Source organism: Pseudarthrobacter sp. ATCC 49987, from assembly GCF_009928425.1.
Lineage (GTDB): Bacteria > Actinomycetota > Actinomycetes > Actinomycetales > Micrococcaceae > Arthrobacter.
Window position 1 is genome coordinate 3,810,367 of sequence record NZ_JAABNS010000001.1, and the last position, 110,754, is coordinate 3,921,120.

At 67.4% G+C, this 110,754-nt stretch carries 114 protein-coding genes and 2 pseudogenes (1 of these 116 only partly in view); 78 read left to right on the top strand and 38 right to left on the bottom strand.

The genetic code is table 11. From position 1 onward, the window contains the following. The 6 genes from GXK59_RS17620 to GXK59_RS17645 form a co-directional block, all read left to right on the top strand. A protein-coding gene (locus GXK59_RS17620; RefSeq protein WP_160668666.1) for an ABC transporter permease crosses the window boundary here: on the top strand, positions 1 to 318 show its final stretch. Its footprint begins 573 nt before the window's first position; the window shows 318 of its 891 coding nt (coding positions 574-891); its start codon lies beyond the left edge, outside the window; its stop codon occupies positions 316 to 318. A 22-nt stretch (positions 319 to 340) separates the two neighbouring features. Continuing rightward, positions 341 to 1,657 (top strand): sensor histidine kinase, encoded by a 1,317-nt coding sequence (locus GXK59_RS17625; RefSeq protein WP_160668667.1) that lies wholly within the window; start codon positions 341 to 343, stop codon positions 1,655 to 1,657. Between the two features lie 24 nt (positions 1,658 to 1,681). Then, the gene (locus tag GXK59_RS17630; protein ID WP_160668668.1) at positions 1,682 to 2,428 is read left to right on the top strand and encodes a response regulator; all 747 of its coding nucleotides are present in this window, start codon (positions 1,682 to 1,684) and stop codon (positions 2,426 to 2,428) included. 147 nt (positions 2,429 to 2,575) lie between these two features. After that, positions 2,576 to 2,770 carry a hypothetical protein gene (locus tag GXK59_RS17635; protein ID WP_443094298.1) on the top strand — a complete coding sequence of 65 codons (195 nt, stop codon included), beginning with the start codon at positions 2,576 to 2,578 and terminating at the stop codon, positions 2,768 to 2,770. Positions 2,771 to 3,122: 352 nt separating this feature from the next. Continuing rightward, the gene (locus GXK59_RS17640; protein ID WP_160668669.1) at positions 3,123 to 3,947 is read left to right on the top strand and encodes an intradiol ring-cleavage dioxygenase; all 825 of its coding nucleotides are present in this window, start codon (positions 3,123 to 3,125) and stop codon (positions 3,945 to 3,947) included. A gap of 39 nt (positions 3,948 to 3,986) precedes the next feature. Continuing rightward, complete coding sequence (locus GXK59_RS17645; RefSeq protein ID WP_160668670.1) at positions 3,987 to 5,297, top strand: M18 family aminopeptidase; 1,311 nt, start codon at positions 3,987 to 3,989, stop codon at positions 5,295 to 5,297. Between the two features lie 28 nt (positions 5,298 to 5,325). On the opposite strand, the gene GXK59_RS17650 is transcribed toward GXK59_RS17645, so the two are convergent. The 5 genes from GXK59_RS17650 to GXK59_RS17670 all read right to left on the bottom strand — a co-directional run bounded on the left by GXK59_RS17650 (position 5,326) and on the right by GXK59_RS17670 (position 11,186). Then, complete coding sequence (locus GXK59_RS17650; protein WP_160668671.1) at positions 5,326 to 6,246, bottom strand: glycosyltransferase; 921 nt, start codon at positions 6,244 to 6,246, stop codon at positions 5,326 to 5,328. After that, positions 6,243 to 6,722, bottom strand: coding sequence for a glycosyltransferase (locus tag GXK59_RS17655; RefSeq protein ID WP_160668672.1), 480 nt, complete (start codon positions 6,720 to 6,722; stop codon positions 6,243 to 6,245). Before GXK59_RS17655 ends, GXK59_RS17650 begins: the two co-directional genes overlap by 4 nt. Positions 6,723 to 7,387: 665 nt before the next feature. Beyond that, entirely contained in the window at positions 7,388 to 8,668 is a 1,281-nt protein-coding gene (locus GXK59_RS17660; protein ID WP_160668673.1) for a glycosyltransferase, read from the bottom strand. Beyond that, the gene (locus tag GXK59_RS17665; RefSeq protein ID WP_237393943.1) at positions 8,665 to 10,125 is read right to left on the bottom strand and encodes an oligosaccharide flippase family protein; all 1,461 of its coding nucleotides are present in this window, start codon (positions 10,123 to 10,125) and stop codon (positions 8,665 to 8,667) included. The genes GXK59_RS17660 and GXK59_RS17665 overlap by 4 nt, the downstream gene beginning before the upstream one ends. Before the next feature lie 377 nt (positions 10,126 to 10,502). Then, positions 10,503 to 11,186 (bottom strand): DUF1345 domain-containing protein, encoded by a 684-nt coding sequence (locus tag GXK59_RS17670; RefSeq protein WP_160668674.1) that lies wholly within the window; start codon positions 11,184 to 11,186, stop codon positions 10,503 to 10,505. Between the two features lie 240 nt (positions 11,187 to 11,426). Here GXK59_RS17670 and rpsF point away from each other — a divergent pair, with 240 nt between their 5' ends. The 4 genes from rpsF (at position 11,427) to rplI (ending at position 13,216) form a co-directional block, all read left to right on the top strand. Then, complete coding sequence (gene rpsF / locus GXK59_RS17675; protein WP_024366241.1) at positions 11,427 to 11,732, top strand: 30S ribosomal protein S6; 306 nt, start codon at positions 11,427 to 11,429, stop codon at positions 11,730 to 11,732. 55 nt (positions 11,733 to 11,787) lie between these two features. Further along, positions 11,788 to 12,381: a single-stranded DNA-binding protein gene (locus tag GXK59_RS17680; RefSeq protein ID WP_024366240.1), complete on the top strand. Its 594-nt coding sequence runs from the start codon at positions 11,788 to 11,790 to the stop codon at positions 12,379 to 12,381. Positions 12,382 to 12,506: 125 nt separating this feature from the next. Continuing rightward, complete coding sequence (rpsR, locus tag GXK59_RS17685) at positions 12,507 to 12,746, top strand: 30S ribosomal protein S18 (RefSeq protein WP_003800144.1); 240 nt, start codon at positions 12,507 to 12,509, stop codon at positions 12,744 to 12,746. Positions 12,747 to 12,763: 17 nt separating this feature from the next. After that, positions 12,764 to 13,216: a 50S ribosomal protein L9 gene (gene rplI / locus GXK59_RS17690; RefSeq protein ID WP_160668675.1), complete on the top strand. Its 453-nt coding sequence runs from the start codon at positions 12,764 to 12,766 to the stop codon at positions 13,214 to 13,216. Positions 13,217 to 13,308: 92 nt separating this feature from the next. Here the strand turns inward: rplI and GXK59_RS17695 are convergent, their stop codons facing one another. Continuing rightward, positions 13,309 to 13,743 carry a DUF1801 domain-containing protein gene (locus GXK59_RS17695; RefSeq protein WP_160668676.1) on the bottom strand — a complete coding sequence of 145 codons (435 nt, stop codon included), beginning with the start codon at positions 13,741 to 13,743 and terminating at the stop codon, positions 13,309 to 13,311. A gap of 74 nt (positions 13,744 to 13,817) precedes the next feature. Between GXK59_RS17695 and GXK59_RS17700 the strand changes: the two are divergent. Beyond that, positions 13,818 to 14,120, top strand: a pseudogene (locus GXK59_RS17700) (PhzF family phenazine biosynthesis protein); the annotation flags it as partial. A 4-nt stretch (positions 14,121 to 14,124) separates the two neighbouring features. On the opposite strand, the gene GXK59_RS17705 reads toward GXK59_RS17700, so the two are convergent. Further along, complete coding sequence (locus GXK59_RS17705) at positions 14,125 to 14,964, bottom strand: hypothetical protein (RefSeq protein WP_237393944.1); 840 nt, start codon at positions 14,962 to 14,964, stop codon at positions 14,125 to 14,127. A gap of 306 nt (positions 14,965 to 15,270) precedes the next feature. Here GXK59_RS17705 and GXK59_RS17710 point away from each other — a divergent pair, with 306 nt between their 5' ends. The 6 genes from GXK59_RS17710 (at position 15,271) to GXK59_RS17735 (ending at position 21,880) form a co-directional block, all read left to right on the top strand. After that, positions 15,271 to 16,602, top strand: coding sequence for an ATP-binding protein (locus tag GXK59_RS17710; RefSeq protein WP_160668677.1), 1,332 nt, complete (start codon positions 15,271 to 15,273; stop codon positions 16,600 to 16,602). Further along, positions 16,599 to 17,951, top strand: a complete 1,353-nt coding sequence (locus tag GXK59_RS17715) for a bifunctional glycosyltransferase family 2/GtrA family protein (protein WP_160668678.1) — start codon at positions 16,599 to 16,601, stop codon at positions 17,949 to 17,951. The genes GXK59_RS17710 and GXK59_RS17715 overlap by 4 nt, the downstream gene beginning before the upstream one ends. Then, on the top strand, positions 17,948 to 20,011 hold the full coding sequence (locus tag GXK59_RS17720) for a glycosyltransferase family 39 protein (protein ID WP_160668679.1): 2,064 nt from the start codon (positions 17,948 to 17,950) through the stop codon (positions 20,009 to 20,011). The genes GXK59_RS17715 and GXK59_RS17720 overlap by 4 nt, the downstream gene beginning before the upstream one ends. 133 nt (positions 20,012 to 20,144) lie before the next feature. Then, entirely contained in the window at positions 20,145 to 20,780 is a 636-nt protein-coding gene (locus GXK59_RS17725) for a PhzF family phenazine biosynthesis protein (RefSeq protein ID WP_443094299.1), read from the top strand. A 55-nt stretch (positions 20,781 to 20,835) separates the two neighbouring features. After that, on the top strand, positions 20,836 to 21,462 hold the full coding sequence (locus GXK59_RS17730; protein WP_160668680.1) for an FMN reductase: 627 nt from the start codon (positions 20,836 to 20,838) through the stop codon (positions 21,460 to 21,462). Between the two features lie 52 nt (positions 21,463 to 21,514). Beyond that, the gene (locus GXK59_RS17735) at positions 21,515 to 21,880 is read left to right on the top strand and encodes a TFIIB-type zinc ribbon-containing protein (protein ID WP_160669249.1); all 366 of its coding nucleotides are present in this window, start codon (positions 21,515 to 21,517) and stop codon (positions 21,878 to 21,880) included. Between the two features lie 25 nt (positions 21,881 to 21,905). Here GXK59_RS17735 and GXK59_RS17740 read toward each other — a convergent pair whose 3' ends face one another. Then, on the bottom strand, positions 21,906 to 22,478 hold the full coding sequence (locus GXK59_RS17740) for a hypothetical protein (protein WP_160668681.1): 573 nt from the start codon (positions 22,476 to 22,478) through the stop codon (positions 21,906 to 21,908). Positions 22,479 to 22,482: 4 nt separating this feature from the next. Further along, positions 22,483 to 22,950: a hypothetical protein gene (locus GXK59_RS17745; protein ID WP_160668682.1), complete on the bottom strand. Its 468-nt coding sequence runs from the start codon at positions 22,948 to 22,950 to the stop codon at positions 22,483 to 22,485. 629 nt (positions 22,951 to 23,579) lie between these two features. On the opposite strand from GXK59_RS17745, the gene dnaB reads away from it, so the two are divergent. Then, a complete protein-coding gene (gene dnaB, locus GXK59_RS17750) occupies positions 23,580 to 24,962 on the top strand; it encodes a replicative DNA helicase (RefSeq protein WP_024367946.1) in 1,383 nt (460 codons plus the stop codon). 3 nt (positions 24,963 to 24,965) lie between these two features. Here dnaB and GXK59_RS17755 read toward each other — a convergent pair whose 3' ends face one another. Both GXK59_RS17755 and GXK59_RS17760 read right to left on the bottom strand, forming a co-directional pair. Continuing rightward, a complete protein-coding gene (locus GXK59_RS17755; protein WP_160668683.1) occupies positions 24,966 to 25,940 on the bottom strand; it encodes an acyl-CoA thioesterase in 975 nt (324 codons plus the stop codon). 78 nt (positions 25,941 to 26,018) lie between these two features. After that, a complete protein-coding gene (locus GXK59_RS17760; protein WP_160668684.1) occupies positions 26,019 to 26,936 on the bottom strand; it encodes a LysR family transcriptional regulator in 918 nt (305 codons plus the stop codon). Positions 26,937 to 27,162: 226 nt separating this feature from the next. Between GXK59_RS17760 and GXK59_RS17765 the strand changes: the two genes are divergently transcribed. Further along, complete coding sequence (locus GXK59_RS17765) at positions 27,163 to 28,551, top strand: short-chain fatty acid transporter (RefSeq protein ID WP_202129157.1); 1,389 nt, start codon at positions 27,163 to 27,165, stop codon at positions 28,549 to 28,551. A gap of 46 nt (positions 28,552 to 28,597) precedes the next feature. Continuing rightward, the gene (catC, locus tag GXK59_RS17770; RefSeq protein ID WP_160668685.1) at positions 28,598 to 28,876 is read left to right on the top strand and encodes a muconolactone Delta-isomerase; all 279 of its coding nucleotides are present in this window, start codon (positions 28,598 to 28,600) and stop codon (positions 28,874 to 28,876) included. Positions 28,877 to 28,958: 82 nt separating this feature from the next. On the opposite strand, the gene GXK59_RS17775 is transcribed toward catC (GXK59_RS17770), so the two are convergent. Further along, the gene (locus tag GXK59_RS17775; RefSeq protein ID WP_160668686.1) at positions 28,959 to 29,393 is read right to left on the bottom strand and encodes a DoxX family protein; all 435 of its coding nucleotides are present in this window, start codon (positions 29,391 to 29,393) and stop codon (positions 28,959 to 28,961) included. A 145-nt stretch (positions 29,394 to 29,538) separates the two neighbouring features. Between GXK59_RS17775 and GXK59_RS17780 the strand changes: the two genes are divergently transcribed. The 3 genes from GXK59_RS17780 to GXK59_RS17790 all read left to right on the top strand — a co-directional run bounded on the left by GXK59_RS17780 (position 29,539) and on the right by GXK59_RS17790 (position 32,008). Beyond that, positions 29,539 to 30,894 (top strand): MATE family efflux transporter, encoded by a 1,356-nt coding sequence (locus GXK59_RS17780; protein ID WP_160668687.1) that lies wholly within the window; start codon positions 29,539 to 29,541, stop codon positions 30,892 to 30,894. Between the two features lie 92 nt (positions 30,895 to 30,986). After that, a complete protein-coding gene (locus GXK59_RS17785) occupies positions 30,987 to 31,580 on the top strand; it encodes a hypothetical protein (protein ID WP_160668688.1) in 594 nt (197 codons plus the stop codon). Between the two features lie 83 nt (positions 31,581 to 31,663). Further along, positions 31,664 to 32,008 carry a hypothetical protein gene (locus tag GXK59_RS17790; RefSeq protein WP_160668689.1) on the top strand — a complete coding sequence of 115 codons (345 nt, stop codon included), beginning with the start codon at positions 31,664 to 31,666 and terminating at the stop codon, positions 32,006 to 32,008. Positions 32,009 to 32,066: 58 nt separating this feature from the next. Here GXK59_RS17790 and GXK59_RS17795 read toward each other — a convergent pair whose 3' ends face one another. Together GXK59_RS17795 and GXK59_RS17800 are read right to left on the bottom strand one after the other, a co-directional pair. Then, a complete protein-coding gene (locus tag GXK59_RS17795; RefSeq protein ID WP_160668690.1) occupies positions 32,067 to 32,378 on the bottom strand; it encodes a hypothetical protein in 312 nt (103 codons plus the stop codon). A gap of 303 nt (positions 32,379 to 32,681) precedes the next feature. Then, entirely contained in the window at positions 32,682 to 33,224 is a 543-nt protein-coding gene (locus GXK59_RS17800) for a CGNR zinc finger domain-containing protein (protein WP_160668691.1), read from the bottom strand. 123 nt (positions 33,225 to 33,347) lie between these two features. Here GXK59_RS17800 and GXK59_RS17805 point away from each other — a divergent pair, with 123 nt between their 5' ends. Further along, on the top strand, positions 33,348 to 34,367 hold the full coding sequence (locus tag GXK59_RS17805; RefSeq protein WP_160668692.1) for an EamA family transporter: 1,020 nt from the start codon (positions 33,348 to 33,350) through the stop codon (positions 34,365 to 34,367). 63 nt (positions 34,368 to 34,430) lie between these two features. Here GXK59_RS17805 and GXK59_RS17810 read toward each other — a convergent pair whose 3' ends face one another. After that, positions 34,431 to 34,694: a hypothetical protein gene (locus GXK59_RS17810; RefSeq protein ID WP_024367935.1), complete on the bottom strand. Its 264-nt coding sequence runs from the start codon at positions 34,692 to 34,694 to the stop codon at positions 34,431 to 34,433. 174 nt (positions 34,695 to 34,868) lie between these two features. On the opposite strand from GXK59_RS17810, the gene GXK59_RS17815 reads away from it, so the two are divergent. Next, positions 34,869 to 35,141: a DUF2277 domain-containing protein gene (locus GXK59_RS17815; protein WP_160668693.1), complete on the top strand. Its 273-nt coding sequence runs from the start codon at positions 34,869 to 34,871 to the stop codon at positions 35,139 to 35,141. Between the two features lie 34 nt (positions 35,142 to 35,175). Here GXK59_RS17815 and GXK59_RS17820 read toward each other — a convergent pair whose 3' ends face one another. The 4 genes from GXK59_RS17820 to GXK59_RS17835 form a co-directional block, all read right to left on the bottom strand. After that, positions 35,176 to 37,596 (bottom strand): heavy metal translocating P-type ATPase, encoded by a 2,421-nt coding sequence (locus tag GXK59_RS17820; protein WP_160668694.1) that lies wholly within the window; start codon positions 37,594 to 37,596, stop codon positions 35,176 to 35,178. 55 nt (positions 37,597 to 37,651) lie between these two features. Next, complete coding sequence (locus tag GXK59_RS17825) at positions 37,652 to 37,882, bottom strand: heavy-metal-associated domain-containing protein (protein WP_160668695.1); 231 nt, start codon at positions 37,880 to 37,882, stop codon at positions 37,652 to 37,654. A 67-nt stretch (positions 37,883 to 37,949) separates the two neighbouring features. Next, positions 37,950 to 38,297, bottom strand: a complete 348-nt coding sequence (locus tag GXK59_RS17830; protein WP_160668696.1) for a metal-sensitive transcriptional regulator — start codon at positions 38,295 to 38,297, stop codon at positions 37,950 to 37,952. A 295-nt stretch (positions 38,298 to 38,592) separates the two neighbouring features. Beyond that, complete coding sequence (locus tag GXK59_RS17835) at positions 38,593 to 39,105, bottom strand: universal stress protein (RefSeq protein WP_160668697.1); 513 nt, start codon at positions 39,103 to 39,105, stop codon at positions 38,593 to 38,595. Positions 39,106 to 39,272: 167 nt separating this feature from the next. Here GXK59_RS17835 and GXK59_RS17840 point away from each other — a divergent pair, with 167 nt between their 5' ends. The 8 genes from GXK59_RS17840 (at position 39,273) to GXK59_RS17875 (ending at position 45,792) form a co-directional block, all read left to right on the top strand. Continuing rightward, positions 39,273 to 39,473 carry a hypothetical protein gene (locus GXK59_RS17840; RefSeq protein ID WP_160669251.1) on the top strand — a complete coding sequence of 67 codons (201 nt, stop codon included), beginning with the start codon at positions 39,273 to 39,275 and terminating at the stop codon, positions 39,471 to 39,473. A gap of 68 nt (positions 39,474 to 39,541) precedes the next feature. Further along, positions 39,542 to 40,660 (top strand): WD40/YVTN/BNR-like repeat-containing protein, encoded by a 1,119-nt coding sequence (locus tag GXK59_RS17845; protein ID WP_160668698.1) that lies wholly within the window; start codon positions 39,542 to 39,544, stop codon positions 40,658 to 40,660. Positions 40,661 to 40,666: 6 nt separating this feature from the next. After that, positions 40,667 to 40,954, top strand: coding sequence for a MoaD/ThiS family protein (locus GXK59_RS17850; RefSeq protein ID WP_160668699.1), 288 nt, complete (start codon positions 40,667 to 40,669; stop codon positions 40,952 to 40,954). 144 nt (positions 40,955 to 41,098) lie between these two features. Next, entirely contained in the window at positions 41,099 to 41,881 is a 783-nt protein-coding gene (locus GXK59_RS17855) for an ABC transporter ATP-binding protein (protein ID WP_202129158.1), read from the top strand. After that, entirely contained in the window at positions 41,868 to 42,578 is a 711-nt protein-coding gene (locus GXK59_RS17860) for an ABC transporter ATP-binding protein (protein WP_160668700.1), read from the top strand. Before GXK59_RS17855 ends, GXK59_RS17860 begins: the two co-directional genes overlap by 14 nt. Positions 42,579 to 42,584: 6 nt before the next feature. Continuing rightward, a complete protein-coding gene (locus GXK59_RS17865; RefSeq protein WP_160668701.1) occupies positions 42,585 to 43,466 on the top strand; it encodes a branched-chain amino acid ABC transporter permease in 882 nt (293 codons plus the stop codon). Beyond that, a complete protein-coding gene (locus tag GXK59_RS17870) occupies positions 43,466 to 44,539 on the top strand; it encodes a branched-chain amino acid ABC transporter permease (protein WP_160668702.1) in 1,074 nt (357 codons plus the stop codon). Before GXK59_RS17865 ends, GXK59_RS17870 begins: the two co-directional genes overlap by 1 nt. Next, positions 44,536 to 45,792 (top strand): ABC transporter substrate-binding protein, encoded by a 1,257-nt coding sequence (locus GXK59_RS17875; RefSeq protein WP_160668703.1) that lies wholly within the window; start codon positions 44,536 to 44,538, stop codon positions 45,790 to 45,792. The genes GXK59_RS17870 and GXK59_RS17875 overlap by 4 nt, the downstream gene beginning before the upstream one ends. Before the next feature lie 101 nt (positions 45,793 to 45,893). Here the strand turns inward: GXK59_RS17875 and GXK59_RS17880 are convergent, their stop codons facing one another. The 8 genes from GXK59_RS17880 to GXK59_RS17915 form a co-directional block, all read right to left on the bottom strand. After that, positions 45,894 to 46,514, bottom strand: a complete 621-nt coding sequence (locus GXK59_RS17880; RefSeq protein WP_160668704.1) for a PadR family transcriptional regulator — start codon at positions 46,512 to 46,514, stop codon at positions 45,894 to 45,896. 71 nt (positions 46,515 to 46,585) lie between these two features. Then, positions 46,586 to 47,998, bottom strand: a complete 1,413-nt coding sequence (gene ligM, locus GXK59_RS17885) for a vanillate/3-O-methylgallate O-demethylase (protein WP_160668705.1) — start codon at positions 47,996 to 47,998, stop codon at positions 46,586 to 46,588. 113 nt (positions 47,999 to 48,111) lie between these two features. Next, positions 48,112 to 49,008 (bottom strand): methylenetetrahydrofolate reductase, encoded by an 897-nt coding sequence (locus GXK59_RS17890; RefSeq protein ID WP_160668706.1) that lies wholly within the window; start codon positions 49,006 to 49,008, stop codon positions 48,112 to 48,114. 98 nt (positions 49,009 to 49,106) lie between these two features. Continuing rightward, positions 49,107 to 50,600 carry an aldehyde dehydrogenase family protein gene (locus tag GXK59_RS17895; protein ID WP_160668707.1) on the bottom strand — a complete coding sequence of 498 codons (1,494 nt, stop codon included), beginning with the start codon at positions 50,598 to 50,600 and terminating at the stop codon, positions 49,107 to 49,109. Beyond that, on the bottom strand, positions 50,600 to 51,637 hold the full coding sequence (locus tag GXK59_RS17900) for a VOC family protein (protein WP_160668708.1): 1,038 nt from the start codon (positions 51,635 to 51,637) through the stop codon (positions 50,600 to 50,602). The genes GXK59_RS17895 and GXK59_RS17900 overlap by 1 nt, the downstream gene beginning before the upstream one ends. A gap of 28 nt (positions 51,638 to 51,665) precedes the next feature. Beyond that, the gene (locus tag GXK59_RS17905; protein ID WP_160668709.1) at positions 51,666 to 52,745 is read right to left on the bottom strand and encodes a 4-oxalomesaconate tautomerase; all 1,080 of its coding nucleotides are present in this window, start codon (positions 52,743 to 52,745) and stop codon (positions 51,666 to 51,668) included. After that, a complete protein-coding gene (locus GXK59_RS17910; RefSeq protein ID WP_160668710.1) occupies positions 52,732 to 53,442 on the bottom strand; it encodes a 4-carboxy-4-hydroxy-2-oxoadipate aldolase/oxaloacetate decarboxylase in 711 nt (236 codons plus the stop codon). The genes GXK59_RS17905 and GXK59_RS17910 overlap by 14 nt, the downstream gene beginning before the upstream one ends. After that, positions 53,439 to 54,170, bottom strand: coding sequence for a PIG-L deacetylase family protein (locus GXK59_RS17915; RefSeq protein ID WP_160668711.1), 732 nt, complete (start codon positions 54,168 to 54,170; stop codon positions 53,439 to 53,441). Before GXK59_RS17915 ends, GXK59_RS17910 begins: the two co-directional genes overlap by 4 nt. A 229-nt stretch (positions 54,171 to 54,399) precedes the next feature. Between GXK59_RS17915 and ligM (GXK59_RS17920) the strand changes: the two genes are divergently transcribed. Beyond that, a complete protein-coding gene (gene ligM, locus GXK59_RS17920) occupies positions 54,400 to 55,812 on the top strand; it encodes a vanillate/3-O-methylgallate O-demethylase (protein WP_160668712.1) in 1,413 nt (470 codons plus the stop codon). A gap of 40 nt (positions 55,813 to 55,852) precedes the next feature. On the opposite strand, the gene GXK59_RS17925 is transcribed toward ligM (GXK59_RS17920), so the two are convergent. Further along, a complete protein-coding gene (locus GXK59_RS17925; RefSeq protein WP_160668713.1) occupies positions 55,853 to 56,551 on the bottom strand; it encodes a GntR family transcriptional regulator in 699 nt (232 codons plus the stop codon). Between the two features lie 97 nt (positions 56,552 to 56,648). On the opposite strand from GXK59_RS17925, the gene GXK59_RS17930 reads away from it, so the two are divergent. Continuing rightward, complete coding sequence (locus GXK59_RS17930) at positions 56,649 to 57,422, top strand: NAD(P)-dependent oxidoreductase (RefSeq protein WP_160668714.1); 774 nt, start codon at positions 56,649 to 56,651, stop codon at positions 57,420 to 57,422. 103 nt (positions 57,423 to 57,525) lie between these two features. Here the strand turns inward: GXK59_RS17930 and GXK59_RS17935 are convergent, their stop codons facing one another. Then, on the bottom strand, positions 57,526 to 57,762 hold the full coding sequence (locus GXK59_RS17935) for a hypothetical protein (RefSeq protein ID WP_160668715.1): 237 nt from the start codon (positions 57,760 to 57,762) through the stop codon (positions 57,526 to 57,528). A 238-nt stretch (positions 57,763 to 58,000) separates the two neighbouring features. Here GXK59_RS17935 and GXK59_RS17940 point away from each other — a divergent pair, with 238 nt between their 5' ends. Further along, positions 58,001 to 59,077 (top strand): ATP-dependent DNA ligase, encoded by a 1,077-nt coding sequence (locus GXK59_RS17940; protein WP_160668716.1) that lies wholly within the window; start codon positions 58,001 to 58,003, stop codon positions 59,075 to 59,077. Positions 59,078 to 59,165: 88 nt separating this feature from the next. On the opposite strand, the gene GXK59_RS17945 is transcribed toward GXK59_RS17940, so the two are convergent. Next, complete coding sequence (locus tag GXK59_RS17945) at positions 59,166 to 60,485, bottom strand: MFS transporter (protein ID WP_160668717.1); 1,320 nt, start codon at positions 60,483 to 60,485, stop codon at positions 59,166 to 59,168. A 226-nt stretch (positions 60,486 to 60,711) separates the two neighbouring features. On the opposite strand from GXK59_RS17945, the gene GXK59_RS17950 reads away from it, so the two are divergent. The 12 genes from GXK59_RS17950 (at position 60,712) to GXK59_RS18005 (ending at position 72,422) form a co-directional block, all read left to right on the top strand. Then, entirely contained in the window at positions 60,712 to 61,563 is an 852-nt protein-coding gene (locus GXK59_RS17950; protein ID WP_160668718.1) for an IclR family transcriptional regulator, read from the top strand. Between the two features lie 157 nt (positions 61,564 to 61,720). Next, positions 61,721 to 62,602, top strand: coding sequence for a shikimate dehydrogenase (locus GXK59_RS17955; RefSeq protein ID WP_160668719.1), 882 nt, complete (start codon positions 61,721 to 61,723; stop codon positions 62,600 to 62,602). Next, positions 62,602 to 64,578 (top strand): bifunctional sugar phosphate isomerase/epimerase/4-hydroxyphenylpyruvate dioxygenase family protein, encoded by a 1,977-nt coding sequence (locus GXK59_RS17960; RefSeq protein ID WP_160668720.1) that lies wholly within the window; start codon positions 62,602 to 62,604, stop codon positions 64,576 to 64,578. The genes GXK59_RS17955 and GXK59_RS17960 overlap by 1 nt, the downstream gene beginning before the upstream one ends. A 54-nt stretch (positions 64,579 to 64,632) precedes the next feature. Continuing rightward, positions 64,633 to 65,529 (top strand): protocatechuate 3,4-dioxygenase subunit beta, encoded by an 897-nt coding sequence (gene pcaH / locus GXK59_RS17965; protein WP_160668721.1) that lies wholly within the window; start codon positions 64,633 to 64,635, stop codon positions 65,527 to 65,529. Next, entirely contained in the window at positions 65,522 to 66,088 is a 567-nt protein-coding gene (pcaG, locus tag GXK59_RS17970) for a protocatechuate 3,4-dioxygenase subunit alpha (protein ID WP_160668722.1), read from the top strand. The genes pcaH and pcaG overlap by 8 nt, the downstream gene beginning before the upstream one ends. Continuing rightward, entirely contained in the window at positions 66,085 to 67,635 is a 1,551-nt protein-coding gene (locus GXK59_RS17975; protein WP_237393946.1) for a lyase family protein, read from the top strand. Before pcaG ends, GXK59_RS17975 begins: the two co-directional genes overlap by 4 nt. Then, complete coding sequence (locus GXK59_RS17980; RefSeq protein ID WP_160668723.1) at positions 67,628 to 68,446, top strand: alpha/beta fold hydrolase; 819 nt, start codon at positions 67,628 to 67,630, stop codon at positions 68,444 to 68,446. The genes GXK59_RS17975 and GXK59_RS17980 overlap by 8 nt, the downstream gene beginning before the upstream one ends. Continuing rightward, positions 68,443 to 68,907, top strand: a complete 465-nt coding sequence (gene pcaC / locus GXK59_RS17985) for a 4-carboxymuconolactone decarboxylase (protein ID WP_160668724.1) — start codon at positions 68,443 to 68,445, stop codon at positions 68,905 to 68,907. The genes GXK59_RS17980 and pcaC overlap by 4 nt, the downstream gene beginning before the upstream one ends. Positions 68,908 to 68,992: 85 nt before the next feature. Continuing rightward, positions 68,993 to 70,201 carry a thiolase family protein gene (locus tag GXK59_RS17990; protein ID WP_160668725.1) on the top strand — a complete coding sequence of 403 codons (1,209 nt, stop codon included), beginning with the start codon at positions 68,993 to 68,995 and terminating at the stop codon, positions 70,199 to 70,201. A 3-nt stretch (positions 70,202 to 70,204) separates the two neighbouring features. Beyond that, positions 70,205 to 70,864: a 3-oxoacid CoA-transferase subunit A gene (locus GXK59_RS17995; protein ID WP_160668726.1), complete on the top strand. Its 660-nt coding sequence runs from the start codon at positions 70,205 to 70,207 to the stop codon at positions 70,862 to 70,864. A gap of 1 nt (position 70,865) precedes the next feature. After that, positions 70,866 to 71,558, top strand: coding sequence for a 3-oxoacid CoA-transferase subunit B (locus GXK59_RS18000; RefSeq protein WP_160668727.1), 693 nt, complete (start codon positions 70,866 to 70,868; stop codon positions 71,556 to 71,558). Between the two features lie 48 nt (positions 71,559 to 71,606). Continuing rightward, positions 71,607 to 72,422, top strand: coding sequence for an IclR family transcriptional regulator domain-containing protein (locus tag GXK59_RS18005; protein ID WP_160668728.1), 816 nt, complete (start codon positions 71,607 to 71,609; stop codon positions 72,420 to 72,422). A 6-nt stretch (positions 72,423 to 72,428) separates the two neighbouring features. On the opposite strand, the gene GXK59_RS18010 is transcribed toward GXK59_RS18005, so the two are convergent. Continuing rightward, positions 72,429 to 72,668 (bottom strand): hypothetical protein, encoded by a 240-nt coding sequence (locus GXK59_RS18010; protein WP_160668729.1) that lies wholly within the window; start codon positions 72,666 to 72,668, stop codon positions 72,429 to 72,431. Positions 72,669 to 72,897: 229 nt separating this feature from the next. Between GXK59_RS18010 and GXK59_RS18015 the strand changes: the two genes are divergently transcribed. The 10 genes and pseudogenes from GXK59_RS18015 (at position 72,898) to GXK59_RS18055 (ending at position 84,674) form a co-directional block, all read left to right on the top strand. Beyond that, positions 72,898 to 73,854: a diacylglycerol/lipid kinase family protein gene (locus tag GXK59_RS18015; RefSeq protein WP_160668730.1), complete on the top strand. Its 957-nt coding sequence runs from the start codon at positions 72,898 to 72,900 to the stop codon at positions 73,852 to 73,854. A gap of 439 nt (positions 73,855 to 74,293) precedes the next feature. Further along, positions 74,294 to 75,856, top strand: a complete 1,563-nt coding sequence (locus GXK59_RS18020) for a sugar transferase (RefSeq protein ID WP_202129235.1) — start codon at positions 74,294 to 74,296, stop codon at positions 75,854 to 75,856. 17 nt (positions 75,857 to 75,873) lie between these two features. After that, the gene (locus GXK59_RS18025; protein WP_160668732.1) at positions 75,874 to 76,986 is read left to right on the top strand and encodes a Gfo/Idh/MocA family protein; all 1,113 of its coding nucleotides are present in this window, start codon (positions 75,874 to 75,876) and stop codon (positions 76,984 to 76,986) included. Further along, a complete protein-coding gene (locus GXK59_RS18030) occupies positions 76,983 to 77,978 on the top strand; it encodes an NAD-dependent epimerase/dehydratase family protein (protein ID WP_160668733.1) in 996 nt (331 codons plus the stop codon). Before GXK59_RS18025 ends, GXK59_RS18030 begins: the two co-directional genes overlap by 4 nt. Continuing rightward, a complete protein-coding gene (locus GXK59_RS18035) occupies positions 77,975 to 79,147 on the top strand; it encodes a DegT/DnrJ/EryC1/StrS family aminotransferase (RefSeq protein WP_160668734.1) in 1,173 nt (390 codons plus the stop codon). Before GXK59_RS18030 ends, GXK59_RS18035 begins: the two co-directional genes overlap by 4 nt. Then, a complete protein-coding gene (locus tag GXK59_RS18040; RefSeq protein ID WP_160668735.1) occupies positions 79,140 to 79,799 on the top strand; it encodes an acetyltransferase in 660 nt (219 codons plus the stop codon). Before GXK59_RS18035 ends, GXK59_RS18040 begins: the two co-directional genes overlap by 8 nt. Then, entirely contained in the window at positions 79,796 to 80,929 is a 1,134-nt protein-coding gene (locus GXK59_RS18045) for a DegT/DnrJ/EryC1/StrS family aminotransferase (protein WP_160668736.1), read from the top strand. Before GXK59_RS18040 ends, GXK59_RS18045 begins: the two co-directional genes overlap by 4 nt. Positions 80,930 to 80,969: 40 nt before the next feature. Then, positions 80,970 to 81,359, top strand: a pseudogene (locus tag GXK59_RS20790) (VanZ family protein); the annotation flags it as partial. A gap of 78 nt (positions 81,360 to 81,437) precedes the next feature. After that, positions 81,438 to 82,034, top strand: a complete 597-nt coding sequence (locus GXK59_RS20795) for an acyltransferase (protein WP_237394026.1) — start codon at positions 81,438 to 81,440, stop codon at positions 82,032 to 82,034. A gap of 9 nt (positions 82,035 to 82,043) precedes the next feature. Next, complete coding sequence (locus GXK59_RS18055) at positions 82,044 to 84,674, top strand: WecB/TagA/CpsF family glycosyltransferase (protein WP_160668738.1); 2,631 nt, start codon at positions 82,044 to 82,046, stop codon at positions 84,672 to 84,674. Here the strand turns inward: GXK59_RS18055 and GXK59_RS18060 are convergent. Together GXK59_RS18060 and mscL are read right to left on the bottom strand one after the other, a co-directional pair. Beyond that, on the bottom strand, positions 84,661 to 85,524 hold the full coding sequence (locus tag GXK59_RS18060) for an amino acid-binding protein (protein ID WP_160668739.1): 864 nt from the start codon (positions 85,522 to 85,524) through the stop codon (positions 84,661 to 84,663). The genes GXK59_RS18055 and GXK59_RS18060 overlap by 14 nt on opposite strands. A gap of 63 nt (positions 85,525 to 85,587) precedes the next feature. Continuing rightward, a complete protein-coding gene (mscL, locus tag GXK59_RS18065; RefSeq protein WP_160668740.1) occupies positions 85,588 to 86,073 on the bottom strand; it encodes a large conductance mechanosensitive channel protein MscL in 486 nt (161 codons plus the stop codon). A gap of 219 nt (positions 86,074 to 86,292) precedes the next feature. Here mscL and GXK59_RS18070 point away from each other — a divergent pair, with 219 nt between their 5' ends. The 7 genes from GXK59_RS18070 to GXK59_RS18100 all read left to right on the top strand — a co-directional run bounded on the left by GXK59_RS18070 (position 86,293) and on the right by GXK59_RS18100 (position 93,382). Beyond that, complete coding sequence (locus GXK59_RS18070; protein ID WP_160668741.1) at positions 86,293 to 87,342, top strand: FUSC family protein; 1,050 nt, start codon at positions 86,293 to 86,295, stop codon at positions 87,340 to 87,342. 124 nt (positions 87,343 to 87,466) lie between these two features. Continuing rightward, positions 87,467 to 88,426, top strand: a complete 960-nt coding sequence (locus GXK59_RS18075) for an ABC transporter ATP-binding protein (RefSeq protein WP_237393947.1) — start codon at positions 87,467 to 87,469, stop codon at positions 88,424 to 88,426. Positions 88,427 to 88,445: 19 nt separating this feature from the next. Beyond that, positions 88,446 to 89,600, top strand: coding sequence for an ABC transporter permease (locus tag GXK59_RS18080; RefSeq protein ID WP_160668742.1), 1,155 nt, complete (start codon positions 88,446 to 88,448; stop codon positions 89,598 to 89,600). After that, the gene (locus tag GXK59_RS18085) at positions 89,597 to 90,760 is read left to right on the top strand and encodes an ABC transporter permease (RefSeq protein WP_160668743.1); all 1,164 of its coding nucleotides are present in this window, start codon (positions 89,597 to 89,599) and stop codon (positions 90,758 to 90,760) included. Before GXK59_RS18080 ends, GXK59_RS18085 begins: the two co-directional genes overlap by 4 nt. A 78-nt stretch (positions 90,761 to 90,838) precedes the next feature. Continuing rightward, a complete protein-coding gene (locus tag GXK59_RS18090; protein WP_160668744.1) occupies positions 90,839 to 91,618 on the top strand; it encodes an IclR family transcriptional regulator in 780 nt (259 codons plus the stop codon). A 94-nt stretch (positions 91,619 to 91,712) separates the two neighbouring features. Next, complete coding sequence (locus tag GXK59_RS18095; protein ID WP_160668745.1) at positions 91,713 to 92,903, top strand: 4-hydroxybenzoate 3-monooxygenase; 1,191 nt, start codon at positions 91,713 to 91,715, stop codon at positions 92,901 to 92,903. An 86-nt stretch (positions 92,904 to 92,989) separates the two neighbouring features. After that, positions 92,990 to 93,382, top strand: coding sequence for a nuclear transport factor 2 family protein (locus GXK59_RS18100; protein WP_160668746.1), 393 nt, complete (start codon positions 92,990 to 92,992; stop codon positions 93,380 to 93,382). A 47-nt stretch (positions 93,383 to 93,429) separates the two neighbouring features. Here the strand turns inward: GXK59_RS18100 and GXK59_RS18105 are convergent, their stop codons facing one another. The 4 genes from GXK59_RS18105 to purB form a co-directional block, all read right to left on the bottom strand. Then, the gene (locus GXK59_RS18105) at positions 93,430 to 93,864 is read right to left on the bottom strand and encodes an acyl-CoA thioesterase (RefSeq protein ID WP_160668747.1); all 435 of its coding nucleotides are present in this window, start codon (positions 93,862 to 93,864) and stop codon (positions 93,430 to 93,432) included. Between the two features lie 59 nt (positions 93,865 to 93,923). Continuing rightward, positions 93,924 to 94,427, bottom strand: a complete 504-nt coding sequence (locus GXK59_RS18110) for a GNAT family N-acetyltransferase (RefSeq protein ID WP_160668748.1) — start codon at positions 94,425 to 94,427, stop codon at positions 93,924 to 93,926. Between the two features lie 94 nt (positions 94,428 to 94,521). Then, entirely contained in the window at positions 94,522 to 95,199 is a 678-nt protein-coding gene (locus GXK59_RS18115; protein WP_160668749.1) for a histidine phosphatase family protein, read from the bottom strand. Beyond that, positions 95,196 to 96,638 carry an adenylosuccinate lyase gene (gene purB, locus GXK59_RS18120; RefSeq protein WP_160668750.1) on the bottom strand — a complete coding sequence of 481 codons (1,443 nt, stop codon included), beginning with the start codon at positions 96,636 to 96,638 and terminating at the stop codon, positions 95,196 to 95,198. Before purB ends, GXK59_RS18115 begins: the two co-directional genes overlap by 4 nt. Positions 96,639 to 96,800: 162 nt before the next feature. On the opposite strand from purB, the gene GXK59_RS18125 reads away from it, so the two are divergent. Continuing rightward, entirely contained in the window at positions 96,801 to 97,127 is a 327-nt protein-coding gene (locus GXK59_RS18125; protein ID WP_160668751.1) for a hypothetical protein, read from the top strand. After that, positions 97,127 to 98,551: a hypothetical protein gene (locus GXK59_RS18130; protein WP_160668752.1), complete on the top strand. Its 1,425-nt coding sequence runs from the start codon at positions 97,127 to 97,129 to the stop codon at positions 98,549 to 98,551. Before GXK59_RS18125 ends, GXK59_RS18130 begins: the two co-directional genes overlap by 1 nt. Before the next feature lie 12 nt (positions 98,552 to 98,563). Here GXK59_RS18130 and GXK59_RS18135 read toward each other — a convergent pair whose 3' ends face one another. After that, a complete protein-coding gene (locus tag GXK59_RS18135; RefSeq protein WP_160668753.1) occupies positions 98,564 to 98,950 on the bottom strand; it encodes a phage holin family protein in 387 nt (128 codons plus the stop codon). A gap of 97 nt (positions 98,951 to 99,047) precedes the next feature. On the opposite strand from GXK59_RS18135, the gene GXK59_RS18140 reads away from it, so the two are divergent. The 11 genes from GXK59_RS18140 to GXK59_RS18190 all read left to right on the top strand — a co-directional run bounded on the left by GXK59_RS18140 (position 99,048) and on the right by GXK59_RS18190 (position 110,745). After that, the gene (locus GXK59_RS18140; RefSeq protein WP_202129159.1) at positions 99,048 to 100,166 is read left to right on the top strand and encodes a histidinol-phosphate transaminase; all 1,119 of its coding nucleotides are present in this window, start codon (positions 99,048 to 99,050) and stop codon (positions 100,164 to 100,166) included. A 147-nt stretch (positions 100,167 to 100,313) separates the two neighbouring features. Continuing rightward, positions 100,314 to 101,561 (top strand): pyruvate dehydrogenase (acetyl-transferring) E1 component subunit alpha, encoded by a 1,248-nt coding sequence (pdhA, locus tag GXK59_RS18145; RefSeq protein WP_160668755.1) that lies wholly within the window; start codon positions 100,314 to 100,316, stop codon positions 101,559 to 101,561. Beyond that, positions 101,561 to 102,541, top strand: a complete 981-nt coding sequence (locus tag GXK59_RS18150; protein WP_024365954.1) for an alpha-ketoacid dehydrogenase subunit beta — start codon at positions 101,561 to 101,563, stop codon at positions 102,539 to 102,541. The genes pdhA and GXK59_RS18150 overlap by 1 nt, the downstream gene beginning before the upstream one ends. A gap of 53 nt (positions 102,542 to 102,594) precedes the next feature. After that, positions 102,595 to 104,097 carry a dihydrolipoamide acetyltransferase family protein gene (locus GXK59_RS18155; RefSeq protein WP_160668756.1) on the top strand — a complete coding sequence of 501 codons (1,503 nt, stop codon included), beginning with the start codon at positions 102,595 to 102,597 and terminating at the stop codon, positions 104,095 to 104,097. A gap of 156 nt (positions 104,098 to 104,253) precedes the next feature. After that, the gene (locus GXK59_RS18160) at positions 104,254 to 105,237 is read left to right on the top strand and encodes a LysR substrate-binding domain-containing protein (protein WP_160668757.1); all 984 of its coding nucleotides are present in this window, start codon (positions 104,254 to 104,256) and stop codon (positions 105,235 to 105,237) included. Next, complete coding sequence (locus GXK59_RS18165) at positions 105,227 to 106,327, top strand: mandelate racemase/muconate lactonizing enzyme family protein (protein ID WP_160668758.1); 1,101 nt, start codon at positions 105,227 to 105,229, stop codon at positions 106,325 to 106,327. Before GXK59_RS18160 ends, GXK59_RS18165 begins: the two co-directional genes overlap by 11 nt. Positions 106,328 to 106,366: 39 nt before the next feature. Then, on the top strand, positions 106,367 to 106,645 hold the full coding sequence (gene catC / locus GXK59_RS18170; protein WP_160668759.1) for a muconolactone Delta-isomerase: 279 nt from the start codon (positions 106,367 to 106,369) through the stop codon (positions 106,643 to 106,645). A gap of 172 nt (positions 106,646 to 106,817) precedes the next feature. Next, positions 106,818 to 107,666 carry a catechol 1,2-dioxygenase gene (gene catA / locus GXK59_RS18175; RefSeq protein WP_160668760.1) on the top strand — a complete coding sequence of 283 codons (849 nt, stop codon included), beginning with the start codon at positions 106,818 to 106,820 and terminating at the stop codon, positions 107,664 to 107,666. 163 nt (positions 107,667 to 107,829) lie between these two features. Next, positions 107,830 to 109,197 carry an MFS transporter gene (locus tag GXK59_RS18180; RefSeq protein ID WP_202129160.1) on the top strand — a complete coding sequence of 456 codons (1,368 nt, stop codon included), beginning with the start codon at positions 107,830 to 107,832 and terminating at the stop codon, positions 109,195 to 109,197. Between the two features lie 152 nt (positions 109,198 to 109,349). Then, positions 109,350 to 110,123 (top strand): 1,6-dihydroxycyclohexa-2,4-diene-1-carboxylate dehydrogenase, encoded by a 774-nt coding sequence (locus GXK59_RS18185; protein WP_202129161.1) that lies wholly within the window; start codon positions 109,350 to 109,352, stop codon positions 110,121 to 110,123. Positions 110,124 to 110,160: 37 nt separating this feature from the next. Continuing rightward, positions 110,161 to 110,745 (top strand): flavin reductase family protein, encoded by a 585-nt coding sequence (locus GXK59_RS18190; RefSeq protein ID WP_237393948.1) that lies wholly within the window; start codon positions 110,161 to 110,163, stop codon positions 110,743 to 110,745. Positions 110,746 to 110,754 lie beyond the last annotated feature (9 nt).

The window sequence follows — 110,754 nt, forward strand, 5'->3', positions numbered from 1 at the left end:
CTGCTCGTCAACAGCCTCTACGTCGCCGCCGTCGCCGCCATCGGCATGGCCCTGGGCTCGCTGATCCGCAACTCCGCAGGCGGCATCATGAGCCTGGTCGGGCTGTTCTTCGTGGCACCGATCGCCTTCCAGCTGATCCCGGGCGACTTCTTTGTCGAGGCCCGCAAGTACCTGCCCGGCAACACGGTCGAACCAATGACCGCCGTGCAGCATGTCCCGGACACCCTGGAAGCCTGGCAGGCCGCCCTGGTGCTGGGCGCCTGGGTCGTCGTCCCGGTGGTCCTGGCCGCCGTGCTGCTGAAGCGGCGGGACGTCTAGGCCCCTCGTCTAGGCTCAGAGCATGATCGATGCAGGTTCAGTGAAGGACGCGCCCGCCGGCCAGGCTGACGCGTCCTTCGCTGAAATCACCGCCCGGCGCCGGGGCCGGATCCGCCGCTACCTGTTCCAGCATCCGCGGGCCATGGATGCCGTTGTTGTGGCCTGCTACCTGCTGCTGGTGGTCCTGACAGCCGTGGAATCGGTGCGCGACGGCGTCTGGCCGGTCGCCGCGCTCCTCGCGGCCGCCGCGGCGGCGCTGTTGTTCCGGCGGAGCCATCCGGTACCGGTGGTGGCCGTGGTGGCGGTGCTCGAAGTGGGGGTGACCCTGCTGCATCCGTGGGGTTCCAACGTCTCCGTCGGGCTGTGGTTTGCGCTCTACTCCGTGGCAGTGGCGCGCAGCCGCCGGTTCGCGCTGGTATGCCTGACGGCGGCCACCGCGCCGCTGGTCTTCCTGTACCTCCTGCTGGCCGTTGGTCCGCTGGATGGCAGGCTTCCGGACATGGGGGTGAACACTCCGGAGAACTTCCAGCTGATCAGCAGCATCGCCGCCGGCATCAGCATCGCCCTCTCCAACGTCATTGCCACCGGGCTCGGCGTCTCGATCCGGCAGCGGCGCGAGCACGAGAACGAGATTGCCGCCTGGGCCGCGAGGGCCACGCGGCTCGGGTCGGTCACCGAACGCAACCGCATCGCCCGCGAAATGCACGACGTCGTGGCGCATTCCCTCACGGTGATGATCAGCCTTTCGGACGGCGCCGCCGTCGTGGTCAAGAAGGACCCGGCGCGGGCGGCCGAGGTACTCGGGGAACTCTCCCGCACTGGCCGCACCGCCCTGGCGGACATGCGGCGCGTCCTCGGCGTGCTGCGCGACGACTCGGCCGACGGGCACGCTCCGCGCGAACCGCTCGTGGCGGGGGACAATCTGGGCAAACTGCTGGAGGGCTTCCGCACCGCAGGGCTGCCGCTGCACTACACGCACACCGGCCCCTCGCTGCCGGACGACGCCGCGTTCCAGCTGACGGTCTACCGGATCGTGCAGGAGTCGCTGACGAACGTGCTGCGCTACGGCCGTTCGCTGGGCCGGGTGGATGTGGCGATTGTCCGGGACGGCTCCACGGTCACCATCGACGTCGTCGATGACGGCAAGGGCACCGTCGACGCCGGCGGCACGGCGTCGGGATCCCGGGGACCCCTCGGGTCCGTGGGTACGGGCCAGGGCCTCGCTGGAATGCTGGAGCGGGCCTGGATCTACGCGGGCACCATAGAGGCCGGACGGAGCGGCGATCACGGCTGGCGCGTGCACGCCGTCCTGTACTGGAACGGCGAGAACGGAAAGTAACGTCACATGAGTCAAGGGGAACCGATGAGCGAGACCGGACCGATCCGTATCCTGCTGGTGGATGACCAGCCGCTCCTGAGGATGGGCTTCCGCCTGATCCTGGAGGGCGAGGACGATCTGAGGATTGTGGGTGAGGCGTCCGACGGCGCCGAAGCCATCCGTCAGGTCCGCGACCTCGGGCCCGACGTCGTCCTGATGGACGTGCGGATGCCGGTGCTGGACGGGATCGAGGCCACGCGGGCCATCACGGCGTCCGGGGCCCACACCAGGATCATCATCCTCACCACTTTCGACCTTGACGAATACGCGTTCGCCGGGCTCCAGGCCGGCGCCTCGGCCTTCCTCCTCAAAGACGTGGCGCCCGCCGAACTGATTAGTGCCGTCCGGGTCGTGGCGAGCGGTGACGCGGTGGTGGCACCACGCATCACCCGGCGGCTGCTGGAAACGTATGTCCGGGGCAGCGGTGCCGGCGGCATGGCGGGCGGGCAGTCTGACCCCGGCGGCGCCCCTGGCCCGGGATCCGCCACCACGGCCCGGCCCGTCAAGGATCCGCTGCTGGAGGACCTCACCCCGCGCGAAAGCGAGATGCTCGGGGCGATGGCCGAGGGGCTCTCCAACGCCGAGATTGCGCACCGGTACTTCCTTTCCGAAGCCACCGTCAAGACACATGTGCGCCGGATCCTCACCAAGCTGCACCTGCGCGACCGGGTCCAGGCCGTGGTGTATGCCTACGAGACCGGTCTGGTGGTGCCCAGCAACCCGGACTACTGAGGCATCGGTCCGCGGATTGCCTGCAGCAGTGGTTTCTGGCACATTGCCGAATTGTCCTATAGGCAACTTTCCTTGCTTAACGGGCCGTGTTGTTGGAAGGGTGCCCCGACTTCACGGCCGTCATTTGTGGGATTGCACAGAACAGGCATGGTGGTCCTGGATTCCACCCGCGAATCGCTGCTGCTCCCGCTGGCCCTTGCCGCCGTCGTGGTGGGTATCGAACTGTGGCGCTACCGCAAGAACGGCGGGAAGTCCCCGGCTGCCGGTGACGCCGGGGCTGGCGTGCCCGCGGCAGAGGCACCAGCCGAAGCCGTCACCGTGGGCGCCAGCCCGGCGTCGTAGCGCACAAGGGCCTCCAGACGGCGTGGCCCTTGGGGTCCCCCGCACCACGGGACATGCCCAGTCCTGGCGCGCAGCGATGGACATGTTGCCACTATGTCCATTCGCCGCCACCAGGGGAGCGCATGTCCAGTGGCCGGGCGGGACATGCCCAGTCCCGGGGGCCCGCGGGGGCATGTCCCGCGCCCAGCCAGCGTCCGGCCCGCACCGGTCCAGGCGACAGCTCCTTCACAGGAGGGGCCTAGTCGGGGCATAGTGCCCCGGGGTTCCATGGACGCATGACTTCTTCCCGCAGCCACCGCACGAGCCGCACCCCAACCACGACCGCGGCCTGGAATTCGACCTCTCCACCCTTATGAGCCGCCGCTCGCTGGGCATGTTCCTCGGTGCCGGCACGGCCGCCGCCCTGGCAGCCTGCACCCCGGGCGGCTCCACGGCTGCGTCCTCCACGGCGGCAACGGCGGCAGGTTCGGCACCGGCATCCGGAACCGCCGCCACCGGCACGCCGTCAGCGTCCGCCTCGCCCACGCTGACCCGTGCGATCGCCGAGTGCGGCGTCGAAATCCCGGCGGAAACGGCCGGACCGTATCCCGGCAATGGCTCCAACGGCCCGAATGTACTGGCGGTTTCGGGTGTGGTCCGGCAGGACATCACGTCGAGCTTCGGCACCTCCAGTACCAAGGTCGACGGCGTACCGCTCACCGTCACGCTGACCCTGCTCGACAACGCCAACGGGTGCGTTCCCCTGGCCGGGGCCGCGGTCTATGCCTGGCACTGTGACCAGGACGGCAAGTACTCGATGTACGACGCCGGACTCAAGAACGAGAACTACCTCCGCGGCGTCCAGGAGGCGGACGCCAACGGCCAGATGACCTTCCAGACCATCTTCCCCGGCGCGTACAGCGGCCGGTGGCCGCACATCCACTTCGAAGTCTTCGAGTCCATGGACAACGCGACGGCCGCCGGGCAGGTCCTCGCCGTGTCGCAGATCGCCCTGACAGACGCCGCGTGCAAGGAGGTCTACGCCTCCGCCGGCTACGAATCCAGCGCCCGGAACTTCCCCCGGACCACGCTGAAATCGGACAATGTCTTCGGCGACGACGGCGGCATCTACCAGCTGGCCACCATGGCCGGGTCAGTGTCCGGCGGCTACTCGGCCGGCCTCAACGTGACCGTGTAGAGCCGTCCGGCCAGGGGCCACGGCGCTAGACTCGGAGCCATGCCTTCACAGCCCAACGCCGCAGCCCATATCCAGGATCTCGGCGCGTACGTCACCGCGTCGCCGTCGAGCTTCCACGCCGTCCACGAAGCAGCCCGCCGGCTGAACGGGGCGGGGTTCGCGGCCCTCGACGAGCTGCAGCCCTGGGACGAAGCCGCCGGGGCCGGGAAGTGCTACGTGATCCGCGACGGCGCGATCATCGCCTGGGTGACCCCGGAGACAGCCGGCCCCACCACCGGGTTCAACATCCTGGGCGCCCACACCGATTCGCCGTCGTTCAAGCTCAAGCCCAAACCCACCACGGGCAGGTTCGGCTGGCTGCAGGCCGGCGTCGAGGTCTATGGCGGACCGTTGCTCAACTCCTGGCTGGACCGCGAACTGCAGCTCGCCGGGCGCCTGGTGCTGCGGGACGGCACCCAGCACCTCACCGCCACCGGGCCGCTGCTGCGCTTCCCCCAGCTGGCCATCCACCTGGACCGGGCCGTGAACGAGGGGCTGGCCTTGGACAAGCAGCAGCACATGAACCCGGTCTACGGCCTGGGGGATCCGGCGGGCGAGGACCTCCTGGGCCTGCTGGCGGACCGGGTTGCCGGGGCGGACGTGGACGCTGCGCAGATCGGCGGCTACGACGTCGTCATCGCGGACACCCAGGCACCGGCCGTCTTCGGTGCGAAGGGCGAGTTCTTCGCCTCCGGGCGGCTGGACAACCTGTCGGCAACCCATGCCGGGCTCACCGCGCTGATCGCCCACGCGGCCGGGCCGCTGCCGGCCGGTTCACCGATTGCCGTGCTGGCCGCGTTCGATCATGAGGAAATCGGATCCGCCTCCAGATCCGGCGCGAGCGGGCCCATCCTCGAGGACGTGCTGGTGCGCATTTCCGACGGTCTGGGCGCCTCGGCGAGCCAGCGGCGGCAGGCCTTCGCGGCGTCGTTCTGTGTGTCCGCCGACGCCGGGCACGCCGTCCACCCGAACTACGCCGAACGGCACGATCCGGCCAACCGCCCGGCCCTAAATGGCGGCCCGCTGCTGAAGATCAACGCCAACCAGCGCTACGCCACGGATGCCACAGGCGCGGCCATGTGGGCGCGGCTGTGCGCGGACGCCGGCATCCCGTACCAGGAGTTCGTCTCCAACAACGTAATGCCCTGCGGCTCCACCATCGGTCCGCTGACCGCCACCCGGCTCGGCATCCGGACGGTCGACGTCGGCGTGCCCCTGCTTTCGATGCACTCGGCCCGTGAACTCTGCGGCGTCGAGGATCCTTACCGGCTCGCGAGGGTGACCGAACGGTTCTTCCGGACTGCGGCGTAGGCAGATGCGCAGGTGGCAGCGCGCACGGCTAAGCGTCCCGTTGCGGCGCCGTGCGGAGTGCCCACTGCGCCTTGAGCCGGTCGAGACCCTCCTTGCCGACCACAGTCATGGCAGCGTGCTTCAGCAGGGAGCGTCCGGAATCCAGCGCGATTCGGCGTGGCCGCCCCAGCGCCGCGTCCCTCATGAGGTCAAGGCGGCCGACGTCATCGACGCCGTCCAGCAGGCGTCCGAACGTGCCGAGATAAGGCGCGGCAGAAACACGTTTCCCGCGGGTCCGGTTGCTGACATTTGAACCGTGAATGACCTGAAGCCAGGCCGGGGCGCCGGCGAGCTCCCTGACGTTCATCGACTGTCCAAGCAAATTGTGCCAATCGGACCAGCAGGTCCGGGCGGCGTCCCAGTCTTCCCGGACGGAGCAGAAAGCATTTGACCGATCCCGGCGGAGGTAAAGGGCGCTGCCATTGCGGATAAGACCGTGGGCCAGGTAAATCGCCGTGCGGGTTCCGTCGCTTCCGGCGGCCTGAAGGCGCTCAACGAAGTCCGAAGCGAGGCCGTCGTCGTTGTCCAGATTGGTGGTCATGAGCTCCCGGCGTCGGGCTCCTGACACTGCCCGCAAATCCTCGAGAAGTTCGCCGCGGCCGACTTCGGCCCTGTAGATGGGCGTGAATGTGCCGTGGATATTGAGGTCGTCCAGCGACCTGACAAGCCATTCGGGGCTTTGGGGATCGAGGTAGATGATCCAGTTGAAGTTCTGGTCTGACTGCTGCAGCACTGATGGAAAGCAATACCGGCGGAACAGCTCCAGCCGCGTACGCAGCCAGCCATCCTTCGCCCGCACAACGCTCTCCGCCCCAACCGATGGGAGGTTGAATCTGGTCAGCAGCACGTGATCTACATCGGCGCTGCTCTTAATTCCTTCCGGCGGCCGGAAGGGCCGGGCTGGGCTCATGGCGTGACTCCTTGAATTATCCCGAGAAACTGGGCCGCCCTGACGTGCCAGGTATGCAGGGAGGCGACGTCGCGTCGCAGATGTCCCAGGCCGGCCTCCTCGGGGCTGTCCAGGATCCTCCGGACCTGGTTGGCGAATTCAACAGGACCGGATCCGATGACGACAAGTTCGGTGTTGAGCCAGCGGACTGCCGGCAGGTCGCTCGCCACGACGGGCATTCCGGAGGCGAGATATTCCAAGGTCTTGAGCGGAAAGCTGGAGCGGTTGAAGGCCGTGTCCGCATAGGGGGTCAACCCCACACCGATCTCAGCCAGGTGCGGCGCCAGTTCCTGCGCGGGGAGTTCGCCGAGCCACGTAACGTTGGGCGCGGCAAGGAAGGCATCGAGCCGTCGTCCCGTTTCCGCGTCGCGCTCGGTGCGGGGGCCGATCACGAGCATTGGGATTCCAGCGTCCTGAACGGCTTCGAGCAGCTGCATGTCCAATCGCTCATTCAGCTGTCCGATGAGACCGGCATTCCGGCGGCGCGGCGTGCCATGGTCCTGCCGATCCGGAAGATCGCATCCATTCGGGATCACCACGACCGGAGCCGCCGCGCCGGGTGTCCCCTCCAAGACCGAAGCAAGGTGCGGAGAGACCGTCGCGCACACGTCGGCTGTTCGCAGGTTGTCCCGCAGCTTGTCTTGCACAAAACGACGGGACAAGTTCATGAGTCCGGCTCCCGCCACCCAATCGTCGGTGACATACAGGACCTTCGGTCCCTCGACCCCCGCGGGAAAACTGCTGATCGGCGAGGAAAGAATAGTCGCGAAGGGGCGCAACTGACACCGCCGGAGTGCTGTCCTGATGGCGCGACCGAGAAGTACCCTTGCAACGGAGGATGACCCCCAACGGGCAAATCCGGGGACCGACAGGGAACGCACCCGAGTGACACCCGGTGCGACGTCCGTGATTTCGACAGTCCGTCGCCCCAGACCCGCCCCCCGCCGATTGGCCAGATGAATGGGAAGTGGCGGATCGATCCACAGGACCGGGACGTGGACTGCCAACGCCATGGCGAGCCGGTAGTCGGTTCCGCGCACGTCATCCCAGCGGCTCCCCGGGACGTAGAGGAGCGTTTCCTGCGCCGCTGTCCGCCGCTGCTTCATGGTGTTGCCCGCCCTGCAGTGCGGGCCTCAACTGCAGGACCCGCCTGTCTGCGCCCCGCCACCGGGCGGGAATTGAAATCGTCAGCTGGAGGTGACCCCAGGACCCCGCGCAGCCTTCTGGCCAGTTCGTATTCGACAAACCTGGCGAGAGCTCCCACCTCCTGCACGATGCTGACTTCCCCGGCTGCTTCGATGGCCTGCTCGTAGAAGTTTTCCAGTACGAGGGCGCCGCGCGTCAACGAGAACCGTTCCTGAACCGTTGATAGACCGAAGCCGCCCAGCGTCCTGCGGCAGGACTCGTCCGGAAGCAGGCCGCGCAGCAGGTGTGCCAGCCGCTCGGCCCCGTCCTCCGTGCCGGGGCCGACTCCGTACCAGCCCTGCTCAAGGAAGAGCGGAAGGCTGTCCGGAGTCAGGAGTTCCCAGAAGCCTTTCTCGCCCTGAACGATCAGTGGTTTTGCAAAGGCCATTGCCCGCAGCGCCGACCCTCCCATCCCGAGGGCTACATCAGCCACGGCATAGGCCGCCCGGGGATCCCCGAGCTCTCCGGTGAGCACGATGACCGGCCGACCCCTTGCGGCGTTGACCGCCTGGGCGTGGTTTTCGACGAGCCGCCGTGCCGGACCATCGCCGGCGATGACAAGTTGAATGGGGAGTTCTTGTGAGAGCATTCCCACGCAGTCGATCGCAGCCAGGATGCCCTCGAGTTTGAGCTCTTTTGCCAGACGCGTCACGAGAACCACCGTGTAGGCGGCCGGATCCAGGTCCCACTTACCGCGGAACTCCTGTTCGGCGACGTCCAGCGACGGATTGTTGGCATCAAGGTCCACCGGCGGTTCCAGAAGCGCGGCAAAGGTCCGACCGAACTCCTGCTCCGCCGTCACGATCTCCTGGGTGCCCACCAGAATCGGCATCGACTTGGGAATGAACGGTGCCACGGCCATTGACATCACCGTTGCCACGGCCGCAGTGCCTGGCGACCGCCGGGAGGCAATGAGGCCTTCCAGCGCAGGCGGCCATTCGTAGCCGTGGATGACGTCGATCTTTCGTTCCCGGGCAAGGCGAACCAGTGCCTTCACCACCGAGGGGGTCGGCCTGTGATGGGGTTCCGGAGATGGAACAAACTCCAGCCCCGACTCCTCGATGCGCCGGTTCAGCGGCCCCGGACGTCCGAAGACGATGACCTCGTGACCCAGCCGCTGCACCGCAGCCGCGAGTTCGATGGCGTTCAATTGGCTGCCGCCGATCCCCAGATCGTGCGGGTATACGAGAATTTTCATACTGTCGCCTCCACTGTGGCGGCCTTTCCGATGGATCGGAGCTCTTTAATGCGGTCCCGTTGCAGGTACAACAACCCGGCTGTCACCAGTGCCGCGATTGTCCCGGCGGTGACAAGCGCTGCGAGGTGATCGGTGACCGTCATCGCCAGGATGCGCGCTGCTGCGCCCGTAACCAGACCTGCTGCGAAGGGTAAACGGATCTTCGCCAAAATTCCCCTGAGGGCCAGCCCGTTCACCCGTAACTTCCACAGGTACAGGGGTAGAACCACGCATCCTGTCACGGCCGCCTGTGCAGCAGCGAGTCCACCCAGCCCTCCCCAGGAGGCCCCGGCCACGAGGGCGGGAACCAACACCAGCAGGCTTCCGGCCTGCACGGTGAAGACCGTCCCGGACTTGCCCAGGACCACGAGGTAGTCGTAGACGAGATCGCAGAATACTTTGCAGGACGCGGCGACGACGAGCCAGGAAATTGCGGTCGCTGCCGCCACCCACGCCGCGCCGTAGACGAATTCCACTAATGGCACCGCGATTCCGGCCACGAAGAGAATCACCGGGAGCGTGGCGGCTGCCAACACCACCACAATGGCCTCCAAGGCTGAATCCATGCGTGGCCGGTTGTGCTGCAATGCGGAGAAGGCCGAGGGCGCCACTCTGCGGAGCGGTTGCGCGAAGATACTCACCGGCCAGTTGGAGAGGTTGAAAGCCAACACGTAGAACGCCAGGACCGTCGACCCCAGAACTGCCCCGGCCGTGAGTTGGTCCGCATAGCCGATAGCGAAGAAGATGACGCTTGTCCCGGCCAGCGGCAGCCCGAAGCGCAAGAGGGGCCCAAGCAGCGAGCGGTCCAGTCCGAACCGGTAGGGCAATGGTGAAGCCGCCAGAAACATCACCCCGGAGACCAGACTGCCCGCGAGCCTGCCTGCCGCCAGCGCCATGGCTCCCATCCCCGTGAGGGCAAGCACCACGGAGAGGACAGCGCCGATCCAGACATTGGCTTGGTCGATCCACAGCCGTTCCTTCTCCCTGAAGTCGCGCTGCAGCAGGGCCGACGGCGAGGCAACAATCCCGTTGACGAAGACACTCAGAATCAGGATCCGCACGACATCGGTGGCGCCTGGATCTCCCATTGCCGTGGTGAAGACCGGAGCGGCGGCCATCGCGGCAGTGCAGAACAAAGTGCTGCCGGCGACGGAAATTGTGTTGACCGTGGGCACGATCCTGGCTGGATCCTCGGGCCAACGAACAATTGCGAGGGAGACACCAAGTTCGTTGAAACTCAGTACGGCCATGAGGGCGACCATGGCGACGGCAAAAGTGCCAAAGGATTCGGGGCCCAGCACGCGAGCCAGGACTATTCCTATGCCGAGCGTGCCGAGCCGTGAGACAACAGTATTGAGCAGACCCCAGCCAAAAGCATTCGAGGCGCCGGTCATCCGGGTACCGATGGCCGCCTTCATGACCGTCCCAGTGCAGCCGCTAAACGTCGATCGAACCAAACCACGGGCGCCCCTATTCATCCCCAAGAGACCATTCAGCCGGGATTCCTGCTGCTTCGTGATGAGAGAACCGGATCCCGAACTGACGTATTCACCTCCGCACGCCAACGCCAACTGCAAAACGAAGGCCCGGGTCACGCTCGGGGTTGGAGCGAAAGCCCTGACCAAATGGCTGTGCTTTTGCAAATATAGGCCGGGCGTCCGTCGGGGGACTAGGCCGCACGGATAGTCGAGTAGGGCATCGACTGAAGTCGAGTAGTTTTCGTGTTCACTACTCGTATTCGTTCCGGAAAGCCTCCAGCAGCGGTGGCCGGGGAGCGCTGTCGGCCGTCGTCCCCTTAGAAGGCCAGGCCGATCACAAGGCTGATGGTCGTGGCCAGGATGACGGTGCCAAACAGGTAGGACAGCAGGCTGTGTTTGAGCGCTTCGGCCCGGATGCCATGGTTCTGCAGGGCAGTGTCCGAAACCTGGTAGGTCATGCCGAGGCTCGTGGCGAGGTAGGCGAAGTCGGTGTACTGCGGGCGGCGTTCCTGGTTGAAGTCGATGCCACCCACTCCCGCCCCGGCCTTCCCGCCCGTGCTGTAGTAGAGCTCGGCGTAGCGCAGCGTGAAGAGCGTCTGCACCAGCAGCCAGGACAGGGCCACCGACGCCAGGGCCAGCAGCCCGCCGCCGAAACGGGACCCGCCGTCGCTGGCATGGGAATCGACGACGACGGCGGCCACCGCGCCGAGGCTGGCGACGTTGGCCGCCAGAATCAGCAGGTCGGTGATACTCCGGGACGGGTCCTCCGCGGTGGCATGCGCCCGGGTTTCGGCGGGGTCGAAACGACCGATCGCCGTCCAGACCCACACAACATAGGTCAACGAGGCCGTGCCCCAGCCGACAGCCGGAGCCTCCACCCAGTGCCCGGCCAGGCCGGACGCCGTGGCCGCGAGCAGCCCGGCGAGGAGCATTGCCGCCAGGCGCAGCCGGCTGCGCCGGATCGGCCGGGCGTTGCGGCGGAAAGAGGAACCCGTGTTCATTCCCCGATCATGGCACAGGGTTTTCCACATGGAGGCCAGCGTGGCTTCCGGCACCAGCCGGCCGCGCCTACGCTGGGCAGGCATGGAATCGCCGGATCCGGTCCCGATGCACTAAGCTATTGAAGTCTGTGCTGCGCCCTGCCCCCGTTCCTGGGGGTGCTGCGGGCACATGGCACCGCAAATGAACCTCCTGTTACGGAAATGCCGTAACCGCTTAGCCCAAAGGAGGTGGGTTCACATATGCGTCCTTACGAATTGATGGTAATCATCGACCCCGAGGTCGAAGAGCGTACCGTTGAGCCAACGCTTCAGAAGTTCCTGAACGTCATCACGACCGATGGTGGAACCATCGAAAAGGTTGACATCTGGGGCCGCCGTCGCCTGGCCTACGAAATCCAGAAGAAGTCTGAAGGTATCTACGCCGTGGTGAATTTCACCGCTGAGCCGGCTACCGCCAAGGAACTTGATCGCCAGTTGAGCCTCAATGAGACCATCATGCGCACCAAGATCACCCGCCCCGAAGTACAGAAGGTTGTTGCTGAGTAATTTCAGCTCCCGATTTTCACTCTTCACCCCGCAGGAACGAACAAGGAGGCAGTAGATGGCAGGCGAAACCACTATTACGGTCATCGGTAATCTCACCAATGACCCCGAACTGAGGTTCACACCGTCAGGTTCGGCAGTAGCGAATTTCACCATCGCGTCTACTCCCCGCACCTTCGACCGCCAGTCCAATGAGTGGAAGGACGGGGAAACCCTGTTCCTCCGCGCGTCGGTATGGCGTGAAGCAGCCGAGAACGTCGCCGAATCCCTGACCAAGGGCATGCGCGTGATCGTTTCCGGCCGGCTGAAGAGCCGTTCCTACGAAACGAAGGAAGGCGAGAAGCGCACCGTTATCGAGCTTGAGGTCGATGAAATCGGCCCCAGCCTGCGCTACGCCAACGCCAAGGTCAACCGCACCCAGCGCTCCGGCGGTGGGGGTGCCGGCAACGGTGCCCAGGGTGGCTTCGGCGGCGGCAACAGTGGTGGCGGCTTCGGTGGCGGCTCTGGTGGAAACCAGGGCGGCGGCAACTCGGGTGGAACCTGGGGCGGCAACCAGCCCGCACAGCAGCAGGATGACCCCTGGGCCACGCCCGGTGTCAGCAATGCAGGCGGCGGCTGGGGCAACGGCCCGGATTCCGAACCTCCCTTCTAAACAACATCTAAGGTTCGACGACGGAACCCGCCGGACGCCGCAAGGCGGACGTGCGCTGACCGGCGTCGGATCACCACCATCCCGTGGATCAATATCCACGGGCTCCATCGAATAGGAGCTCCACGATGGCTAAGGCTGAACTCCGTAAGCCCAAACCAAAGTCCAACCCCTTGAAGGCCGCTGACATCACTGTCATCGACTACAAGGACGTAGCATTGCTGCGCAAGTTCATCTCCGACCGCGGAAAGATCCGCGCCCGTCGCGTCACCGGCGTCACGGTGCAGGAACAGCGCAAGATCGCACAGGCAATCAAGAACGCCCGCGAAGTTGCTCTGCTGCCTTACTCCGGCGCTGGCCGCGGCTAAGGAAGGGATTAACTAACATGGCAAAGCTCATTCTGACCCACGAAGTAACCGGTCTCGGTGCTGCAGGCGATGTTGTCGAGGTCAAGGACGGTTACGCACGTAACTACCTGCTGCCCCGCAACTTCGCCCTGACTTGGTCCAAGGGTGGCGAGAAGCAGGTTGAGTCCATCAAGACTGCCCGCGCCGCCCGCGAGCACGCTTCCCTGGAAGATGCTCAGAAGCAGGCCGCTGCACTCTCCGCCAAGCCGGTCAAGCTCGTTGTCAAGGCTGGCGAGACCGGACGCCTGTTCGGCACCGTCAAGCAGGGCGACGTGGCCGACGCTGTTGAGGCCGCAGGCCTTGGCCGCATCGACAAGCGCAAGGTTGAACTGCCGACGCACATCAAGTCGGTTGGTTCCTACCAGGCACACGTCCGCCTCCACGCCGACGTTGCCGCTGTGATCGAACTCGACGTAGTCGCAGGCAAGTAGCCCTCACCGGCTCCGCAGTCCTGAACTGCTGGAAGGCCCCCGCCTTTGGATTCCTCTTGGGAACCGGATGCGGGGGCCTTCTGCGTTAACTCTCATTCGTGGTGCAATTCCGTCGTCACGTACCGGTAGCCGTTCCGGATCAGTTCGGTGAGCACTGCCTCGTCAACGTCGTCGAGCTTGTTGATGTAGAGACACCCGGCGCCGGTCTTGTGTTTTCCCAGCCGTGCCAGCAGCCCGGCGGACTCCGGCCCATAGCTCAGCCCGTAGAGCGACAGGCTGGCTTTCCGCGGTGAGAAGCCGACGGCGGGCGCGTCGCCTTCGCGCCCGGTTGCGTATTTGTAGTGGTACCGGCCGTAGCCCACAATCGTGGGGCCCCACATCTCGGCAGGCTGCCCCGTGATCCCGGACATCAGTTCGAGCAGCCGGTACCCGTCCCGGCGTCGGACGGGATGCTCGACGGCGGACAGCAACTCCTCAACGGACGCGCCCGTTGCTCTGGTCTTGTTGTGGGTCTTGTTCACGGCCATGCGGGCAGTCTTGCAGACGGCGGCAGCCTTGTCAGCCGGAACGGTGCCGGTGATAGCCTGCGGCAGTGACTTCGATTACGGCACCGGTGCCCCGCCTTCGCCCTTTCGCCCAGGTGGACGTCTTTACTGACGTGCCCTACCGGGGCAACCCGCTGGCCGTCGTCGTCGACGCAGCGGGCCTCTCCACCGGTGTGATGCAACAGTTCGCCAACTGGACGAACCTCTCCGAGACCACGTTCCTGCTGCCGCCCACCGACCCCGGCGCCGACTACCGGGTCAGGATCTTCACGGGCAGCGAGGAGTTCCCTTTTGCAGGCCACCCGAAGCTCGGCTCGGCGCATGCCTGGCTTGAAGCCGGCGGCATCCCCCGGCAGGAACGGGCTAGTTGGATGGACCCGTGGCGGTCGCTGCCACGACCTGGACGGATTCGGCCGTGTAGCCGGAGCCGTCCTTCGCGGCCACGATCCGCACGGTTCCGCCGGCCGCGATGTCCGACACGGTCAGGTCCGCGCCCGATGCGCCCGCCTGCGGACGGCGCTGGAGCATGCTGCTTACCTGTACATCACTGCCGAGGGTGTAGCTGCGGGTGAATCCGTCGGCGCTCTTGACGGTAACGGAAGTTGAACTGACGTCACTCACTGTGCCCAGCTGCTCAGCCTTGGTGGTGTAGTCGCTGCCGTCCAGCACCACGTATTCAGCGTGCACAGCTGCAGACAGCCCGCCGGGCATGCCGCCTGCTGCAAAGCCGTTAGGACCGCCCTGCCCGGGCATTCCGCCTCCCGCCGGTCCGCCTTGCTGGGAGCCGGGCGTTCCCGGAGCGAAGCCCTGGGTGCCACCGCCTGGTCCGCCGGCACCGGCGGACGCAGTCGCGCTGCTTGCCTGACTTGACGTGAGCGCGTAGGCGCCCGCACCCGCGGCGGCCCCCAGGGCGACTGTGGCGCCAGCGACGGCGAGCCCCCGTTTCATCGTCCACGGTTTCCCTGCCGACGGTTTCGGAGCTTCGGCGGCCGGCGCGCCCCATCCCGGGGCCCGTTGTTCCGCTTCCGGTGCTCCGGGCACAGCCTGGTGCCAGTCTGTTGACTGCGCGGCGGGAGAGCCGCCCGCGGCAGCGTAAGGTGCGGTCATCGGGGTTGGGTCGGCTGCGCCGGGGGTGCCGAAACCGTGGTCCGGGCCGTGTCCGGGGACCGGCCGCGAACTGCCTCCGGGGTGCTGGTTGCTCAAGGTGTTTCTCCTGTCAGGGGCTGGTTCATGTCCACCCCAGAATGTCGAACGATCCTGTGCCGATCCTGTGCCGATGCTGTGTGGGCCGGCGGCCGGGCCCGTGTGATTGTCCGCCCGCTCCCAACGGCCCCAGCCAATTGCGCGCAGATACCTGCTTCTTGTTGCCTTGGGGAGTTTCACAGCAGCGGCACAGGGTCCGCACAGCCGCGGCTCAACGGCAGGCCGGAGTCTGGTCCCATGGACCCTTCGCACATCTACGCAACTCCCGTTCCCGCCGACAACGCCTGGCTGCCGGGGAACTGATCCTTGGCTGCACTTTCCGGGGCGACTCTCCAGCCCGGGCATTCCTGGCGTACCCCGTCCAGCTGGCACCTGCGGACGCGCCTGGTGATTGTTGCCATGGTGTTGCTGGTGACCATTTGCGGTGCTGTGGGCGTGTTTAGCTATGTCTCCATGGACGGTGTCCTCACCCGGCAGCTCGATCAGCAACTGGGCGGCGCGTCCCATCGCTCGAGCATTTTCGGCCAGCCGGTCCCCGGCACCATGGTCGGCCCCGATCCGCTGGAAGCACGGGGCCAGAGTGTCGGCACGCTCAACGCCCGGATGCTCAACGGCGCAGTGGTCAGCGCCGGCTTTCTCGCCGGCGATGCCACCCGCAGAGGCCTTTCCACCGAGGACGACGCCGTCCTCCTGGCTCTCACTCCGGACGCGGCGCCCGTGGGCCGCACCCTTTCGGCTGGTGCCTACCGGCTCACTTCCGTGCGAACGCCCTTTGGTGACGTCATTGTCACCGGGCTTCCCCTGGCGGAAAAGCAAAATATCTTGGCCTCGCTGGTGTGGACGTTGGTGCTGGTCTCCGCAGCAGGACTGGTGCTGATCGGACTCGCCGGCACGGCTGCCATCCGGCGGACCTTGAAGCCGCTGGAACAACTTTCCGAAGTTGCCACCAAGGTTTCCCGACTCCCGCTGGACGCCGGCGAGGTCACGCTCGGGGTGCGCGTCCCGGCGTCGGCCGCTCATCCGGGAACCGAGGTGGGCAGCGTGGGATACGCGCTGAACCAGATGCTGGACAACGTCTCCAACGCCCTCGAGGCACGGCAGGAGAGCGAACTCCCGGATGAGCCCGTGGTGGTGCGCGGTGATGCGGCCCAGCTTCACCAGGTCATTGCCAACCTTCTGTCCAATGCCCGCAAGCACACCGCCCCCGGAACGAGGGTCGTCACCGGCGTTATGCGTTCGGCTGACGGCAGCGCCATGGTGACCGTCACGGATAACGGGGGCGGGATTCCTCCCGAATTCCTCAGCCGGGTCTTCGCCCGCTTCGCCCGCTTCGCACGGGCCGACACCGCACGCACCCCAGTAGCGAACAGCGCGGCGGTCCACCAGCCGGACGGGACGGCAGGCGGCACGGGTTGCATGGCCGGCACCGGGTCCGCCGAGGGCACCAGCGGCCTGGGCTTGTCCATTGTGCAGTCGATCCTGGAGGCCCACGGCGGCACCGTTGAAGTCTCCTCCCGGCCCGGCCGGACGGAGTTCGCCATTCGGCTGCCCGCGGCGCCGCCCGCGCGGACTTTCACAGGCCGCGCACAGCTTGTCCCTAAGGACCTCATATCGGCCTCCCGGACGGTTGACGCATGACGTTCACAGAGCAGGCTTCCGAAGCCCAGCCCCCTGCCGAAGGGGCGACGGTCCGCCCGGGCGGCGGCCGCCCCGCCGTTGACCCGCGTGTCACGGCTGCGCTGCTGGATGTCACGATCCCGGTCTTCAATGAGGAACGGGACCTGGAGGCGTGCCTGCGTAGGCTGCACGCCTACCTCCTCGGTTCTTTTCCGCATTCGTTTCGCATCACAGTGGCGGACAACGCCAGTACCGACGGAACGCTCCAGCTGGCTGAACGCGTCGCCCGCGAGCTCCCCGAAGTGACCGTGGTCCACTTGGCGGAGAAGGGCCGGGGAAACGCGTTGCGCAAGGTGTGGCTGGCCTCGCCGTCGCCGGTTCTGGCCTATATGGACGTGGACCTGTCCACGGACCTGGCCGCGTTGGGGCCGCTCCTGGCACCGCTCATCTCGGGACATTCCGATCTGGCCATCGGGACCCGCCTGACGCGCAACTCGCGCGTGGTCCGGGGGCCGAAACGGGAATTCATCTCCCGCAGCTATAACTTCCTGCTGCACTCCTGGATGGGCGTCCACTTCAGCGACGCCCAGTGCGGTTTCAAGGCCATCCGCGCCGACGTCGCCCGTCAGCTGCTCCCGCATACCCTGGACAACGCCTGGTTCTTCGACACCGAGCTGCTGGTCCTTGCTGAGAGGTGCGGCCTGCGCGTCCACGAGGTCCCGGTGGACTGGACCGACGACCCTGATTCCAGCGTGGACATCGTCCAGACAGCGCTGGAGGATCTGCGCGGCATGGCCCGACTGAGCCGGGACCTGGTCTCGGGCCGGATACCCGTTCCCGAGCTCCGGGCGGCCTTAGCCCGGGGCCCATTGCCTGCCGCCGCCAGAGCCCAGGAACAAAGCCCGGGCGGCAGCCTCTTCGGACAGCTGGTCCGCTTCGGCAGCATCGGGGTGGCCTCCACCCTGGCCTACTTGCTCATTTTTCTGCTCTGCCGGGGCTTCATGGACCCGCAACTGGCCAACTTCCTCGCGCTGCTGAGCACCGCCGTGGCCAACACCGCCGCGAACCGGCGCTTCACGTTCGGCATCCAGGGCAGTAGCGAGGCGGGACGCCACCACTTCGAAGGGCTGCTGGTCTTCGGCATCGGGCTCGCCTTGACCTCGGGCGCACTGGCCCTGGTTCACGGCACGTCCGGCGGAACCCCGGACCGCTGGCTGGAACTGGTCACGGTCACCGCCGCCAACCTCCTCGCCACCGTCGTCAAGTTCCTGCTCTTCCGGCTTGTGGTGTTCCGCCGCCGGTCCACCGGCATTCCCCCGGCGCCAGCCGCCGACACGTCCCTCCCCGCACAGAAACGGCCAAGTAAATGACCGCCACCACCGCTCACACCGCCGGGACCCCGGCCGCTCCGGCCCCTGAGCAGACACCCCCGACGACGACGGCAGGGCTTCTGCCGCCCACAGCGCACGGGAGCCGCCACCGGCTGCTGTTCGGACCGCAACCACGGTGGGTTCGGCCCTCCGCAGCCCTGCTGCTGGTCCTCGCCGCCGTGCTGTACCTCTGGAACCTGGAAGCCACCGGCTACGGAAACTCCTTCTACGCCGCCGCGGTCCAGGCGGGCACCAAGGACTGGACGGCGTTGCTGTTCGGCTCGCTCGACGCCGGCAACGCCATCACGGTGGACAAACCGCCGGCCGCCCTCTGGATCCCGGCCCTCGCCGGACGGATCTTCGGCTTCTCGGCCCTGAGCATGCTCATCCCCCAGGCGCTCATGGGCGTGGCCGCCGTCGGGCTTCTCTACCTGACGGTGAAACGCGTATCAGGACCGGCTGCGGGACTGCTGGCCGGCGGCGCCCTGGCACTGACACCGGTGGCTGCCCTGATGTTCCGGTTCAACAACCCGGACGCCATGCTCATCCTGTGCCTGGTGCTGGCCGCCTACCTCACCACCCGCGCCATCGAGAAAGCCGGCTGGAAATGGCTCGCCGCAGCCGGCGCCGTGATCGGACTGGCCTTCCTGACCAAGATGCTGCAGGGCTTCCTGATCATTCCCGCACTGGGCCTGGCCTACCTCTGGGCGGCGCCCACCACCTTGGTCCGCCGGCTCCTGCACCTGTTGGGCGCCGCAGCAGGAATTGCGGTGGTAGCCGGAAGCTACATTGCACTGTTCCAGCTGACCCCCGCCTCAGCCCGGCCGTACATGGCCGGCTCCAAAACCAACAGCTTCCTGGAACTTACCTTCGGGTACAACGGCCTGGGACGGATCACCGGCTCCGGCGGAGCCATGCCGGACTTCGGCGCCATGCCGGGCGGCGGAGCCATGCCGGACTTCGGCGCCATGCCCGGCGGAGGCCCCGGCGGCGGTGGAAACGCGGGCTTTGGCGGCACGGCCGGCATCACCCGCATGTTCGGAACCAGCTTCGGCGGGGAAGTGTCCTGGTTGCTCCCGGCAGCCCTGATCCTGCTGGTCGCCGGGCTCTGGTTCACCCACCGCGAGGCACGGACATCCGCCACCCGCGCCGCACTTCTGCTCTGGGGCGGCTGGCTGATCGGCACGGCAGGCATCTTCAGCTTCATGGGCGGCATCGTCCACCCGTACTACGCCGTGGCGCTGGCCCCCGCGGTCGCGGCCCTTGTGGGCATCGGTTCGGTGGAACTGTGGCGGGGACGGTCCTTCTGGCCCGCGCGGATCGTTTTGGCCGTGACGGTGCTGACCACCTCCACATGGTCCGCTATTCTGCTGGTCCGCGACCCGGACTGGATGCCGGGGCTTCGGGTGATCATCGTGGTCCTTGGCGTCCTGGCTGCGGCAGCGCTCCTGCTCAGCATGGACCGCATGGCGGCGCTCCCGGCCAAGCTCCGCAAGGCCGCCACGGCCGGGGTCCTGGTCACCTCGCTGCTGGCCGGCGGCCTCGGGACCACGGCCTGGACACTGGCGACGGCGGCCCAGCCGCATTCCGGTGCGATCCCCACCTCCGGACCTAGCGCGTCCGCGATGGGCGACGGCAAGGGCGGGCCGGGCATGGTCCCGGGCGACGACGGCAATGCCGGCGGCGCGGCCGCGGACACCAGAGCCGGGCGCAGAGCCCCCGGCGGACCCGGCGTCGACACGGCGTCGGCGGAACTGATCGCACTGTTGAAGTCCTCCGGCACCAAGTGGTCCGCGATTGTCTCCGGTGCCACCTCCGCAGCGGACTTGGAACTCGCCACCGACACTTCCGTGATCGCTCTGGGCGGCTTCTCTGGCGGTGACCCGTACCCAACCCTCGCGCAGTTCCAGCAGATGGTGGACCGTGGCGAGATCGGATACTTCATCGCCGGCAGTATGGGCGGGGGGCCCGGGGGCAACTCCGAGGTCGCCACCTGGGTGGCAGCCAACTACGCGGCTGAAACCGTCGGTAACAGCACCGTCTACAAACTGGCGTCGTAACCGGCCATGGCTGACACTCTGAGCCCCGGGGTCCGGCGGCCGTACCCGGCGCGCCGGGCCATCCTCTACCGACGGACCGCCGTTCCGCGTAGGGGAGTGGGAGCACCGCCTGTCAACCATCCGCACTTGCAAAGTGCAGAGAAGGCTGGCTTTCGCGGCGCCGCCGCTGACCCGCTCGGGGCCGGTGGCCGAGGGGGACCTCACCCGCGTCGCCGCCGGCCTGGGGATGCCGCGGGAGGCGTCCTGGCTGGTCAACGGCCCGGACTGGATCGGTGTGCTGCTCGAGTCAGCGGAGCTGGTGCTGGCTGTCAGGCCTGATTACGCGGCCATGGCGGGACTCAAGGTCGGTGTGGTCGGTCCCCATCCGGCCGGATCCGAGGTCGGCTTCGAGGTGCGCACCTTTATCCCGGGCGACGCCGCGGCGGAAGACCCCGTCACCGGCAGCTTTAATGCCGGCGCGGCCCAGTGGCTGATCGGCAGTGGCCGTGCCCCCGAGTCCTACCTGGCGGCGCAGGGTACGGTGCTGGGCCGCGCCGGACGGGTCCACATCGATGCTGTGGGGGAGGACATCTGGGTCGGAGGGAGCTCGGTGAGCTGCATTGAGGGCTTCGTCCTGCTCAGAACGGTTGAACGGGTCGTCGGCCGGACCGCGCGTTGCGCCCCCGTTGCGCTGCCAGTTGTGGTCGCCATTGCGCGGGCTGGAGGACCGGGAGTGACAGGGCAACGAAGGACGGGAATAAAAGCTCCGGGACCCGGCTTCTACAGGTAGATGCAAACGCATGTACCAGCGTTTGTGGCCGTGCAACAACTTGAGGAGCATCCCCGTGGAATCCCGCCGCATCACCGTTCTCTCCGCCGGACTCGGCGTCCCGTCATCCAGCCGGCTGCTCGCGGACCAGCTGGCCGCCTCCGCCGAGCGCCAGCTCGCCGCAGCAGGCTACGCCGTGGATATCGCGGTGGTGGAACTGCGGGACCTCGCCGTGGACATCGCGAACAATTTTGTGACCGGCTATGCGGCTCCAAAGCTCGCCGAGGTGATCGCCCGGGTCGAGGCCTCGGACGGGATCGTTGCCGTCAGCCCGGTCTTCAGCGCCTCCTACAGCGGTCTCTTCAAGTCCTTCATCGACGTCCTCGACCCCAAGTCGCTCGAGGGCAAGGCCGTCCTGCTCGGCGCCACGGCCGGAACGGACCGGCACCAGATGGTCCTGGATTTCGCCATGCGGCCCCTGTTCGCCTACCTCCGCACCCGTATCGCCAGCACTGCTGTCTTCGCCGGCCCCCAGGACTGGGGCAACAACGACGACGGCGGCTCGCCCCTCTCCACGCGGATCGACCGGGCGGCCGGCGAGTTCATCGGCCTGCTGCAGGGCGCGCAGCCGGGGCAGAAGCAGCCCGTCCTGGAATCGCTTCCGTTCGAGCAGTTGCTCGCCGGCATCTCCGGCCGGCACTGACCCCGCGGGGGCTCCAGCGAACGATTCACGGCCCCGGGGCGTTGTGCGGGACATGAAGTGTCCTGTGGATTCAATTGACCTGATCATGAGCGAACGTAGCGGCGTCGAGATAGATTATTGCCCCAAGTGCCGCGGCGTGTGGCTGGACCGGGGGGAACTGGACAAGATCCTTGACCGCGCCGCGGAGTCCATGGGAACTGGCGCATCAGCACCCGCGGCGGCACCGCTGCCGCCGGCGACGCCCGGCCACATTCCGCCACCGCTCTATGATTTTGACCCGCGCCGCGATGACAGCCGGTCAGATGAGCGCCGCAATGACGACCGCAGGGACCGGCCCCGCTATGAACAGCCGCGCTATGACGACCGCCGCCGCCCGAAGAAGAAGGAAGGCTGGCTTGGCGAGCTGTTCGACTTCTAGAGATATGAACTGAGGGGTGCGGCGGTCAGTCCTCCAGGAGGGCGATGAACTCGCGGGCCTGTTTGATGGAGATGTCCGAGTGGCGGGTGAGGGCCTCCGCCGCGGCTTCGGTGTCGCCGCTTCTGGCCAGGGTGCGGATCCGGCCATAGATCTCATCGTTGAGCATGTTGCTGCTGACTTCGCGGGTGACATCGCCCTTGCTGGCGATGGCGCGGTAGCGGTAGGCGAAGCGCTGCGGCGCGTTGTCGTCGTCCTCGCTGGGCGCCTGTTCGGGCGTCTCGGGCCGGAAGGGCTGCGGGTGGGCGGCAAGCGCCCCCACGGCGTCCCGGGAGGCCCTCAGGCCCTCTCCGGTGGACTCGAGGTACAACTTGATGGCGCCCATGGCCTGGCCCTGGGCAATCAGCGCGTAGAGGCGGCGGTGCTGCTCCTGGCTGAGTTTGGCCGCCGAGGCGCGTGCCAGTTCAATCGGGTCGCGGCCGGGCTGGGGTGCAGCCTCCGGCCGGGACCGGCCGCCGCGGCGGGCCAAGGCGCGTGCGCCCAGCAGAACGCCGGTGCCAACGAGCGCCAGAATCAGCAGGGGGATGAGCAGGGATTCCATGAAACTACAGCCGATCTACGTAATTCTTGGCGGTCAAGAGATCTGAATGGGTTGCCTGGCGCAGCAGCTTGATGGCCTGGAGCTTCTTGCCGTTCCGGGCCAGGGATTGCAGCTGCAGGGCAAACTGGGGGTTCAGTTGGCCGCCGGGCAGGACGGGCCCCTGGTAGCCGGGCTGCCCGACGGCAGGTGCCGAGCCCGCCTGGGCGCGCAACGCCATGCGGGCGTGATCTGCCTGCTGTGACTGCTGCTGTTCGTTCTGGCTGGGACGGGTGACCGCGTCTACCCGGGCACGGGCGGCGGTGGCGGCCTGAACCTGGGCCGCATAGTGGGCCTGCGAACGGACCGCCAGTTCGTGCTGGTAGCGCTCCGCGTCGGACATGCCGAAATCGCGTGGCCTAAGGGCCGTGGCAAACGCCCAGAGGACTGCTGCCAGGATGAGGGCAGGCAGTATGACCAGCAATACATCGCCCATGTAATGAGCTTATGCCAGATCGCAGTTATCCACAGCACATTCGGGAATTGGCATACCCTGCGTCGCCGGAGGCGCCAGTCCCGGGCTTTCCGTGAGGACCATCACTAAATGTGCATATTTCCGTGGGTGTGTGGCCTCATATGCCAGCCGCTATCCCCAGCCGCGGTCCGCGTTCTGTGGATGAACATCGGCCGAAATTCTTTTGTGTCCACATGGCGAAGTCAGTGTTTCCGCAGGTCAGACGCTGATTGCCGGCCCAACAAATTTTCTATCCACAGCTGTTCCCACAGGCTGTGCACAAGCAGGAGGCAGTAGTGCACAGCTTATCCACAGGGGTTGGGGACGTCCGGGTTGGTGCCTGCCCGGACGGGGGATAACGTTGCTGGATATCGAGCCTTGGATACCGAAATCCGATGCTGCCTTCCTTTCGATCTCCGGCGCCGCGGTGCCGGGCCCGGGCTGTGGAAAACCGGCGGCGCCGGGAGGCGGCCAAAGTGTCGGAGCCGGCTGATAGGACTTAACCCGTCGCGCATACGCCGGGGTCGGCGCCACCGAGCACCGAGGACCAATGGCATACGCGTCGCCGGCGAACGGACGTCCGCCGCGGCACACAATGGAGGACGGCAGTTTTGTCAGTTACGCATCTGGACTCAGTCGAGGGGACCCGGGGAGCCGAAGGCAGCCGCAAGCCGCCGCAGGACATTCCCGCCGAGCAGTCAGTATTGGGCGGCATGATGCTGTCCAAGGACGCCATCGCCGACGTCGTCGAAATCCTCCGGGGCGTGGACTTCTACCGTCCTGCGCACGAGACGATCTACGAAGCCATCATCGACCTCTACGGCCGTGGCGAGCCTGCCGATGCCGTCACTGTTTCGGATGAACTGACAAAGCGGGGTGAGATCAACCGGATCGGCGGCCCTGCCTACCTCCACGAACTCATCCAGACGGTGCCCACCGCTGCCAACGCCGGCTACTACGCCGAAATCGTGGGTGAGCGCGCGGTCTTGCGGCGCCTGGTCAATGCCGGAACCAAGATTGTCCAGCTCGGCTACGGCCAGGACGGCGAGGTCGAGGACCTGGTGAACCAGGCCCAGGCCGAGATCTACGCCGTGGCGGAGCGCCGTACGGCAGAGGACTATGTGGTCCTCAAGGACGTGATGGAGTCCACCGTGGACGAGATCGAAGCGTCCGGCCACCGCGAGGAGGGAATGACCGGCGTTCCCACCGGCTTCTACGAGCTTGATGAGCTCACCCACGGACTGCACCCCGGCCAGATGATCGTCATCGCGGCCCGCCCCGCCGTCGGTAAGTCCACTTTCGCGTTGGACTTCGCCCGTTCCGCGGCCATCAAGAACAACCTCGCTACCGTGATGTTCTCCCTGGAAATGGGCCGGAACGAGATCGCCATGCGTTTGCTGTCCGCGGAGGCCACGATCGGCCTTCAGGACCTGCGCAAGGGCACCATCAAGGACGAGCAGTGGTCCAAGATCGCCACCACCATGGGCCGGATGAATGATGCCCCGCTGTTCATCGACGACAGCCCCAACATGTCGCTGATGGAAATCAGGGCCAAGTGCCGCCGCCTGAAGCAGCAGCACGATCTCAAGCTTGTTATCCTCGACTACCTCCAGCTGATGAGCTCCGGCAAGAAAGTGGAGTCCCGCCAGCAGGAAGTCTCCGAGTTCTCCCGTGCGCTGAAGCTGCTGGCCAAGGAACTGCAGGTTCCGGTCATTGCCCTCTCGCAGCTGAACCGTGGTTCCGAGCAGCGCCAGGACAAGCGGCCGATGGTCTCGGACCTGCGTGAATCCGGTTCCATTGAGCAGGATGCTGACATGGTCATCCTGCTGCACCGCGAAGACGTCTACGACAAGGAATCGCCGCGTGCCGGCGAGGCGGATATTCTTATCGCCAAGCACCGTAACGGCCCGACCAAGGACATTGTGGTCGCCTTCCAGGGCCACTACTCCCGGTTCGCCAACATGGCGGCCGACGCCGGGGGCGGCGGCTTCTAGCGGCTACCGGCCCTCGGCAGGGAGCAGGTGGTTGGGCAGCCGGTTCCCGGGTGCCCGGCCCCGGATCTCCAGCAGTTCGCGGGCATGGGCGTGCAGCCGCTTGTCCTCCTCAGACACCGGAACCCACTGCGGGACCGGGACGGACGTGCCGTGCTCGTCGCGGGCCACCATCACGGTCAGGCAGTAGGTCGTCAGCTCCAGCTTGCGTCCCTTGGGATCTCCGGACCGGACATGGACCGCGATGTGCATGCCCTTGGTTCCGGTGTAGACCAGCCGGGCCTCCACCTCCACCACATGGCCGATGAGCAGCGGACGGTAAAACCGCACTCCGCCGGAGAAAACGGCTACCGTGTCCATCCCGCAGTAGCGTGAGGCGCAGACGTAGGCCGCCTCGTCGATCCATTTCATGACGATGCCCCCGTGCACCTTGCCGCCCCAATTCACGTCCGTGGGGGCGGCCATAAAGCGCAGGACGACCTTCTCGGCGGTTCCGGCGTCGGTATATTCCTGTGCGCTCATTGCCTGGACGATGTCCTCGCGGACCTTGATCCTCGCCAGCGCATGGTCGCGTTGTTCGATTTCTTCCGGTGTCGTCGGCTCAAACTGCGGCACGGGGATGGGCTTGCCGTCGTCGCCCACTGCCACGAAAATCACGATGCACTGGCTGCGCATCGTGGCCGCGCCGCCCTTCGGATCGCCCGAGGACACGACCGTGCGGATGTGCATGGAGGACCGGCCTGTGTAGACAATCGTGGCCGTGACCTCGACCATGTCGCCGCTGTTGACCGGGTCCGCGAAGTGGATGTTGCCAACGTATGCCGTCACGCAATAGGACTTGGCCCAGCCGACCGCGGCGGCGTACGCCGCCTTGTCCACCCACTCGAGCACGGTGCCGGCGTCGACCGAACCGCTGTGGCCAACGTCGGTGGGCGCCGCAAGGAAGCGCAGGGTCACGGCATTGGCGGCAGTCTCACTCATGAAGAGAGTTTACTAACGGGCGGCGGAAGCGCCGCAGGCCCCCGACACAAATACCGCCCGGGACGCCACGCGGCACGCCTATTGGAGAACCCGCCCCGCCGGAGGCTCAGGAGTGGGAAAGATATCCTCCATTATGCCGATGACCGCCCCGGCGGCCCGGCTCAGATTGTGCCTGGCTGACACGATGACCGTCGCCAGGTACGTGGGGGTGCCGGACAGTTCGCGATATACAAGCCCCGGCCGGTCGATGTGGCTTACTGACGACAACGTCAGGGTCACCCCCGCCCCGGCGGCGACCATGCTGAGGATGGCATACGAATCGGGGGCTTCCTGCACCACTTGCGGGACAAAGCCTGACTCCAGCGCGAGCCGGAACGAGGCGTCCCGCACTGTGGATCCCTGGGTGGCGGGAAAGGTGACAAACGGTTCGTCGGCGAGGTCGCGGACGTCAAGTTCCCCCTGCGAGGCCAGCGGATGATCCGAGGGCAGGACCGCGAGCAAACGCTCGTAGGCGAATACCCGGACGTTCACGTGTTCATTGCGGACCGGCAGCCTCGAAAAGGCTATATCCAGGACTCCTGCGGCCACTTGGGTCGGAGCTGATCCGCCGTATACCAGCGACGTCAGCTTCAGTTCAATGCCGGGCTCCGCCAAGCGGACGGCCCGGGCAAGCGGTGGAAGGACTTCCCTGCTGCTGGCGCCGGCGTATCCGATATTCACTTGACCGACGATCCGTGAAGATCCAAGAGCCGCGGCGCGCCTGATGAGGCGTGCACCCGCCAGAGTCTGCAGGATCGGTTCACGAACCGCGTACCCGGACTCGGTCAGCCGCACGGACCGGGAGCTCCGATCAAAGAGGCTCACGCCCAAATCCTCTTCCAGCCGCCGGATCCACACCGACAGTTGCGGCTGGGCGACCCGCAGGCGTTCTGAGGCGCGACCAAAATGGAGTTCCTCTGCGAGGACCGCGAAAGCTTGCAGGTACTTCAGATGCATGTCCCCACCTATACCGGTTTCCTTATTGAAACTCTATGAGTTCTTTATTGGACTCCAATCGCGGGTCCCTGTCATCTTTGGGGGTGGCGAGCCGCACAGCCGCACCGTTCTGCCCGGCCGACGCCTGACGGACGCGCAGTGGTCCAGCGCCGAGATGCGAGCGTCCCAGGGTGCCGATGGCAGCCTCTCTCCATCCGTAACAGGCACTTCAACGAGGAAGACAACTATGAATAATGCAGTCACCGAGGCCGAACGTACTGCGGTCAAACGCAACGGCGGCATGCAGAAAGTAGCCGGTTTCTTTACCGAGCTCATGCGCCGTTACCTGCCGGACCCCTTCGTTTTTGCGATTGTCCTCACGTTCCTCACTGTAATTCTGGCAATGGTGGTTGAGCAGCAGAGCTTCACGGATGTGACCGCTGCCTGGGGCAAGGGCTTCTGGTCGCTGCTCGCGTTCACGACGCAGATGGCAGTCATCCTGGCGATGGGCTACGTACTGGCCAACGCTCCCGTGGTGGACCGGCTCATGGACGCGATCGTCAGCCACGTCGAGATCCCGCGGACCGCCGTCATCGTGGCGACCTTGGTCGGAGCGGTTGGATCTTACCTGAACTGGGGGTTCGGCCTGGTGATCGGCGGAATCATCGCCAAAAAGCTGGCCCTGCACGTCAAAAATGTGCACTACCCCCTGATCATTGCCGCGGCCTACAGCGGATTCACTATGTATGGGCTGGGATTGTCGGCGACGATTCCCATGGTCATCTCCACGCCCGGTCATCCCATGGAGAAGCAGATGGGCCTCATTACCCTCGCCGAGACCATCTTTGCCGCACCGATGTTGATCACGGCCGCGGTTGTTCTGGTTACCCTGCCGCTACTCAATGGCATGCTGCACCCCAAACCGGGGCAGCCGGTTACCGAAATAGATCGCTCCGTTCACGCAGTCGCACCCGTCAGGAGCGAAACAATCGACCCCGATGCCAACACATTCGCGGCCAAGCTGAACAACAGCCGGGTTCTCGCCGTGGCAATCGGCGCGCTGGGTATGGCCTACGTCGTCGTTCATTTCATTCGTGGCGGCGGAGTGGACCTTAACCTGATCAACTTCTTCATCCTCTTCCTGGGCATCCTGCTCCTGGGTACCCCCAATGCCTACTTGCGCCAGCTGAACGAGGGCGTCAGGACCATCTCCGGCATCATCCTCCAGTTCCCCTTTTACGCAGGCATCATGGCGATCATGGGCGCATCCGGACTCGTTGTAACGATCTCGGGAATCTTCACCAACATCTCGACGCCGGAGACGCTGCCCTTCTGGGGCCTGATCAGCTCATTCCTGATCAACTTCTTTGCACCCTCCGGCGGTGGGCACTGGGTGATCCAAGGCCCCTTCATGATCGATGCAGCCAGCGCAATCGGAGCCTCGACAGCTCAGACTTCCATGTCAGTAATGCTCGGCAATGCCTGGAATGACCTGGTCCAGCCGTTCTGGATCCTCCCGGCCCTGGCGCTTTCAAAGCTCAAGCTCAAAGACATCATGGGCTACACCGTGATCATGATGTTCTGGGTTGGCATCATCTACATTTCCGCCATCCTGCTCTGGGGCTTCCTGGGCTAGTTCCACGCTCATCAATTACCAGGCGAAAACGAAAAGAGAGAATCCGATGCTGTTCCTGGTCCGTATGGACGTCAACCTTCCCGTGGATATGCCGCAAGAAAAGGCGACCCAGATCAAAGCCGTGGAGAAGGCGTACTCCCAAGATCTTCAGCGGCAAGGAAAGTGGCGCCACATTTGGAGAGTCGTGGGGGAGTACTCCAACTATTCAGTTTTTGACGCGGAGAGCAATGACGAGGTGCACGACATGCTCTCCGGACTGCCGCTATTCCCCTACATGGATATCCAGGTGACGCCCTTGGCCAAGCACCCCTCGGATATCCGCTGACTGGCACCCGGTTAATTAAATGGAGGGGGAGGTCACCCGATATGTGACCTCCCCCTCTCACGCTGTGTCGCGAGCCTGCGGCTCAGGCCAGGACGCTGAGCTTGGAGCCGGAGCGGCCGAAGAGCGCCTTGTCCACGGAGACCTTGCCGGCGCCGACCAGGGCAACGGCCAGCGCCGCGGCCGCCAGGATCAGCACCAGTTCGTAGCCGCCCGTTGCTGCGAAGATTCCCGCCGGGGCATGGACCAGGAACAGGGCGCCCAGCATGTCCACCGTGAGCAGGGCGGCGAACACGCGGGTGAGCACGCCCAGGATCAGTGCGGCGCCGCCGACAAGTTCCAGCGTGGCGACGACCGGGGCAACGAGGTTGGCGGCCGGAACACCCATCTGTGTAAAGGCGGCCTGGGTGCCTGCAATCGTGAATTCGTTGAATTTCTGCCAGCCGTGCGCGGCGAAGAGGAATCCTGTGACGATGCGCAGGATCGTCCGGGCCGATGTGGTGAGTGTGGGCTGGTTCATGGGGATGCCGTCCTGACGTAGGGCCGCGGCGGATGCAGACCGCCTGGGATTTGGTTGAAGATTCAACTTATACTCTTCCGGGACTTAGTTGAAAAGTCAAGTAATGCGAAGCTGCGCGACGCCGCAGTGCCGCTAGGGTGGTTCCGTGCCAGCCTCCGCCCCGACTCCCGCAACACGACCGTCCCCGGCGGGGCGCCGGCGGGAGATCCTGCGCCTCGCGGTCCCGGCCTTTGGTGCGCTGATCGCCGAACCGCTGTTCCTCCTCGCGGACGCGGCAATCGTCGGCCACCTCGGCGTAGCCCAGCTCGCCGGAGTCGGACTCGCATCCGCGGTGCTGCACACAGTGGTGGGCCTCATGGTGTTCCTCGCCTACTCCACCACTCCGGCCGTGGCGCGGGCGCTCGGCAACGGGCAGCTGCCCAGGGCCCTCGCTGCCGGCCGGGATGGCGTCTGGCTGGCGCTCCTGCTTGGAGCCGCCCTGGCCGTCGCCGGCTTCCTGGCCGCCGAGCCTCTCCTGGACCTGATGGGCGCCCGCGGTGCGGTGCGGATCTTTGCCGTGGACTACCTGCGCTGGTCGATGCCCGGACTCGTCGCGATGCTGGTCATCTTCGCCGGCACCGGCGTGCTGCGGGGCCTGCAGGACACCCGCACCCCGCTGTTTGTCGCGGCCGCCGGCTTCACCCTGAACATCGCGCTCAACCTCTTCCTGGTGTACGGGCTGCAGCTCTCCGTCACCGGCTCGGCGATCGGCACCAGCATCGCCCAATGGGCCATGGCACTGGTCTACGTGGTGATGGTCCAGCGGAACGCCCGCAACCACGGTGTTTCCCTGCTCCCCGATTGGCATGGCATCCGGGCCCTGACCAGGGTGGGCTCCTGGCTGATGTTGCGGACGCTCAGCCTGCGCATCGCGATCCTTGCCACGGTTGTGGTGGCCACGGCCCAGGGGCCGGCCAACCTGGCAGCCCACCAGCTCGCGATGACGGTCTTCACGCTCCTCGCGTTCGCCCTGGACGCCCTGGCTATTGCCGCGCAGGCGCTGATCGGCAAGGAACTCGGCGCCTCCCGCCCGGCGGCGGCGAGGGAGCTCACCGGAACCATGGTCCGCTGGGGTCTCGGCTTTGGCGTGCTGGCCGGGCTCCTGCTGGCCGTCGCGGCGCCGTGGGCGGGACTGCTCTTCACGCCCGACGCCGAGGTCCAGGCAGCGCTCACGCTGGCGCTGTGGGTACTCGCCGCCGGACAGCCGATCGCCGGCCTTGTTTTCGTCCTCGACGGCGTTCTGATCGGTGCGGGGGATGCGAAGTACCTGGCGATTGCCGGCGTCGTGAATCTCGCTGTGTATCTCCCGCTGCTTCTGGCGGTCCGGCAATCCGGGGCCGGCGGCGGTACGGGGCTGCTCTGGCTGTGGGCGGCGTTCTCGCTGGGCTATATGGCGGCCCGGGCCGTGACCCTTGGCCTCCGCGCGCGGACGGACCGGTGGATGGTACTCGGCTCGCCCTGATCCGGAGCCCTGCCCGGGGCCGCCCCGCCGGTGTTGCCGGTTCCGCAGGGGGCCTGGCGCGCTCGGCCGCGGCTTCGCACTAAACTAATCTGGTGACTCTCCCCGCAGCCCCAGACGCCTCCACCGCCCTGCCCGCTGCGGCGGATCTCTGGAAGCCCGTGCTGGTCCGGGCGGCCGTCGCGCTGGGATTTGGCGCCGTGACCGTATTCTGGGCTTCGCCGTCCCCTACGGGCATGGGCTGGGCCGGCGGCCTGTACCTGCTGGCCACGGGGGTGGTGCTGCTCTGGGGCGTGAACAAGGCCGGACTCCGGCCCGGGTCCGCGTCCAGCAAGATCCTCTCCGCCGCCGGCGCCGTGCTGACCGGAACCGGCGCCGCCGTCGGGCTCATCTCCGGCAGCCTGGTCTTTGGTGTACTCGCAGCGGTGGGCCTGGGCCTCGCCGGCGCCGCGGAACTCTACCTTGGCATCACCAACCGTGGACGGTCCCTTCTTGCCCGCGACTGGGTCGCCTCCGGAGTTGTCGGACTGGGCACGGCCGCTTTGCTGCCGTTCTTCATTGACCTCGGTCCGCACGCGCTGCTGGGCGTCGCCGGCGGCGGTGCGATCATCAGCGGAGTGTTGTGGGTGCTGGCCGGACTGACCCTACGGCACGATGCACGGGCCGATTCGGTAAAGGCCGTAAACTAGTAGGGACAGGTTCTACCTTGCGTAGAACGATTGCGGCATCACAACTGCCACGCCTGGCGGCGTTGGCTGCAGGAGGAAATACCTTGGCACAGCAGAAATCTGGAGAACCGCGCACGCTGCGCACCTCGGTCAAGGGACCGCTCATGTTCTCCGCGTTCTGGGCTGTGCTGGCCTTCATTGCCACCCTCATTTTTGCCTCCGGTGGGAGCGCGAAGACGCCCCGCTTTGACCTGGCCTTCACAGCCGCAGGCATCGCCTTCATTGTGATTCTGGTGGTGCTCGCCATGCTGTCCATGGGCCACAAGCCCAACGCCGAATACCTGGGCAAGGGATCCGGCGTGAACCTGAGCTCCAGCAAGTCCGGCCACGGCGGTCAGCCGGAGCAGCCCCGGCCGGAAGCCGAAGCTCCGGGCGACGACGTGCGCTAAGTCCGCGAACGCCGTCCTTCCCGCCCGGCGCCCGATTCCGGCGCCACGGCGGATGCTCCTACTTGGTCCAGGAAATCGGACTCTTCAGGTAGGGATTGTCGCCGTACTTGGCGTACGTGTACCTGGAATCGGTGTACTCGACGGTCTTGATTTCATTGCCCGCTGGCGCCAGAAGCACCTTGCAGGACACCATAGTGCTGCCTACCACCAGGGTCAGGGCATCGCCGGTGCCGGTGGTGTTGAAGCGCGTGCTCTCGCATTGGTCGAAGGCACCGAAGACGATGAGTGGCTGCGCTTCGGAGCCGTCCTTGAGCTGGGCGGTTACCTTGGGCTCGCTGATGCCGAGGGATGCCTTGCTGAGGCTGTCCATCCGGTGGCTGACCGAGACGAAATAGGGCGTCTGCCCCGCGAACTTCGCGGTGAAGACGGCTTCCGTGTACTGGGGGTCCGCCTTGTCCTTGCCTGTGTTGCTGTGGGTGACGGCGGTTTCGCCGGCTTTGAGCTTGGTTCCCGGCGCGGTGAGCGAGCCTGCCGCTGCTGCCGCGGGTGCGGCTGATGCTGCTGCGCCGGGCGTCGAGTTGCTGGCTGGGCGAATTAATCCATTCTCTGGGGAAATCAGACCGTGGCGGCGGCTTTGGCCCGGCCGGTCCCGGCAATGTTCATTGTGACGCGCTCAGGAGGCCGCTTTTCGTGCGCGATAGGCCGCCACGTGCGCCCGGTTCGCGCAGTTGCCTGTGTCGCAGTAGCGCTTGGAGCGGTTCCGGCTAAGGTCCAGCACCACGGCGTCGCAGTCCTCGGCGGCGCACACCAGCATCCGGTCCATTTCCTTGCTGCGGATGACATCAACCAACGCCATCGCGGCCTCTGTGCTCATCCGGTCCGCCAGCGGCGCCTCCGGGGTGGCGGCGTGCAGATGCCAGTCCCAGTGGTCGTGCTTGACGAGCTGGGGGAGTGCCCGCGCCTCCCGCAGCAGCCTGTTCACGGTGTCCACCGCGGCGGATTCGTCTGCGAGCCAGAGGGTGGCGAGTTCGCTGCGGAGGCGGCGCACGCTGGCCAGTTCGGCCGCGTCCCTGGCCCGCGAGCCGCTGAACCCCTCCGTCTTCAAAAAGTGATCCAGGTCCTGGACAGTGGCGAGTTGTTCCTCGCCGTTGGCCGCGGTGTTGATCAGGTTGACCACCGACCGCAGGGCCACCTCTGTGTCAGGGGCAAAAAGCATCTTGACTCCTTACGTCGGCGTGGCGTACTGTCATGAGCATAACCCTACTTTACTCCTGACAGGAGGCAGCCCGTGTCTGCCGCACGCCGCTCAGCCGTTGCACCGGCCACGAACGATTCCGGAATGCGAGCCCCCGGAAAGGGCGGTGCCGGCGCACCCCGCACGGCCTCCGGGTTCATGGCCTCGGGCCTGGGAGTTGCGTTGTTTTCCTCGGCCGTGTTCGGACTCTCCGGCTCCTTTGCCAAAGCCCTGCTGGAGACCGGCTGGAGCCCAGGCGCGGCCGTCACCGCACGCCTCACCGGAGCCGCGCTGATCCTGGCGGTTTTCGCGGCCCCCGCGCTGCGCGGACGCTGGCACCAGCTCAAGGACAACTGGCTCACGGTGCTGCTTTTCGGCCTCATCGGGGTCGCGGCCTGCCAACTGTTCTATTTCAACGCGGTGGCAAGGCTCTCGGTCGGGGTTGCCCTGCTGCTGGAATACCTGGCGCCCGTCATCATCGTGCTGTGGCTTTGGGCCGCCAGCCGCAAACGCCCGCGCCCGCTGACGATCGCCGGAACCCTGCTCTCCCTGGGCGGCCTGGTCCTGGTGCTGGACCTCACCGGAGCCGTGAGGATCGACGTCGTGGGTGTCCTCTGGGGCATCGCGGCAGCCGTCTGCCTCGCAATCTACTTCTTCATCACGGCCAAGGAAAACGACACCCTCCCGCCGATCGTCCTGGCCTCCGGCGGACTCATGGTCGGCGCCGTCACCATGTGGCTTGCCGCGGCAACCGGCCTGCTTCCCATGGCGTTCAGCACAGCCGACACCCGCCTCGGCCCCTGGGTCACCCCCTGGTGGGTGGCCCTGGGCGGCCTCGTCGTGCTGGCCACCGTGCTCGCCTACGTCTCCGGCATTGTGGCGGCTCGCGCACTCGGCTCCAAGGTCGCCTCCTTTGTCTCGCTCACCGAAGTGCTGTTCGCCGTCATCTGGGCCTGGCTGTTGCTCGGTGAACTGCCTGGCCCCATCCAGCTCATGGGCGGGCTGCTGATTGTCGGCGGCGTCGTGCTGGTCCGGCTGGACGAGCTCAGGACACCGCCGGGCGCCGGTGGGGCCGCGTTGCCGGCCGCCCTCGACCACGCGAACGACGTCGAGCCCGTGCCGTAGGCAATGACAAGGCCGGCCCGGACGCTGTGCGTCCGGGCCGGCCTGATGTCTCAGCGCGTCCGCCTAGCGGGAAGCGCTCTCCTGCTCGGTGGCGTTGCGGCTGGCCTGCTTGCCGGCCTCCTGCAGCGCCTGGGAGACCTTCGCCAGCTGGGCCGCGTGCGTGCCGTTCCATTCGCTGCGGAATTTGTCGGCGTCCGGGCCCTTCCAGTCGGTGCTTTCGAGCGCCTTGGTCAGCGCCGCCTTCTGCTTATCGATCTCCGACGATCCCTGCTGCAGCTTCGTCCCAAGAGTCTTGAGCTGAGCAATGTCTGCACCCCAAATAGCCATTCGAAAATCTCCTCAAGTCATAAAACGGGTCGGAGCCAGGTCGGCGTCCCCCAAGGCCCCCGGCTGTTCCGGAAGATCCAATGCCCCCAAACTATCCTGCCCGCCGAAAAAGTGTCGATGGGCAGCCCTCCCCATGCCCTCGATCCCGGGCGCAATGGCACCTAGCATGGAGGTATGTGCCGAAACATCCGCACCCTCCACAACTTTGAACCCCACGCCACCACCGCCGAGGTGGAAGCTGCCGCGCTGCAATACGTGCGCAAGATCAGCGGCAGCACCAAGCCCTCGAAGGCCAATGAAGAGGCCTTCAACCGGGCTGTCCACGAGATTGCACATGCCACGCAACACCTCCTCGACTCCCTGGTGACCCAGGCTCCGGCAAAGGACCGCGGGGAGGAAGCCGCCAAGGCGAAGGCCAGGGCTGCCGTCCGCTTCGGCGCCGCCTGAAAATGCGGCTCCGGCCAGAACGCAGCCGGGCGGCTTACTTCCCGAAGCTGCGCAGCCGCAGCGAATTGGTCACGACCAGTACGGAGCTGGCTGCCATGGCGGCGCCGGCGATCATCGGGTTGAGCAGGCCCAGGGCAGCCACCGGGATCCCGACGGCGTTATAGAAAAAGGCCCAGAAGAGGTTTGTCTTGATGGTCGCCAGGGTCCGGCGGGACAGTTCGATGGCCTGGGCCACCTGCCCCAAATCATTGCCCATGACCGTCAGGTCCGCGGCCTCGATGGCGACGTCGGTGCCGGATCCCATGGCGATGCCGAGGTCCGCCTGGGCCAGCGCCGCGGCGTCATTGACGCCGTCGCCGGCCATGGCCACGGTGGCGCCTGCCGCCTGCAGTTTCCGCACGGCCTCGACCTTGCCCGCCGGCAGCACCCCGGCGAAGACGTCCTCGGGCGCGATGCCGACGTCGGCGGCCACCTGCGCCGCGACAGCCGCATTGTCCCCGGTCAGGAGAATCGGCCGCAGCCCGAGCTCCCGGAGCCGCAGGATCGCGGCTGCGGAGCCCGGCTTGAGCGTGTCCCGAAGGCTAATGATTCCGGTCGGCTGCCCGTCCACGGCGAGCCAGATGGCGGTGGCCCCGGAACCTTCGGCTGAGCTGAAGGCCGCCAGCTGTGCGGCTGTGGGGGAGATGCCGTTCTCCTGCAGCCAGCCCGTCCTTCCTGCCGTCACGACCCTGCCCCCGACCTTTCCTGTGACTCCGCCGCCCGGTGCGGAGCCAAAGTCGGCGACGGCGGGAAGGGCGCCGGCGTCGTTGCTGTGGCGCTCGGCGGAAAGCGCGGCAGCGGCGACCGCACGGGCAATCGGGTGTTCTGATGCGGCCTCGACCGCCCCGGCCAGACGCAGGACTTCAGCCGGGGTGAAGGCCCCGAATACCTCGGTGCCGTCGACGGCGAGGTGTCCGCTGGTCACGGTGCCGGTCTTGTCCAGCAGGATGGTGTCCACGGTCCGGGTGTCCTCGAGGACTTGCGGTCCCTTGATGAGGATACCCAGCTGCGCACCCCGGCCTGTCCCGGTGAGCAGTCCCACGGGGGTGGCCAGGCCCAGGGCGCAGGGGCAGGCGATGACGAGCACCGCGACGGCGGCCGTGAATGCGGCGCGCAGTTCGGTGTCGCTGATGGCCGGGCCGGCCGCGAGCAGCCAGGCACCAAAGGTCACCGCGGCGATGGCCAGGACCACCGGCACGAACACCGCGCTGATCCGGTCCGCGAGGCGCGCGATCGGCGCCTTGCCGGTCTGCGCCTGGGCGACCAGCCGGCCCATCTGGGCCAGCGTTGTTTCGGCTCCGACGCGCGTGGCGCGGACCAGCAGGCGGCCGGAGGTGTTGATGGTGGCGCCCGTGACAGGGGTGTCCGGGCCGACTTCCACCGGCACGGATTCGCCCGTCACCAGCGAGGCGTCCACCGCGGAGGATCCCTCGACGACGATGCCGTCCGTCGCGATTTTCTCGCCGGGGCGGACCACCAGAAGGTCACCCACCCCCAGCTGATCAGCCGGGATCTGCTGCTCCTGGCCGTTCCGGAGGACGGTGGCATCCTTGGCACCCAGGTTCAGCAGGGCCTTGAGAGCTTCTCCGGCCTTTTGTTTGGCATTGGCCTCCAGGTACCGGCCCAGCAGCAGGAAAGTGGTGACCACCGCGGCAACTTCGAAGTACAGTCCGCCGGAGCCCAGGCCCTCCATACCCTCCATACCCTGCGGATGGTCAGTCATCCGCGGGTCCGCAAAAAGCTGCCACGCCGAGAAGACGTAGGCCGCGGTCACGCCGATGGAGACGAGTGTGTCCATCGTGGAGGCGAAGTGCCGGGCGTTGATGGCGGCGGCCCGGTGGAACGGCCAGGCGGCCCAGGTGACCACCGGCAGGGCCAGGGCTCCTGCTGTCCAGCCCCAGTTGGCGAACTGGAAGGCGGGGAACATTGAAATCAGGAACACCGGGATGGTGAGGGTGGCCGCGGCGGCCAGGCGCGGGCGGAGCTTGGCTGCTACGGCCGACGCCGGATAGTCACCAGCCGCGACGCCACCGGGCACATGCTCCGCGTGCTCGCTCGTTCCTCCCCGCCGGCCCCCTGACCTCGCAAGCTCGGCCAGGGAACCCTGCCGGCGTGGCCCCACCTTAGACGCATGTTGCCGCATGCCGGCACCGTCGGCGCGCGTGGAATCCTCACCTCCGCGCACTGTCGCCTTGTAGCCGGCTGCCTCTACTGTGGCGGTGATTTGGGCGTCGGTGACGGCTGCGGGGACTGTGACATGGGCCGATTCCAGGGGAAGGTTCACGGTGGCTGTGACGCCGTCGAGCTTTCCGAGTTTGCGTTCGACGCGGCTGACGCAGGAGGCGCAGGTCATGCCCTCGATATCGAGCTCGATTACCCGGGTTCCGGGCTGGTCCAGCAGTTGCTCTCTGCTCACGGCATTCCCTGTCTGTCTGTCTGTCTGGTGCTGTGCGCTGCGGGTATGGCGGTGCTCAGGCCTCGTTGGACACAACCAGGTAGCCCGCTTCGGCAACAGCCTCGCCGATCTCGGAGGATGACAGGGCGCCTGTGGAGGTGATGGTGACGGTGGAGATGCCCCCGGAGTTGAGGTCGACGTCGACCTTCTCGACGCCGGCCAGGGACTCGAGTTCTTCGCTGACTGAGGACACGCAGTGGCCGCAGGTCATGCCGGACACGTTGACGGTGGTGGAAACGGTGCTCATGGCTTGCTCCTAGTAGTTGGACCGCTCGTGGTTTATCAGTCCGGTGGTGTGGTGGGTGGTCTTGCCGCTACCGCAGCAGGCGTCCGATGGCATCGGTGGCCTCTTTGACCTTGAAGTCGATGGCTTCAGCCCGAAGCTCGGCGTCCGGTTCGGAAGCGGCGCCGACGACGCAGTGGCCGATGTGTTCCTCCACCAGCCCGAGGCTGACGGCATGCAGGGCTTTAGTGACGGCGGCGACCTGGGTAAGGATGTCGATGCAGTACTTGTCCTCCTCGACCATCCGGGCGATGCCGCGCACCTGGCCCTCGATCCGCTTCAGCCGCCGCAGGTAGGCGTCCTTGTTGGATGCGTAGCCGTGCTGTTGGTGCGGCTCTGTGTCCGCGGGTGCCACAACGGGGACTTCGGGCTGTTTCATGACCCCAACATATACCCCCTAGGGGTATAACACAAGTACCCCGCGGGGGTATCTGCATGGCGCGCGTGGGGAAGGCGTGGGGAAAAGGTCCGGACACAAAAGAGCTCCGGAGTGCGTTATTGGGGGATACGCACTCCGGAGCAGTCTTTGGGTGGGCCGTCGATCTCTGGCCTACGCATTCAAGCTTACGTGGCGGTAGCCGGAGAAAGCCAGCACCCCGAATAACTACTTTCACTTTACTTTCGGGGGCCCGGTTAGGCGGGACGGTCTGGCCGGCCCGCAGCACGACACCGCGTCAGGAGCCATGCCTTGTCCGGTGGTGGACTGCGGCGCGGACCGGAACAATCAGGATCGGATGGTCCTGGTGGTGGCTGAGCCACGCGGCCACCGAACCGTTGAGGGCGGCGGAAATCCGGTGTCCCAGGCCGGGCTCCGGTGTGCCCACGATGATCATTGCGGCACCGGTCTCGGCTGCCAGCTTGCCAAGCGCCCGGGCCGGATCCCCCGCCAGCGTCCGCAGGGTCCAGTGGATGCCGAGCGGGTCGCAGGCCAGGCCGATGCTGGTGCGCAGCTCCTGGGTCACGGCCCGGATCTCGGCGTTGTCGGTGTCCGGGTGCAGGGAGAGCCGGTGCGCGGACCGCGCCGGATCCCACTCCACGAGGTAGCTGGCCTCATCCACGTAAGCGCAGATCAGCTCGGTGGCGAGTTTGCTGGCCAGCGGGCCAGCTGTCTGCAGCACTTCGGGGCTCTGTCCAGGGAGCACACCGACCACGAGGGGAGACGGAGCACTCGGGCGTTCGGCGGACATACTCAATTGTGTCCCCCGACCCGTGGCAGGAACAGGGGCTTACTCCCCGGTCTTGACCCCGGTCCACGGACGTGTGTTCCCGGCCCGCCAGCGGCCAAAGCCCGGCCGCCCTTGAACACCTCCTGTACGCGGCCTAACGTTGAGGAACCGAGGAAAGGGTGACCGCTGTGGAAATCTTCATGTGGTGGCTGGATCTGGATCTGGCGAGCAAGGAGTGGCTGCGGGAAAACCTGCGCGCACCCGAGCTGCCGCTGCCCGTGCTGCAAGGCATCGCCGAAGCCGGCGGCCCCCACCCGGCGGGCGTTTCCGGGGTGTTGACCGACGCCGACTGGGACTTCGTCGAGACGCAGTCCGAATTCGTGGACTGACAGAGCCGGACAAAACCAAACGGCCAAAAACCATTGCGGCCCTCTATCCGGGGTGGTTGCATGGGGGCATGGCTACCGCAGCGAGTTATATCCTGGCGATCGGCACCAAAAAAGGCCTCTGGCTGGCGACGAGTCCGGACCGCAAGGACTGGTCTCTTTCCGGCCCGCACTTCCTGATGAGCGAGGTCCCCAGCATCGGCATCGATACGCGGGACGGCCGGACCCGGATCCTGGTCGGTGTCCGTTCCGAGCACTGGGGCCCCACAGTTTTCCACTCTGATGACCTGGGCGAATCCTGGAACGAGCCCGAACAAGGCGCCATCCGCTTCCCCGAGGGCACGGATGCTGCCCTCGAACGCATCTGGCAGATCCACCCCGACGCCGAGTCCCGCCCCGGCGTCGTCTGGGCCGGCTGCGAACCCATCTCCGTGTGGAAGTCGACCGACGGCGGCGAACACTTCGAACTCAACCGCGGGCTCTGGGACCACCCGCACCGCAGTGAATGGGGAGCCGGCTATGGCGGCGCCGCGGCGCACTCGATCGTCGTCGATCACTCCGGCGAGAAGGTGCACGTCGCGATGAGCACTGGCGGCGTCTACCGCTCGCTCGACGGCGGCAGCTCCTGGGAACCGCGCAACAAAGGAATCTCGGCCTATTTTATGCCCGACCCCAATCCCGAATTCGGCCAGTGCGTGCACAAGATTGCCGCCGATGCTTCCGTTGACGGCCGCCTCTACGCGCAGAACCATCACGGTGTCTACCGCAGCGACGACGACGCCGAGAGCTGGGAATCGATCGCGGAAGGCCTGCCTGCGGACTTCGGCTTCGTGATGCTCACGCATCCGCGCCGGGCCGGCACCGCCTGGGTCATCCCGCTCAAGGCGGACGGCGAACGGATCCCGCCGGACGGGAAATTGGCGGTTCACCGCACAGACGACGCCGGGGCGAGCTGGAAGCGCCTGGACAATGGCCTGCCCGGAGCGGAGTTCAACGCCGTACTGCGGGACGCCGCCTGCGTCGACGCGGCGGAGCCGGCCGGGGTGTACTTCGGCACACGCGGCGGCAGCGTCTACGCCAGCGCCGACGAGGGGGGACACTTCGCCGAAGTGGCCTCGCACCTGCCGGACGTGCTGTGCGTGCGTGCCGCCGCGGTGTCCCCGGCCCCCGGCGCTGCCGTGAATGCCTGAGGCGCCGTGGCCGGGATCAGTGTGGTGCTGCCCAGTGTGCTGCAGCCGCTCGCCGGCGGGCAGGCCTTCCTGACTCCCCCCGCCGCAACGGCGGTGACGGTGGAGGGGCTGCTGGACCTGGTGACGGGGGAGTACCCCGCCCTGTCGCGGCGGTTGCGTGATGAGACCGGGGCGATCCGACGCTACGTGAACATATACGTCAACGGGAATGAAATCCGCCGCTTGCAGGGCCTGGCCACGGAGGTGTCCCCGGGGCAGGAGGTCCTGATCATCCAGTCCGTGGCCGGCGGCTAGGCTCTGCCTGCCGGCACTCCCCAACGTCCAGCAAGGCTCCTTCCAGATCGTTGACAATTTCGTCTGCCATCCGTACCGTCGGTCTCGGGCGGTCGTGACCGATCGCGTCGGTTCCTAGCAATGATGCGACAGGAAGGTGCTCCGGTGGCCGCAAGCCTGAGCCTGAAGGACGTGAACCTGCACTTTGGTGGGGTCAAGGTGCTGCAGGACGTGAGCTTCGACGTCGAACCGGGCGTCATCCTCGGCCTGGTTGGCCCCAATGGTGCCGGCAAGACGTCGCTTTTCAACTGCATCAGCGGCCACTACAAGCCGAACTCCGGGTCGATCACCATTAACGGCACCGAGGTGCTAGGGAGTGCCCCGGCGCGCCTCGCGCGGCTGGGGCTGGCGCGCACCTTCCAGCACCCCGCGCTGCAACTGAACGCCACCGTCCTGCAGAATGTGCTTCTCGGGGGGCACATCCGGCTCCCCGGCGGCCCTGTTTCATGGGCGCTCAGGCTGCCTTACACTGCCCGGGCCGAGCGCGGGATCCGAGCGGAAGCGCTCGAACTTCTCGACCGCGCAGGTCTCGCGTGGGCGGCGGATCTGCCGGCCGACGAACTCTCGCATGGGCTTCACAAGGGTGTTGAACTGTGGCGCGCTCTGCTCTCCAAGCCCGCCCTGCTGCTGCTCGATGAGCCCGCAGCGGGACTATCACACGGCGAAGTCGAGCAACTCATCGCGACTGTGAAGCGGATCCGCGCCGAGCAGGACATCACGATCATCATCGTCGAACACCATATGGGACTTATCTCGGCCCTCACCGACCAGGTCGTCGTGCTCGACCACGGCCGCAAGCTCATGGCGGGGACCGCAGCCGAGGCTCAGTCCGATCCCCGTGTGATCGAGGCCTACATCGGGAAGGACGCCGCGGATGACGCTGCTTGAACTCGCCGACGTGACCGCGTCCTACGGGCCTGTGCAAGTGATCGACGGGGTCTCGCTCAGTGTGCCCGAGGGCGGGTCCGTAGGAATCCTCGGCGCGAACGGGGCCGGCAAGACCACCACGCTGCGCGCGATCAGCGGCACGGTGCGCACCGGTGGACGGATCACGTTCGACGGACGGGACATCCGGGGCTTGCGCCCAGACCAGGTGGCCGCCCTGGGGATCGCCCACGTCCCGGAGGGCCGCGGTACCCTCGGCCAGCTCAGCGTGCGCGAGAATCTGATGGTTGGCGCCTACCTTCGCAAGGGCCGGCAGGCGATCTCCGCCGACGTCGACTACTGTCTGGACCTGTTCCCGCAGCTGCAGGACCGCGTCGGATCGCGGGCGGCGGCACTGTCCGGCGGGGAGCAACAGATGCTCGCTGTGGCCCGGGCATTCATGGCCAAGCCCAAGCTGTTGTTGCTCGACGAAGCGTCGCTCGGGCTGGCACCCAGCACGGCGAAGACAGTGTATGACGCGATCCGCCGGCTCCGGCGCGAGTCCGGCATCGCCATGGTCGTCGTCGAGCAGAACGCAAACCTCGCATTCTCGCTGGTGGACACGGCGACCGTGCTCGAAACGGGCCGCAACGTGCTGACCGGAACCTCGGCCGAACTCAAAGGCATGGACGAGATCCGCCGCGCCTACCTGGGGGGCTGAACGGGTATGGGCACCTTCATCCAACTCGTTGTCGACGGCCTCTCGACCGGCTCCATCTACGCGGCCCTGGCCCTCGCGATCGTGCTCGTGAACCAGGCGACCGGGCTCATCAACTTCGCCCAGGGCGGCATGGCCGTGCTGTCCAGCTACATCGCCTACGTCTTCGTCCAGCTGGGCTTGCCGCTCATCGTCGCGATCTTCGTTGCGGTGGTGCTCTCGTTCCTTATCGGCGCGCTGGTGGAGCGGTTGCTCGTCCGCCGGTTCGAGCGGGGCGATCCCGACACGGCCGTCGTGGTGACGATCGGTTTGCTCACCCTTGTCACGGGCATCTGCGCAGTACTTTGGGGCTATAACAACCTCGGGTTTCCGTCGCTGTTCCCGCTGACAAGCGTGCAAATCCTCGGCGCTGTGGTGAGCGTCCGGGCGCTGGCAACGACGGTGACGATCGTGGTGATCATGGTGGTTCTGCAGGTGCTGTTCCTCCGCACCAAGCTGGGGCTCGCGCTCCGCGCGGTGGCCGACAACCCAGGCTCAGCTGCGTTCTCGGGACTCCCGGTGGGCCGGCTGCTGATGGTCGGCTGGGGGCTTGCTGCAACCCTCGGGGCAATTGCCGGCGTCCTCGTTGCCCCGCAGCTGACGCTGACTCCGGGCATGCTCGACACGGCGCTGGTCTACGCGCTCGCCGCCGTCATCCTCGGCGGCTTGAGCAGCCCGATCGGCTGTGTCGTGGCCGCTTCGGCGATCGGCGTGCTGGAGAACCTGGTGGCTGTTTACGTGCCCTTCATCGGTCATGACCTCAAGATCGCCGTGCCGTTTGTACTGATCTTCGTCATCCTTATCGTCCGTCCCCAAGGCCTGTTCGGGAGAAAGGTCGTGGTGAGGGTCTGATGGGTACCGTATCGTCCGCTCTTCGCACCAGGCCGGCGCGGATCGCCCTCACTGCCGTGGTAGCGATTGCGCTGATCGTCGCCCCGCTCGTCCTTCCGGCGTTTGCCAACCAGACCCTGGTGCGCATTGGCGTCTACGCCGTCGCGGTGTTGGGGCTAAACATCGTTATGGGCTACACCGGACAGGTCAACCTGGGGCAGATCTTCTTCGTCGGGCTCGGCGCCTACGTCACCGCCTACGGCGTCAACCACGGCTGGAGCATCATTGTGGTGTTCGCGGCGGCCTGCGTGAGTGCGGGCATCGTGGGGCTGCTGGTGGCACTCGCCGCTGCCCGGCTCGGTGGTCTGGCGATCGCAATGGTGACCATCGCGCTGCCGATCGTCGGCGTCCCCCTGGCCAAGCGCCTCTCAGAATTCACGGGTGGCTCGCAGGGCATTTCAGCACGCTTCTCGGATGCACCCGAATGGTCTGGCCTGTACAACGACCAGTGGCAGTTCTACATCGTGCTGGTGGTGACGGCCGCCGCGTTCCTGCTGGCCCGAAGCCTTGTGCGTGGCAAGTACGGGCGGGCGTTCGCGGTGGTCCGCGAGAACGAAGCCGTCGCTGCCTCGATGGGAGTCTCGCCGTACCGCACCAAGGTGCTCGCCTTCACCATCGCGTCGATATTCGGCGGGGCGAGCGGCTTCCTCTACCTCGCGGCCGTGCAGTACACCTCGCCGGAGACGCTCAGCTTCGGCCACTCCATCAGTCTCGTTGCGGCGATGGTCATCGGCGGTGCCGGAAGCATCGCGGGCTCGCTCCTCGGCGGCGCCTACTACGTTTTCGTTCCGCAGCTGACGAACGCGATCGATCCGAACTTCACCGCTGTCAGCCAGGGCGCGATCCTCCTCGCGGTGCTGTTCCTTTTGCCCGGAGGACTGGTTAGCCTTCCGCGAGTGATCCGCCGGCTCAGCCGCCGGCGGACCGCCCGCCCCAGATCCGGGAACCCCCCGCAAACCGCTCCTGCGCAGCATCCGGTTCCGGACGCCGCGCGGGAGGGACACGAAAACACAGAGAGGCAAGATCGATCATGAAGATTAGCAAAAAGCCAGGCGGGGTCCTTGGCGTCGTCGCGGTGGCATCGATCCTCGCGCTCTCCCTCTCGGGTTGCACCCGCGGTGGTTCCGGGCAGGGCGGCGGCTCGGGGGCTTCCCCCGGCATTACGGACACGTCGATCACTCTCGGTATCACCACTCCGCTCAGCGGCGCGACGGCCGGCCCCGGAACCTGCACTGTTGCAGGCGTCTCGGCCTACTTCGGTGCGGTGAACGCGGCGGGCGGCGTGAAGTTCGGCGACGGCAAGACACGCACCGTCACCATCAAGTCCTACGATGACGCCTACGATCCGCAGAAATCGCTTGCGAACTTCCAGCAGATGGTGTCGGACAATGTATTCGCCGCCACGGCGGGCCTCGGCACCCCGACCAACCGGGCCTTCCGTGAGGCCGCCATCAGCCAGAAGGTCCCGCAGGTGCTCGTGATGACCGGCGACCCTCTGTTCAGCGACCAGAAGCAGAGCCCCTGGCAGCTGGGGTTCGTGCCGATCTACCAGAATGAGGGAGCTGCGTTCGGCAAGCTGCTGACAGCATCGAAGGATCAGCACAAGGTCGCCATCCTGTCGCAGAACGACGACTACGGCAAGGGCTACGTGTCGGGCTTCAAGGAGGCCATCAAGGGCGCATCCAACATCTCGGTGGTCGGGGAACAAACCTACGAGGCCACTGACACCTCGGTGGACGCGCAGCTCACCCAGCTCGCCGCGTCAGGGGCGGACGTCTTCTTCAACGCCATGTCGGTCACGCCGCTCACGATCTCCTCGCTGCAGAAGGCGCAGCAGATCGGCTGGAAGCCCAGCTGGTTCCTCCCCTCCAATACCTCCAGCCCGACGGCGATCCTTGAGCCCGGCGGCGCGAGTGCCTACCCTGGCATCTACTCCGTATCGTTCGCCAAGGCGCCGCAGAGCCCGGCGTTCGCCAAGGACCCCGACGTCGTCAAGTTCCTTTCGGAACTCAAGCAGTACGGCAACTACCCGGACATGCCGGCGTTCCCGCACTGCATGTGGAGCTACATGGTGGGAGCCACTCTCGAGCAGGCGTTCAAGAACATGACCGAGCCGACGCGTGACAGCTTCATGACCGCCCTGCGGAACATCAAGGGCCTGCAGGCACCCCTGATGCTGTCGGGCACGTCGATTGACACGACAGTCGACGGGCAGCCGGCCGTGTCGTCGGTGATCGTGCAGAAGTACAACGGAAAGGGATACGCGACGGCGGAGGCCTTCGGATAGCCGCACGGCGCGGCCGCACCCCCGCTGCCGTCCCGGACCAGGGGCCGGGACGGCGCAGGGGTGGACGGCAACGGGAGTGCGGGCAGGCAGAGGCGGTGCCGCTAGACGCGGGAGGCGCTCGGGTCAGTCCACGCTCCGCCCGAGGCTTCCAGCTCGTCGATGAGCATGAGCCCACGCTCTGCCCAGGCAATCTCGACGCGGGCCCGGTCAACGAGGCCCTCGTAAGTGAAGCGTTTGAACGCGATTGTGCGTTCGCGGTCCGCGGGTTCAGTGACCGCGAGGCGCCGCACCAGCATCGGGTTGGCCACCTCGGCGATCCGGAGGAGTTCACCCTCCCATTGCGCGAGCTCGAGCTCCCACTGCGCACTGTGCCTGCGGAAGAAATCGCGGGCCGCCCCGGGAGACACCGCTTCGAGGTAGGCGGCCCGCAGGTGGGCGGGATCGCGGACGCGTGCGTACTCCAAGGGCGTCTGCATCCAGGCCAGGAAGGCCCGGTTCCCGGCATCCGTTACGTGATAGACCCGCCTGGTGGCGCGCTGGCCCCTCGGTTGCTCTTCGCCCTCGATGAGGTTCTCCGCCTCCATTTTGCGCAACTCGGGGTAGATCTGGGAGTCCGGGGCGTGCCACACGTGCCCCACCGACAAGGAGAACTGCTTCTGCAGTTCGTAGCCGGAGAGCGGGCCAACGCGCAGCAACGCAAGCAGCGCGTATCGAAGGCTCATGCGGTACTCCTTGAGTGGCTAAAGGGAGGTGCAAGGGGGCGCCGCGGCCCCCTTGCACCGAGGTTCCCAGCCTAGGCCGACTGGTAGTTCGTGCGCCAGCCGCCCTGGTATGTGGCGCGTGCGACAGAGGAGTAAGGCACGGGGCTGACGACGGCGCGCACCTCGGTCTGCACGTGCGGCTCCACGGCAGCCTTGGCGGTTCCGCCGTTCGGCTCTCCCCACACGACCCTCAGTTCGGTGCCCTCGGGAACATTGGCGTCGATCGTGGCGAGCGACAGTGCCCGCCGCTCGTTCGCGCTGTAGCCGGTGAACATCGAGTATCCGACGACCGTTCCGTCGGCGTCGACTACGGAGTCGTAGTTCGCCGAGCCGTAGTTTGCCAGCGGCAGGTCGAAGAACTTGTAGCTCGGTCCTTCCACGTTGAACAGCGACGCGAAGATTGACGTGACATCTGCGGCGTCCCAGGCCAGGGTGACCTTCTTGCGCTGCGCGGCCGGGTCGATCCGCTCCAGGGCATCGCGTCCGATGAAGTCGTGGTCGAACTTCACGAACGAGCCGTAGCCGAGCTCCCAGGGAGTCAGGTAGTAGTCCTCGATGTTCCCGGACACGAAGGAACCGGCGAGTGTCCCGGTCGCCTCGTAGCCGTCCGCGGGAAGCCATTCGCGATAGCCGCGCTCGGCTTCGCCGGTGTAGATAGCCGGCAACGGCGACGGGATCCAGCCTGATTCGAGCGTGTTGGACGGGTAGGCGCGGGAACCGACCGGAACGAGCCCGAACTCGGCGCCGGCCTCGACGATCGCGTCGCGAATGCGGCCGTGGTCGGCGTACGGGCCCCAGATCTCGAGTCCGGGCGCGCCGGCCATCCCGTGGCGGAGGGTGCGGACGGTCGTACCGTCGACCGTCATGGTCGACATGTTGAAGAACTTGAGCTGCTCGAGCGGTCCCCCGTTGAGCTTTTCGATCACCTGCCAGGCGTTCGGGCCTTGAATCTGGAAGCGGTAGTACTGGCGGGTCACCTGATTGCCGTAGGGCCGTGAGGGCGAACGGCGGTCCACCGTGATGTCGAGATTCCCGTAGCCGCCGGTTTCGCCGTGGTAGAGCAGCCAGTTCGCGGCCGGGGCGCGTCCGACGTAGACGTACTCGTCCTCGGCTTCGCGGAACAGGATGCCGTCGCCAATGACGTGTCCGGATTCGGTGGTCGGCACATACTGCTTCGCCTTGTTGACGGGGAAGACGGCGGTCGAATTGATCGCCGTGGACGTGATCAGCTTGATCGCGTCGGAGCCCTTCATAAACAGGTTGTCCATATGGTGCGACTGGTCGTAGAGCACGGCGGTCTGGCGCCAGGCGGTCTGCTCCTTGATCCAGTTCTGGAAGTCGGCCGGAACCACCGGGTAGATGTACGAGCCGATCTGGGAGTTGCGGAGGAGGTCGACTGCACCGTGGGATGCGTCGAGGACTTCCTGCAGATTCTTAGGTGCCACGGTGAACCTCTTGTTCTGTGTCGGTTGGTGCTGTCGGACTGTTGTGTCGGGGCCCCGGGGAGGAAGCCTGCGGCGTGGGATGGTTGGGGTCAGAAAACGATGGTCTGGCCGCCTCAGCCCTGCTCGGAGACGAACTGCCGGACCCAGTCCGCCGTCGCCGACAGGCCGCCAAAGGTGTAGAAGTGCAGCCCGATCCGGCCTCCGATGTGCGGCTGCGGGCCGGGGGTGTGTTCTGCAAGGACGGCCGCAAGATCGTTGACGAACCGGTCCGGGCCGGCGTCGCCCATGAGGTTCGTGAGCGAAAAACCGTACTTCTTTACGATCATTGCGTTAGCGCCGACGCCAAAGCGGCGGGCGAAGCCAAGAAGCCGTTTGATGCCCGCCGGTCCGGGCGTACCGACCCGGATCGGGGCGTTGATGCCCCTGGCGCGCACTGCATCGATCCAGTCGGCCACGGGATCGGTGTCGAATGAGAACTGGGTGAGGATACTGGCGCCGAGGTCCTGCTCGGCGAGGGCCGCGGTCTTGTCCTCCAGGGCTCGCCAGAGTGTCTCCTGCGGGATGTCCGGGTGGCCCTCCGGGTATCCGCCGATGCCGACTTCGCGCACTCCGAACTGCTGCAGCACGCCGCTGCGGATGATGGCGAGCGAGTCCTCGTAGGGACCCTCCGGCGTGGCGGGGTCACCACCGACAACCAAAACGTGCTCCGAGGCACCGACCTCCTGGAGGCGTCCCAGGAATTCCTCGAGCTGCTCCCGGGACTTCAGGCGGCGGGCGGAGATGTGCGGGACCGGCACGAAGCCGAGGTCGCGGACCATCCTGGCAGCGGCGACGCGCATCTCCAGGTCCTCGTTGCCGAGAAAGGTGATGTTGATCCGCGTGCGGGGAGGAATGTGGTCTTTTGCCTCGGTAAGGGCGGTGATGTCCTTGCCGGTCATTTCGAGGGAGAAATCTTGGATGAGTTCCAGCGATGCTGCCCGGTTCGTAGCGGGCCTGATTCGAGTCGCCATCAGGGAGTCCTTTCGGTGGGTGCAACGGTGCGCCCACTTCCGACTTTACCTATGTAGATAGGGACTGTCCATAGGTATCGAGAAGTGGGCGCACCACGTCAGCCCGCCGCCGGGACTTGGGGCTCGAGGTGGGCGATCGCGCGGGTGTCCTGGAACGCCCGGACGCCCTCGATGCCCTGTTCCCTGCCCATGCCGGACTGCTTCATCCCGCCGAATGGAGCGCGCAGGTCGAGCCGCGTGGCGCCGTGGTCATTGACCCAGACATAGCCACAGACCAGCTTTCCGCCCACGCGGTCCGCCGTCCCAGGGTCGGCAGTCCATACCGAGCCGCAGAGCCCCGCCCATGTGGCGTTTGCGGCCTGGACCGCCTCGTCCTCGGTGTCGAACGGGATGAGCGGGATGACCGGCCCGAACTGCTCCTGGGTGACGACCCGGAGCGACGGGTCGGGGTCGATCACCAGTGCCGGGCGCAGGAAGTTCCCGCCACGCAGGGCGGGGTCCGTCGGCAGCGTGCCAAACTCCCTGACGTCGGCGCCCGCTCCCTTTGCCTCCTCGATGATCTCGGTTACGAATGCCTTCTGCACCGGTGAGTGCAGGGGCCCCATGGTGGTCCCCTCGTCCAGCCCGTAGCCGATCACGGCTTGCTCCAGCCGGCCCGACAGCCCCGCGACGACTTCGTCCAGGCGCGAACGGTGCACGTAGATCCGCTTCGCGTTCATACAGATCTGCCCGGTCGTGTCGAAGATCGCCGCGTACAGGCGGTCGAGGTGGGTGTCGTCGAGGATGGCGTCCGCCAGCACGACGGCGGCGTCGTTTCCGCCGAGTTCCAGCGTCACCCGGGTCAGCGATTTCGAGGCCATCTCCATGATGCGCTTGCCGCCGGCGACGCTGCCGGTAAAGCAGACCTTTGCGACGTCGGGGCTCGTGATGAGGGCGGCCATGTCGGCGTCCTTGCCCGTCACGACGTTCAATACGCCGGGCGGCAGTTTCTCCGCGATCCTCTGCACCACCCGGGCTGTTGCGAGCGGAGCCGTGGGCGGGGGCTTCACGATGGCGGTGTTGCCGGCCAGCAGCGCGTGCGGCAGGGAGGCCGCGAGGATCGCGATGGGCCAGTTGAACGGCACGATGACCGTCACGACGCCGAGCGGCTGGAAGGCGACGGTGGTGGAAACGGGGATTCCCGGCGCCGGCGGGAGCACCTTGGTGGCGTCCACCTCGTCTGCCAGCGAGAGGGCGAGGTTCCAGCGGATCTCAAAGACGAGGGAGTCGACCCATGACTCCATCCGGATCTTCCCGTTCTCCTGGGACAGGATGGCGGCGTCCTCGTCACGGAACTCGGCAATGCCCTCGAGTGCCACGCGCATCTGTTCCGCACGCTCCTGCGCGCTCAGCGCAGACCATCCCGGGTAAGCGGCCTTCGCCGCCGCAATTGCGTCCTCGACGTCGCCGGGGCCCGCCGCGGCGGCGTGCCCGACCGTCACGCCGGGTTTTCCCGGGTCCACGATTTCCAGGGTCGAGGCGGCCTGGCGTTCGGTCCCCCCGATATACAATCCGGTCGTCACCGGCGTCGACGTCTCTGTTTCGTTGGTCATTATTTCGCACCTCTCTGTGCAGTACTGCCGGATACGTTCATTTCGTCGGTGGCCTTAGAGGCCACGTTGGGCGTTCCGTGGGTGTGGAACGTCTCGATCGTCTTCATGCCCCAGGCCTGTCCCTTTTTGCGTTCCTCCTGGGTCCATTCCACCACCGGCGAGTCAGGATCCAGCAGCAGGCGGGCACCGGCGTTGGCGAATTCGATGCGGTTGCCGCCGGGCTCCCAGACGTAGAGGAAAAAGGTCTGGTTGATGGCGTGCTTGTGCGGGCCCGATTCGATGTGGATGCCGTTCTCCAGGAAGATGTCGGCCGCCTTGAGGATGTCCTCGCGGGTGTCGGGGGCGAAAGCGACGTGGTGCAGCCGGTTGCCGTGTTTGAGCCAGTCGTCGGAGTACACGATGTCGTAGGACTTGTTGTTGAAGTGGAACCACCAGGCGGCATAGCCGCCGTCGTCGAGCTTGATGCGCTCGCTCTCGCGTCCCCCGAGCGCCTTCGCCACGAACTCTCCGTTGGCCACCACGTCCCTGGCCAGGAAGTTGATGTGGTCCAGCCGCCTGGCGTTCACGCCGCGGCCGGGAAAGGCCGAGGCCTGGTTCTTCAGCGCAGGCTTGTCATCGGTGGCCACATACCGCTCGGTCTCGTAGTAGATCGCCAGGTCGTGCCCGTCGGGGTCGCGGAAGGCATAGGCCGGCCCCGTGCCCACCTCGCCGTCCACCCAGCCGACGCCGAGGCCGGTCGCCTCGATCGCCGCCACCCGGCGCTCGAGCGCCGCCTGGCTGGTCGTCCGGAACGTGGTCCGGCCGACGCCGGCGTCGGCCGACTCGGTGAGCTTCAGCGTGTAGAGCTGATACTCGTCCCACGTCCGCAGGTACACCGATCTTTTCTTCCCGGCTGTCTTTTCTCCGGCTCCGCCGGACTCCGCGACGACGCGCATGGCGAGCAGGTCGCGGAAGAACCACAGGCTTTTTTCAAAGGTGGGAGTCAGTAGCTCCACGTTCCCCAGGTGGGCGACGTCGAACGAGGTGTACTCGGTCATGGAACGGTCCTCTCTTAAGGTGTGGTTGTCACAGTCGGGGGCGCGGGAAGGCGCGGCCCTCGAAGAGCTTTCGCGCCGTGCGGAGGGCTGCCGAACGGGTGACGGTGAACCCGTCCGCGGATGGCTCGACGCCGACCTCGACGTCGAAGTGGCCGGAGGGGTGCTCGATGCGGAAGGGCGCGCCCGGCGGGGGCAACGCGGCGAGGTCATGGCCGACCGACCCGTCCGCCAGCACTCCCGCGGCGACCGTGAGAGCCCCCAGCACGCCGATCGACGTGTGCACGCGCGCGGGCAGGAAACTGCGTGTGGCGATGGCGCCGCCCGCCCGCGGCGGGGCCAGCAGCACCAGCTTCGGCACGGTGGCGCCGCTGACGTCACCCATACCCATCAACCCGGCCGCGGCCAGGCGGAGTTCCGCCAGGCGGGCGGCCAGGTTGGCGTCCGCCTCGAGCTCTTCCGGCGGTTCGTCACCCGTGACGCCGAGGTCGGCGGCGCGCAGCAGCACGCTCGGCATGCCGTTGTCGACACACGTCACGTCCACGTCCGCGGCGCGGTCCAGGACCCGGCCCGAGGGGAACAGAGCCCCGGTCGACGAGCCTGCGGTGCCCTCGAAGTTGAGCCGGATCGCGCCCGCCGTACCGGGAACGCCGTCGGTCGCGAGGCCGCCGTCGTAGTCCACCACGCCGCCGGGGGTGGCGAAGCGCGCCGTGGCGAAGCTGTTGGTGTTGATCATCCGGATGCGCACTTCGGTGTGGTCGCCGCCCGCCGGGACGAGGCCGCGCTCGAGTGCGAACGGCCCCACTCCGGCCAGGATGTTGCCGCAGTTCTGGCGGCTGGTCACAAACGCGGTGTCGACACCCAGCTGCAGGAAAAGGTAGTCCACGTCGGCGCCGCCGTCCGGCGACGGCGAGATGACGGCGACCTTGCTCGTGAGGGGGTGCGCGCCGCCAAGCCCGTCGATCTGCCGGGGGTCCGGGGTGCCCATGATCCGCAGCAGCAGTTCGTCGCGTTCGTCGGGGTCTGCCGGCAGGTCGGAGGCGAGGAAGTACGCGCCCTTGGAGGTGCCGCCGCGCATGAGGAGGCAGGGGATGCCCTCAACCGCGGTCATCGTCCGCCTCGTACTCCGCCGCGCTCAGGTAGCGTACGCCCAGCCCGTCGAGCACCCCGCGAAGCCGGTTCCGGTCCAGGCTCAGCTCACCGGCGCGGTAGGCCGCCCGCGACTCGGCCTCTTTCGCGGCCCTCGCGCCGGCAGCCTCGAGTGCGGCCGGCGCGGCGCGGCGCGGCACGCACAGCACGCCGTCGTCGTCGGCCACGATCACGTCTCCCGGGCAGATGACGGCGCCGCCAACGGTGATCGGCACATTCACCGCGCCGGCCGTCGCCTTGACCGTACCCTGGGCGTTGACGGCGGCAGACCAGACAGGAAAGCCCATCGCACGCAGCTCGGCGACGTCGCGGACCCCGCCGGTTGTCACGAGCCCGCGCACCCCGCGGTGCTGCAGTGCCGTCGCGAACAGTTCGCCGAACGAGCCGTCCAGCGAGGGTGAGGTGGTGGTCACGACCAGCACGTCGCCCGGGCGGCACTGTTCGACGGCCGCGTGGATCATGAGATTGTCCCCCGGCCAGCACAGCACGGTGACGGCCGAGCCGGCAATCCTGGCCCCGTCCTGGATGGGCCGGAGCGAGGCGCCGACGAGTCCGCTGCGCCCCATCGCCTCGTGCACGGTCGCTACCCCGTGCGCCGCGAGGGCATCGATGGACGAGGCGTCCGCCCGCTCGACATCGGTGACCACGACGGTCTTCACTCGAGGACCTCGGTGACCTGGGGGTAGTAGCGCATGTAGGCCTCGCCCTTGGTGTCGACGGGCAGGCCGAGGTTCGGCCCGGCATTGCGCTTGACCTGCACGCCCCGGCGCACGGCGAGCGAGGTGTAGTAGTCCCACATGTGCTGCTGGGCGGGCAGGCATTTCATGGCCTGCTGCTTGGCGGGAAACGCAGAGGTGATATCGAGCAGGACGTCGGGCTTGAAGTCGCACTGCTCGGGCTGGTGCGGCTCGAAGAAGAACACGGGCGGAGCCCCGAGCACCTCGCCGGGGGCGTCGTAGCCGATCGCCTGGGCAAGAATCCTGGCCTCGATCGCCAGCCTGGCAGCTGCGGGGTGGTCGCCGTTGTAAGGGTCCAGCAGGGGGTGGGTCAGCACGACGGTGGGCTGCACCCGGCGGTAGATCCGCACGAGCTGATCGAGCAGTTCCCGGCTCGGCAGGAGCGGGTAGTCGCCGGCGTCGAGGAATTCGATTTCCGCCCCGAGGGCCGCTGCGGCGGCCTCGGCCTCCCCGCGCCGGAGCGCTTTGATTTCGTCCAGCGTCTTTCCGGCCAGCCACTGACTGGCGGATTCGCCGCGCTCGCCGTAGGAGAGGCAGACGACGACGGCGCGGTCGCCGCGGGCGGTGGCGGCGGCAATCGCCCCGCCGGCACGCCAGACGAAGTCGCCCGCGTGTGCGCTGACGACGAGGACAGTGCCTCCGTTGCCCATGATGAGGTCCTTTCCGGATCGCTCCCGCATCCTCGGCGTGCATTCTCGACAAAGCCCCGCACCCGCGGACAATGCACCCGCGGACAATGCCAGAGAACCACGCTCTGGCACTCTGGTCAAGACATCGGCTACAATTTTGTCACCAATCGCGGACTGAATGCTCCTGCGGCGATATTTGCCCCGTGGGCCGAACGAGGGAGTTCACAGTGATACCGAAGGAGAAAACCTGATGGCCCAGAAGTCCCTGCAGGATGTGCTCGATGCGGCAGGCAACACCGTCGAGCACTTGCGCAACTCACAACTTGGCACCTACATCTACCCCGTGGTCCCCGCAGAGTTCACCAACTGGCGCCGCGAGCAGCGCGCCTGGCGCGAGACCGCCGTGCTCTACGACCAGTCCCACCACATGGTGAACTTCTTCATGAAGGGCCCTGACGCCCTCAGGCTCCTCTCCGACACCGGCGTCAACAGCTTCGCGAACTTCCCCGTGAATACGGCCAAACAGTTCGTGCCGACGGCGTCCAACGGCGGCGTGATCGGCGACGGCATCCTCTTCCACCAGGCCGAGCACGACTTCGTCTACGTCGGACGTGCCCCTGCGGCGAACTGGCTCCAGTTCCATGCCGAGACCGGCGGGTACGACGTCGAGTGCAGCTACGATGACCGGTCGCCGTCGCGCCCCTACGGCCACGCCGTCCAGCGCGAGTACTACCGCTTCCAGATCCAGGGCCCCAACGCCTGGCAGATCATCGAGAAGCTCAACGGCGGAGCGCTCGAGCAGGTGAAGTTCTTCCACATGGGCCACCTGGCAATTGCCGGGGAACAGGTGCGCACCCTGCGCCACGGGATGGCCGGTGCCCCGGGACTGGAGATCTGGGGACCGTACGAGCAGCACGGCAAGATCCGTGACGCGGTGCTCGAGGCCGGCGCCGAATTCGGCATCGAACCCTGCGGCTCGCGCGCCTACTCCTCGAACACGCTTGAGTCGGGCTGGATTCCTTCGCCGCTGCCGGCCATCTACAGCAGCGAAGCCGAGCGCGCCTACCGCGAGTGGCTGCCGGCCACGAGCTACGAAGCGATCAACGCGCTCGCCGGCTCCTTCGTCTCGAAGGACATCGAGGACTACTACCTCACGCCGTGGGAACTCGGCTATGGCTCGTTCGTGAAGTTCGACCACGACTTCATCGGCCGCGAGGCCCTGGAGCAGATCGATCCCGCCAGGCAGCGCAGGAAGGTCACGCTCGCCTGGAACGACGAGGACCTGGCGAAAATCTGGGCGTCCTTCCTCGACCGAGACACGCCGGGCTACCAGTTCTTCGACGTCCCCAACGCGAACTACGGCTCGTCGAACTACGACTCTGTGGTGGACGCCGACGGCGCGGTGGTGGGCCTGTCGCTCTTCACCGGCGTCACGGCCAACGAGCGCCGCGGGCTGTCGCTGGCGACGGTGGACCCCAGCGTGGAGATCGGCACCGAAGTCCGCGTCGTCTGGGGTGAGCCCGACGGCGGATCGCGCAAGACCACGGTGGAGCCCCACGAGCAGCTCAGCGTGCGCGCCGTCGTGAGCCCGGTGCCCTACGCCGTCACCGCCCGCACCGAATACCACGGCGGCTGGCGCACCGCGGGAGCTGCTGCCGGTTGAGGCCCCGTCCTGCCTGGCGCCCCGTCAGGAAGGGCGGGCTTCAGGCGTTGACCGGTCCGGATTCTGCCGACGAGACCTCGCGCAGGGCGTCGATGACGCTGAACAGGTGGTTGCGCACGGCCCGTTCGGCGGCGTCGGGATCACGGGCGACGACGGCGTCGATGATCGCGGCGTGCTCCAGCACCGAAACCTTCGCCCGCTGCGGCCGGGACGACAGCTTGAACTGGTGCCGGACACTCTGCGCGTGCAAACGGGCCAACACATCGGAGGCGGTGGCATGGCGGCTGAGTTCGCGGATCCGGACGTCGAGGTACAGGTTCAGGCGCGAGTATTCGACCAGATCGCCCTCGGCCACCGCCTCGATCATCCGGGCCCGCAGGCCCTCCAGGGCCGCGGCGTCCTCGTCGGAAATGCTCGCGGCAGTCTTCGCGGCGCACAGGCCCTCGACACCCATCCGCACCTCGAGGATCTCGATGGCCTCGTCCACGGAGATCGCCCGCACCCGGGAGCCGCGGTTCGGCAGGCGTTCCACCAGGCCCTCGCCCGCGAGCTCGAGCAGCGCGGTGCGCACGGTGGCCCGGCTCGCCGAGAACGCAGCACTGAGGTCAGCCTCGACGAGCCGCTGGTTCGGTGCGTACTCACCCCGGATGATCGAGTCCCGGATGATGTCGGTGACCCTCGGGTCGACGGTGGCTGCCGCTTCGGCCGCCGCTGGATGACCGCCAGATGCTGACGACATGTGCACTCAACTCCCAGAATGTCCGAACAAGGAAGGGGCCCCGATGCGGGACACCATTTTGTCTACAATCTTAGGAGCAACGGAGGGGAGTGTCCGCATGCGCGTCGCCGTATTGGGTCTCGGGGAAGCCGGGAGCATCTATGCGGCGGACCTTGCCCGGCGCGGAGTGGACGTTGCGGCGTCGGATCCGGCCGTCCCCGACGTTCCGGCCGGGGTCACCCCCGCCGGCGACACCGGTGAAGCCGTCCGCGGGGCCGACCTGGTGCTGAGCCTGGTCGGGGGGCGCGCTGCGGGAGCTGTCCTTGAGGAGGCGCTGCCCGCGATGGAACCGGCGGGCATTTTCGCCGACATGAACACCGCCCACCCTGCTGACAAGCGGCGGCTGGCGGATCGTGCGGAGCAACTCGGCATCGCGTTCGTTGACGTCGCCATCCTTGCGCCCGTTCCGCGCGCAGGGATCGGGACGCCCCTGCTGCTGAGCGGTGCGGGGGCCGATGCGTTGCTGTCCGTCCTTACCGGATGGGGAGTCCCGGCGGCCAGTGTGGGCAACGAAGCCGGTGTGGCCGCCGGACTGAAGCTGCTCCGCAGCGTCTTTATGAAGGGTCTCGCGACGACAATTCTTGAGTCCGTCACGGCCGCCCGGGCAGTAGGAGCCGGGGACTGGATCATCGACCAGATCGCTTCGGAGCTGGGACCGTCGGGCCATGCGCTCGTGGCGCGAATACTTGAAGGGACACCGGTGCACGCCGTGCGGCGGGAGGCCGAGATGTGCGACGCGCGCTCCTTCCTCGAAACGCTCGGCACCCCCCACCCGATGACCGACGGCGCGATCGAGTGGCTGCATTCCCTTTCGCAGCCGGACCCAGGATGAGCCACGTGGCTGCGCCCCTGGCCGCGGGCAGTCCTTACTGACTACGCCCGCGGCCCCGCTCGAACGCTGCGGCGGGGACGGCGCGCTCCGCCCAAACACCGCCTCAGGCGACCCGCCAGAGGCTGCATTCATCCGTGTTAATGGCTTTCCGGGTGCCGGACTGCCGGTCCATGATCCACACCACGCCGATTCCGGGGGCGGTTTCCTGGACGCTGCCGCGGCGGATCACAACGTCGTCGTAGTTGGGGCCGACCTTCAGGCGCGCCTCGATCTCGTCGCCGCGGTGCAGCTGTTCCAGGGCGCGGACGCGGGTCACATGGGCTTTGGCTTCCTTCAACATGGCGGGGCCTCCCGGACTGGAGATTGGTGCCTGCTCTTGCCGGCACTTCCAGTGTCGTGTGCCAATGTTGCCGCCGCGTTTCGGCGCGGTAAGAGGCGGGTAAGCGTTCCGCGCCGGCGCCGTTACCGGCGTCGGCACCCCGCCGGGCCGGCCGGCCAGTTGTCGAGGAAAACCGTCCCCGGCCGTCCCTGCCTGCGTCCTCTGGCGGGCAGCGGATGGCGGGACCAGAATGGGGCCTATGCAACTGCCGCTGATGCCCCCGATCGCGCCGATGCTGGCGAAGGCCGTGAGTTCCCTGCCTCCTGGCCCGGTGATGTTCGAGCCGAAGTGGGACGGGTTCCGTTCCATCATCTTCCGCGACGGCGGGGACGTGGAGATCGGCAGCCGCAACGGCAAGCCCCTGACCCTCTACTTCCCCGAACTCGTCGAGGCGTTGAAGGCAAACCTGCCGCCGCGCTGCGTGCTCGACGGCGAGATCATCCTCGTTGGCGCCGCCGGGGACCGGCTCGACTTCGAGGCGCTGCAGCAACGGATCCATCCCGCCGCAAGCCGGGTCCGGCTGCTGGCCCAAGAAACCCCGGCGAGTTTTGTCGCGTTTGACCTGCTGGCCCTCGACAACGAGGACCTCACCGGGCGTCCCTTTGCCGAGCGGCGCGCGGCGCTGGAACGCGTGCTCGCCGGGAGTGCCGCGCCGATCCACCTCACCGCCGCGACCCGGGACAGGGGAACCGCCGAGGAGTGGTTCCACCAGTTCGAGGGGGCCGGGCTTGACGGGATCGTGGCCAAACCGCTGGACGGGCCGTACCAGCCGGACAAGCGCTCGATGTTCAAGGTCAAGCATGAACGCACCGCGGACTGCGTTCTCGCCGGGTACCGGGTGCACACCTCCGGCCCGGACCGGATCGGCTCACTGCTGCTGGGGCTCTACGGCGACGACGGTCGACTCGCCAACGTCGGCGTGGTGGGGGCCTTCCCGATGCAGCGCCGCAAGGAACTCTTCGAGGAACTCCAGCCGCTCGTAACCCGCTTCGAAGACCATCCCTGGGACCGGGCCCGGCAGGAGGACGGGACCCGTACACCCCGCAACGCCGAGGGCAGCCGGTGGAGCGGCGGCAAGGACCTCTCCTTCACCCCGCTCCGGCCGGACCGGGTGGTGGAAGTGAAGTACGACCACATGGAGGGCGAACGGTTCCGTCACACCACGCAGTTTGTCCGCTGGCGCCCGGACCGGGACCCGCGCTCCTGCACCGACGAACAGCTCGAGGAGCCGGTCACATACGATCTGGCCGCAGTGCTGGGCACCGGCAGGGACTGAACCGGACACCGAGAAGCCCGGCGTGTCCTGTGAACACGCCGGGCTTCCGGTGGTCCGGCCCGAAACAACCGGGCGGGAAGGCTGCGGGTTACTTCAGGCCGAGCTCCTTGGTGGGCGTCTTGAAGGTTTCCTTGGCGGTCAGGGCCGAGACGGCCGCGATGACGCAGATGACGGCGGTGAAGATGCTGATCTGGACCCAGCCGCCGGGCTTGATGCCGCCCATGGCCGCGACGATTGCCGGGGCGAAGCCTGCCATCAGGAAGCCGAGCTGGGTGCCGATGGCCAGGCCGGAGAAGCGGACCTTGGTGCTGAACATTTCGGCGTAGAAGGACGGCCAGACGGCGTTGGACGCTGCGTAGCCGAAGGAGAAGAAGCCGATGGCGGTCAGGAACATCAGCGGCACGCTGCCGGACTCGAGGCTGAGCAGGAACACGGGCGTCAGGACCGCACTGGACAGGGCGCCGTAAATGAAGACCGGCTTGCGGCCGATCCGGTCTGCGAGCTTGCCGAAGAGCGGCTGGGTGCCGAGGGCGAACACATTGGCGCCGACGACGAGCCAGAGGGTGGTGGTGCCGTCCACGCCGGCGACGTTCTTGGCATAGGCGATGGCCAGGGTGCCGAACACGGTGGAGACGGCGGCGATGAAGGCGCAGGCGACGACGCGGAGGACATCGCGCCAGTGGTGCTTGAGCAGGTCCGCGACGGGGAGCTTCGAGATCTGGGCGTTCTTCTGTGCTTCCTCGAAGGCCGGGGGCTCGTGCAGGGTGCGGCGGATGAAGAACGCCACAAGCACGACGATGGCGCTGAGCCAGAACGGGATGCGCCAGCCGATGCCGTACTTGATCTCGTCCGGCAGCGCCAGGACGGGGATGAAGACGAGGGCCGCGAGGATCTGGCCGCCCTGGGTGCCGGTGAGTGTCCAGGAGGTGAAGAAGGCGCGGCGGTTGTCCGGGGCGTGCTCCAGTGTCATGGAGGAGGCGCCGGCCTGCTCGCCGGCCGCGGAGAGGCCCTGGCACAGACGCGCCAGCACCAGCAGGGCCGGAGCCCACCAGCCGATGGTGTTGAAATCGGGCAGGCAGCCGATCACGAAGGTGGAGGCGCCCATCAGCAGGAGCGTGAACATGAGGACCTTGCGGCGGCCCACCCGGTCACCGAAGTGGCCCAGGATGACGGCCCCGACCGGCCGGGCAACGTAGGCGAAGCCGAAGGTTGCGAAGGACATGATCGCCGCGTTGGCGCCGGCGTCGGGGAAGAAGACCGTCGGGAAGATCAGCGCGGCGGCCGATCCGAAGATGAAGAAGTCGTAGTACTCGACGGCGCTGCCCAGGAAGCTGGCGAGGGCTGCCTTCTTCGGTGTCCCGGCCGGTGCTTCCGTGCCCGGCGTCGTAGACGGGAGTGTCTGGCTCATGGTGTTCCTTTTGTGTGACGACATTGTCGCGGATGGATCAGGAAGGTCTCGGCCGCCGCTGGCTTTAAGTGTGCGGCAGCCGGAGGTTCGTGGAAAGACCCGGACGAGTAGCCACATGGTGGGAGCTACTTGTGCGATGTAGCAATCATGACTGTGAGGGTGATCACTTGTCAAGAAAAATAATCACCATCTAGAAATAGCTCTCACCATGTGAGAGCATTGAGCCATGAGTGTGAATCAAGACACAGAGTTGCCCGAGGCTGCCGCCGTCGTTGCCGCCCCCGCCGGCAAGGGCGCAAAAGCGGGTGCCAGCGCCGGGAAGGAAGACTCCCGGACAGACATGGTCGGCAAGGCCCTGGGCCTGCTGGTCCTGCTTGGCGACGAGCCGCGGGGTGCGAGTGCCGCGGAGCTGTCCCGCCGGGCGGAGCTGCCCTTCAGTACCACCTACCGCCTGCTGGGCTCGCTGACCCGGGACGGCTTCGTGGACTATGAGCCGGACGGCCGCCGCTACCATCTGGGGCTGCGGATCTTCCAGCTCGGCCAGCGGGTGTCCAACCATCACGGATTCGCCGGCACCGCCCTGCCCATCCTGCGGCGCGTCACCGAGGAGACGGGCGAGGCCACCATCCTCTCCGTGCGGGACGGAAACCACCACCTCACCGTCAACAAGGTGGACGGGCCCCAAACCTTCCGCGTCACGAGCGACCCTGGCCACCTGGGCGCCCTGCACACCACCTCGGTGGGAAAGGCGCTGGTGGCCTTCGCTGACGACGCCACGCGCAGCCAGCTCCTGGAACGGCTCGAGCTGGAGCCGTTGACCGAATTCTCCATCACGGACCGGGATGCCTTCCGGGCCGAGATTGAGCTGGTCCGCAAACGCGGCTACGCCGTTATGGACGAGGAAAACGAGCTGGGCATGCGGGCTGTCGCCGTCCCGGTGTTCAACTCGCAGGGCCACGCCTTCGCCGCGCTGGCCACGGCGGTCCCGGTCTTCAGGATGAGCGTGGAGGCCCTCGTGGCACTGGTCCCGCTGCTCCAGGCAGCGGCGGCAGAGCTGTCCGCGCGGCTGCCCCAGTGATGAGCCGGACGGCCTTGGGCCGTCACACTTTGTTCGCTAGTAGAACAACAGTGCAACATGTGAACAATTGCGGTAATGTAATTCCCATCACCCGGCCCGCGGCCGGCGCCCCGTGCGCCCCCGCCCGCCGAGTGCCGTTGTCAAAGGAGCTATACGGATGAGCAGTCGAGCAGAGTCCTATCTTGTGGGACTGATAGGCGATGGCGTGATGCCCTCCCTTACGCCCCTGATGCACGAACGCGAAGGCGACGTGCAGGGCCTGCGGTACCTCTACCGCCCCATCGACCTCACCGAGCTGGGACTCCCCGGCCAGAGCGTCGGCGAGCTCCTGACCGGCGCCTACCGCCTGGGCTTTAATGGCCTGAACATCACCCACCCGTGCAAGCAGCTGGCCCTGGAACACCTTGACGAGGTCACTCCGGACGCCCGCCGCCTCGGCGCGGTCAACACGGTGACCATCCGGGACGGCCGCTTCATTGGCCACAACACCGACTTCTCCGGGTTCGCGGCCGCCCTGGCCACGGGCCTGCCGGGCGCCAAGCTGAACCGCGTGGTGCAGCTGGGTGCCGGCGGCGCAGGCTCTGCGGTCGCCTACGCCCTGCTCACCGCCGGTGTCCGCGAACTGGACCTGGTGGACACCGATCCTGCCCGCTGCGCTGCGCGCGCCGCCGAACTGGCCGGCTTCTTCCCGGACCAGCTGGTCACCGCCCGGACGACGGCGGAGCTGCCGCAGCTGATGCCGCTGGCCGACGGCCTGGTGCACTGCACCCCGGTGGGCATGGCCGCCCACCCCGGCGTCCCGCTGGACATGTCCCTGGTGGAATCGCGGCACTGGGTCGCGGACATCGTGTACCGCCCGATCGAGACCCGACTGATCCGCGAGGCCCGGGCGAAGGGCTGCGACGTGCTCGACGGCGGGCGGATGGCCGTGGGGCAGGCCGCCGACGCCTTCCGGATCTTCACCGGCCTCGAGGCCGACGCCGACCGGATGCGCGCGCACTTCCTGGCACTCGTCGCCGCCGAAGAGGTGGCCGCCTGATGCGCACCGGAATCGCCACCGTCTGCCTCTCCGGCACGCTGCGGGAAAAAATGCAGGCCTGCGCCAGCGCGGGCTTCGACGGGATCGAGATTTTCGAACAGGACCTCGTCACGTCCCCGCTGAGCCCCGAGGACGTCCGCAAGATGGCCGCCGACCTGGGACTGGGCCTGGATCTCTACCAGCCGTTCCGCGACTTCGACAGTGTGCCCGGGGACGTGCTCGCCGCCAACCTGCGCCGGGCGGAGGCCAAGTTCCGGCTCATGTCCCGCCTCGGCATGGACACCATCCTGGTCTGCTCCAACGTTGCCACCGCCAGCATTGACGACGACGGACTCCGGGCCGAACAGCTCGCCGCGCTCGCCGCCCTCGCCCAGGACCACGGGGTCAAAGTGGCCTACGAGGCACTGGCCTGGGGGAAGTACGTCAACGACTACGCGCACGCCCACCGGCTCGTGGAAACGGTGGACCACCCCAACCTCGGCACCTGCCTGGACTCCTTCCATATCCTCTCCCGCGACTGGGACACCGCCCCGATCGAGGCCTTCAACCCGGAGAAGATCTTCTTCGTCCAGGTGGCTGATGCGCCCAAGCTGTCCATGGACGTGCTGTCCTGGAGCCGGCACTACCGCGTCTTCCCGGGCGAAGGGCAGTTCGACCTCGCCAAATTCCTCGGCCACGTGGTCCGGGCCGGCTACACCGGCCCGGTGTCCCTGGAGGTCTTCAACGACGTCTTCCGCCAGTCCGACGTCGAACGCACCGCCGTGGATGCGATGCGGTCGCTGATCTGGCTCGAGGAGCAGGCCGCCAAATGGCTGGACGCGGCTGCAGCCGCCGAAAACGGCGCCGCCGGCGCCGGTACCCGCACGGCCGGCCGCCGCCGTTACCCGATGGAACTGGCCACGCTCCCGCAGGTGGCCGAGCCGGCCGGCTTCAACTTCGCCGAGGTCAGGGCCGCGGACACCGCAGGACTGGAAACCCTGCTGGGCCAGCTGGGGTTCGCGTTCAACGGGCGCCACCGGACCAAGAATGTGCAATTGTGGACCATGGGCCACGCCCGCGTGATCATCAACGAAGACTCCTCCCAGGAATCCCGCGACTCCCAGGCCGCCATGGCACCTGCAATTTCCGCCCTGGGCTTCGACGTCGATTCCCCCGTGATCGCCGCGGCCCGGGCCCAGCAGCTCAAGGCCCCTGCCGTGCCGCGCAAGAGCCAGGCCGACGAGGAAATCTTCCAGGGCTTCGCCGCCCCGGACTTCACCGAGATCTTCCTGTGCCAGGGCAGCCCCGACGGAACTGCCGTGTGGACCCGCGAATTCGGCAAGGGAATGGCAGCCCCGGCTCCCGGCCCGGCAGCCGGGCAGAGTGCCGTAATTGACCACGTCAACCTGGCCCAGCCCTGGCAGCACTTCGACGAAGCCGTCCTCTTCTACACCAGCGCCCTGGCGCTGGAACCCCAGCCATACGCGGAAGTCGCCAGCCCCACCGGGCTGGTCCGGTCCCAGGTAATGCTCACCCGCGACCGCGGCGTCCGCCTGGTGCTGAACCTGGCCCCGCTGGTCCAGCGCGAAGGCGCCCCTGCAGAGGGGACCGCCGGCCCGGACGCGACTGCCGGCACCGGCCAGCGCCGGACCTACCAGGAACACATCGCCTTCGCCGTGGATGACCTGGTGGCGACGGCCCGGTCCGCGCGGGCTCGGGGCCTTGATTTCCTCCGGATCCCGTCGAACTACTACGAGGACCTCGACGCGCGTTTCGACCTGGACCCTGCCTTCCTGGCCACCCTCCGGGACCTCAACCTGCTGTACGACCGCGATGCCGACGGCGAGTTCCTGCACTTCTACACCGCCACCGTGGGCAGCGTGTTCTTCGAAATGGTGGAGCGCCGCGGAACCTACGACGGCTACGGGGCGCCGAACGCCCCGGTGCGGCACGCCGTCCAGTACGACCACCTGCACCAGCTCAACCTCACCACCTGAACGGCCCGGCAATAACCCACAACCACCATCAACACCCAACGAAAGGAGGCTGCTGTGCCTGAAGAAATCAACCTTGAGATCTACAACGCGGATCCGCTCACCGAGGACGTGTCCGACGAAACCACGGAGGCAGCACCGAAGACGTATGCTCCCCTGGACGCCGCCGCAGAGTCGCAGGCGGACCTCAGTGCCGAGATGAAGGCCATCGGCGAGGCCTACGCGCAGGCGCTCAAGAACGGTGCCCCGGCAGAGATCCAGCCCCGGCTGGACTATGCGCCGTACCGCAGCAGCGTCCTGCGCCACCCCACCAAGGACCTGCACCACGCGGACCCGGAAACCATCGAGCTCTACTCTCCGGCGTTCGGGCACATGGACGTGCACGCGCTGGAAGCGGACCTGACCATCCAGCACAACGGCGATCCGCTGGGCGAACGGATTGTCGTGTCAGGCCGTGTGCTCGACGGCGACGGCCGTCCCGTCGCCGGCCAGCTCGTGGAGATCTGGCAGGCGAACTCCGCCGGCCGCTACATCCACAAGCGCGACCAGCACCCGGCCCCGCTGGACCCCAACTTCACCGGCGTCGGCCGCTGCATCACGGGCGCCGACGGCTCCTACAGCTTCACCACCATCAAGCCCGGCGCCTACCCGTGGAAGAACCACCTCAACGCCTGGCGCCCGGCCCACATCCACTTCTCCCTGTTCGGGCAGGAATTCACCCAGCGGATCGTCACCCAGATGTACTTCCCCGGGGACCAGCTCTTCCCGCTGGACCCGATCTACCAGTCGATCGTGGACCAGGACGCCCGGGACCGGCTCGTGGCCACCTACAACCACGAGCAGACCAAGCCCGAATGGGCGCTCGCATACAACTGGGACATCGTCCTGACCGGGTCGAAGCGGACCTGGACCGAGAACGAGGCATTAGGCGCAGAAGGAGACCAGCATGAGTAAACTCACCCCGACACCCGGCCAGACAGTGGGTCCGTTCTACGGCTACGCACTGCCCTACACCAAGGACCGCGAGCTGCTGGCCCCGGGCTCGCCGGGCTCCATCCGGCTCCAGGGCACCGTGTACGACGGCGCCGGACACCCGATCCCGGACGCGATCCTGGAGATCTGGCAACCGGACGCCGAGGGCAGCGTTCCGCACCACACGGGTTCGCTCGTGCGGGACGGCTACACGTTCACCGGCTTCGGCCGCAGCGCCGTGGGCAACACCGGCGTCTTCACGTTCACCACGGTCAACCCCGGCCCCACCGAGGAGGGCGCGGCCCCGTTCATTTCCGTCGCGGTCTTCGCCCGCGGCCTGATGAACCGGCTCTTCACCCGGATCTACCTGCCGGAGAACGAGGAGGCGCTGGCCGCGGATCCGCTGCTGTCCTCGCTGGACCCGGACCGCCGCAAGACGCTGATCGCACGCCGCGACGCCGACGGCGGGCTGACGTGGGACATCCGTCTCCAGGGCGAGGGCGAGACCGTGTTCCTCGACTTCGAGGGCGCCTCGACGTGACCTCCCGCGAAACCAGAGGAGCGACCGGGGGCGGCGTGCAGGGCGACGTCGGCCTCCTGAGCCCCGTGTCGGCGTCGCCGTTCGTGGCGGCGCTGACCGGGGACCGGGCCGTCCTTGCCGCCATTCTCCGGGTCGAGGCCGCCTGGGCTGCAGTCCTGGACCAGGCAGCCCTCGCCCCGGCCGGCTCCGCCGCGGTGGTCGCCGCCGCCGCCGAGGTGGGCCGCTATGACGTCGCGGACATTGCCGTGCGCGCCCAGGGTGGCGCCAACCCGGTGATCCCTCTGCTGGCGGATCTCCGCGGCCACGTAAAGGCCCTGGACCTGGCGGGAATCGGTGCGGCGAAAGCCGTGCACACCTCGCTGACCAGCCAGGACGTCCTCGACACGGCGCTCATGCTGCTGTGCCGGGATGCGGTCACGGGACTGCTCACCGAGGTCAAGGCAACGACGGCGGCGCTTGCCACACTCGCCGAACTCCATGCGGACACCCTGTGCGTCGGCCGAAGCCTCACCCAGCACTCCCTGCCGTTCAGCTTCGGGCTCAAGGCGGCCCAATGGTTCCACGGGCTCGCCGCCGCCGCGCGCCGGCTCGAGGCCCTGGAATTCCCGGTGCAGACCGGGGGAGCCGCCGGAACCCTCGCGGCCGGCACCGTGCTGGCGGCGGGCTCGGGCCGCACCCCCTTTGAGCTCTCCGACAGTCTCGCCGCGGAACTCGGCCTCGCCGCAGTCCCGGCGCCGTGGCACACGAACCGGGTGGCGGTGACGTCCCTCGGCGACGCCCTGGCCGCCGTGACCGACGCTGCGGGCAAGATTGCCTCCGACGTGCTGTTCCTCAGCCGCCCTGAGGTCGCCGAACTCGCCGAACCCCGCGCCGCCGGCCGCGGCGGGTCCTCGGCCATGCCGCAGAAGCAGAACCCGGTGCTGTCCGTGCTGGTCCGCAGCGCTGCCCTGCAGGCGCCCGGCCAGGCCGCGCAGCTGCACCTGGCCGCCGCCAACTTCAACGACGAACGCCCCGACGGTGCCTGGCACAGCGAATGGCCGGCCCTCCGCCAGCTCCTCCGCCTCAGCCTCGGCGCCGCCGTGCAGCTCCGCGAACTCGCCGAAGGCCTGCAGGTCTTCCCCGAGGCCATGCGCCGCAACCTGGATCTTTCCGGACCCCTGCTGCTCAGCGAAGCCGTCACGGCCGCCGTCGCACCCCTCCTCGCGGGGAACGTCGCGGATGAGAACAGCGCTGACGGCAAACAGCGGCTGCAGTCCGTCGTGGACCAGACGCTCCAGGTCCCTGCCGCCGAACAGGCCAGCACGTACCGGCGGCTGCTCCGCGCCGCCGTCCCGGCGGAGCTGCTCTCCGGCGCCCGGCTGGAGGAGCTGCTCGACCCGGCCAACTACCTCGGCCAGGCCGCCGAAATCTCCCGCCGCATCCTCGCGGCCTACCCGGACTACAGCGTCAGTGTCACCGACACCAACACCGTCACCGACACAAGAACCGCCGCCGGAACCCACAACCCATCACCGACCCTCGACCTGAACGGAGCCTCCCGTGGCTAGACCTACAGTCAAGGCAGTACTGCTCTCGCCCCAGCGCCCGCTGGGGGACAAGCCCCTCCTTGTGGTGGGTCCGTCCCTGGGGACGTCCACACTGCTGTGGAGCCAGGCAGGCGCCCTGCTCGGGAACGACGTCGACGTCGTCGCCTGGGACCTGCCGGGCCACGGCATCTCACCGGCCGCGCAGGAGGCGTTCACCGTCGCTGAACTGGCGGACGCCGTCATCGAGCTGGTTGATTCGATCGCCCCCGGAGCGAGATTCCACTACGCCGGTGTTTCGCTGGGCGGCGCCACCGGGCTGCAGCTGGGCATCAAGCACGGTGAACGGCTCAAGAGCCTGTCCGTGCAGTGCACCGGTGCCAAGCTCGGCACCCCCGAAGGCTGGCTGGAACGCGCGGAGACCGTCCGCACGCAGGGAACGCCCGTGATGATCCAGGGCTCGGCGCAGCGCTGGTTCGGCCCCGGCTTTATGGAGCGCCAGCCCGAACTCAGCGGCCGGCTGCTGCACAGCCTGCGCGACGCCGACCGCTTCAGCTATGCCTTCTGCTGCGAAGCCCTCGCCGCCTACGACGTCCGGGACGAACTCGGCAGCATCAGCGTTCCCACCCAGGCCATCGCGGGCGTGGAGGACAGCGTCGCACCGCCCTCCGTCGCCGAGGCGATCGTCGAAGGGATCACCGCCGGCGGCGGCACTGCGAGTGCCGTGAGCCTGGAAGGCGTGGCACACCTGGCGCCGTTCGAGGCACCCGGCCACGTTGCCGACTTGCTGCGGACCCTGATCACCTGGACCGAGTCCGGGGGAGCGGCCAAGTGACCGGCCCCGAGCAAACCGGCCCCGAGCGAAACGGAGTGGTCCAGCCCGACGCCACCAGCCAGGAGATCTACGACGGCGGCATGGTGGTCCGCCGCGAGGTGCTGGGCGCCGCGCACGTCGACCGCGCCAACGCCAACAAGGACTCCTTCACCGAGGACTTCCAGGACATGATCACCCGGATCGCCTGGGGCGGCATCTGGACGCGCCCGGGACTAACCCGGCAGATGCGCTCCGCGGTCACCATCACCGCGATGGTGGCCCACGGCCACTGGGAAGAACTGGCCATGCACATCCGCGCCGCCATCACCAACGGCCTGAGCAGGGACGAAATCAAGGAAATCCTGCTGCAGACCGCCATCTACTGCGGAGTTCCCTCCGCCAACACCGCCTTCAAGACCGCCCAGCAGGTGTTCCATGAAATGGACAACACAGCGCTTGACGCAGCCACCCCTCCCAACTAGCTGGCAGCAGGGGCCGTTTTGAGCCCTCAGAACGGGCCTTATCTGCTAGCTAGTTGGGATTCTCAGACGGAAATTAGAGGAAATCATGAACCAGGCTTATCTTTACGATGCCGTCAGGACCCCGTTCGGGAAGTTCGGCGGCGGGCTCGCCGGGGTCCGCCCGGATGACCTTGCCGCGCACGTGATCGGCGAGATCGTGAAGCGCGCCCCGAAGCTCGATGTTGAGCGGATCGATGAGGTGGTGTTCGGCAACGCCAACGGCGCGGGCGAGGAGAACCGGAACATCGCCCGGATGGGCACGCTCCTGGCCGGCCTGCCGGTCTCGATCCCGGGCACCACGGTGAACCGGCTCTGCGGGTCCTCGCTGGACGCGGCGATCATCGCGTCCCGGCAGATCAACACCGGCGACGCGGACCTGATGCTGGTCGGCGGGGCCGAATCGATGTCCCGGGCCCCCTGGGTGCTGCCCAAGACCGAGAAGCCCTACCCGGCCGGGGACATGACCCTGGTCTCCACCACCCTGGGCTGGCGCCTGGTAAACCCGGCCATGCGCCCGGACTGGACCGTGTCCCTGGGCGAAGCCACCGAACGCCTCGCCGACAAATACGGCATCACCCGGGCCGCGCAGGACGAGTTCTCCGCGAACTCCCACAACCTCGCCGCCGCGGCCTGGGACGAGGGCTTCTACGACCGGCTCGTCACCGTGGTCCCGGGCACGGACCTCACCCGGGACGAGGGCATCCGCGCCGGGTCCTCGGCCGAAAAGCTCGCCGGCCTCAAGACCGTGTTCCGCACCGGGGACGGCACCGTCACGGCCGGGAACGCCTCCCCGCTCTCGGACGGCGCGTCCGCGGCGTGGCTGGGATCCGAGAACGCCGCCGGCCTGCTGGGCCTGGAACCGCTGGCCCGGATCGCGGGCCGGGGCGCGCACGCGAACGATCCGCAGTTCTTCGGCTACGCCCCCGTGGAGGCCGCGAACAAGGCCCTCGCGAAGGCCGGGATCGGCTGGGACCAGGTCGGCGCCGTCGAACTCAACGAGGCCTTCGCTGCGCAGTCCCTGGCCTGCATCAACGCCTGGGGCATCGACCCCTCAATCGTGAACCGGCACGGCGGGGCGATCGCGATGGGACACCCGCTGGGCGCCTCGGGCGGCCGGATCCTGGGGACCCTGGCCCGGTCCCTGCAGGCCTCCGGCGAACGCTGGGGCGTCGCCGCGATCTGCATCGGCGTCGGCCAGGGGCTCGCCGTCATCCTCGAAAACGTCACGGCACAAACAGCGACAGTAAAGGGTTAGGACATGCTGAACTTCGTAGACAGCGTCGGCGAGGCAGTCGCCGGCATCAAGGACGGATCCACCGTCATGATCGGCGGCTTCGGCAACGCCGGCCAGCCGTTCGAACTCATCGACGCGCTGATGGACTGCGGCGCCACGGACCTCACCGTGGTCAACAACAACGCCGGCCAGGGCGACCAGGGCCTCGCGCTGCTGATCAAGGAAGGCCGGGTGAAGAAGATGATCTGCTCCTTCCCGCGGCAGTCCGACTCCTGGCACTTCGACGCCAGGTTCCGCGCCGGTGAGATTGAACTGGAACTCGTCCCGCAGGGCAACCTGGCCGAACGGATCCGCGCCGCGGGCGCCGGGATCGGCGGCTTCTTCACCCCCACCGGCTACGGCACCATGCTGGCCGAAGGCAAGGAAACCCGCATCCTCGACGGCCGCGGCCAGGTCTTCGAGACCCCCATCCACGCCGACGTCGCACTCATCAAGGCGCTCAAAGCCGACGGCAAAGGCAACCTTGTCTACCGCAAGACCGCCCGGAACTTCGGCCCGATTATGGCCGCCGCGGCCAAACACACCGTCGTCCAGGTGTCCGAGATCGTCCCCACGGGCGGCCTTGATCCGGAGGTCATCGTGACCCCCGGAATTTACGTCAACAGCATTGTGAAGGTGGCCTGAGATGAGCAGCCAGTCCAACAGCCACGCGGGCATTCAGACATCCGACAAGCCGCTGGGCCGCGATGACCTGGCCCGCCTCGTGGCCCGGGACATCAAGCCCGGCTCCTTCGTGAACCTCGGCATCGGCCAGCCCACCCTGGTCTCCAACTACCTCGAGCCGGAGCAGAACATCACGCTCCACACGGAGAACGGGATGCTGGGCATGGGCCCGGAGGCCACCGGGGACCAGATCGACGGCGACCTCATCAACGCCGGAAAAATCCCGGTGACCGAACTTCCCGGCGCGTCCTACTTCCACCACGCCGACTCCTTCGCGATCATGCGCGGCGGGCACCTGGACATCTGCGTGCTCGGGGCCTTCCAGGTCTCCGCCACCGGCGACCTCGCCAACTGGCACACGGGCGCCCCGGACGCGATCCCGGCCGTGGGAGGGGCTATGGACCTCGCCACCGGCGCCAAGGACGTCTTCGTCATGATGACCCTCCTGACCCGCGACGGCGTTTCCAAGCTCGTCGAGACGTGCAGCTACCCGCTCACCGGCATCGGCTGCGTGACCCGGGTCTACACGGACAAGGCCGTCTTCCTGACCGGCCCTGACGGCGTGGAGGTCCGCGAGACCTTCGGCTGCACGCTCGAGGAGCTGCAGGAAATGGTTCCGGTGCCGCTCAGGGCCGCGGCCGCCGTCGGAAACTGAGAATCCGCCCGCACGGATAAAGTGGTGCGGGACCGAGAGGCAATGGGAATGATTGACGCAGCAAAGGGCGCCAGTACCAGTGGCGCGCCGGCGGCCAGTGACCAGTACGTGCAGTCGCTGGCGCGCGGCCTGGCCGTGATCCGCGCCTTCGACACGGACCACCCGAAGATGACGCTGACCGAGGTGGCGGCCCGGACGGACCTGACCCGGGCCACCGCCCGGCGGTTCCTGTACACCCTCGTGGAGCTGGGCTACGTCCGCACCGACGGCAAGATCTTCGCCCTGACAGCCAAGGTACTGCAGCTCGGATACGCGTACCTGTCCGGTCTGTCGCTGCCACAGCTCGCCCAGCCGCACCTCGAGGAGCTGTCCCTCGATTTGGGGGAGTCGACGTCGGCTGCCGTCCTGGAGGGCACGGACATCGCCTACATCGCCCGCGTGGCGACGCGCCGGATCATGACCGTCGGCATCACCGTCGGCACCCGCTTCCCGGCGTACGCCACCTCGATGGGCAGGGTGTTGCTCGCGGCCCTGCCGCCCGCCCAACTGCAGGAGTACCTTGCCGGGACGGAAATCCGGCCCCTGACGCCGCTGGCCATCGGAACGCGGGAGGGGCTGCTGGCGGAGCTGGCCCGGGTCAGGGCCCAGGGCTGGTGCCTGCTGAACCAGGAGCTGGAGCCCGGGCTGATGTCCATCGCCGCGCCGGTCCACGACGGCCCCAAGGTGGTCGCCGCCATCAACGTGTCCCTGCAGGCCCAGTCGGTTGCGAGCCGGCCGGACCCGGAGGCCTACCTGGATTCGGTGCGCGAGGCCACAGTGGCCACCGCGGAACTCATCTCCGCGGACCTGACCTCCGGACGCTAGCTGCCCTCAGCTGGAAGGGCCCTGCACCGGCGCGGTGGATACCGTAATGGTGACCCCTGCGTCGTCGTCGCGGATTTTGAGGTAAAGGTCCTTGCCGACGAGCGAGGCATGGATGTCCTCGCTGTCCGCCGGGGCGATCTGCTCTGCCAGCCGCGTGACTGCCAGCGCCATGGCCCGGCCCCAATCATGGGGATCCATGCTGGACGCCTCGGCCTCAGCCGAGTAGTTCTCCTGTGCTTCGGACATGTGCTCCCGCTTCCCGCCCCCTGGAGCGCGTCCTGCCAGGCTGATCCGGACAGGCGGCCCGCCGGCAGTTGGCTTACGCCGGCAGGCTCCAGTAGTTGAGCATGGCCAGTCTAGTGACCGTGGCGCGCGGACGTCCACGGTTCGCGTCCCGGCTGCGGAGGTTACACGCGGAATCCCGCTAGGATTTCAATCCGGGACACCCCACTCCACCCTGCCCTCGAAGGACGCCATGCCAGAGAACAATTCCGCGCCTGACAGCCACGCCGCGCCTGAGGGCAATACGCAGCCCAGGCGCGCCGCCGTGGTCATCAACCCCGCCAAATCCGGTGGCCCGGCGCTCCAGGGCGCGGTCCTCCGGCTCTGTGAAACACAAGGCTGGGCCGAGCCGCTCTGGCTCGAAACCACGGTCGAAGACCCGGGAACGGGCCAGGCACGCCAGGCGCTGGAGGCGGGGGTCGACGTCGTGATCGCCGCCGGCGGCGACGGCACCGTGCGCTGCGTCGCCGAGGTGCTCGCCGGAACCGGAACGCCCATGGGACTCGTGCCGCTGGGAACGGGAAACCTCCTGGCCCGCAACCTCGGCGTGGACATCACCGATCCGGTCTCCGCCTGCTACGACGTCCTCAACGGCAGCGACCGGGCCATCGATGTCGTCAAGGCAACGCTGGACCACTCGGACGAGGAACAGGTGTTCCTGGTGATGGCCGGCCTCGGGTACGACGCCGCCATCATGGCCGATACCGTGGACGCGCTGAAGGACCGCATGGGCTGGCTCGCGTACGTTGAGGCCGGCATCCGCAAGCTCCCCGGCAAACCGGTCAAGGCGAGGATCAGCGTGGACGGCGGGGAACCCGTCCGCCGCAGGATCCGCAGCGTCATGATCGGCAATTGCGGCCGGATCATGGGTGGGGTCGAAATCTTCCCGGACGCCAAGGTCGATGACGGCGCGCTGGACCTGTTGATCCTGGCCCCGCGCGGGCGGCTTGGCTGGCTGGGGGTTGTCGCCGGGATCTTTGGCCGGAACAAGCGGGAGACCGAAGCGGTGGAGTACTTCCAGGGCACGTCCGCCGAAATCACCCTGGAGCATGAGCAGGAGTTCCAACTGGACGGTGACCACCTCGGCACCGGAACGCATCTTGCCGTTGCAGTCGAGCGGAATGCCCTGAAGATCCGTATGACCAGCTAAAACACCCTGCGGCGGAGTTCGGCGATACTTGCCTCCCGATTTCCGGTGCCAGCGCGGGGCGGCCACGTCCGGGTAGTAAGTACTACCCGGGCAAGGCCCCGAAGGGTGGTTCGCAAAGGCAAGTATCAACCACTCGTGACCGGGGTATCCCCTACCAACTTGGATTGGCTCAGGCATCAAACGATGCAGCCAATTGCCTTTTGGAGGGAGCCGCAATGGCACGCTGGTTCGTTGTCGCCCCGGATGTTCGGCCGCATGACCGAACATCCTTAATTTGTGCGGACGTAGCGTCCGCCGGCCCGCGGACCGCGTGCCCGAAGGGGCGCCGGTGACGCCGCGGACGGAGGGCGTGCCGCTCGGCCTGGCCCTCCACAGCCCGGGACACGCCGCCGCCCGCACCGGTGGGACGGTGGCAGACCTCGCGTACGCATCCCACGCCGTGCACACGGCCCACGCAGCCCATGCCGCTCCCGCAACCTTTGTCCCCCGGCTGCAGACCACCGCGGGACGCACCACGGCTGACGCTCCGGGGCTGCCCGCAGCCACACCCGCCACCATAACGGCCCCGGCGAGGCTCTCCGGCCGGGAATGGGCGCGGTTCCTGCGCCGCCTCCTGCGTGGCACAGATGCCCTGCTGGTCGTCGTCTGCGTCATCGTTGGATTCCTCGTCCGCTTCGATGGCGGCCAGCCCTTTGCCGGAAGCCCCGCTGACCTCAACGCAGCTTTCATCGGCGGGATCCTCGGCGCGATGTGGGTTGCGGCCTTGGGTCTCTACCGCACGAGGGACCCGAAAATCCTGGGAGCCGGGACCAGCGAGTACAAGCGCGTCGCCGCTGCCAGCGGCGCGGTCTTCGGGCTGCTCGCTGTTGGCCTCGTGGCCTTCCGCGTCCAGCCGGCGTCGGCGTTCCACCTGGTCTCACTCCCGCTGGGACTGATCCTGCTGCCGGGCAGCCGCTGGATTGCGCGCCGCTGGTACAACGCGCGCCAGTCCCTGGGGCAGTACCTCGTCAGGGCAATTGTCATTGGCCAGGCCGAGGACGTGCGCTACGTGCTCAAGCGGATTGCCAAGAAGTCGGGCGCCGTCTACGAGATCCTGGGTGTGTCGTTGCTCGGCGGGCGGCGGGGGACGTCGTTCGACGTCGACGGCCGCCGGGTGCCGGTCCTCTCCTCCACCGATGACGTCGTCCGGACGGTTGGCCGCTGCGGGGCGGAGGCGGTCATCGTGGCCGGCCCGGTACCCGGCGGCAACCAGTACATCCGCGAACTGGGCTGGGAGCTGGAGGAGCACAAAGCGGAACTGGTGCTCGCCTCGTCCCTGACCAACGTGGCCGGGCCCCGGATCCACTGGCGGCCGGTGGAGGGCCTGCCGTTGATGCACGTGGATGTGCCCCGGTACAGCGGCGCCAAGCATGCTTTCAAAAGGCTCCTGGACATTGCGGTGGCCGCGGTTGCCCTGACGCTGCTGTCGCCGCTCTTTCTCGTCCTGGCGGTCATCGTCAAACGCGACAGCCCCGGTCCTGTCCTGTTCAGGCAGGAGCGGGTGGGCAAGGCCGGAAAACCGTTCCGGATGCTGAAATTCCGGTCCATGGTCACAGATGCCGAGGCCGCGCTGGCTGGGCTTGGGGGGCAAAACGACGGCGCCGGCGTTCTGTTCAAGATGCACAACGATCCCCGGGTTACCCGCTGCGGACGCTGGATGCGCCGGTATTCGCTGGATGAACTGCCGCAGTTCTGGAACGTCCTCTCGGGCGAAATGAGCCTGGTCGGACCCCGCCCGCCGCTGCAGCGCGAGGTGGGCCGCTACGAGCGGCACACGCACCGCCGGCTGCTGATCAAACCGGGCATTACCGGGCTGTGGCAGGTCAACGGCCGCTCGGATCTGCCCTGGGATGAGGCCGTGCGGCTGGATCTCTACTACGTCGAAAACTGGTCGATCATGGGTGACGTCATCATCATGTGGCGCACTTTTAGGGCTATGTGCATGCCTGCGGGCGCGTACTAACGGAGTGAGGACACACAATGAATGAAACACGTTCGGGGTACTCCCGCGGCCGGAACCCGGCGGCGGACGCCGTGCCGCTGCGGGCAGCCGTCATCGGTGCGGGTTACTGGGGGCCCAACCTGGCGCGCAACTTCAACGCCAGTCCCGACTGGGAGCTGGCTGGAATCGTGGACCTTGACCGGCACCGGGCCGCCAAGCTCGCCGCGGCCCAGGGCGGGGTTCCCGTTTTCAGCTCCGTCGACGAACTGCTGGACCTGGCCGACGTCGACGCCGTAGCGATCGCGACGCCGGCCCACACCCACCACGGAATCGCCCTGACGGCGCTGCAGGCAGGCAAGCACGTGCTGGTCGAGAAGCCACTTGCCGACAGCCGGCTCCGCGGACTCGAGATGGTTGAGGAAGCGGACGAACGGGGGCTGGTCCTGATGGCGGACCACACCTACTGCTACACCCCGGCCGTGCTGAAGATCCGGGAACTGATCGCCGACGGGTCGCTCGGCGACATTCTTTTCATCGATTCGGTCCGGATCAATCTGGGACTGGTGCAGCCGGACGTGGATGTCTTCTGGGACCTCGCCCCGCATGACCTGTCCATCCTCGACTTCATCCTTCCCGACGGGCTGCGGCCGGTGGAGGTTGCGGCGCACGGCGCGGATCCCCTGGGCACCGGCCGTGCCTGCATCGGTCACCTGACGTTCGCGTTGCCTAACGACGCCATGGCCCACGTCCACGTGAACTGGCTGAGCCCGACCAAGATCCGCCAGCTGGTGGTCGGCGGGTCCCGGCGCACCCTGGTCTGGGATGACTTGAATCCCCAACAGCGGCTCAGTGTCTACGACCGCGGAGTCAGCCTGGACCGGCAGTCGCGGTCGGCGGCCGACCGGACCGCCTCGGCTATCTCCTACCGGCTGGGTGACACCTGGTCGCCCGCGCTGCCCGAACATGAGGCGCTGGGCCAGATGGTGGCGGAATTCGCCACCAGCATCCGGCAGCAGCGGCCCGCACGGACTTCCGGCGCGTCCGGCCTCCGGGTGCTGTCCGTGCTGGAGGCCGTCAGCGACAGCCTCAGCGCGGACGGGAAGGCCAGCATCGTTGTCGGCAATGAAGCGAAGCTGGAGGTCAGCTCATGAGTATGCTGCAGGGTGCACAGGTACTGGTCACCGGCGGGGCGGGGACCATCGGTTCCACCGTCGTGGACCATCTGCTCGACGCCGGAGCCGGCAGGATCGACGTGCTGGACAACCTGGTCCGCGGCAGGCGGGCCAACCTCGACCCGGCCCTTGCCAGCGGACGGGTCCACCTCGTCGAGGGGGACCTCCGCGACCGGGACCTGGTCCACGACCTGAGCCGCGGCAAGGACATCATCTTCCACCAGGCCGCCATCCGGATCACCCAGTGCGCCGAGGAACCCCGGCTGGCCCTCGAGGTGCTGGTCGACGGGACGTTCAACGTGCTCGAGGCCGCGTCCGCCCAGCGGGTCGGCAAGCTCGTGGCGGCCTCCAGCGCCTCGGTCTACGGCATGGCCGAGACCTTCCCGACGTCGGAACGCCATCACCACCACAACAACGACACGTTCTACGGCGCCGCCAAGTCCTTCAACGAGGCCATGGCCCGCAGTTTCCGTGCGATGTCCGGCCTGGACTATGTGCTGCTGCGCTACTTCAACGTCTACGGGCCCCGGATGGACGTCCATGGCCTGTACACCGAGGTCCTGGTCCGCTGGATGGAACGCATCGAGGACGGGCTGCCGCCGCTGATCTTCGGCGACGGGCAGCAGACCATGGACTTCGTCCACACGAGGGACGTGGCCCGGGCCAATATCCTGGCCGCCGGCAGCGGGGTGGTCGAGGGCGTGTACAACGTCGCCAGCGGTGCCGAGACAAGCCTGCTGGAGCTGGCCGAGGCGCTGTTGCGGGCGATGGATTCAGAGCTCCACGTGGAACACGGACCCGAACGGGCCGTCAACGGCGTCGTCCGGCGCCAGGCGGCCACCGCAGCGGCCCGGCGCGACCTCGGGTTCAGCGCCGAAACCGGCCTCGAGGACGGGCTGCGCGAACTGGTCGACTGGTGGCGGCCGCTGCGCGCCGAGATCGCGGATGCCAGGGTCGGAGGTGCGCGGTGACCATCAGCCGGGATCACACCCTGAGCCGGATCAACGTGATGAAGCCCTGGCTCGGGGCCGAGGAAGCCGAGGCGGTAGCCGAAGTGATCGCCTCCGGCTGGGTGGCACAGGGACCCCGCGTGGCGCGCTTCGAGGAAGCCTTCGCCGGCACGCAGCAGGCCGGCTATGCCGTCGCGGTCTCCAACTGCACCACGGCCCTGCACCTGGCCCTGAAGGTGGCCGGCATCGGAGCACACGACGACGTCGTGGTGCCGTCCCTCTCGTTCATCGCCACCGCGAACGCGGTCACCTACGTCGGCGCCAGGCCGGTCTTCGCCGACGTCGAGCCGGACACCGGGAACGTGTCCGTGCGGACGCTCGCCGCCGCCCTGACTCCAGCCACCCGCGCCGTGATTGTGGTCGACCAGGGCGGCATGCCGGTCGATCTGGATCCGATCCGCGCCCTCTGTGACGGACTGGGCATCACCGTCATCGAGGACGCAGCCTGCGCGGCGGGCTCCACGTACCGTGGCCGGCCGGTGGGGGCAGGCGCCGAGCTCGCCGCCTGGTCCTTCCACCCCCGCAAAATCCTCACCACCGGGGAAGGTGGGATGCTGACCACCCAAAACGCGGCCTGGGCGGACCGGGCCCGGAAGCTCCGCGAACACGCCATGAGCGTCTCGGCGAACGATCGGCACGTCACCGTCCTGGCACCTGCGGAGGAGTACGAGGAGATCGGCTTCAACTACCGGATGACGGACATGCAGGCCGCCGTCGGGCTCGTACAGCTGGACCGGCTGGGCGAAGCGGTGTCCCGGCGCCGGGCAATCGCCGCCGCCTACCGGAAGGCTCTGGCCGGGGTCGAGGGGCTGCGCTTCAGCCAGGACCCCCTGTACGGCACCAGCAATTTCCAGTCCTTCTGGTTCGAAGTGTTGCCAGGCTTCGCCCTCGGGCGGGAGGAACTGCTGGAGCGGCTGGCCCAGGACGGGATTTCCGCCCGGCGGGGCATCATGGCGGCGCACCGGCAGCCCGCCTACGCCCGGCGGGACACCGGCAGGGCGGACCTGTCGGTGACGGAACGGCTCACAGACAACACCGTGATCCTGCCCGTCTACCACCAGTTGACCTTGGGCGACCAGGCCCGGGTCATCGATTCGATACTGAAGGCTGCGGGGAAAAGCGATGACTGAGCTACTTCTAATCGGCGCCAGCGGCCTTGCCCGCGAGGTTCTGGCCTGCGTCCGCGAGAACGGCCAGTTCGATGTGGTCGGCGTCCTCGACGACGACGAACTCAGGGCGGGCTCCGTCCTGGACGGCGCCCCCATCCTGGGTCCCGCCAGCCACGTTCTCCGCTACCCGGAAGCCCGGGTGGTGGTCTGCATCGGCGCCGGGCGGGCCCGTGAGCGGGTGGTCGCCCGGCTCGCCGGGCTGGGCTTCCCGGGCTACCGCTTCGCGACCATTGTCGATCCTTCGGTGCGGGTCCCGTACTGCTGCGACATCGGCCCCGGCAGCATCCTGCTGGGCAATGTCACCCTGACCGCCGGAATCACAGTCGGGAGCCACGTCGTGATGATGCCTGGTGTGACGCTGACCCACGACGACGTCGTGGAGGACTTCGCCACCCTCGCTGCCGGCGTCTGCCTCGGCGGCGGCGTCAGGATCGGGCGCGCGGCCTACCTTGGCATGAACTCGTCCGTCCGTGAAGGCACCAGGGTGGGGGCCGGAACCAGGATAGGCATGGGCGCCGCCGTCCTGGGCGACGTGCCCGACGGGGAGACCTGGGCGGGGGTCCCGGCACGGGTGCTCGAGCCGTCAGCGGCTGCGGCCGGTGGTGGACGATGACCCGGCCCGTGACCGGCCGGCTTTCCGTCCCTTTCGTTGACTTGGGCGCCCAGCAGGACGAGATCGCCGACGAAGTCGAGGTCGGGCTCAAGGAGGTCTTCGCCCAGGCTTCCTTCATTGGGGGCCCCGCCGTGGCCGAATTTGAGCAGGCGTATGCCCGGTTCCTCGGTGCCGGCCATTGCGTGGGGGTAGCCAACGGCACGGACGCCCTGGAACTGGCACTCCGTGCCGCCGGGGTCAGGGCAGGAGGGGAAGTCATCCTCCCCGCCAACACCTTCATCGCGACCGCCGAGGCCGTGAGCCGGATCGGTGCGCTGCCGGTGCCCGTCGACATCGATCCGGAGTACCTGCTGATCGATCCGGACAGGGTGGCCGAGGCTGTGACAGCCCGGACCCAGGCCATCATGCCCGTCCACCTGTTCGGCCAAACCGCCTTCGTCGAGCGCCTGGCACCGATAGCGGCGGCCAGCGGCGCCGTGATTGTCGAAGACGCCGCCCAGTCCCAGGGTGCTTCCCGCCATGGCCGCTTCGCCGGCACGCTGGGACTGGCCGCCGGGACGAGCTTCTACCCGGGCAAGAACCTCGGGGCCGCCGGGGATGCCGGCGCCGTGGTGACGAATGACGACGACGTCGCCGCCCGGGTGCGGATGCTTGGCGCCCACGGCAGCGAGCGGAAATATCAGCACGACACGGTTGGCATGAACTCCCGCCTGGACACCATCCAGGCGGTGGTGCTCAACGCCAAGTTGCGCAGGCTGGCCATGTGGAACGAACGACGGCGGAAGGCCGCGGCACGCTACACGGAGCTGCTGGCGGACCTGCCCGGCGTCGAGCTTCCCCGCACAGCCCCGGGCAACGCCGATGTCTGGCATCTGTACGTTATCCGTGTCCCGGATCGGGACCGCGTGCTTGCGGCCCTGAACGCAGCAGGTATCGGCGCCGGCATCCACTACCCGGTTCCGGTGCACCTCAGCGGCGCCTACCGGGGGATGGGCCGCGGTCCCGGTTCCTTCCCGGTCGCGGAGCGGGCCGCCCGGGGGATCCTGTCGCTGCCCATGTTCCCGCACATCAGCGAGGTGCAGCAGCAGTACGTCGTGGACCACCTGCGGGCAGCCTCAGGCCGGCCGTGAAACTCCGGAATCCTGGCCCCCTGCCAGTGAAGACCAGACGATGAATGCGAAGGCACGCCGGAGGATCCTGCTCATCGCGCTGGTGCTGTACCTGATTGGCCTCGCGTTTATCGGCGCCTGGCCGTCGCCGGTGGACCGCCCCCTGGCGGGCCTGCTAAGAGACGTCATCGACGCTGTGCGGGCATACCCGCTGACATCGGGCATCACGTACATGCACATCGAGGGGGCCGCCAATGTCCTCCTCTTTGTCCCTTTGGGGGTGATCGTCGCGCTGCTGCTGCCCACCCGCCGGTGGTGGCTGGCGGCGGTCTCCGGTGCGCTGATCTCAGCCGCGATCGAAACCGTCCAGTACCTTGCGTTGAGCCAGCGCACGGCGAGCCTGGGGGACGTTGTCAACAACACCCTGGGTGCCGTGCTCGGTGCCGCGGCCATCCGGATCATCCGGACACACCCGGCGCGGGCGGCAGCGCCTGATCCCGGCACGGAACCCGCGTCCAGGAGGAGTGTCATGAAGACCATCGCCGCTACTGCAGACGTCGCCGAAACCGCCGTCGTTGGGGAGAACACCCGGATCTGGCACCTTGCGCAGGTCCGGGAGGACGCCAGCGTGGGCAGCAACTGCAATATTGGCCGCGGCGCCTACGTGGGTCCCGGCGTCGTCATCGGCTCAAACTGCAAGCTGCAGAATTACGCGCTGGTCTACGAACCGGCCCGCCTCGGCGACGGCGTCTTTGTCGGCCCCGCCGCAGTGCTCACCAACGACCTGCACCCCCGGGCGATCACGCCCGACGGAACGCTGAAAGGCTCCGAGGATTGGGACGCCGTGGGGGTGACTGTCGGCCGGGGCGCCTCCATCGGCGCCCGGGCCGTCTGCGTTGCCCCTGTGTCCATCGGCCAATGGGCCACCGTGGCTGCCGGGGCGGTGGTCACGAGGAACGTGCCGGACTATGCGGTGGTCGTCGGTGTGCCGGCCCGGCAGGCCGGCTGGGTGGGCGAGGCCGGGCACCCGCTGAAACAGGACGGCGCCGGCCGCTGGCTGTGCCCCGTCACGGGCCGCCGGTACGTCGAGAGCAACGGTCAACTGGCGCCCGCCGAGGCGGGCTGAGGGGAAGTCATGAAGACACCGGAAAGCAGCAAAGTCGTCCTCGGCGGAACGCCCGTGGACCTGATGGAGCCCGAACCTGCGTTGGAGCTCATCCTTCGGCGCGCGGCTGACCACAGGCGCCCGCCGCTGGCCGTGGCCTCGGTCAACCTGGACCACCTCAACCACTTCGGCACCGGAGGCCGCTGGTCAGGAACTTTGCACGCCGATCCCGGCAGCGTCGTGGAGTGGGTCCACCTGGTCGACGGTGCCCCTTTGGTGTCCCAGTCGCAGCGGCTCACCGGACACAGCTGGCCCCGGCTCGCCGGGAGCGACCTGGCCTCCCCGCTCCTGACCCGGGCCGAGGAACTCGGCCTGAAAGTCGGATTTTTGGGCGGCTCGGAAGACAACCAGCGCCGGCTGGCGGAGAAGATCGCCCTCGAGCGCCCCGGGCTGCGGGTGGCGGGGATGTGGTCACCGGCCAGAAGTGAACTGGCCTCGGCACCCGACTCCGGACGAATCGCCGCCGAGATCGAGGCTTCCGGCACGCAGATCCTTTTTGTGGGCCTGGGAAAACCACGCCAGGAGCTCTGGATAAACCGCTACGGCGCCCTCACCGGAGCCGGGGTCCTCCTGGCTTTCGGCGCTGCCGTGGATTTTCTCGCCGGCCGGGTGCAGCGCGCCCCCGAGTGGGTCAGCCGGCGCGGCCTCGAATGGGGCTATCGCCTGGCACTGGAACCCAGGCGGCTCGCCCGCCGCTACCTGCTCGACGGACCGCCCGCCTATCTGAAGCTCAGAACCGGTTCGTACGCCGTGCCGCCGGAGCTTCCCGCGGCCACTGCCGGGCCCGCCCCCCGAACCCCCGGGCTGTTCACCGGACCGGACGGTCCTGCGGATGCCGCCGTCGTCATCGTCACCTATAACAACGCCGGCGACATTGGCGCCCTGCTGCAGGGTCTTCGGGCGGAGACGGCCGACCTGGCGCTTCGCGTGCTGCTGGCCGACAACTCCTCGCAGGACGGCACCCTCGAACTGGTTCGGGCCACCCACCCGGACGTTCTCGCCTTCGCAACCGGCGGAAACGTGGGGTACGCCGCCGGCATCAACGCCTCCCTGCGGCGGGCAGGCGATTCCGAAACCATTGTGGTCCTCAACCCGGACCTCACGGTGGGGCGCGGCTGCCTGAAGGCCATGCTGGACCGCATGCGCACCTCGAAGGCGGGCGCGGTGGTGCCCCAAATCCAGGACGGGGCCGGCAGGACCAGCCCCACACTGCACCGCGAGCCGGGCGTCAGCCGCGCACTTGGCGATGCCCTTTGCGGGCGGAGGGCGCCAGGCCGCCCCGGATGGCTGGCGTCGACGGATTTCCACCCGGAGAGCTACGCCCACGCGCACACCGTTGAGTGGGCCAGCGGGGCCGCCTTGATGGTCAGCCGGCCCCTCGCGGATTCCGTGGCCTGGGACGAATCATTCTTCCTCTACTCGGAGGAGACGGATTTCTTCCGCCGTCTGCGGATCTGCGGCGGGTCGGTCTGGTACGAACCGTCAGGGGCCATGACCCATGAGGGCGGCGGCTCCGGCAAGTCCCCCGGGTTGAACGCACTCATGGCGGTCAACCGGATCCGTTACATCCGCAAGTACCATTCCCCGGCGTACTCCGCGGTGTTCCGCGCGGCCGTGATCCTCTCCGAGCTGTTGCGGTGCTGGAAACCGGGGCGCAGGGGAGTGCTGCGGACGGTGCTCGACGAGGCAACCTGGACTGCCCTGCCCGGCCCAAGCAAGGATGCCGGGAACCGCCGGGACACCAGCGGTATCCCGCGCGGATCGGTGATTATTCCGGCGCACAACGAAGCGGCCGTGATCGCCAGGACGCTCGCCCCGCTGGCCCCGTTGGCTGCAACCAGGCAACTGGAGGTCATCGTGGCCTGCAACGGCTGCCCCGATGACACCGCCGGTATCGCGCGCGGATTCGAGGGCGTGACGGTGCTGGAACAGGGGCAGTCGTCCAAAGCCGCCGCCCTCAACGCGGGAGACGCCGCCGCTTCACACTGGCCGCGGCTTTACCTTGATGCGGACGTGCAGATCAGTCCGGACGCGGTGCATGACGTGCTCGATGCCCTCAGCACCGGACGGCTCCTGGCCGCGCGACCGGCGGCCCGCTTCGACCTTCAGGACGCGCACCCGCTGATCCGCTCGTACTACCGGACCAAACTCGGCCTTCCATCGGCCCGGAGCGGACTGTGGGGAGGCGGAGTGTACGGCCTCTCCCACGAGGGCCGGCAGCGTTTCCAGCAGTTCCCCGACCTGACCGCGGATGATCTGTTCGTGGACCGCCTTTTCGGTCCGGCGGAAAAAGCCGTCCTCGACGTGGACCCCGTCGTGGTCCACCCGCCCCGGACGCCGGGGGCCCAGCTGGCCGTGCTGCGTCGCGTCTATCGCGGCAACGCCGAGCAAAACGCCCGGCCGAACGCCGGGCAGGGCGGCGGGCACAGTACGGCGGGCCGCACCTTGGTCGAGGTGGGCCGGTCAATTCGTGGTCCGCTGTCCGCTGCGCATGCCCTGGTGTACGTGGCCTTTGCCCTGGCCGGCCGCCGCGGGAGCGGACGCCCGGGGGTGTGGGAACGCGACACAAGCACCCGGAAGCCCGCCGTCAACGGCTCGTGACGGGGCGGTGCGCGAGGATTTCGGCGAGCTCGGCCAGCCGGTGCGCCCGGGCGGACTCCGCCGGGGTGAACGGCTCCCCGGGACGGGAAAACGTGATGGGACCGTGCCAGGCCGTCGGGATCTTCAACACGGTTCCGTCCGTCGCGGCCGGAGCGGTGGTGCCTGCATCCGGCCCGGCCACGATCCGCGCGTGCAGCAGTTCAGCGACTGCAAGCGGCAGCTCCTCGGGGTTGGCCGCGATCCTGGCCGCGAGGCTCAGCGCCCCGGTCTGCCCGTCGGCCATGGCCAGCGCTGTGGTGGGCCAGACGTGGGGGTCGTTGCCGCCGCCCTCACGCAGCGCTGCGAGCAGTTCCGCTTCACGCAGCCCGCCGGGCGCGGACAGCACAAACTCATCCAGCACACCGCCGTCGACCGGGTGGACATGGATGCTCAGGATGTTGGTGTCCAGCCCGGCCAGCGACCGCGTGAGTTTCTGCAGTGAACCGGGCCGGTCCGCCAATACTGTGCGGGCACGCCACAGGGACGGTGCCGCGCCGAGCCGGCTGCGGTGGCGCAGGGCGGGGGCGTGCAGCCAGCGCCGGAGCATCCGCGCCGCGGACGGCTCCGCCACCCAGATGACCAGGATGGTGGCGGTCAGTGTCAGGACCAGGACCTTGCCCACATTGGGCAGGTGCGTCCCCACCACCGCCGCGTGGACCAGCAGTTCGATCGGCAGCATCACGGCGATGTTGGCCAGGGTCAGCCGGGTCTTGGTCGGTTCGGGCATCTGGCCGCAGACCTCGCAGCTCAGCTCGGAGGCCGCCGGGGCCTGTGGTCCGCCGTGGTTTCTGCCACGGGCTGAGGGCTTCATGGGTCCCATGATGCCCGGCCGCTGTTACGGACCTATTGCCGGCCGGTGACGTTTTCGTTCGGCCTAGCGGCTGCGCTGGCCGGCGGACTCGACGGTGCGTTCACCGGCCTGCTCCGGGTCGTCGCCGGATGCCGGTCCGTGGACCGGGCCGGCGAGCTGCACCAGCAGGTCGCGGATTTCGGCCAGCAGGGCGGTGTCCGCCGGGAGCGGCTTCTCCTCCGGCTCCGCAGTGGCCAGGCGCTTCTTCACCAGGTGGTTGATCCGGTTCATCGGGGCCACGAAGATGAAATAGACGACGGCGGCCGTGATCGTGAACGTGACGAACGCTGTGATGACCGCGCCGAAGTTGACGAAGGTTTTGTCATTTCCCGGCCAGATGGGGAAACCCAGGCCGTTGGTTTCGACGCCACCGGCCGCCGCGATGATGGGGTTCACGATGTTCGAGGTGAACGCGCCGACCAGGGCGGTGAAAGCGGTGCCGACCACGACTGCGATGGACAGTTCGATCACGTTGCCGCGCAGGATGAAGTCCTTGAATCCTTTGAGCATGGGTCCTCCGGGTGCCTTGAATAACTTTGTGCGCCGTGTTCCGGGCGCGGGGATCAACCGCTAGACGCTATCACTTCCGCCGTCTTGTCTCCCGGCCGGGGCCGGTTCCGCTCAATGGATAATGATGCCGGGCGGGGGCGCGCTTCCGGCATAGGATTGAGGGTGGATGCCAGCGCCGCCGTCGTAACAATCCGACTGCCAGAAAGGTGCCTCCCACCCGTGAAGATGCTTGCCGAGATGTTCACCATGGCTCCCGGCAACAAGGACCACCAGGTCGCCGTTCGCTGCGCCGTCGGAGTCTTTGTCCCGCTGATCACACTCTTGTTCCTGGACCGCCTGGACCTGGCGATCTTCGCCTCCTTCGGCGCCTTCACCGGGATCTACGGCCGCAACGAGCCCCACGCCAAGCGCTTCGGCCTGCAACTCCGCGCCGGGGCACTGATGGTGGTGGTGATGTTGCTCGCCGCCCTGACCGCCCGCGCCGGGCTTCCGGCGGCGGAGACCCTCTGGCTCCAGGTCTTTGCGACCACACTCGTGGCTGGAGTCTGCTCGCTGATCGTCGCCTGGTGGCGGCTCCGCCCGGCAGGCTCGTTGTTCCACATCTTTGCCTTCGCCGCGATCGCGTCCATCCCCAACCAGCCGCCGCTGTGGCAGGGAATGCTCGTCGCAGTACTGACCGTCGCCTTCTCCCTGCTGGTCGGCATGTCCTCCCGCGTGGTCCGGGGCCGCCGGACGCCGTGGATCCGGCCGGCCCGCACCCCGCTCAGCACGGCCGAAAAGCGGGTGGCCCTGCTCGAAAGCGCCGGCTACCTTGTGGCGGCCGGCCTGGCTGGCACCCTTGCAACTCTCGCGGGTGAGCGGCTGGGCTTCGGCCACAACTACTGGGCGATGGTGGCCGCCGTCGTCCCGCTCGTGGGGCACTCCACGCGGCACCGGGTCAGCCGCGGGCTGCAGCGAATCGTGGGCACGGCGATCGGGCTGGTGCTGCTCGCGGGGATCCTGCTCCTGCAGCCGGCACCCTGGCAGACCGTCCTCGTGATCGCCGCCTGCCAGTTCGGCGCTGAGATGTTCATCGCCCGCCAGTATGTCCTGGCCCAGATCTTCGTCACGCCGCTGGCCCTGATTTCGACCCTGCTGGTGGTTCCGGCGGCTCCTGGCATCCTGCTGCGCGACCGGATTTTCGAGACCGTCATTGGCGCCGCCGTCGGTGTGGCCGTGGTGCTGGCCCCGACGGTATGGCGCCGGCTGCGCTCCCGGCCGGTCGCCTAGGCATACACCCGGCGCACCCCCGCTGATGGGCATCAGGGGGTCCAAGGGCCCTGTCCCGCCGGAATCCCGCACGAAAGGCTAGGCTTGGTCACGTCTGTGTGCGCCGGGACTTGGGGGAGTGTTTGTGGAAGTTTTGGAGACCTTGACCAAGGACGTGCTGGACGTCAGAGGGCTCGTCAAGCGGTACGGCGACCTGACCGCCGTCGACGGTGTCTCCTTCCGGATCCGCGCCGGGGAAACCTTCGGGCTGCTGGGCCCCAACGGCGCCGGCAAGACCACCATCATCTCCATGGTGGCGGGCCTGATCCCCGCCAACGAAGGAACCGTCCGCGTGGCGGGCCGGGGAATGGACCCCTCCGAGACGGAGGCCAAGCGGGCCATCGGCCTGGTCCCGCAGGAACTGGCCATCTACCCGGACCTGACCGCCCGGGAAAACCTGAAGTTCTTCGGCCGGCTGCAGGGACTCACCGGCAAGGGGCTCACCGAGCGCACCAACGAGGTACTGGAGCTGATTGGGCTCAGCGACCGTGCCGGCGACCTCACCAAGAAGTACTCCGGCGGCATGAAGCGCCGGCTGAACATCGGCATTGGCCTGCTCCACCGGCCCACCCTGCTGATCCTGGACGAACCGACCGTCGGGGTGGATCCGCAGTCCCGCAACTCCATCCTGGAATCCGTGGAAAAGCTCTCCGTCGAAGGCATGGCGGTCCTCTACACCACCCACTACATGGAGGAAGCCGAGCGGCTCTGCGACCGGATTGCGATCATCGACGAGGGCCGGATCCAGGCCGAGGGCACCCGGGACCAGCTGATCACGCTCACCGGCGGCGTGGACCGAATCAACCTCCGCGGCGGCGGCAGCACGGCCCGGGCGGCGGAGGCCCTTCGTCAGCTGCCGGCCGTACAGCACGTCGACAACGACGGGGCCGGACTGACGCTTACAGTCAGCGACGGACCCACTGCCCTCGCGGGGATCGTGACCGGCGCGGGTCAGGCCGGGATGTCCGTGACGTCCGTGGAGATCGTCCGGCCCGACCTTGAGTCCGTCTTCCTGCACCTGACCGGCAAAGCGCTGAGGGACTGAGATGCACGGCCTGTGGACCATGGTCGCGAACGACCTCCGCCAGCGCGTCCGGGACAAGTCTGTCTTCATCTTCTCCCTCATCGTCCCGCTCGCGCTGATGGGGGTGTTGAGCCTGGTGTTTGGCGGCCTCGGCGGGGACACCGTTGACCTGAAGCCGGCCACCGTCGTCGCCAGCGCGGACGACGCCGACCAGCTGGGTGCCGCCCTGCTCGGCGCCGTCGATTCACTCGAAATCATGGACGTCACCATCAAACGGGTCCCCGCCGCGGACGTCCGCAGCGAAACCCGGGCCAGCGGCGCCGCCCTCGGCATCATTGTTCCCGAGGGCTTCAGCAACGCGGTGTTGTCCGGACAGGCTGCCCCGGTCCAGTTGGTCGAGGGCAACGGCGCCAGCCTGGAAACCGGCGTGCTGATCTCCGCGGTCCAGGCGGTCCTGGACCAGTTTGCCGCCGGTACGGTCACCGCGGCCGCCGGCGGCATCTCCGGGCTGCCGCACCAGGAACTCGCGGCGCTGGCGCAGCAGGCCGCGGCCGGACCGCGGCTGCTCACCCTGACCGAAGGGCAAGCCGCCGCCGAACAACTCTCACTCCGCGGCACGCTCGTGGCCGGCCAGGCCGGGTTGTTCCTGATGTTCACGGTCGGTTTCGGCGTGCTGGGGCTCCTCGCGGAACGGGAACAGGGCACCCTGGCCCGCCTGCGGTCAATGCCGGTCACCGGCGTCACAGTGATCACGGCCAAGGCCTGCACCGGATTCATCCTGGGGGTGGTTGCCACCACCGTCCTGCTCACCGCCGGCTCCCAGCTGTTCGGCGTCTCCTTCGGCTCCCCGCCCGTGGTGGCCGCGCTGATCCTCGCCGTGGTGACGGCCGCGACCAGCCTGACGTTCGTGGTCGCACGGCTGGTCCGGACGGCCGAGCAGGCGAACGTGGCGCAGTCCATCCTGGCAATGGTGCTCGGGATCGCGGGAGGAGCCTTCTTCCCGGTCCAGGGCACCGGCTTCGCCGCCACGCTGCTGGACCTCAACCCGATCGGGGCGTTCATTAGGGGACTCGGGATCTCCGCGGGCGGTGGAAGCCTCGGGGACGTGGCGGGGCCGGTTGTGGTGATGCTGGCTTTCGCCGCGGCCGGCCTGCTCCTTTCCCGCCTCCTGCCGGACCGGGGGGCGCAGGCATGAGCGCCATGCTCGCGATCGCCACAGTGGAACTGCGGCGCTTCCTGCGCGACAAATCGAACATCTTTTTTGTCTTCATCTTTCCCCTGCTGCTGATCCTGCTGCTCGGTTCGCAGTTCGGTGCCGGCAGCGGCCAGGCCCGGGTGGCCATCGCCGGGCCCGGCAGTGCACTCGCGCAGGCCCTCACCGCGAAGCTGCAGTCAGCCGGCGTCGCGGTCACCGCCAGCGGCGAAAACGCCGCGCGGGCGGACCTCAGCCGCGGGCGCACCGACGTCGGGCTGTTCCTGGACGATGCCGACGGGGCGGCGTTCGACGCCGGTCGGCCGGCGGAGCTCGACGTTGTGATGGCGTCGCAATCCTCCGCGCAGGCCGTACTGCAGCAGGTCCGCACCGCCGTGCAGGCGGTGGGCCTGGAGCGGAGCCAGCTCGCTGCCCTGGCCGGCGCCGGAATCCCCGAGTATCGGGCCCGCCCGGCCCTGGACCAGGCGGCCGCGCAGGTAGCAGTGCCGACCGTGGAAATCGTCGACACCAACGACATGGCGCAGGAGTTCCGCGGGCTGGGCAAGTTCGATCTCGGCGCCGCGCAGCAGTTGTTGCTTTTTGTGTTTCTCAGCTCCCTCACCGGTGCGGCCACACTGATCCAGGCACGGCGGTTCGGGGTGGTGGGACGGGTCATGTCAGCCCCGGTTTCCAGCGGCCAGGTCGTGGCCGGGCAGGCGCTGGGACGTTTCGCCATTGCCTTCCTACAGGGCGGTTTCATCATGGCCGGCACCGCGCTGCTGTTCGGCGTCGACTGGGGCAATCTGTGGCTGTCAGCCCTGGTGCTGGTGCTCTTCTGTGCTGTCGCGGCAGCCGCGGCGATGATGGTCGGATCGGTCATCGACAATGACACCGCGGCCGCCGGTGTGGGCGTGGGCGGCGGACTTGTACTGGGCGGCCTGGGCGGCTGCATGGTGCCGCCCGAGTTCTTCCCGGAAGCGCTGGCCACGATCTCCTATGTCACCCCACACCGCTGGGCCTATGACGCCTTCGCCGCCATCCAGCGCCGCGACGGCACCCTCGGTGACATCCTGCCGCAGCTGGGAGTGCTCGCGGGAATGGCCACGGCGCTGCTCCTGCTGGGCGCCTGGCTGTTGCGGCGAAGCCTCAGCCGCGCCCTGTAGCGCCCGTTCCAAGCCCGGGGCCGTATTGGACCCGCGGCGTAGAGTGGACGCAGGATCCATTCAACGGAAGAGGCGGCCATGGCTAACTCCAGCACCGGGGACTCCGTGGTGGACCGCGTGGTCAGGGTGATCTCCGCGTTCCCCGAGGGCGTCACCGTGCTGCCGCTCTCCGAACTCGCGGACCTGGCCGGCCTGCCGCTGAGCACAGCCCATCGGCTGGTCCGCCAGCTCGCCGGGCACGGGCTTCTGGAGCTGGGCAGCGGGGGATCCGTCCGGCTGGGCCTGCGCCTGTGGGAGCTGGTGAACCGGAATTCGCCCACCCTGGCCCTCCGCCAGGCGGCCATGCCGTTTATGGAGGACATCCAGCAGGTGCTGAACCAGAATGTGAACCTGGCCGTGCTGGAGGGCTGGGAAGCGCTGTTCGTCGAACGGCTGTCCCGCCGCGGCTCCGTCGCGAACCGGGCCCAGATCGCCGGCCGGATGCCGGTGCATGTGTCCTCTGCCGGGCTGGCGCTGATGGCCACCCAGCCCGCCGCGATCCAGTCCGAGTATCTACTGCAGTTCCACGATCCCGCCGGGAAGGTCCAGCGGGAGGACCTCCGCACCCTGCTCCAGGAGACGGCCGGCCACGGCTTTGCGCAGCTCGCCGGTGTCGTGGATCCGGACACCTGGGGGATTGCCGTCCCCGTGCAGGACGCGAGGAAGCGCACCGTGGCGGCGCTCGGCGTCGTCGTTCCCCTGCGTGAAATGCGGCTCCAGGCCCTGGTCCCCGCCCTGCAGACGGCTGCCCGCGGGATCGGGCGGCAGCTGCATGACCCGGGAGCCACGCCAGCATTCCATTCAGCGGAATCGCTGTAACGCCCGTCACGTGTTCGGGCGCACACTGTAGCCAGAGAATCCACCCGGCCCCGGACGCCCAGCAGTCCCGGCCCCGCAACGAAGCGAGGACACCATGGCAAACCGCAAAGTCATCACCACCCAGGTCGCGATCATGGGCGCCGGCCCGGCAGGGCTGATGCTCTCGCACCTGCTGGCCAAACAAGGCATCGAATCCACCGTGATCGAGATCCGCAGCCACAAGGAAATCTCCGAAACCGTCCGCGCGGGCATCCTCGAACACGGCTCCGTGAACCTGCTCGTGGACAGCGGTGTCTCGGACCGCGTCCTGCGCGACGGCGACCGGCACGACGGAATCGAACTGCGCTTCAACGGCGAGAGCCACCGGATCGACTTCCAGGACCTCGTCGGCGAGTCGGTCTGGCTCTACCCCCAGACCGATGTTTTCCTCGACCTCGCCGCACGGCGCCAGGCGGACGGCGGCGACGTCCGCTACAGCGTCACCGACACCACCATCTACGACCTCGAGTGCAAGCCGAAGGTCTGGTTCACCGATGCCGAGGGAGTGGAATGGGAGCTGCAGGCTGACTTCATCGCCGGCGCGGACGGCTCGCGCAGCCACAGCCGCTTCCAGATCCCGGAGGCCCAGCGCAAGTGGTACTTCCACGAGTACCCGTTCGCCTGGTTCGGGATCCTGGCCGAGGCCCCGCGCAGCTCCGACGAACTGATCTACGCCAACTCCGAGAACGGCTTCGCCCTGATCAGCCAGCGGACCGAGACCGTCCAGCGGATGTACTTCCAGTGCGACCCCAACGAGGACGTCAACAACTGGAGTGACGACCGGATCTGGGACGCCTTCCGCAGCCGGGTCAACGGCAACGGCTTCGAGCTCAAGGAGGGTCCGGTCATCGACAAGACCGTCCTGAAGTTCCGCAGCTTCGTGCACGCCCCGATGCGGCACGGCAAGCTCTTCCTCGCCGGCGACGCCGCCCACACCGTCCCGCCGACCGGAGCCAAGGGCCTGAACCTCGCGCTGCACGACGTCAAGGTGCTGTTTGAGGGCCTCGACAGCTTTTACAAGACCGGAAACACCGTGCTCCTGGATGCCTACAGCGACCGCGCCCTGGACCGGGTCTGGAAGGCCCAGCAGTTCTCCTACTGGATGACGTCCATGCTGCACACCCCGGCCGACGGCGACGACTTCGCCCGTGCCCGCCAGCTCGGCGAGCTCAACTCGGTGGTGTCGTCCCGCCACGGCCGCGCCTACCTGGCCGAGGCCTACACGGGCTGGCCGGGCGCGCACTGAATTCTCCATCGACACGCGGGTGAGCCAGGAATAGCCTTAAGCCGTCCCAAGTAATACCCGACAAAGTTGACGGAGGGGTGCCCGAGATGGGAACCGCAGAAAATGTTGAACTGGTCCGGCGGGGGTTCGAGGCCTTCAACGCAGGGGATATGGCGAGCCTCAGCGAGCTGTTCGCGGAGGACGCAGTCTGGCACGTTGCCGGAAGCGGCGTGCTGTCGGGGGCCAAGCAGGGCCGCGACGCCATCCTGGCGTACTTCGGTGAACTTGGCGCCCGCACGCAAGGAACATTTCAGGCCAATCTCCAGGACCTCGTCGGTGGGGAAGACCACACGGTCGCGATCCAACAAACCCACGCAGAGGCCAACGGCAAGACCCTGGACATGGCCGCGGTGATCACGTTCGTGGTTCAGGACGGGAAGGTCACTGAGGGGCGCGAGTTCTTCGAGGACACGGGCCAGGCAGACGAGTTCTGGGCTTAGGGTGAGCGCTCACCGCTGTGTGCCCGCGGACCGCCGCCGGCTGGACCTTAGTCTTCCCCGCGCGTCTCCGTCAGGTGGTGCGTGGGGATCCGGTCCCGGTCGTAGGTGATCTCGGTGTACCCGTGCGGCGCGGGCTTGCCGTGCGGATCGAGGTTCACAAAGACAATTTCCTCGATTGTGAGGATGCTCTGCCGGGTGATCATGTTCCGGACCTCGGCGCGCATGGTGAGCGAGGTCCGGCCGAAGCGGGTGGCCGTCAGCCCCATCTCGATCAGGTCGCCCTGGACGGCCGAGCTGACGAAGTTGATTTCGGAAATGTACTTGGTGACGGCCCGGCCGTTGCCGAGTTGCAGGATGGCGTAAATCGCCGCTTCCTCGTCGATCCATTTCAGCAGGCTTCCGCCGAACAGCGTGCCGTTCGCGTTCAGGTCTTCGGGCCGCACCCACTTGCGGGTGCGGAAGGTGATGTCTGCCGGTTCCATAGTGCGAGATTAGCCGACGGCGGGGCGCCCGGGTCCTGTGTGACGGCGGCGGACGCGCCTCAGGCCATGGCGGTGTGCGCGGCGCTGTGCGAGTCGATGGTTTTCGCGTAGCAATAGGAATGCTCCACCCCGATGTAGGGCCCGAAGTTCGGCACCGGGAAAAAGCCCGAGTTCGCGTAGAACTGCCGGCCGTCCGTCTGCACCGAGCCGGCCTCGGCGGTGATGGAGGTGATGTCGAGGGAATGGGCATGCGCTTCCAGGGCCGCGAGGATGGAGCTGGCCACCCCGGAACCGCGCGTGTACGGGAGAACGTAGAGCCGCTTGATTTCGGCGGTGCACGCGTCGAGGATGCGCAGGCCGCCGCAGCCCACCGGCTGCCCCGACGCCTTGTCGTGGGCGACGAGGAACACGGCAGTGTCAGCCTCCGACGGCGGCGGGCCGGGTTCGTGGTCGTCCGTGCCGAAGCGGGCGTTAAGCTCGGCCTGCTGGGCTGCGCGGAGGTCCGCGCCCACCGGGTTGGCCCAGGTGACCTGCCGGATGTTGAGCCGCGGGTTGGTCTGCATGGCTGCCTCGCTTCGCCGAAGGGTTATGCAGGTTAACGCTAGGCAACGCCGGTTTCGGCCGTGTTTCCTGCGCGTTAGGGTTCGGAGAAATCCGTTACAGCGTGCGGCCGGTGGGGTCCTCCGCCGTCGGATCCACCAGGGCCAGGCCGCCCACGGGACTGTCGTCCCAGTGGATGAGCCGCCAGCCGGCGTCGGGATCCCCTTCCAGCGCCACGATTCCGGTGTTGGCGAGGACGTGGCGGGCGGCGAAACCCGCTTCCAGGTTGGTGGCCCGCAGGCTCGCCCAGACGCGGATCGCAGCCCCGTGGCTGACCACGGCCGCCGTCCCGCCGCCGCCTGCAGTCTCCGCGGATGCGGCAGCGGCGATCCGCGCGATCGAGGCGTCGAACCGTTCGAAGAACTCGTGCCCGCTGGGTCCGGCCGGCATCCGGCGGTGCAGTTCCCCGCTCGCCCAGCCAAACACGGTGCCCAGGTAGCGCAGGTGCGATTCCTTGTCGGTGAGCTTCTCCAGCGAACCGGCCTCGATCTCCCGCAGGCCCTCGAGCACCTCAATCTCCAGGCCGCGGAGGGTCGAAAGCGGCGCGGCCGTGATCTGGGTGCGGATCAGCGTGGAGGCGTACAGAAGGTCGATCTGCTCATTCGCCAGCGACCGCGCCAGGGCGGCCGCCTGCCGCTCTCCGAGCTCGGTCAGCCCGGGACCCGGGTGGGCGGTGTCCAGCTGGCCCAGGACGTTTCCGGGAGTCTGGCCGTGGCGGATGAGCAGGAGCCTCATGCGAGGTGGTCCACCAGCTTGTCCGCGATGCCGGTGTACTTGCCGGGGGTGAGCGCCAGCAGCCGGGCTTCGGCGTCGGCGGACAGGCCCAGGCTCTGGACAAACTCCTGCATCCGGGCCGCGTCGACGCGCTGCCCGCGGGTCAGGTCCTTGAGCCGCTCATACGGGTTTTCCATGCCCTCGACGCCGGCGATGGCCTCGGCGCGCATGACCATCTGGATGGCCTCGCCCAGGACTTCCCAGTTGGTGTCGAGGTCCGCGGCCAGCACGTCCTCGGCGACCTTGAGCCGGTCCAGGCCCTTGGCCACGTTGGAGATGGCGAGCAGCGAGTGGCCGAACGCCACACCGATGTTGCGCTGGGAGGAGGAGTCGGTGAGGTCGCGCTGCCAGCGGGAGGTGACCAGCGTGGAGCCCAGGACGTCCAGCAGCCCGGAGGAGATCTCCAGGTTGGCCTCGGCGTTTTCGAAGCGGATCGGGTTGACCTTGTGCGGCATGGTGGAGGAGCCCGTGGCGCCCGCGACCGGGATCTGCACGAAGTAGCCGATCGAAATGTAGCTCCAGATGTCCGTGCAGACGTTGTGCAGGATCCGGTTGAACCGCGCGACGTCGGCATACAGCTCCGCCTGCCAGTCGTGGCTTTCGATCTGCGTGGTGAGCGGGTTCCAGCTCAGGCCCAGGCCTTCAACGAAGCTCTTGGCGACGTGCTCCCAGTCGGCGCCGGGCACCGAGGCCACCTGCGCGGCGTAGGTTCCGGTGGCGCCGTTGATCTTGCCGAGGTATTCGGTCCGGGCGATGCGGTCCAGCTGGCGGGTCAGGCGGTGCGCGATGACGGCCAGTTCCTTGCCGAGCGTCGTGGGGGTGGCGGGCTGGCCGTGCGTGCGGGAGAGCATCGGCACGGCCCGGTTGGCCTCTGCCATGGCGCCGATCTGCGCGACGAGCTTCCGGGCCGCGGGCAGCCAGACGTCCTCGACGGCGCCCTTGATGCCCAGGGCGTAGGAAAGGTTGTTGATGTCCTCGGACGTGCAGCCGAAGTGCACCATGGCGGTCAGGTGTTCGATGCCGATGCCGGGCAGGCGGCGGCCGATGTAGTATTCCACCGCCTTGACGTCGTGCACCGTGACGGCTTCGATCTCGGCCAGTTCGGCGACCGATCCGGCGTCGAACCCGGTGACGATGGCGCGCAGCTTCTCCTGCTGCCCGGCGCTCAGCGGGCCGGCGCCGGGGAGCACGTTGTTTCCGGTCAGATGGATGAGCCATTCAACCTCAACCGCGACCCGGTCGCGGTTGAGGGCTGCCTCGGAGAGATAGTCGACCAGCGGCGCGACGGCGGACTGGTACCGGCCGTCCAGCGGGCCAAGTGCGATCTGTTGTGGGGACGCGGCGAGGGCCAGGCGTCCGGACGGCGTGCGGGTATCGGCTGTGGCGGCAGTTTCAGGCATGCCCCGATTCTTTCACGAAGTCCCGCCGGGCCTTAAGCGCGCTGAACCGTGTGACTTCCGCGCCGGGTCGCTCCCGCTGCGGCCCCCGGTTCCACCGGCAGTTGTCCACATGGCTGAGCGGGGAGCTTCAGCCCGCCCACCGGGGCCCCTAACGTCGGTGGTATGACCAGCGGGACAGCCAGGACGAGCGCACACGCGGGGTCGTTGGTGGCCTCCGACGCTGCGGCGTGCGCCTCGCGCAGTTACGAGGTCCAGCAGCTTGCCGCCCGGGTGGCTGCCTGCGCTGACCGCGCCGACGCCGTGCTGGCCCACCTGGTCAGCGTGGAACTGCAGGGCTGGCAGTCCCCGGCCGGCCGGGCCTACCGGACGGCGCTGTCCCTGCAGGCCGCATCCCTGCGACGCAGCCGGGCGGCCCTGGAGGAGGCTGTTGCAGCTGTGCTCCGCCATGCCGCAAGCGTGGCGCTGACCCCGGGACGGCCGGGGTACTGATGGCCGAAGCTTCGCCGGCCGGCTCCGGAGGAGTGCCGGCCCCCGCCGCTCCCGTGGACGGGACGTTGCGGATCCGTGGCGGAGTGGGCGGGCTCAGTTTCCAGTTCGAGGAGTTGCTGGCGGGTGCATCGGCGCTGGACAGGATCGTCCAGGAGCTGGCGGCCGCGGAAGGGGAGGCGGAGGCCGTGCGTCGCGCCCTGCTCCCGTACCAGTACGACTCGTACTCCACCGGCAGCAACGCGATCATCGCCGTCGGGGAGGGAGGCAGGGACCTCGGCCGCGTCCGGATGGAGCTGGAGCGTCTCTGCCGCGAGGTCCGGACCAGCCACCGCGAGTACGAGTTCGCCGAGGCCCGCAACAATCTGCTCCTGCGGATCGGCCGGACCGGTCCGGGATACGGGCCGCTGTGGGGTCTGTTCGGCTTTCCTCCCGTCACCGTCCGCGACACGGTGGAGGACGGGTTCTCCATGGCACCTGCGGGCCTGGCGCTGCTTCTCGGCCTCCCGGACGGCCTCGCCGCGGCAGTGGGAACGGCCAGTGTCCGCTCCACCATCCGCGGCCTGACGGACTCGCCGGGCCTGGAGTTCCTGCGGCCGCGGCCCGTCAGGATCGCAGGCAGGGAAACCCGCACGGAGGAGGCCGACGTCTCACCGGCCGGTCTGCTGCTGCGGGCCGAGGCTGTCGGACGGAACAGCGGTGATATCGAGGTCCTCCAGGTGGGGGAGAACGGCAGCCGGGCCTGGGTGGTGATCATCCCCGGAACGCAGCTGGACGGGCTGCCGCAGGGCACCAACCCGTTTGACGCCGCCGGCATCGCGGAGGGCCTGGGGTACGACTCGGCCGAGACCTCCGCGGCCATCCGCCAGGCCCTGGCCGAGGCCGGCGCCGAGGCGGGCGATCAAGTGGCCGCGGTCGGCTACAGCCAGGGCGGCATCCACGCCATGAACCTCGGCCGGGACAAGGCATTCCTGGCCGACTACGAGCTGAAGTTCGTGCTCACGGCAGGTTCCCCGGTGGGCGGCATCGAGCCGGGAAACGGCACCAGCAGCCTGCACCTGGAGCATGAGCAGGACTGGGTGCCCGGGGCGGACGGGCTGCCCAACCCGGACACGAAGGAGCGGGTGACCGTCACCTTGACCGCTCCGGTCCCCGGACGCGAATGGCTGGAGCCGGGCCTGGGGCCCGGACACGACCTGGGACGCTATGCCGACGGAGCCCGGGACGTGGCGGCCAGCCGGGATCCTTCGCTTCGGGCTTCGAGTGCCGCGCTCGCGGCCGTGGTCGGCGCCGGCGGAACCGCCACGGTGACTCGATTCTCGCTCCGGCGCGAAGCCATGCCATCGTCGAGGCGGCCCATGGCTCCGGGGCCGCGGCGCAACCCGGAAGAACAACCCGCTGACCGCACCCAGCGGCCCGCGGCCTGACTCGCGCAGTTCCTAGCGGTCGAGCGCGGGAAGAAAACCGGCCACGAGCGACACCGCACTGATGATGAGCGCGGCGAACACCGCCGTCCAGAAGAAGGTGTCAATGGTGAAGTGCACGGTGGTGTAACTGCTGATCCAGGACGTCAGGTAGAGCATTCCGGCGTTGATGACAATCGTGAAAAGGCCCAGGGTAAGGATGGTGATCGGCAGCGAGAGCAGGCTGACGATGGGCTTGACGAAGGCGTTGACGAGGCCGAAGATCAAGCCGATGAAGAGGTAGCCCAGCGTGATGCTGAGCGTGCCGTTGCCTGCCGTCGAAATATCCAGGCCGGTGAGGATCCAGCACGCGATTGCCAGGGCCAGCGCGTTGATGATGACTCGTACGATGAATGAGCGCATGGCCCCATGCTGTCATACGCCCGGCGGCAACGGCAGGGACCGTATCCCCCTATTGCGGCAGGCGATGGGGGCTGGGACCCGAAGTAGGCTAGTTGGCATGACTTCATCAGAGAACACGGCCAGGGGCATCCGGCCCCGTCCCGTGGTAGACCTCCTTCCCCGTTACGCGGCCGGCAAACCGCCAGTCCCCGTCGAGGGTCTGGCCAGCTACAAGCTTTCCTCCAACGAAAACCCGCTGCCCCCGATCCCCGCAGTGCAGCAGGCCATCGCGGCGCAGACCGATTTCAACCGCTACCCGGATCCGCTGAGCAGCAAGTTGCGGAGCGCGCTCGCCGGGTTCCTGGACGTTCCGGCGGAGGACATCGTCACCGGCGCCGGAAGCCTGGGTGCGCTGAACCAGCTGCTGGCCACCTTCGCGGGGCAGAACGACGACGGCAAGCCCGACGAGGTCATCTATGCGTGGCGGTCCTTCGAGGCCTATCCCATCAGCGTGGGGCTCGCCGGCGCCGAGAGCGTGCAGGTCCCGCTGACGGCGGACGGCCGGCATGACCTCGACGCGATGGCGGCCGCCGTGACGGCACGGACCCGGATGATCCTGCTGTGCACCCCCAACAACCCCACCGGCACCATCCTGACCACCGAGGAGACCGAGCGCTTCCTCACGACCGTCCCGTCCGACGTCGTGGTGGTCATCGATGAGGCCTACCAGGAGTTCGTCCGCGACGGGCACGCCGTCGACGGCATTGAAATGTACCGGAAGTACCCCAATGTCGTGGTGCTGCGTACCTTCTCCAAGGCCCACGGCCTGGCCGGGCTGCGGGTGGGCTACAGCGTGTCCCGCCCGGACCTCACGCAGCACCTGCGCGTCGCGGCCACCCCGTTCTCGGTCTCCCAGATCGCCGAGACCGCGGCGGTGACCTCGCTGAAGCATTTCGGCGAGGTTGTAGAAAGGGTACAAAGCCTCGTGGACGAACGGGACCGGGTCACCGCCGGACTGCGGGACCTCGGCTGGTTCGTGCCGGAGGCGCAGGGAAACTTCGTCTGGCTCAATCTCGGTGCCGACAGTGCGGAATTCGCCGCCCTGGCAGGGGAGCGGGCACTCTCCGTGCGTGCCTTCGCCAACGAGGGGGTGCGGGTCAGCATCGGCGAGGCCGAGGCCAACACCCGCTTCCTCGAACTCTGTGCGATCTATACAAAACCGCCGCGGCGTTCCTAGCGCTTAACATGACGGCCGCGGCCAGCCTGCTGCGGATAAAGTAAGGACGAGTAAGCCAAAATATATGCCGGACCGGGAATGTATTACCGGTCCGGCATATATCCCAGCGATTGCGGCGCATTCGGATGCGGCAAGCAAGGAGACGGTATGGGCGCCACACATCTGCCCTCTACCGAGTTCGACGGAACCGACATTGAGGACCGGCTGGAAGCAGAAGCCGAGGCCCGTTTGGGTGATCCCGTGGAGCCGATGGTGCAGCTCCTCGCTCCTGACGGCACGCTCGGCTCTGATCCCGTGTTCTCGGAATACGCCGAGCGGCTTGACCCGGAGAAACTGCGCGGATTCTATGCCGACATGGCTAAGATCCGCCGCTTCGACGTGGAGGCAACGGCGCTCCAGCGCCAGGGCCAGCTGGCCCTGTGGGTTCCCCTCACCGGCCAGGAGGCCGCCCAGATCGGCTCGGGCCGGGCCAGCCAGCCGCAGGACTACCTCTTCCCCACGTACCGCGAGCACGGCGTCGCCCTGACCCGCAACGTGGACCTGGCCGAACTGCTGCGCCAGTTCCGCGGGGTGTCCAACGGCGGCTGGAACCCCAAGGACACCAACTTCCACCTTTACACCCTGGTCCTCGCAGCCCAGACGCCCCATGCGGTGGGCTACGCGATGGGCATCCAGCGCGACCAGAAGTTCGCGGCATCCGCCGCACTCGCGGACGGAACTGCGGGCCACGCCACGGAGCCCAAGGCCGCCGTCATGGTGTATTTCGGCGACGGCGCCAGCTCCGAGGGCGACGTCCATGAGTCCATGGTGTTCGCCTCCTCCTACAAGGCACCTGTGGTGTTCTTCTGCCAGAACAACCACTGGGCGATCTCCGTCCCCAGCTCCGTGCAGACCCGCATCCCGCTCGCCAACCGGGCCAAGGGCTACGGATTCCCCGGCGTCCGGGTCGACGGAAACGACGTGATTGCTGTCCACGCCGTCACCGAGTGGGCGCTGGAACGTGCCCGCCAGGGCGAGGGCCCGGTGCTGATTGAGGCCTTCACCTACCGCGTCGGCGCGCACACCACGGCCGACGATCCCACGAAGTACCGGGAATCCGCCGAGGAAACCCGGTGGCGGGCCAAGGATCCGCTGGAGCGCCTGGAGAAGTACCTCCGCGCCGAGGGGCTGGCCGACGACACGTTTTTCGAGCAGGTCAGGGCCGACGGCGACGATCTCGCCGCCTATGTCCGCAAGACCACCTACGACCTGGAAACCCCGGACATCCGGACCGCCTTCGCCAACACCTACGTGGAGGCCCACCCGCTGGTGGCCGAGGAGCTGGCCTGGTTCGAGGAGTACAGCGCAGGATTCGCCGACGACGCAACAGCCCAGGCGGAAGGCGCGGCCAACTGATGACCACCATGACTATCGCCAAGGCCATCAATGAGGGCCTGCGCGCAACGCTGAACAACAACCCCCGAGCCCTGCTCATGGGCGAGGACATTGGACCCCTCGGCGGCGTGTACCGTGTCACCGACGGCCTGTTCGCCGAGTTCGGCGCCGACCGCGTCGTGGACACCCCGCTAGCGGAGTCCGGCATTATCGGGACCGCGATCGGCCTGTCCCTGCGCGGCTACCTGCCCGTCTGTGAAATCCAGTTCGACGGCTTCGTCTTCCCGGGTTTCAACCAAATCACCACCCAGCTGGCCAAAATGCACTCCCGCAGCAACGGCAACCTGACCGTGCCGGTCGTCATCCGGATCCCCTATGGCGGCGGCATCGGCTCGATCGAACACCATTCGGAGTCCCCGGAGGCGCTGTTCGCCCACACGGCGGGCCTGCGCATCATCACCCCGTCCAACCCGCATGACGCCTACTGGATGATCCAGCAGGCCGTCGACTGCCAGGACCCAGTGATCGTCTTCGAGCCCAAGCGCCGCTACTGGCTCAAGGGCGAGGTCGACACCGAATCCCCCGGAACCTCCGCGGACCCCTTCAAGGCCCATGTGCTCCGCGAGGGAACCGACGCCACCGTGGTGGTCTACGGCCCGCTGGTGCCGGTGGCCCTGGCCGCTGCCAACGCCGCGGCCGAGGACGGCCACAGCGTCGAGGTGGTCGACCTTCGTTCCATCTCGCCGATCGACTTCGACACCGTCACGGAATCCGTCAAGAAGACGGGCCGGCTGGTTGTGGCCCACGAGGCCCCGACCTTTGGCGGGATCGGCGGCGAAATCGCGGCCCGGATCAGCGAGCGTGCCTTCCACTCGCTCGAGGCGCCCGTCATCCGCGTCGGCGGCTTCCACATGCCCTACCCGGTGGCGAAGGTGGAGGAAGACTACCTCCCCGACATCGACCGCATCCTCGAGGCACTGGACCGTGCCCTTTCCTACTGATCGGCCCTTTCTGACCGCCTCCCGCCGAGGCGCCTTCTCCCACTAAGGACAACATGACTCTCCATAAGTTCAACCTCCCCGATGTGGGCGAAGGACTGACCGAGGCCGAGATCGTCGCCTGGAAGGTCAAACCGGGCGATACGGTGGCCATCAACGATGTCCTGTGCGAAATCGAGACGGCAAAATCCCTCGTCGAACTGCCCTCTCCGTTCGCCGGCACCGTCACTGAACTGCTCGTCCCCGAGGGCCTGACGGTCGACGTCGGGACCCCGATCATCAGCGTCAGAGACGCCGCGGCCTCCGACGCCGTCCCTGCACCGGTTCCGGACGCGCCCGCTCCCGCCGCTCCGCTGTACGGAAAGCTGGAGGCGGACACGTCCGACGCCGGCGAACCGGCCGGCCGCCCGGCCGGCGGTCCGCTCGTGGGCTCCGGCCCCAAGGCCGACGCCGTCAAGCGCCGCCGGCGGGTTACCGCTCCGGCCGCCAAACCGGCGGTTTCGGCAGCCTCCGTCGCCGGACCGGTGCCGCCGGTCGAGCCTGTGGAGGCGCACGACATCTGGATCAGCCCGGAGGCCGTCGCCCACGCGGAGCGCGCGGCCCCGGCTGGTGCAATCGATCAGCGGCCCACCCTCGGCGGCGCCATCACCGGCCTGGTCAGCAGGGTCCTGGCCAAGCCTCCCGTGCGCAAAATCGCCCGCGACCTCGGCATCGATCTGTCCGACGTCGTCCCCACCGGCGCCCGCGGCGAAGTGACCCGCGAGGACCTGGTGAGCTACCAGGCGCAGCGCGACGCCGAGGTGGACAAGGCAGACACCTTCTGGGGCAAGACCGGCCGCCCGCAGGAACAACGGATCGAGCGGATCCCGGTCAAGGGCGTCCGCAAGGCCACCGCGCGGGCCATGGTCGAGTCCGCCTTCGCCGCCCCGCACGTCAGCATCTTCGTCGACGTCGACGCCAGCCGGACCATGGAGTTCGTCAAGCGGCTCAAGGCCTCCCGTGATTTCGAAGGCATCAAGGTCTCCCCGCTCCTGATCCTGGCGAAGGCGGTCATCTGGGCCGCGGCGCGGAACCCCAGCGTCAACGCGACCTGGGTGGACAACCCGGACGGCAGCGACTCTGCCGAGATCCACGTCAAGCACTTCATGAACCTCGGAATCGCCGCCGCCACGCCGCGCGGCCTGATGGTCCCGAACATCAAGAACGCGCAGGATCTCTCGCTCAAGGAGCTGGCCCTGGCCCTGAACGACCTCGCCACCACCGCCCGGGCCGGGAAGACCCAGCCCGCCCAGATGCAGGGCGGCACTCTGACCGTCACCAACATCGGGGCCCTCGGAATCGATACCGGCACGCCGATCATCAATCCCGGCGAGGTGGCGATCGTGGCCTTCGGCACGATCAAGCAGAAGCCCTGGGTCCTTGACGGCGAAGTGATTCCGCGCTGGATCACCACCCTCGGCGGTTCCTTCGACCACCGGGTGGTCGACGGCGACCTCTCGGCGCGCTTTATGGCCGACGTCGCGGCGATCCTGGAAGAGCCGGCGCTGCTGCTGGACTGACTCGACGTTCCCGCCCAGTTGCGGCGGCCTGGGAGCCGGGATTGATATGCAGAACGTCCCAATAGCTCGGAAATGGGTATTTCCCATTACTAATCAACCCTCCTAGGCTGGTCTAGGCACGGCATTTTGCCTGCTCCGAGCCGCCCGGGAGCTTCAATGGAGACGCGTCACCTCAAGTACTTCATTGCGGTCGCCGAGGAACGCCACTTCGGCCGTGCAGCCAAGCGATTGCACATGGCCCAGCCGCCGCTGTCCCAGCAGATCCGACAGTTGGAGGAACAGCTCGGCACGCCCCTGCTGCTGCGCACCACCCGGAAGGTTGACCTCACCCCTGCCGGGCAGGTGCTCCTGGACAGAGGACGGCTGCTGCTCCAGGAACTGGAGTCCCTCGAGGAGGACGTCAAACAGGTAGGCGCCGGCGCCACCGGCGTCATCCGCGTTGGCTTCACCGGGACCGCCACTTACCGGCTGATGCCCAGCGTCGTTCAGGCTGCCCGCCGCGCCCTTCCCGGGCTCCGCATCACCGTCCAGGGCGAGATGCTGACACCGCAAATGGAGTCCGCACTGGAGGAGGGCCGCATCGACGTCGCTGTCCTTCGGCCGCCGGTCCGCTCCGGAAATGTGGCGCTCAAACTGCTTGAACAAGATCAGCTGGTCGCCGCGCTCCCGGCCGATTCAACGCTGGCTGATACAGGGATCCTCGAGCTGGCGGACCTCGCGGGCCAGGACTTCATCGGCTATCCCGGCTCCTCCGCCGTCAGCAGCATCGTAGTGGACGCCTGCCGCAAAGCCGGGTTCCAGCCCAGGCTCGTCCAGGAAGCGAGAGAGACCTCGACTCTGCTCTCGCTCGTTGCAGCCGGCATGGGGATCGCCCTGGTGCCAATGACGTCCAGGATGTTCTCCTTCCAGGGCGTGGTGTTCCGCCCGCTGCGCAATCCGCCGCCGGTCGATCTCGCCGTCGCCTGGAACCGAAACACCGAAACGCCCCTCCTGCATAGTTTCCTGCAACTTTTCGATTCTCTGCCTGCCTCGGGCATGGACAGGGAACAGCACCCGCTCCTGCCAACGGATCCGTCAGCCCCCGCATCGTCAGAGGCGCAACCCACCGCCGCCGCAAAGGAACCCAGCCGTGAAAATTGAACGCATAGAAGCCATCCCCTATTCGATTCCCTACGCACGGCCGCTGAAGTTCGCCAGCGGCGAGGTAACGTCCGCGGAGCACGTGCTGGTGCGGATCTACACAGATACCGGCATCTGCGGTGTCGCGGATACCCCGCCGCGGCCCTACACCTACGGTGAAACGCAGGATTCGATCGTCTCCGTGGTGACCAAGGTCTTTGCCCCCCAGCTCATTGGGCTGGATCCGCTGGACCGCTCGAAGGTCCAGCAGCTGCTACGCCGCACGATCAACAACCCGACGGCGAAGGGGGCACTGGACATCGCGCTCTGGGACATCATCGGGATCTCCCTGGGCACACCGGTCCACAAGCTGCTGGGCGGCTTCACTGACAGCATGCGGGTCTCGCACATGCTGGGCTTCAAGCCCGCCGCAGAGCTTCTTGAGGAAGCGCTGCGGTTCCGTGAGATGTACGGCATCAATACCTTCAAGCTCAAAACTGGCCGGCGGCCGCTTTCCCTCGACGTCGAGGCCTGCCATGTGCTGCGGGACGGCCTGGGGGCGGATACCGAGATCTACCTCGACGCCAACCGCGGCTGGACGGCGAACGAGGCTATGGAGGTCCTCCGCCGGACTCAAGGACTGGGCCTGTCCATGCTGGAGGAGCCGTGCGACGCCGGTGAAGCCCTGGGCCGCCGACGGCTCGTCCAGAGTTCGAGCATCCCGATCGTGGGCGACGAAAGCGTTCCCACCTTGGGTGATGTCTCCCGGGAGCTGCTCTCCGGCGGCAGCAACGCGATCTGTATCAAGACTGCGCGCAGCGGTTTCACCGAAGCCCAGCAGATCCTCGGCCTGTGCGAGGGGCTCGGAGTGGACGTCACCATGGGGAACCAAATCGACACCCAGATCGGCAGCCTGGCCACTGTCACATTCGGCGCCGCGTTCGAGGCCACCTCCCGGCGGGCCGGCGAGCTGTCCAACTATCTGGACATGACGGATGACCTGCTGGCCGAACCGCTCAAAATTAGCGACGGCGCCATCCGCGTCCGTGAGGTTCCCGGCGTCGGCGCAACCATCGACGCAGACAAACTGCAAATGTACCGGCAGGACTAGGCCCGTCCTGGCCGCCACCCCAACCTTAAGGAGAACCGCATGCTGTACCTGGTCCGCATGGAAGTCAATATTCCGCTGGACATGCCCAAGGAGCGCGCCGACGCCATCAAGGCCGAGGAACGGGACTACGCGCAGCAGCTGCAGCGCGACGGACGCTGGTCTCATTTGTGGCGGGTCGTGGGGGAGTACTCCAATTACTCGGTATTCGACGTTGCGGATAACGACGAGTTGCATACCCTGCTCTCCGCACTGCCGCTCTTCCCGTTCATGGACATCAAGGTGACGCCGCTGGCCAAGCACCCGTCCGCCGTCGAATAGGCCCCATCGCATTCATATCCAAAAGCTTTCAATGAGACGGAAATAGGTATTTCCCCCCAATCAATTCGGGGCCTACCGTTGGAGCAACACCCGATGTGATGCACGGCACGACGCGCAGTCCGGCACCCATCGACAAGCATTTTTACCATCATTCTTTGACAAGGGAGTCACCATGACAACGGAAACTGAAGCCACAGCAGCATCCTCGGGTGCGGGCGCAACCGCCCGCTTCCGGGAGAACAAGCACTTCGCCGCCGGCTCAAGCCAGGAGCGGGTGAGCATGCTTGCCGGCCGCGTCATCAAGGCAATCAACGACACCGTCCTGGACGAGCAAGTCACGTACGACGAATACAACGCCTTCAAGGCGTGGCTCATCCAGGTCGGCGAGGACGGGGAATGGCCGCTGTTCCTGGACGTCTGGGTGGAACACTCCGTCGAGGAGGTCGCCAACTCCAACCGCCACGGCTCCAAGGGCAGCATCGAGGGGCCGTACTACATCCCCGACGCCCCCACCCTCAACACCCCGGCCACCCTGCCGATGCGCGACGACGAACCCGGCACCCCACTGCTGTTTCAGGGCCAGGTGACGAACGTTGACGGCCAGCCGCTCGCCGGAGCACTGATTGAACTCTGGCACGCCGATGACCTGGGCTTCTACTCCCAGTTCGCCCCCGGACTGCCCGAATGGAACCTCCGCGGTTCCATCATCGCCGACGCCCAGGGCAACTTCCAGATCAACACCATGCAGCCCGCGCCGTACCAGATCCCCACCGATGGCGCTTGCGGTGCCCTCATCGCCGCGGCCGGCTGGCACGCATGGCGGCCCGCCCACCTGCACCTGAAGGTGTCCGCCCCGGAGCACCAGCTCATCACCACCCAGCTCTACTTCGAAGGCGACGAGCACGTGGCCGACGACATCGCCTCGGCCGTGAAGCCAGAGCTCGTCCTGGCTCCTACCGGGCGGGCCGATGGCAAGGGCCGCGAAGTCACCTACAACTTCGTTCTCGACCCCCAGGACTAAGCCCCTCTCCCGGTCCCGGGGCAGGAATCATTGAGCCCCGGGCCCGACCCAAAAAAACATTCCCACCACCCGCCGTGATGCCGCCTGCCCAAAATCAAGTTGCCGCAGCCGCACGGACCCCGGATCAGTCGGGTCAGAACATTCACACGAAAGTGAGTTACCGGTGACAAAGCTCGCCTATAACGTCCAGGACGTTATCGACAACACGCCCATGGGATTCAAACGATGGTCCATCGTTGTTCTCTGTTTCGTGATCGCATTGCTGGACGGATTCGACACCCAGTCCATTGCATTCATCGGACCCGCGATCGCCGAAGACTTCGGTTTGCAGGCCACTGACATGACGTGGGTGATCACCGCCAGCACCGTTGGCATGTGCGTGGGCGCGATGTCCCTTGGCACCTTCGGGGACCGGATCGGTCGGAAGAAAACCATCCTGCTCGCCCTGGCCCTTTTTGGTGTGTTCTCCCTTGCCGGTGCTTTCGCTCAATCCCTGGAACAGATTGTCATTCTGCGCTTCCTCATTGGCCTCGGCATGGGCGGGGCCACCCCGGCCCTGCTGGCCCTGACTGCTGAGTACAGCCCCAAATCCCGCCGCGGCACCTTCATGACATTGGTGTTGCTCGGGCTGCCCGGCGGTGCGCTACTCGGCGGGCTCGTGGCCGCGGCATGGCTGCCAGTGATGGGCTGGCGCGGCATCTTCCTGGCTGGCGGCGTACTGCCCCTTGCCATGGTGTTGGTTTGCGGCAGGATGCTCTCCGAATCGCCGATCTTCCTGGCAGCCAAGGGCACCCCCGCAGCCGACGCACAGGCGCGTCAGATCATGGCCTCCATTTCCGGCAGCCCGGTCAGCCCGGACGCCGTGCTCGCGACAAACGACAGAATGGAGGAGCGCAGCTCCGTCGCCGCACTTTTCTCAGCCCGGTACCGGATGGTCACCATCGCAGTCTTCGCCACCTACCTGCTCAACTGGATCGCCTGGTTCCTGCTGCTGCTCTGGATGCCAACTGCGCTCAAAATGTTGGGGCTGGCCGGCTCGCAGGCCGCGATGGGAACCGTGACCGTCAACGGTGCGTTCATCCTCTTCGCCATCCCTCTGTCCATCATCCTGCCCAAGGTAAACCCCAGAAAACTGCTGCTGGTCATGTTTGCTGCGGGGATCGTCATCGCGCTGGGCCTGGGGCTGGCCGGCTCCAACTTTGCGCTGGTGTTCGTGCTGATCGGGCTGGCCGGCTTCGGCATTGGCGGCCAGCAGTTGGCTCTGAATTACCTGATCGCTAACGCCTACCCCACTCAGCTCCGTGCCACGGCCACCGGCTGGGGCATCGGAATTGGCCGCCTCGGTTCCATCGTTGGCTCTGCCCTCGGCGGGGTCATTCTCACGGGACTCGGCGTCTCTGGTTACTTCATGACACTCGCGGTGCCCCTGGTTCTGGCCGGTCTGGCCACCCTGATGGTCCGTAGCTCGGCAACTAAAGCCACGATTGCGACGCCGGCGTCAGAGTCACTGGAACGTGAGGCCATCAGTTAACACGGGCAAAAGGACTACTGGCAGTGCCCGCAGCACCGGTACGGAGCATTGTTGCCCCGGAACTACTCCAATGCGGCGGGCACATGCCAGTTACCGGAGTGGCCGTAACGGCTGAAAATCCCAGTAAGAGCAGCAAGAAAGGGCGCATAGCAATGCGTTTTACCGACAAGGTTGTTGTAGTGACAGGCGCCGCCCAAGGGATTGGCGCCGTCGTCGCCCGTAAGATTGCCGCCGAGGGCGGCAGCGTTGTGTTGGCGGACCGGTCGGAGCTGGTCATTGAAGTGTGTGACGAGCTGACGGCCGGTGGTGCGCCTGCACGGTATTTCCTTTGCGATCTGGAAACTTATGCGGGCGCCGCGACCCTGATGGCCTACGCGGTGGAGGCGTTCGGACGGATCGACATCCTGATCAACAATGTTGGCGGTACGATCTGGGCCAAGCCCTACGAGCACTATCAGGAGGACGAAATCGAGGCCGAAGTGCGGCGCTCCCTTTTCCCCACACTGTGGTGCTGCCGTGCCGTGCTGCCGCATATGATCGAGCGGTCGGCCGGGGTCATCGTGAACGTCTCCTCGATTGCCACGCGCAGCATCAACCGCGTGCCCTACGCGGCGGCGAAGGGTGGGGTCAACGCACTGACCGCGTCGCTGGCGTTTGAGGCTGCTTCGAACGGCATCCGAGTAGTGGCGACCGCACCCGGCGGCACAGCGGCCCCGCCGCGAAAGGTACCCCGCAATCCCAACGCGCAGTCTGCCCAGGAAGCGATGTGGTATCAGCAGATCGTGGACCAGACCACCGAAAGCACCCTGTTCAAACGGTACGGCACGCTTGACGAGCAAGCCGCCCCGATCCTGTTCATGGCCTCTGACGACGCCGGTTACATCACTGGTGTTGTCCTGCCGGTGGGCGGAGGGGACCTCGGATAGCTCAGCCGCCTCGAACCCCAGCAGAAAGGAGCATTCGTTGACTCAGGAAGTCATGGGGGCCCCTGACACACGCGAACTGCGCCACGCCTTCGGGACGTTCGCCACCGGTGTCACGGTGGTCACCACCCGGACGGACGACGGCGTTCCGCACGGCGCCACGGTCAATTCCTTCGCCGCAGTATCCCTCGACCCGCCGCTTGCCCTGGTCACCCTGACGCGGGCGTCGCGTGCCGCCAGGTATCTGGAAGGTGCTCCATTCGCCATCAACATCCTTTCCCTCGGACAAATGGATGTGGCCCTGCACTTCGCTGGCAAGGTTCTCGACGCGGAACCGGAATGGTCTCTGGCCGGCAGTGTCCCGGTGCTGTCCGGGAACGCTGCCACGCTTGAGTGCCGGCCGTGGAACATCTACGACGGCGGCGACCACATCATTGTTGTCGGCGAGGTCATCGCCACGGACATCACCAAGCGGGAACCGCTCGTGTTCTGCGGCGGTGAGTTCCACACGATGGGACGCCGCGTCGAAGGGGCACAGTGGGATCCCTCCGGAGATGTTCCCGAATCGGGGTGGTTCGCGGGGTCCAGCTCCTTCAAGCCGCTCCCTGCGCCAAAGCCCCTCTAGCCTGCCCGG

What these genes read in the sequence shown, in the direction of transcription:
- GXK59_RS17625 (WP_160668667.1), top strand. Translation starts at nt 341, where the DNA reads ATGATCGATGCAGGTTCAGTGAAGGACGCGCCCGCCGGCCAGGCTGAC.
- GXK59_RS17630 (WP_160668668.1), top strand. Translation starts at nt 1,682, where the DNA reads ATGAGCGAGACCGGACCGATCCGTATCCTGCTGGTGGATGACCAGCCG.
- GXK59_RS17635 (WP_443094298.1), top strand. Translation starts at nt 2,576, where the DNA reads ATGGTGGTCCTGGATTCCACCCGCGAATCGCTGCTGCTCCCGCTGGCC.
- GXK59_RS17640 (WP_160668669.1), top strand. Translation starts at nt 3,123, where the DNA reads ATGAGCCGCCGCTCGCTGGGCATGTTCCTCGGTGCCGGCACGGCCGCC.
- GXK59_RS17645 (WP_160668670.1), top strand. Translation starts at nt 3,987, where the DNA reads ATGCCTTCACAGCCCAACGCCGCAGCCCATATCCAGGATCTCGGCGCG.
- GXK59_RS17650 (WP_160668671.1), bottom strand. Translation starts at nt 6,246, where the DNA reads ATGAGCCCAGCCCGGCCCTTCCGGCCGCCGGAAGGAATTAAGAGCAGC.
- GXK59_RS17655 (WP_160668672.1), bottom strand. Translation starts at nt 6,722, where the DNA reads ATGCAGCTGCTCGAAGCCGTTCAGGACGCTGGAATCCCAATGCTCGTG.
- GXK59_RS17660 (WP_160668673.1), bottom strand. Translation starts at nt 8,668, where the DNA reads ATGAAAATTCTCGTATACCCGCACGATCTGGGGATCGGCGGCAGCCAA.
- GXK59_RS17665 (WP_237393943.1), bottom strand. Translation starts at nt 10,125, where the DNA reads ATGAAGGCGGCCATCGGTACCCGGATGACCGGCGCCTCGAATGCTTTT.
- GXK59_RS17670 (WP_160668674.1), bottom strand. Translation starts at nt 11,186, where the DNA reads ATGAACACGGGTTCCTCTTTCCGCCGCAACGCCCGGCCGATCCGGCGC.
- rpsF (WP_024366241.1), top strand. Translation starts at nt 11,427, where the DNA reads ATGCGTCCTTACGAATTGATGGTAATCATCGACCCCGAGGTCGAAGAG.
- GXK59_RS17680 (WP_024366240.1), top strand. Translation starts at nt 11,788, where the DNA reads ATGGCAGGCGAAACCACTATTACGGTCATCGGTAATCTCACCAATGAC.
- rpsR (WP_003800144.1), top strand. Translation starts at nt 12,507, where the DNA reads ATGGCTAAGGCTGAACTCCGTAAGCCCAAACCAAAGTCCAACCCCTTG.
- rplI (WP_160668675.1), top strand. Translation starts at nt 12,764, where the DNA reads ATGGCAAAGCTCATTCTGACCCACGAAGTAACCGGTCTCGGTGCTGCA.
- GXK59_RS17695 (WP_160668676.1), bottom strand. Translation starts at nt 13,743, where the DNA reads ATGGCCGTGAACAAGACCCACAACAAGACCAGAGCAACGGGCGCGTCC.
- GXK59_RS17715 (WP_160668678.1), top strand. Translation starts at nt 16,599, where the DNA reads ATGACGTTCACAGAGCAGGCTTCCGAAGCCCAGCCCCCTGCCGAAGGG.
- GXK59_RS17720 (WP_160668679.1), top strand. Translation starts at nt 17,948, where the DNA reads ATGACCGCCACCACCGCTCACACCGCCGGGACCCCGGCCGCTCCGGCC.
- GXK59_RS17735 (WP_160669249.1), top strand. Translation starts at nt 21,515, where the DNA reads ATGAAGTGTCCTGTGGATTCAATTGACCTGATCATGAGCGAACGTAGC.
- GXK59_RS17740 (WP_160668681.1), bottom strand. Translation starts at nt 22,478, where the DNA reads ATGGAATCCCTGCTCATCCCCCTGCTGATTCTGGCGCTCGTTGGCACC.
- GXK59_RS17745 (WP_160668682.1), bottom strand. Translation starts at nt 22,950, where the DNA reads ATGGGCGATGTATTGCTGGTCATACTGCCTGCCCTCATCCTGGCAGCA.
- GXK59_RS17755 (WP_160668683.1), bottom strand. Translation starts at nt 25,940, where the DNA reads ATGAGTGAGACTGCCGCCAATGCCGTGACCCTGCGCTTCCTTGCGGCG.
- GXK59_RS17760 (WP_160668684.1), bottom strand. Translation starts at nt 26,936, where the DNA reads ATGCATCTGAAGTACCTGCAAGCTTTCGCGGTCCTCGCAGAGGAACTC.
- GXK59_RS17765 (WP_202129157.1), top strand. Translation starts at nt 27,163, where the DNA reads ATGAATAATGCAGTCACCGAGGCCGAACGTACTGCGGTCAAACGCAAC.
- catC (WP_160668685.1), top strand. Translation starts at nt 28,598, where the DNA reads ATGCTGTTCCTGGTCCGTATGGACGTCAACCTTCCCGTGGATATGCCG.
- GXK59_RS17775 (WP_160668686.1), bottom strand. Translation starts at nt 29,393, where the DNA reads ATGAACCAGCCCACACTCACCACATCGGCCCGGACGATCCTGCGCATC.
- GXK59_RS17795 (WP_160668690.1), bottom strand. Translation starts at nt 32,378, where the DNA reads ATGGACAGCCTCAGCAAGGCATCCCTCGGCATCAGCGAGCCCAAGGTA.
- GXK59_RS17800 (WP_160668691.1), bottom strand. Translation starts at nt 33,224, where the DNA reads ATGCTTTTTGCCCCTGACACAGAGGTGGCCCTGCGGTCGGTGGTCAAC.
- GXK59_RS17805 (WP_160668692.1), top strand. Translation starts at nt 33,348, where the DNA reads ATGCGAGCCCCCGGAAAGGGCGGTGCCGGCGCACCCCGCACGGCCTCC.
- GXK59_RS17810 (WP_024367935.1), bottom strand. Translation starts at nt 34,694, where the DNA reads ATGGCTATTTGGGGTGCAGACATTGCTCAGCTCAAGACTCTTGGGACG.
- GXK59_RS17815 (WP_160668693.1), top strand. Translation starts at nt 34,869, where the DNA reads ATGTGCCGAAACATCCGCACCCTCCACAACTTTGAACCCCACGCCACC.
- GXK59_RS17825 (WP_160668695.1), bottom strand. Translation starts at nt 37,882, where the DNA reads ATGAGCACCGTTTCCACCACCGTCAACGTGTCCGGCATGACCTGCGGC.
- GXK59_RS17830 (WP_160668696.1), bottom strand. Translation starts at nt 38,297, where the DNA reads ATGAAACAGCCCGAAGTCCCCGTTGTGGCACCCGCGGACACAGAGCCG.
- GXK59_RS17835 (WP_160668697.1), bottom strand. Translation starts at nt 39,105, where the DNA reads ATGTCCGCCGAACGCCCGAGTGCTCCGTCTCCCCTCGTGGTCGGTGTG.
- GXK59_RS17845 (WP_160668698.1), top strand. Translation starts at nt 39,542, where the DNA reads ATGGCTACCGCAGCGAGTTATATCCTGGCGATCGGCACCAAAAAAGGC.
- GXK59_RS17860 (WP_160668700.1), top strand. Translation starts at nt 41,868, where the DNA reads ATGACGCTGCTTGAACTCGCCGACGTGACCGCGTCCTACGGGCCTGTG.
- GXK59_RS17865 (WP_160668701.1), top strand. Translation starts at nt 42,585, where the DNA reads ATGGGCACCTTCATCCAACTCGTTGTCGACGGCCTCTCGACCGGCTCC.
- GXK59_RS17870 (WP_160668702.1), top strand. Translation starts at nt 43,466, where the DNA reads ATGGGTACCGTATCGTCCGCTCTTCGCACCAGGCCGGCGCGGATCGCC.
- GXK59_RS17875 (WP_160668703.1), top strand. Translation starts at nt 44,536, where the DNA reads ATGAAGATTAGCAAAAAGCCAGGCGGGGTCCTTGGCGTCGTCGCGGTG.
- GXK59_RS17880 (WP_160668704.1), bottom strand. Translation starts at nt 46,514, where the DNA reads ATGAGCCTTCGATACGCGCTGCTTGCGTTGCTGCGCGTTGGCCCGCTC.
- GXK59_RS17890 (WP_160668706.1), bottom strand. Translation starts at nt 49,008, where the DNA reads ATGGCGACTCGAATCAGGCCCGCTACGAACCGGGCAGCATCGCTGGAA.
- GXK59_RS17895 (WP_160668707.1), bottom strand. Translation starts at nt 50,600, where the DNA reads ATGACCAACGAAACAGAGACGTCGACGCCGGTGACGACCGGATTGTAT.
- GXK59_RS17900 (WP_160668708.1), bottom strand. Translation starts at nt 51,637, where the DNA reads ATGACCGAGTACACCTCGTTCGACGTCGCCCACCTGGGGAACGTGGAG.
- GXK59_RS17905 (WP_160668709.1), bottom strand. Translation starts at nt 52,745, where the DNA reads ATGACCGCGGTTGAGGGCATCCCCTGCCTCCTCATGCGCGGCGGCACC.
- GXK59_RS17915 (WP_160668711.1), bottom strand. Translation starts at nt 54,170, where the DNA reads ATGGGCAACGGAGGCACTGTCCTCGTCGTCAGCGCACACGCGGGCGAC.
- ligM (WP_160668712.1), top strand. Translation starts at nt 54,400, where the DNA reads ATGGCCCAGAAGTCCCTGCAGGATGTGCTCGATGCGGCAGGCAACACC.
- GXK59_RS17925 (WP_160668713.1), bottom strand. Translation starts at nt 56,551, where the DNA reads ATGTCGTCAGCATCTGGCGGTCATCCAGCGGCGGCCGAAGCGGCAGCC.
- GXK59_RS17930 (WP_160668714.1), top strand. Translation starts at nt 56,649, where the DNA reads ATGCGCGTCGCCGTATTGGGTCTCGGGGAAGCCGGGAGCATCTATGCG.
- GXK59_RS17935 (WP_160668715.1), bottom strand. Translation starts at nt 57,762, where the DNA reads ATGTTGAAGGAAGCCAAAGCCCATGTGACCCGCGTCCGCGCCCTGGAA.
- GXK59_RS17940 (WP_160668716.1), top strand. Translation starts at nt 58,001, where the DNA reads ATGCAACTGCCGCTGATGCCCCCGATCGCGCCGATGCTGGCGAAGGCC.
- GXK59_RS17945 (WP_160668717.1), bottom strand. Translation starts at nt 60,485, where the DNA reads ATGAGCCAGACACTCCCGTCTACGACGCCGGGCACGGAAGCACCGGCC.
- GXK59_RS17950 (WP_160668718.1), top strand. Translation starts at nt 60,712, where the DNA reads ATGAGTGTGAATCAAGACACAGAGTTGCCCGAGGCTGCCGCCGTCGTT.
- GXK59_RS17955 (WP_160668719.1), top strand. Translation starts at nt 61,721, where the DNA reads ATGAGCAGTCGAGCAGAGTCCTATCTTGTGGGACTGATAGGCGATGGC.
- GXK59_RS17960 (WP_160668720.1), top strand. Translation starts at nt 62,602, where the DNA reads ATGCGCACCGGAATCGCCACCGTCTGCCTCTCCGGCACGCTGCGGGAA.
- pcaG (WP_160668722.1), top strand. Translation starts at nt 65,522, where the DNA reads ATGAGTAAACTCACCCCGACACCCGGCCAGACAGTGGGTCCGTTCTAC.
- GXK59_RS17990 (WP_160668725.1), top strand. Translation starts at nt 68,993, where the DNA reads ATGAACCAGGCTTATCTTTACGATGCCGTCAGGACCCCGTTCGGGAAG.
- GXK59_RS17995 (WP_160668726.1), top strand. Translation starts at nt 70,205, where the DNA reads ATGCTGAACTTCGTAGACAGCGTCGGCGAGGCAGTCGCCGGCATCAAG.
- GXK59_RS18000 (WP_160668727.1), top strand. Translation starts at nt 70,866, where the DNA reads ATGAGCAGCCAGTCCAACAGCCACGCGGGCATTCAGACATCCGACAAG.
- GXK59_RS18005 (WP_160668728.1), top strand. Translation starts at nt 71,607, where the DNA reads ATGATTGACGCAGCAAAGGGCGCCAGTACCAGTGGCGCGCCGGCGGCC.
- GXK59_RS18010 (WP_160668729.1), bottom strand. Translation starts at nt 72,668, where the DNA reads ATGTCCGAAGCACAGGAGAACTACTCGGCTGAGGCCGAGGCGTCCAGC.
- GXK59_RS18015 (WP_160668730.1), top strand. Translation starts at nt 72,898, where the DNA reads ATGCCAGAGAACAATTCCGCGCCTGACAGCCACGCCGCGCCTGAGGGC.
- GXK59_RS18025 (WP_160668732.1), top strand. Translation starts at nt 75,874, where the DNA reads ATGAATGAAACACGTTCGGGGTACTCCCGCGGCCGGAACCCGGCGGCG.
- GXK59_RS18030 (WP_160668733.1), top strand. Translation starts at nt 76,983, where the DNA reads ATGAGTATGCTGCAGGGTGCACAGGTACTGGTCACCGGCGGGGCGGGG.
- GXK59_RS18040 (WP_160668735.1), top strand. Translation starts at nt 79,140, where the DNA reads ATGACTGAGCTACTTCTAATCGGCGCCAGCGGCCTTGCCCGCGAGGTT.
- GXK59_RS18045 (WP_160668736.1), top strand. Translation starts at nt 79,796, where the DNA reads ATGACCCGGCCCGTGACCGGCCGGCTTTCCGTCCCTTTCGTTGACTTG.
- GXK59_RS20795 (WP_237394026.1), top strand. Translation starts at nt 81,438, where the DNA reads ATGAAGACCATCGCCGCTACTGCAGACGTCGCCGAAACCGCCGTCGTT.
- GXK59_RS18055 (WP_160668738.1), top strand. Translation starts at nt 82,044, where the DNA reads ATGAAGACACCGGAAAGCAGCAAAGTCGTCCTCGGCGGAACGCCCGTG.
- GXK59_RS18060 (WP_160668739.1), bottom strand. Translation starts at nt 85,524, where the DNA reads ATGAAGCCCTCAGCCCGTGGCAGAAACCACGGCGGACCACAGGCCCCG.
- mscL (WP_160668740.1), bottom strand. Translation starts at nt 86,073, where the DNA reads ATGCTCAAAGGATTCAAGGACTTCATCCTGCGCGGCAACGTGATCGAA.
- GXK59_RS18080 (WP_160668742.1), top strand. Translation starts at nt 88,446, where the DNA reads ATGGTCGCGAACGACCTCCGCCAGCGCGTCCGGGACAAGTCTGTCTTC.
- GXK59_RS18085 (WP_160668743.1), top strand. Translation starts at nt 89,597, where the DNA reads ATGAGCGCCATGCTCGCGATCGCCACAGTGGAACTGCGGCGCTTCCTG.
- GXK59_RS18090 (WP_160668744.1), top strand. Translation starts at nt 90,839, where the DNA reads ATGGCTAACTCCAGCACCGGGGACTCCGTGGTGGACCGCGTGGTCAGG.
- GXK59_RS18095 (WP_160668745.1), top strand. Translation starts at nt 91,713, where the DNA reads ATGGCAAACCGCAAAGTCATCACCACCCAGGTCGCGATCATGGGCGCC.
- GXK59_RS18100 (WP_160668746.1), top strand. Translation starts at nt 92,990, where the DNA reads ATGGGAACCGCAGAAAATGTTGAACTGGTCCGGCGGGGGTTCGAGGCC.
- GXK59_RS18105 (WP_160668747.1), bottom strand. Translation starts at nt 93,864, where the DNA reads ATGGAACCGGCAGACATCACCTTCCGCACCCGCAAGTGGGTGCGGCCC.
- GXK59_RS18110 (WP_160668748.1), bottom strand. Translation starts at nt 94,427, where the DNA reads ATGCAGACCAACCCGCGGCTCAACATCCGGCAGGTCACCTGGGCCAAC.
- GXK59_RS18115 (WP_160668749.1), bottom strand. Translation starts at nt 95,199, where the DNA reads ATGAGGCTCCTGCTCATCCGCCACGGCCAGACTCCCGGAAACGTCCTG.
- purB (WP_160668750.1), bottom strand. Translation starts at nt 96,638, where the DNA reads ATGCCTGAAACTGCCGCCACAGCCGATACCCGCACGCCGTCCGGACGC.
- GXK59_RS18125 (WP_160668751.1), top strand. Translation starts at nt 96,801, where the DNA reads ATGACCAGCGGGACAGCCAGGACGAGCGCACACGCGGGGTCGTTGGTG.
- GXK59_RS18130 (WP_160668752.1), top strand. Translation starts at nt 97,127, where the DNA reads ATGGCCGAAGCTTCGCCGGCCGGCTCCGGAGGAGTGCCGGCCCCCGCC.
- GXK59_RS18135 (WP_160668753.1), bottom strand. Translation starts at nt 98,950, where the DNA reads ATGCGCTCATTCATCGTACGAGTCATCATCAACGCGCTGGCCCTGGCA.
- GXK59_RS18140 (WP_202129159.1), top strand. Translation starts at nt 99,048, where the DNA reads ATGACTTCATCAGAGAACACGGCCAGGGGCATCCGGCCCCGTCCCGTG.
- pdhA (WP_160668755.1), top strand. Translation starts at nt 100,314, where the DNA reads ATGGGCGCCACACATCTGCCCTCTACCGAGTTCGACGGAACCGACATT.
- GXK59_RS18150 (WP_024365954.1), top strand. Translation starts at nt 101,561, where the DNA reads ATGACCACCATGACTATCGCCAAGGCCATCAATGAGGGCCTGCGCGCA.
- GXK59_RS18155 (WP_160668756.1), top strand. Translation starts at nt 102,595, where the DNA reads ATGACTCTCCATAAGTTCAACCTCCCCGATGTGGGCGAAGGACTGACC.
- GXK59_RS18160 (WP_160668757.1), top strand. Translation starts at nt 104,254, where the DNA reads ATGGAGACGCGTCACCTCAAGTACTTCATTGCGGTCGCCGAGGAACGC.
- catC (WP_160668759.1), top strand. Translation starts at nt 106,367, where the DNA reads ATGCTGTACCTGGTCCGCATGGAAGTCAATATTCCGCTGGACATGCCC.
- catA (WP_160668760.1), top strand. Translation starts at nt 106,818, where the DNA reads ATGACAACGGAAACTGAAGCCACAGCAGCATCCTCGGGTGCGGGCGCA.
- GXK59_RS18185 (WP_202129161.1), top strand. Translation starts at nt 109,350, where the DNA reads ATGCGTTTTACCGACAAGGTTGTTGTAGTGACAGGCGCCGCCCAAGGG.